99 protein-coding genes, 7 pseudogenes and 1 riboswitch (1 of these 107 running past the window's edge) are annotated in these 113861 nt (G+C 64.8%); of the genes and pseudogenes, 45 read left to right on the top strand and 61 right to left on the bottom strand.

The annotated features are described in order from the left end of the window. Positions 1-1021, top strand: the 3' portion of a protein-coding gene (locus HV744_RS12765) for an MDR family MFS transporter (RefSeq protein ID WP_246279018.1). Its footprint begins 473 nt before the window's first position; only the last 1021 of its 1494 coding nucleotides appear in the window; its start codon lies off the left edge, out of view; the stop codon is at positions 1019-1021. Positions 1022-1052: 31 nt separating this feature from the next. Here the strand turns inward: HV744_RS12765 and HV744_RS38435 are convergent. From HV744_RS38435 to cbiE, 5 genes and pseudogenes are all read right to left on the bottom strand, one after another. After that, positions 1053-1177: pseudogene (locus HV744_RS38435) on the bottom strand (IS6 family transposase); the annotation flags it as partial. A 68-nt stretch (positions 1178-1245) separates the two neighbouring features. Beyond that, on the bottom strand, positions 1246-1974 hold the full coding sequence (gene cobM, locus HV744_RS12760) for a precorrin-4 C(11)-methyltransferase (RefSeq protein ID WP_175149870.1): 729 nt from the start codon (positions 1972-1974) through the stop codon (positions 1246-1248). A 16-nt stretch (positions 1975-1990) separates the two neighbouring features. Continuing rightward, positions 1991-2755, bottom strand: coding sequence for a cobalt-precorrin-6A reductase (locus tag HV744_RS12755; protein ID WP_175149869.1), 765 nt, complete (start codon positions 2753-2755; stop codon positions 1991-1993). After that, the gene (locus HV744_RS12750; RefSeq protein ID WP_175149868.1) at positions 2752-3840 is read right to left on the bottom strand and encodes a cobalt-precorrin-5B (C(1))-methyltransferase; all 1089 of its coding nucleotides are present in this window, start codon (positions 3838-3840) and stop codon (positions 2752-2754) included. The genes HV744_RS12755 and HV744_RS12750 overlap by 4 nt, the downstream gene beginning before the upstream one ends. Continuing rightward, the gene (cbiE, locus tag HV744_RS12745; protein WP_175149867.1) at positions 3840-5114 is read right to left on the bottom strand and encodes a precorrin-6y C5,15-methyltransferase (decarboxylating) subunit CbiE; all 1275 of its coding nucleotides are present in this window, start codon (positions 5112-5114) and stop codon (positions 3840-3842) included. Before cbiE ends, HV744_RS12750 begins: the two co-directional genes overlap by 1 nt. Positions 5115-5198: 84 nt before the next feature. Then, positions 5199-5377: riboswitch (cobalamin riboswitch) on the top strand. An 82-nt stretch (positions 5378-5459) separates the two neighbouring features. On the opposite strand from cbiE, the gene HV744_RS12740 reads away from it, so the two are divergent. From HV744_RS12740 to cobJ, 4 genes are read left to right on the top strand one after another with little or no spacing between them, the layout of a single operon-like run. Next, entirely contained in the window at positions 5460-7001 is a 1542-nt protein-coding gene (locus HV744_RS12740) for an oxidoreductase (RefSeq protein ID WP_175149866.1), read from the top strand. Further along, complete coding sequence (locus HV744_RS12735) at positions 6994-7620, top strand: precorrin-8X methylmutase (protein ID WP_175149865.1); 627 nt, start codon at positions 6994-6996, stop codon at positions 7618-7620. Before HV744_RS12740 ends, HV744_RS12735 begins: the two co-directional genes overlap by 8 nt. Beyond that, on the top strand, positions 7621-8352 hold the full coding sequence (locus tag HV744_RS12730) for a precorrin-2 C(20)-methyltransferase (RefSeq protein WP_175149864.1): 732 nt from the start codon (positions 7621-7623) through the stop codon (positions 8350-8352). It abuts the gene before it with no gap. Continuing rightward, entirely contained in the window at positions 8349-10118 is a 1770-nt protein-coding gene (gene cobJ, locus HV744_RS12725) for a precorrin-3B C(17)-methyltransferase (protein WP_425497706.1), read from the top strand. The genes HV744_RS12730 and cobJ overlap by 4 nt, the downstream gene beginning before the upstream one ends. Before the next feature lie 74 nt (positions 10119-10192). Here cobJ and HV744_RS12720 read toward each other — a convergent pair whose 3' ends face one another. Both HV744_RS12720 and HV744_RS12715 read right to left on the bottom strand, forming a co-directional pair. Beyond that, the gene (locus tag HV744_RS12720; RefSeq protein WP_175149862.1) at positions 10193-12817 is read right to left on the bottom strand and encodes an AAA family ATPase; all 2625 of its coding nucleotides are present in this window, start codon (positions 12815-12817) and stop codon (positions 10193-10195) included. Beyond that, complete coding sequence (locus HV744_RS12715) at positions 12814-13956, bottom strand: metallophosphoesterase family protein (protein WP_175149861.1); 1143 nt, start codon at positions 13954-13956, stop codon at positions 12814-12816. Before HV744_RS12715 ends, HV744_RS12720 begins: the two co-directional genes overlap by 4 nt. A gap of 218 nt (positions 13957-14174) precedes the next feature. On the opposite strand from HV744_RS12715, the gene HV744_RS12710 reads away from it, so the two are divergent. The 4 genes from HV744_RS12710 (at position 14175) to HV744_RS12695 (ending at position 19887) form a co-directional block, all read left to right on the top strand. Then, a complete protein-coding gene (locus HV744_RS12710) occupies positions 14175-15455 on the top strand; it encodes a DUF445 domain-containing protein (protein ID WP_175149860.1) in 1281 nt (426 codons plus the stop codon). Between the two features lie 137 nt (positions 15456-15592). After that, a complete protein-coding gene (locus HV744_RS12705; RefSeq protein ID WP_175149859.1) occupies positions 15593-17539 on the top strand; it encodes an AI-2E family transporter in 1947 nt (648 codons plus the stop codon). A gap of 404 nt (positions 17540-17943) precedes the next feature. Beyond that, a complete protein-coding gene (locus tag HV744_RS12700; protein WP_175149858.1) occupies positions 17944-19674 on the top strand; it encodes an FAD-dependent oxidoreductase in 1731 nt (576 codons plus the stop codon). Between the two features lie 21 nt (positions 19675-19695). After that, the gene (locus tag HV744_RS12695; RefSeq protein WP_175149857.1) at positions 19696-19887 is read left to right on the top strand and encodes a hypothetical protein; all 192 of its coding nucleotides are present in this window, start codon (positions 19696-19698) and stop codon (positions 19885-19887) included. Between the two features lie 64 nt (positions 19888-19951). Here the strand turns inward: HV744_RS12695 and HV744_RS12690 are convergent, their stop codons facing one another. The 3 genes from HV744_RS12690 to HV744_RS12680 form a co-directional block, all read right to left on the bottom strand. Beyond that, positions 19952-20935 carry a 2-dehydropantoate 2-reductase gene (locus HV744_RS12690; protein WP_175149856.1) on the bottom strand — a complete coding sequence of 328 codons (984 nt, stop codon included), beginning with the start codon at positions 20933-20935 and terminating at the stop codon, positions 19952-19954. Between the two features lie 63 nt (positions 20936-20998). After that, entirely contained in the window at positions 20999-21790 is a 792-nt protein-coding gene (locus HV744_RS12685; protein ID WP_175149855.1) for a class II aldolase/adducin family protein, read from the bottom strand. Between the two features lie 43 nt (positions 21791-21833). Next, positions 21834-23033 carry an amino acid aminotransferase gene (locus tag HV744_RS12680; protein ID WP_175149854.1) on the bottom strand — a complete coding sequence of 400 codons (1200 nt, stop codon included), beginning with the start codon at positions 23031-23033 and terminating at the stop codon, positions 21834-21836. A 217-nt stretch (positions 23034-23250) separates the two neighbouring features. On the opposite strand from HV744_RS12680, the gene HV744_RS12675 reads away from it, so the two are divergent. Continuing rightward, a complete protein-coding gene (locus HV744_RS12675; protein WP_175149853.1) occupies positions 23251-24192 on the top strand; it encodes a LysR family transcriptional regulator in 942 nt (313 codons plus the stop codon). Positions 24193-24262: 70 nt separating this feature from the next. Here HV744_RS12675 and HV744_RS12670 read toward each other — a convergent pair whose 3' ends face one another. From HV744_RS12670 to HV744_RS12650, 5 genes and pseudogenes are all read right to left on the bottom strand, one after another. Beyond that, positions 24263-25081, bottom strand: coding sequence for a helix-turn-helix transcriptional regulator (locus tag HV744_RS12670; protein ID WP_175149852.1), 819 nt, complete (start codon positions 25079-25081; stop codon positions 24263-24265). 255 nt (positions 25082-25336) lie between these two features. Beyond that, positions 25337-26233, bottom strand: a complete 897-nt coding sequence (locus tag HV744_RS12665; RefSeq protein WP_175149851.1) for a MipA/OmpV family protein — start codon at positions 26231-26233, stop codon at positions 25337-25339. A gap of 379 nt (positions 26234-26612) precedes the next feature. Then, entirely contained in the window at positions 26613-27356 is a 744-nt protein-coding gene (gene msrA, locus HV744_RS12660; RefSeq protein WP_175149850.1) for a peptide-methionine (S)-S-oxide reductase MsrA, read from the bottom strand. An 18-nt stretch (positions 27357-27374) separates the two neighbouring features. Beyond that, a pseudogene (gene msrB, locus HV744_RS12655) lies at positions 27375-27888 on the bottom strand (peptide-methionine (R)-S-oxide reductase MsrB). A gap of 134 nt (positions 27889-28022) precedes the next feature. Continuing rightward, positions 28023-28550: an Lrp/AsnC family transcriptional regulator gene (locus tag HV744_RS12650; RefSeq protein WP_175149849.1), complete on the bottom strand. Its 528-nt coding sequence runs from the start codon at positions 28548-28550 to the stop codon at positions 28023-28025. Positions 28551-28713: 163 nt separating this feature from the next. On the opposite strand from HV744_RS12650, the gene HV744_RS12645 reads away from it, so the two are divergent. Then, positions 28714-29730: a 1-aminocyclopropane-1-carboxylate deaminase gene (locus tag HV744_RS12645; RefSeq protein WP_175149848.1), complete on the top strand. Its 1017-nt coding sequence runs from the start codon at positions 28714-28716 to the stop codon at positions 29728-29730. Positions 29731-29887: 157 nt separating this feature from the next. On the opposite strand, the gene HV744_RS12640 is transcribed toward HV744_RS12645, so the two are convergent. Next, a complete protein-coding gene (locus HV744_RS12640; protein ID WP_175149847.1) occupies positions 29888-30778 on the bottom strand; it encodes a LysR family transcriptional regulator in 891 nt (296 codons plus the stop codon). Positions 30779-30910: 132 nt separating this feature from the next. Between HV744_RS12640 and HV744_RS12635 the strand changes: the two genes are divergently transcribed. Both HV744_RS12635 and HV744_RS12630 read left to right on the top strand, forming a co-directional pair. Then, positions 30911-31636, top strand: a complete 726-nt coding sequence (locus HV744_RS12635) for a pirin family protein (protein ID WP_175149846.1) — start codon at positions 30911-30913, stop codon at positions 31634-31636. Between the two features lie 86 nt (positions 31637-31722). Beyond that, positions 31723-32135: pseudogene (locus HV744_RS12630) on the top strand (DoxX family protein). A gap of 89 nt (positions 32136-32224) precedes the next feature. Here HV744_RS12630 and HV744_RS12625 read toward each other — a convergent pair. Beyond that, positions 32225-32542 carry a porin gene (locus HV744_RS12625; protein ID WP_246279016.1) on the bottom strand — a complete coding sequence of 106 codons (318 nt, stop codon included), beginning with the start codon at positions 32540-32542 and terminating at the stop codon, positions 32225-32227. Between the two features lie 97 nt (positions 32543-32639). Then, entirely contained in the window at positions 32640-32942 is a 303-nt protein-coding gene (locus HV744_RS12620; protein ID WP_175149845.1) for a zinc ribbon domain-containing protein, read from the bottom strand. A gap of 63 nt (positions 32943-33005) precedes the next feature. Between HV744_RS12620 and HV744_RS12615 the strand changes: the two genes are divergently transcribed. Together HV744_RS12615 and HV744_RS12610 are read left to right on the top strand one after the other, a co-directional pair. Continuing rightward, positions 33006-33182, top strand: a complete 177-nt coding sequence (locus HV744_RS12615; RefSeq protein WP_175149844.1) for a hypothetical protein — start codon at positions 33006-33008, stop codon at positions 33180-33182. A gap of 156 nt (positions 33183-33338) precedes the next feature. Continuing rightward, positions 33339-34247, top strand: a complete 909-nt coding sequence (locus HV744_RS12610) for a LysR family transcriptional regulator (protein WP_175149954.1) — start codon at positions 33339-33341, stop codon at positions 34245-34247. Between the two features lie 162 nt (positions 34248-34409). Here the strand turns inward: HV744_RS12610 and ahpF are convergent, their stop codons facing one another. The 3 genes from ahpF to prpR all read right to left on the bottom strand — a co-directional run bounded on the left by ahpF (position 34410) and on the right by prpR (position 38859). Beyond that, the gene (ahpF, locus tag HV744_RS12605; RefSeq protein WP_175149843.1) at positions 34410-36008 is read right to left on the bottom strand and encodes an alkyl hydroperoxide reductase subunit F; all 1599 of its coding nucleotides are present in this window, start codon (positions 36006-36008) and stop codon (positions 34410-34412) included. Between the two features lie 159 nt (positions 36009-36167). Continuing rightward, complete coding sequence (ahpC, locus tag HV744_RS12600; RefSeq protein ID WP_175149842.1) at positions 36168-36731, bottom strand: alkyl hydroperoxide reductase subunit C; 564 nt, start codon at positions 36729-36731, stop codon at positions 36168-36170. Between the two features lie 136 nt (positions 36732-36867). Continuing rightward, positions 36868-38859 (bottom strand): propionate catabolism operon regulatory protein PrpR, encoded by a 1992-nt coding sequence (gene prpR / locus HV744_RS12595; protein WP_246279015.1) that lies wholly within the window; start codon positions 38857-38859, stop codon positions 36868-36870. A 232-nt stretch (positions 38860-39091) separates the two neighbouring features. Here prpR and HV744_RS12590 point away from each other — a divergent pair, with 232 nt between their 5' ends. The 3 genes from HV744_RS12590 (at position 39092) to HV744_RS12580 (ending at position 42300) form a co-directional block, all read left to right on the top strand. Next, the gene (locus tag HV744_RS12590) at positions 39092-39973 is read left to right on the top strand and encodes an isocitrate lyase/PEP mutase family protein (RefSeq protein WP_175149840.1); all 882 of its coding nucleotides are present in this window, start codon (positions 39092-39094) and stop codon (positions 39971-39973) included. Between the two features lie 401 nt (positions 39974-40374). Next, complete coding sequence (locus HV744_RS12585; protein ID WP_175149839.1) at positions 40375-41835, top strand: MFS transporter; 1461 nt, start codon at positions 40375-40377, stop codon at positions 41833-41835. 30 nt (positions 41836-41865) lie between these two features. Continuing rightward, positions 41866-42300, top strand: a complete 435-nt coding sequence (locus HV744_RS12580) for a GNAT family N-acetyltransferase (protein ID WP_175149838.1) — start codon at positions 41866-41868, stop codon at positions 42298-42300. Between the two features lie 39 nt (positions 42301-42339). Here the strand turns inward: HV744_RS12580 and HV744_RS12575 are convergent, their stop codons facing one another. Continuing rightward, on the bottom strand, positions 42340-43218 hold the full coding sequence (locus HV744_RS12575; RefSeq protein ID WP_175149837.1) for a 2OG-Fe(II) oxygenase: 879 nt from the start codon (positions 43216-43218) through the stop codon (positions 42340-42342). Positions 43219-43357: 139 nt separating this feature from the next. Beyond that, positions 43358-44935 (bottom strand): MFS transporter, encoded by a 1578-nt coding sequence (locus HV744_RS12570; protein ID WP_175149836.1) that lies wholly within the window; start codon positions 44933-44935, stop codon positions 43358-43360. A gap of 109 nt (positions 44936-45044) precedes the next feature. On the opposite strand from HV744_RS12570, the gene HV744_RS12565 reads away from it, so the two are divergent. The 3 genes from HV744_RS12565 (at position 45045) to HV744_RS12555 (ending at position 48160) form a co-directional block, all read left to right on the top strand. Next, a complete protein-coding gene (locus tag HV744_RS12565) occupies positions 45045-45932 on the top strand; it encodes a LysR family transcriptional regulator (RefSeq protein ID WP_175149835.1) in 888 nt (295 codons plus the stop codon). Positions 45933-46085: 153 nt separating this feature from the next. Further along, a complete protein-coding gene (locus tag HV744_RS12560) occupies positions 46086-46685 on the top strand; it encodes a hypothetical protein (protein WP_175149834.1) in 600 nt (199 codons plus the stop codon). 122 nt (positions 46686-46807) lie between these two features. Beyond that, on the top strand, positions 46808-48160 hold the full coding sequence (locus HV744_RS12555) for a DUF2325 domain-containing protein (RefSeq protein WP_175149833.1): 1353 nt from the start codon (positions 46808-46810) through the stop codon (positions 48158-48160). Between the two features lie 39 nt (positions 48161-48199). Here HV744_RS12555 and HV744_RS12550 read toward each other — a convergent pair whose 3' ends face one another. The 3 genes from HV744_RS12550 to HV744_RS12540 are packed head-to-tail and all read right to left on the bottom strand — an operon-like array spanning position 48200 to position 49845. Beyond that, positions 48200-48598, bottom strand: coding sequence for a winged helix-turn-helix domain-containing protein (locus tag HV744_RS12550; protein ID WP_246279014.1), 399 nt, complete (start codon positions 48596-48598; stop codon positions 48200-48202). 51 nt (positions 48599-48649) lie between these two features. Beyond that, a complete protein-coding gene (locus tag HV744_RS12545) occupies positions 48650-49297 on the bottom strand; it encodes a nitrogen fixation protein NifQ (protein WP_175149832.1) in 648 nt (215 codons plus the stop codon). 59 nt (positions 49298-49356) lie between these two features. Beyond that, positions 49357-49845 carry a molybdopterin-dependent oxidoreductase gene (locus HV744_RS12540; protein ID WP_175149831.1) on the bottom strand — a complete coding sequence of 163 codons (489 nt, stop codon included), beginning with the start codon at positions 49843-49845 and terminating at the stop codon, positions 49357-49359. A gap of 310 nt (positions 49846-50155) precedes the next feature. On the opposite strand from HV744_RS12540, the gene HV744_RS12535 reads away from it, so the two are divergent. After that, complete coding sequence (locus tag HV744_RS12535) at positions 50156-51046, top strand: extracellular solute-binding protein (RefSeq protein WP_175149830.1); 891 nt, start codon at positions 50156-50158, stop codon at positions 51044-51046. A 4-nt stretch (positions 51047-51050) separates the two neighbouring features. Further along, positions 51051-52916, top strand: a complete 1866-nt coding sequence (locus HV744_RS12530) for an ABC transporter ATP-binding protein/permease (protein ID WP_175149829.1) — start codon at positions 51051-51053, stop codon at positions 52914-52916. A gap of 7 nt (positions 52917-52923) precedes the next feature. Here HV744_RS12530 and HV744_RS12525 read toward each other — a convergent pair whose 3' ends face one another. The 3 genes from HV744_RS12525 to HV744_RS12515 form a co-directional block, all read right to left on the bottom strand. After that, positions 52924-54366 carry a nicotinate phosphoribosyltransferase gene (locus tag HV744_RS12525; RefSeq protein WP_175149828.1) on the bottom strand — a complete coding sequence of 481 codons (1443 nt, stop codon included), beginning with the start codon at positions 54364-54366 and terminating at the stop codon, positions 52924-52926. Between the two features lie 216 nt (positions 54367-54582). After that, the gene (locus tag HV744_RS12520; RefSeq protein WP_175149827.1) at positions 54583-55785 is read right to left on the bottom strand and encodes a CpaE/TadZ family protein; all 1203 of its coding nucleotides are present in this window, start codon (positions 55783-55785) and stop codon (positions 54583-54585) included. 67 nt (positions 55786-55852) lie between these two features. After that, a complete protein-coding gene (locus tag HV744_RS12515; protein ID WP_175149826.1) occupies positions 55853-56140 on the bottom strand; it encodes a hypothetical protein in 288 nt (95 codons plus the stop codon). Between the two features lie 1182 nt (positions 56141-57322). On the opposite strand from HV744_RS12515, the gene HV744_RS12510 reads away from it, so the two are divergent. The 4 genes from HV744_RS12510 (at position 57323) to HV744_RS12495 (ending at position 64054) form a co-directional block, all read left to right on the top strand. Beyond that, entirely contained in the window at positions 57323-58759 is a 1437-nt protein-coding gene (locus HV744_RS12510) for a sigma-54-dependent transcriptional regulator (RefSeq protein ID WP_175149825.1), read from the top strand. A gap of 182 nt (positions 58760-58941) precedes the next feature. Further along, on the top strand, positions 58942-60633 hold the full coding sequence (locus tag HV744_RS12505; protein ID WP_175149824.1) for an MFS transporter: 1692 nt from the start codon (positions 58942-58944) through the stop codon (positions 60631-60633). Positions 60634-60774: 141 nt separating this feature from the next. Continuing rightward, positions 60775-61122 carry an NIPSNAP family protein gene (locus HV744_RS12500; protein WP_175149823.1) on the top strand — a complete coding sequence of 116 codons (348 nt, stop codon included), beginning with the start codon at positions 60775-60777 and terminating at the stop codon, positions 61120-61122. 274 nt (positions 61123-61396) lie between these two features. Further along, positions 61397-64054 carry a mechanosensitive ion channel family protein gene (locus HV744_RS12495; protein ID WP_175149822.1) on the top strand — a complete coding sequence of 886 codons (2658 nt, stop codon included), beginning with the start codon at positions 61397-61399 and terminating at the stop codon, positions 64052-64054. A gap of 221 nt (positions 64055-64275) precedes the next feature. On the opposite strand, the gene HV744_RS12490 is transcribed toward HV744_RS12495, so the two are convergent. From HV744_RS12490 to HV744_RS12450, 9 genes are all read right to left on the bottom strand, one after another. Next, positions 64276-66552 carry an ATP-dependent DNA helicase gene (locus tag HV744_RS12490; protein ID WP_175149821.1) on the bottom strand — a complete coding sequence of 759 codons (2277 nt, stop codon included), beginning with the start codon at positions 66550-66552 and terminating at the stop codon, positions 64276-64278. Then, positions 66549-68321, bottom strand: a complete 1773-nt coding sequence (locus tag HV744_RS12485) for a VRR-NUC domain-containing protein (protein ID WP_175149820.1) — start codon at positions 68319-68321, stop codon at positions 66549-66551. Before HV744_RS12485 ends, HV744_RS12490 begins: the two co-directional genes overlap by 4 nt. 82 nt (positions 68322-68403) lie before the next feature. Continuing rightward, positions 68404-68988 carry a LutC/YkgG family protein gene (locus HV744_RS12480; RefSeq protein WP_175149819.1) on the bottom strand — a complete coding sequence of 195 codons (585 nt, stop codon included), beginning with the start codon at positions 68986-68988 and terminating at the stop codon, positions 68404-68406. Next, a complete protein-coding gene (locus tag HV744_RS12475; protein WP_175149818.1) occupies positions 68975-70366 on the bottom strand; it encodes a lactate utilization protein B in 1392 nt (463 codons plus the stop codon). The genes HV744_RS12480 and HV744_RS12475 overlap by 14 nt, the downstream gene beginning before the upstream one ends. Beyond that, a complete protein-coding gene (locus HV744_RS12470; protein ID WP_175149817.1) occupies positions 70363-71106 on the bottom strand; it encodes a (Fe-S)-binding protein in 744 nt (247 codons plus the stop codon). Before HV744_RS12470 ends, HV744_RS12475 begins: the two co-directional genes overlap by 4 nt. A gap of 44 nt (positions 71107-71150) precedes the next feature. Then, entirely contained in the window at positions 71151-71345 is a 195-nt protein-coding gene (locus HV744_RS12465; RefSeq protein ID WP_175149816.1) for a hypothetical protein, read from the bottom strand. A 199-nt stretch (positions 71346-71544) separates the two neighbouring features. Continuing rightward, positions 71545-73347, bottom strand: a complete 1803-nt coding sequence (locus HV744_RS12460) for a S10 family peptidase (protein WP_175149815.1) — start codon at positions 73345-73347, stop codon at positions 71545-71547. Positions 73348-73534: 187 nt separating this feature from the next. Further along, positions 73535-74713, bottom strand: a complete 1179-nt coding sequence (locus tag HV744_RS12455) for a pyridoxal phosphate-dependent aminotransferase (RefSeq protein WP_175149814.1) — start codon at positions 74711-74713, stop codon at positions 73535-73537. Positions 74714-74848: 135 nt separating this feature from the next. Beyond that, positions 74849-76330: an RNA polymerase factor sigma-54 gene (locus tag HV744_RS12450; RefSeq protein ID WP_175149813.1), complete on the bottom strand. Its 1482-nt coding sequence runs from the start codon at positions 76328-76330 to the stop codon at positions 74849-74851. A 510-nt stretch (positions 76331-76840) separates the two neighbouring features. Between HV744_RS12450 and HV744_RS12445 the strand changes: the two genes are divergently transcribed. Then, positions 76841-77179, top strand: a complete 339-nt coding sequence (locus tag HV744_RS12445; protein ID WP_175149812.1) for a BON domain-containing protein — start codon at positions 76841-76843, stop codon at positions 77177-77179. Positions 77180-77281: 102 nt separating this feature from the next. On the opposite strand, the gene HV744_RS12440 is transcribed toward HV744_RS12445, so the two are convergent. The 3 genes from HV744_RS12440 to HV744_RS12430 all read right to left on the bottom strand — a co-directional run bounded on the left by HV744_RS12440 (position 77282) and on the right by HV744_RS12430 (position 78900). Then, positions 77282-77734 carry a ferritin-like domain-containing protein gene (locus tag HV744_RS12440; protein ID WP_175149811.1) on the bottom strand — a complete coding sequence of 151 codons (453 nt, stop codon included), beginning with the start codon at positions 77732-77734 and terminating at the stop codon, positions 77282-77284. Positions 77735-77995: 261 nt separating this feature from the next. Beyond that, positions 77996-78340 (bottom strand): DUF1488 family protein, encoded by a 345-nt coding sequence (locus HV744_RS12435; RefSeq protein WP_175149810.1) that lies wholly within the window; start codon positions 78338-78340, stop codon positions 77996-77998. After that, entirely contained in the window at positions 78337-78900 is a 564-nt protein-coding gene (locus tag HV744_RS12430) for a DUF4142 domain-containing protein (RefSeq protein ID WP_175149808.1), read from the bottom strand. Before HV744_RS12430 ends, HV744_RS12435 begins: the two co-directional genes overlap by 4 nt. A gap of 479 nt (positions 78901-79379) precedes the next feature. On the opposite strand from HV744_RS12430, the gene HV744_RS12425 reads away from it, so the two are divergent. Together HV744_RS12425 and HV744_RS37240 are read left to right on the top strand one after the other, a co-directional pair. After that, complete coding sequence (locus HV744_RS12425; RefSeq protein ID WP_175149952.1) at positions 79380-79943, top strand: FUSC family protein; 564 nt, start codon at positions 79380-79382, stop codon at positions 79941-79943. 97 nt (positions 79944-80040) lie between these two features. Beyond that, positions 80041-80169: pseudogene (locus HV744_RS37240) on the top strand (carboxymuconolactone decarboxylase family protein); the annotation flags it as partial. Positions 80170-80417: 248 nt separating this feature from the next. Here HV744_RS37240 and HV744_RS12420 read toward each other — a convergent pair. Further along, positions 80418-81485: an aldo/keto reductase gene (locus HV744_RS12420; protein ID WP_175149806.1), complete on the bottom strand. Its 1068-nt coding sequence runs from the start codon at positions 81483-81485 to the stop codon at positions 80418-80420. A 433-nt stretch (positions 81486-81918) separates the two neighbouring features. On the opposite strand from HV744_RS12420, the gene HV744_RS12415 reads away from it, so the two are divergent. Together HV744_RS12415 and pdeR are read left to right on the top strand one after the other, a co-directional pair. Continuing rightward, positions 81919-86589 carry a DEAD/DEAH box helicase gene (locus tag HV744_RS12415; RefSeq protein ID WP_175149804.1) on the top strand — a complete coding sequence of 1557 codons (4671 nt, stop codon included), beginning with the start codon at positions 81919-81921 and terminating at the stop codon, positions 86587-86589. Between the two features lie 218 nt (positions 86590-86807). Then, positions 86808-88811: a cyclic di-GMP phosphodiesterase gene (gene pdeR / locus HV744_RS12410; RefSeq protein ID WP_175149802.1), complete on the top strand. Its 2004-nt coding sequence runs from the start codon at positions 86808-86810 to the stop codon at positions 88809-88811. Positions 88812-89066: 255 nt separating this feature from the next. Here pdeR and HV744_RS12405 read toward each other — a convergent pair whose 3' ends face one another. Then, the gene (locus HV744_RS12405; protein WP_175149801.1) at positions 89067-90530 is read right to left on the bottom strand and encodes a M20 family metallopeptidase; all 1464 of its coding nucleotides are present in this window, start codon (positions 90528-90530) and stop codon (positions 89067-89069) included. A gap of 241 nt (positions 90531-90771) precedes the next feature. Between HV744_RS12405 and HV744_RS12400 the strand changes: the two genes are divergently transcribed. Beyond that, a complete protein-coding gene (locus HV744_RS12400; protein WP_175149800.1) occupies positions 90772-91083 on the top strand; it encodes a superinfection immunity protein in 312 nt (103 codons plus the stop codon). A gap of 106 nt (positions 91084-91189) precedes the next feature. Here the strand turns inward: HV744_RS12400 and HV744_RS12395 are convergent, their stop codons facing one another. The 4 genes from HV744_RS12395 to HV744_RS12380 form a co-directional block, all read right to left on the bottom strand. Further along, positions 91190-91462, bottom strand: a complete 273-nt coding sequence (locus HV744_RS12395; RefSeq protein WP_175149799.1) for a YodC family protein — start codon at positions 91460-91462, stop codon at positions 91190-91192. 486 nt (positions 91463-91948) lie between these two features. Then, positions 91949-93505: an MFS transporter gene (locus tag HV744_RS12390; RefSeq protein ID WP_175149798.1), complete on the bottom strand. Its 1557-nt coding sequence runs from the start codon at positions 93503-93505 to the stop codon at positions 91949-91951. Between the two features lie 31 nt (positions 93506-93536). Next, entirely contained in the window at positions 93537-94175 is a 639-nt protein-coding gene (locus HV744_RS12385; RefSeq protein WP_175149796.1) for a TetR/AcrR family transcriptional regulator, read from the bottom strand. Positions 94176-94341: 166 nt separating this feature from the next. Further along, positions 94342-94767 (bottom strand): OsmC family protein, encoded by a 426-nt coding sequence (locus HV744_RS12380; protein ID WP_028194665.1) that lies wholly within the window; start codon positions 94765-94767, stop codon positions 94342-94344. A gap of 376 nt (positions 94768-95143) precedes the next feature. On the opposite strand from HV744_RS12380, the gene HV744_RS12375 reads away from it, so the two are divergent. Next, positions 95144-95452 (top strand): DUF4148 domain-containing protein, encoded by a 309-nt coding sequence (locus tag HV744_RS12375; RefSeq protein WP_175149794.1) that lies wholly within the window; start codon positions 95144-95146, stop codon positions 95450-95452. A gap of 203 nt (positions 95453-95655) precedes the next feature. Here the strand turns inward: HV744_RS12375 and HV744_RS12370 are convergent, their stop codons facing one another. From HV744_RS12370 to HV744_RS12355, 4 genes are all read right to left on the bottom strand, one after another. After that, the gene (locus tag HV744_RS12370) at positions 95656-96210 is read right to left on the bottom strand and encodes a carboxymuconolactone decarboxylase family protein (RefSeq protein WP_175149951.1); all 555 of its coding nucleotides are present in this window, start codon (positions 96208-96210) and stop codon (positions 95656-95658) included. A 35-nt stretch (positions 96211-96245) separates the two neighbouring features. After that, positions 96246-97574, bottom strand: a complete 1329-nt coding sequence (locus tag HV744_RS12365) for an aspartate aminotransferase family protein (protein WP_175149792.1) — start codon at positions 97572-97574, stop codon at positions 96246-96248. Between the two features lie 33 nt (positions 97575-97607). Beyond that, positions 97608-98666, bottom strand: a complete 1059-nt coding sequence (locus HV744_RS12360) for a C45 family autoproteolytic acyltransferase/hydrolase (protein WP_175149791.1) — start codon at positions 98664-98666, stop codon at positions 97608-97610. A gap of 132 nt (positions 98667-98798) precedes the next feature. After that, positions 98799-99653, bottom strand: a complete 855-nt coding sequence (locus HV744_RS12355) for a MurR/RpiR family transcriptional regulator (protein ID WP_175149789.1) — start codon at positions 99651-99653, stop codon at positions 98799-98801. Positions 99654-100012: 359 nt separating this feature from the next. Here HV744_RS12355 and HV744_RS12350 point away from each other — a divergent pair, with 359 nt between their 5' ends. Beyond that, a complete protein-coding gene (locus HV744_RS12350) occupies positions 100013-100240 on the top strand; it encodes a hypothetical protein (protein ID WP_175149787.1) in 228 nt (75 codons plus the stop codon). Positions 100241-100684: 444 nt separating this feature from the next. Here the strand turns inward: HV744_RS12350 and HV744_RS12345 are convergent, their stop codons facing one another. Then, entirely contained in the window at positions 100685-100945 is a 261-nt protein-coding gene (locus HV744_RS12345; protein ID WP_175149786.1) for an XRE family transcriptional regulator, read from the bottom strand. 196 nt (positions 100946-101141) lie between these two features. On the opposite strand from HV744_RS12345, the pseudogene HV744_RS38245 reads away from it, so the two are divergent. Continuing rightward, positions 101142-101645, top strand: a pseudogene (locus tag HV744_RS38245) (NUDIX domain-containing protein); the annotation flags it as partial. Between the two features lie 111 nt (positions 101646-101756). Here the strand turns inward: HV744_RS38245 and HV744_RS12335 are convergent. Further along, a pseudogene (locus HV744_RS12335) lies at positions 101757-101894 on the bottom strand (superinfection immunity protein); the annotation flags it as partial. A gap of 43 nt (positions 101895-101937) precedes the next feature. Continuing rightward, the gene (locus tag HV744_RS37235) at positions 101938-102213 is read right to left on the bottom strand and encodes a hypothetical protein (RefSeq protein ID WP_246279013.1); all 276 of its coding nucleotides are present in this window, start codon (positions 102211-102213) and stop codon (positions 101938-101940) included. 392 nt (positions 102214-102605) lie between these two features. On the opposite strand from HV744_RS37235, the gene phaP reads away from it, so the two are divergent. The 3 genes from phaP (at position 102606) to HV744_RS12320 (ending at position 104371) form a co-directional block, all read left to right on the top strand. Then, positions 102606-103178, top strand: a complete 573-nt coding sequence (gene phaP / locus HV744_RS12330; protein WP_175149784.1) for a TIGR01841 family phasin — start codon at positions 102606-102608, stop codon at positions 103176-103178. Positions 103179-103474: 296 nt separating this feature from the next. Then, the gene (locus HV744_RS12325; protein ID WP_175149950.1) at positions 103475-103678 is read left to right on the top strand and encodes a cold-shock protein; all 204 of its coding nucleotides are present in this window, start codon (positions 103475-103477) and stop codon (positions 103676-103678) included. A 171-nt stretch (positions 103679-103849) separates the two neighbouring features. Next, positions 103850-104371 (top strand): hypothetical protein, encoded by a 522-nt coding sequence (locus HV744_RS12320; RefSeq protein WP_175149782.1) that lies wholly within the window; start codon positions 103850-103852, stop codon positions 104369-104371. Between the two features lie 219 nt (positions 104372-104590). Here the strand turns inward: HV744_RS12320 and HV744_RS12315 are convergent, their stop codons facing one another. Together HV744_RS12315 and HV744_RS12310 are read right to left on the bottom strand one after the other, a co-directional pair. Further along, a complete protein-coding gene (locus HV744_RS12315; RefSeq protein WP_175149780.1) occupies positions 104591-104770 on the bottom strand; it encodes a DUF2934 domain-containing protein in 180 nt (59 codons plus the stop codon). Positions 104771-105013: 243 nt separating this feature from the next. Continuing rightward, positions 105014-105310, bottom strand: coding sequence for a hypothetical protein (locus HV744_RS12310; RefSeq protein WP_175149779.1), 297 nt, complete (start codon positions 105308-105310; stop codon positions 105014-105016). Between the two features lie 517 nt (positions 105311-105827). On the opposite strand from HV744_RS12310, the gene HV744_RS12305 reads away from it, so the two are divergent. Further along, on the top strand, positions 105828-106298 hold the full coding sequence (locus HV744_RS12305; RefSeq protein ID WP_175149777.1) for a PRC-barrel domain-containing protein: 471 nt from the start codon (positions 105828-105830) through the stop codon (positions 106296-106298). Positions 106299-106421: 123 nt separating this feature from the next. Continuing rightward, on the top strand, positions 106422-106586 hold the full coding sequence (locus tag HV744_RS12300) for a hypothetical protein (protein ID WP_175149775.1): 165 nt from the start codon (positions 106422-106424) through the stop codon (positions 106584-106586). Between the two features lie 85 nt (positions 106587-106671). On the opposite strand, the pseudogene HV744_RS12295 reads toward HV744_RS12300, so the two are convergent. Next, positions 106672-106829 (bottom strand): annotated as a pseudogene (locus tag HV744_RS12295) (IS630 family transposase); the annotation flags it as partial. A 10-nt stretch (positions 106830-106839) separates the two neighbouring features. Between HV744_RS12295 and HV744_RS12290 the strand changes: the two are divergent. Further along, complete coding sequence (locus tag HV744_RS12290) at positions 106840-107259, top strand: diguanylate cyclase (protein ID WP_175149773.1); 420 nt, start codon at positions 106840-106842, stop codon at positions 107257-107259. A 127-nt stretch (positions 107260-107386) separates the two neighbouring features. Here the strand turns inward: HV744_RS12290 and HV744_RS12285 are convergent, their stop codons facing one another. Beyond that, complete coding sequence (locus tag HV744_RS12285; RefSeq protein WP_175149771.1) at positions 107387-107662, bottom strand: hypothetical protein; 276 nt, start codon at positions 107660-107662, stop codon at positions 107387-107389. A 278-nt stretch (positions 107663-107940) separates the two neighbouring features. Between HV744_RS12285 and HV744_RS37230 the strand changes: the two genes are divergently transcribed. Both HV744_RS37230 and HV744_RS37225 read left to right on the top strand, forming a co-directional pair. Beyond that, complete coding sequence (locus tag HV744_RS37230) at positions 107941-108195, top strand: SDR family NAD(P)-dependent oxidoreductase (RefSeq protein ID WP_246279012.1); 255 nt, start codon at positions 107941-107943, stop codon at positions 108193-108195. Between the two features lie 65 nt (positions 108196-108260). Continuing rightward, positions 108261-108476, top strand: coding sequence for a Rossmann-fold NAD(P)-binding domain-containing protein (locus tag HV744_RS37225; RefSeq protein ID WP_246279011.1), 216 nt, complete (start codon positions 108261-108263; stop codon positions 108474-108476). Positions 108477-108522: 46 nt separating this feature from the next. Here the strand turns inward: HV744_RS37225 and HV744_RS12275 are convergent, their stop codons facing one another. Next, entirely contained in the window at positions 108523-109233 is a 711-nt protein-coding gene (locus HV744_RS12275) for a lysophospholipid acyltransferase family protein (RefSeq protein WP_175149949.1), read from the bottom strand. Between the two features lie 395 nt (positions 109234-109628). On the opposite strand from HV744_RS12275, the gene HV744_RS12270 reads away from it, so the two are divergent. Beyond that, positions 109629-110504 (top strand): SDR family oxidoreductase, encoded by an 876-nt coding sequence (locus HV744_RS12270; protein WP_175149769.1) that lies wholly within the window; start codon positions 109629-109631, stop codon positions 110502-110504. Between the two features lie 127 nt (positions 110505-110631). Here HV744_RS12270 and HV744_RS12265 read toward each other — a convergent pair whose 3' ends face one another. Both HV744_RS12265 and HV744_RS12260 read right to left on the bottom strand, forming a co-directional pair. Further along, the gene (locus HV744_RS12265) at positions 110632-112911 is read right to left on the bottom strand and encodes an amylo-alpha-1,6-glucosidase (RefSeq protein WP_175149767.1); all 2280 of its coding nucleotides are present in this window, start codon (positions 112909-112911) and stop codon (positions 110632-110634) included. Between the two features lie 334 nt (positions 112912-113245). Further along, a partial coding sequence (locus HV744_RS12260) for a citrate/2-methylcitrate synthase (RefSeq protein WP_281363638.1) occupies positions 113246-113861 on the bottom strand: 616 nt, incomplete at its 5' end.

Here is a 113861-nt window from a genome sequence, read left to right as displayed (position 1 = left end):
TCACAACCTGTCGTGGGCGTGGATCTTCTGGATGAACGTGCCGATCGGCCTCGCGTCCGCGGCGGGCTTCATTGCGTTCCTGCGCGAATCGGAGCGGCACGCGCGCCCGTCGATCGATTTCGGCGGCGCGGCGCTGTTCATGGCGGCGATCGCCGCATTGATGATGGCGCTGACCTATGCAGGCGACGACGAGATCGCCAGGGCGTCGTTCGCGGGCGGCGCATTCCTGCTGTGCGTGCTGTTCTTCGTGCTGCAGGAGCGCCGCGCGGCCGAGCCGATGATCTCGTTCGCGCTGTGGAGCCGCCGGCCGATCGCCGCGTGCAACGGCTCGACGTTGTTGTCCGGCATGATCCTGATGGGCGCCACGACGTTCCTGCCGATGTACGTGCAGGGCGTGCTGCATCGTTCGCCGGTGGTCGCCGGTCTCGCGCTCACGATGATGATGGTCGGCTGGCCGGCCGGCGCCACGCTCGCGGCGAAGTCGTTCCACCGCCTCGGCTTGCGGCGCATTCTGCTCGGCGGCAGCATGTTCGTGCCGCTCGGCGCGGCACTGCTGCTGTTCCTGTCGCCCGGCGCCTCGCCGCTGATCGCCGCGTTCGGCTCGCTGATCATCGGCTTCGGCATGGGCACGTCGAGCGTCAGTTCGCTGGTGCTGATCCAGGAGATCGTCAAGACGGACGAACGCGGCAGCGCCACCGCGTCGAATCTCTTCTCACGCAATCTTGGCAGCACGCTGGGCGCGACGCTGTTCGGCGCGGTGCTCAACTTCGGGCTCAGTCACTCGCAGGGCGTCGCGGTGGTCACGTCGGACCAGTTGAAAGCGCTGCTGCAGAATCAGGCGGCCAGTCTCGGCGACAGCGACATGATCCGCTTGGTGCTGCACCAGTCGCTGCACCTGACGTTCATCTCGATCTTCGTGATCGCGATCTTTGTGGTCGCGCTGCTGGCGTTCGTGCCGGCGCTCCATATCGGAGCGGAGAAGAAAATGCCGCTTGAGGCATTGTCGCCGCTCGAGGATTGATTGGCGCGGGGGGAGCGGCGGCGTTGTGCTTTCTGACTTGCGGCCACATACCAACGCACGCACATCAGGATCACATCAAGCCGATAGCGCAGCCCGCTTCAGAACCTTGGCAATGCCCGGATCAAGGGTCGTTCCTGGCGTCAATGTCTTCTTCATCGTGGGGGCAATGTGTTTCTCTTAGCCCGACACTTCTGCGTTTCCGCGCTAATGCGACACAGCCCCTTTTAGCCGCCCTTCGCGTACAGCGTCGATTCCGCGAAACCTTCGGCGGCCAGCACCTGCCCGACCAGGATCAGCGCGGTCCGCTCGATCGCGGTCGATTGCACTTTGCCGACGATGTCGTCGAGCGTACCGGTGATCTTTTCCTCGTCCGGCCAGCTCGCGCGATAGATCACCGCGATCGGACACGCGCCGCCGTAGTGCGGCCGCAACTCGTCGACGATGCGCGCGAGGTGCCGCACGCCCAGGTGGATCGCCATCGTCGCGCGGTGCCGTGCGAGGTCGGCGAGCTGTTCGCCCTCGGGCATCGTCGTTTTGCTCGCGTAGCGCGTGAGGATCAGCGTCTGCGCAACATCGGGCAGCGTCAGTTCGCAGCCGAGCGTCGCCGCGCACGCAGCTGTGGCGGTCACGCCGGGCACGATCTCGTACGGAATGCACAGCTCGCGCAAGCGGCGGATCTGCTCGCCGATCGCGCCGTACAGCGACGGATCGCCGGAATGCACGCGCGCCACATGCTGGCCCTTGACGTGCGCGGCCTTGAGCAACGCGACGATCTGATCGAGGTCGAGCTCGGCGGTATTGATCACCTGCTCAGCGCTATGGCCTTCGAGAACCGCGGCCGGCACGAGCGAACCCGCGTACAGGATCACCGGAGAACTGCGCACGAGGCGCTGCCCTTTCACCGTGATCAGTTCCGGGTCGCCTGGACCCGCGCCGATAAAATACACCGTCATTCAGTACTCCAATGATTCATTTTTCCGTGATGCCGCGCGTGCCCGCTTCGACCCGAAGTTCAACCTGAGCCCGCAATGCTTCCAGCAGATCGGCTACGCTTTCGAATTCACGATAGACCGCCGCCAACAGCGGGCGGCGCAACATGATCACCGGCAAGCCACGTTCCCGTGCGACTTCGAGCTTCGCTTCGGTCGCGCCGCCGCCGCTGTTTTTGCTGACCACGACGTCGAAGGCTTGCAACGCGAAAAGCGCGCGCTCTCCTTCGAGCGTGAATGGCCCGCGTGCCGCGAGTATGCGGGCCCGCGCATGGTCCGGCTGCGGATCGAGACAGCGCACCGTCCAGAACTGCCGCGGCGGAATTTCGTCGAGATGCGCGAGCGGTTCGCGGCCGAGCGTGAAGAGCGGCCGCCTGAACGGCGCGAGCGCCGCCATCAGCTCGTCCCAGTCGCCGACCATCCGCCAGTCGTCGCCGGCCTGCGGCTGCCAGGCTGGACGGCGCAGCGCCCAGCACGGCACGCGCGCCGTACGGCACGCCTCGGCCGCATTCGCGCTGATCTGTGCGGCGTACGGATGCGTCGCGTCGAGCACGAGGCCGATCCCTTCGCTTTCGAGGTAGCGCGCCATGCCCTCGCTGCCGCCGAAGCCGCCCACGCGTACCGCGCACGACAGATCGGCCGGCACCTTGCCGAGGCCCGCGAGACTGTACACGTGAGCGGCGCCGAGTTGTCGCGCGATCTTCAACGCGTCGCCGGTGCCGCCGAGCAGCAGGACCCGCATCATCGCGCCGCTCCGATCAGATTGCCCTGGCGGTCGATCGCGAACATTTCCACGTTGACCTGCGGCGGCACGATTTCGCGCGCCACCGCCAACGCATGCCGGCAGACGATATCGCCGAGCGGCACCTGCTGCGCCCGCGCGAGCGCCACCGCCTGCTGACTCGTATTGGCCGCGCGAATCGCCGCCTGCAACGCAGGGTCGGCGCCTTGCGCGGCGGCCCATGTCGCGAGCCGGTCGAGATCGATGCTCGAATTGCGGCTATGCAGATCGAGATGGCCCGCCGCCAGCTTGCTGAGTTTGCCGAAGCCGCCGCACACGCTCAGCCGTTCGACGGGCGCGCGCTTCATATGCTTGAGCACCGCACCGACGAAATCGCCCATCTCGATCAGCGCGATATCCGGCAGCCCGTAGTGCGCGCGCATCGCGTCTTCGCTCGCATTGCCGGTGCAGGCGGCCAGATGCGTGTAACCGTTCGCGCGAGCGACGTCGATGCCCTGATGGATCGACGCGATATACGCCGAGCACGAGAACGGCCGCACGATGCCGGTGGTGCCGAGGATCGACAGGCCGCCGAGAATACCCAGGCGCGGGTTCATCGTTTTCAGCGCGAGCTGCTCGCCGCCTTCGACGCCGATCGTCACTTCGAAGCCGCCGCAATACGCGTGCTCCGCCGCGAGCTCGGTCAGATGCTCGGTCATCATCTTGCGCGGGACCGGATTGATCGCCGGCTCGCCGACCGGCAACGTGAGCCCCGCGCGCGTCACCGTGCCGACGCCCGGTCCCGCGCGGAACATCACGCCCGGTTCGGCGACGAGGCGCACGCGCGCAAACACGAGCGCGCCGTGGGTCACGTCGGGGTCGTCACCGGCATCCTTGATGGTGCCCGCCTCGGCGCCATCGGCGGTCAGGCGGCAGAATACCAGCGGCATCGGCACGTGCTGGCCCTTCGGCAGCACGATCTCCGCGACCTCGCTGACCACCCCCGCGAGCAGCAGACGCGCCGCCGCGAGCGACGTCGCGGTGGCGCAGCTGCCGGTCGTGTAGCCGCTACGCAGCGGCGCGGGTTGTTCGGGCGATTCTTCGCGCATTACGGTTGGTCAGGTGAAGCGGCGGCGATGGCGTCGATGCTGTTCGCAGTGTTCGTGCCGTTCGTAGTGTTCGCCCCCTTCGTCACCTCCAGAATCGTGATCGGCAACGCCTGGCGCCAGGTGTCGAAACTGCCGAGCGCTTGCGCGTCCGCGAGCGCGATACGCGTCAGCGTGCCGCCATACCGCTCGCGCCACGCGGCGAGCGCCGCCTCGCCCTGCAACGTGACCGCGTTGGCGACCAATCGGCCGCCGTCGCGCAGACTCGCCCAGCACGCGTCCAGCACGCCCGGCACCGTCACGCCGCCGCCGATGAACACAGCATCCGGCACCGGCAGCCCATGCAGCGCATCGGGCGCGCGGCCGGCGACGAGTTGCAGTCCCGGCACACCCAACGCATCGCGATTGTGTTCAATGAAGCGCTGCCGCTCCGCATGTGCTTCGATCGCGATCGCGCGGCAAGCCGGGTGCGCGCGCATCCATTCGATACCGATCGAGCCGCTGCCCGCGCCCACGTCCCACAGCAATTCGCCGGGCGTCGGCGCAAGGCGCGCGAGGGTGATCGCGCGCACGTCGCGCTTGGTCAACTGGCCGTCGTGACGGAACGCATCCTCGGGCAAGCCGCAGGTCAGCGGCAAGCGCGGCGCGCCCGCCGTCGCGTGGCATTCGAGCGCGATCAGATTCAGCGCGGCCACCTCGCCCCCGCTCCACTGATCCGCGCGGCCGTCGATGCGGCGCTCCAGTTCGCCGCCCAGATGTTCGAGCACGGTCATCCGGGTCGCGCCGAAACCGCGCGCGTTCAGCAACCCGGCGAGCGCGGCAGGCGTGCGCCCGTCCGCGCTCAGCACGAACACGCGCGCGCCGTCGTGGAGATGCGCGGTCAGGGTCGGCAACGGACGGCCGACCAGCGACACCGTGGCGACCTCCTGCAACGGCCAGCCGAGACGCGCGGCCGCCAGCGACAACGACGACGGCGCGGGCAACACCCGCAATTCGTCCGCCGGCAACTGCCGCGCCAAAGTCGCGCCGACGCCGAACAGCATCGGGTCGCCGCTCGCCAGCACGCACACGGCGCCGCTGCGCTCGGCCAGCAACGGCGCGAGGTCGAACGGGCGCGGCCACGCGGCACGGCGCGCGGCGAGGCGCGCGGGCAGCATCGCCAGATGACGCTCGCCGCCGTACACCACTGACGCCGTCAGCAAAGCGCGCCGCGCGGGCCGTCCCAAACCGGCGAAGCCGTCATCGCCAATGCCCACCACGGTCAGCCACGCCGGCATGCTTCGATCCTCATTCTGTGTCTTCAACTATTGCGCTGTGCCACGCCGGTCAAAGCGTCCAGCCTCGTTGCGCGGTTCGAAAAAAGGCATAATACAGCCGCCGGTGCCCTTCGGGGCCGAAGAGGGAACACAGTGCCACTGTGGCTGCCCCCGCAACTGTATGCGGCGAGTCCGCCTGCGCTGCGCGCCACTGGTTCGACCGGGAAGGCCGCGGCGGACGATGACCTGCCAGCCAGGAGACCTGCCGGCGAGACTGTTCGTGCCAGCCAACATCGGGCGGGGTGTACCGATGCCGTAGCAATCCGCCTCGCGGCTTGCTCGGGCCGCCGCGCGACGCTAAACCCGGTGTCCGTCTTGACTCAAGCTTCGCCCTCCACTGTGTTGCCTCACGCGGCCCCGACGCCGCGGCCCTCGGCATGTCCTGGCCTGCTGCGTATCGTCGCGGCGCGCGACGGCGGGATTTGCCGGATCAAGCTGCCGGGCGGCGAGTTGCGCGCGGACCAGGCGCGGGTTGTCGCCGCTGCGAGCGCGCGGCACGCGGCCGGGGTGATCGAGTTGACCAATCGCGCGAACCTGCAAGTGCGCGGCGTGCGCAGCGGGCATGAAGCGGAGTTGATTGCCGCGCTGGTCGAGGCGGGTCTCGGGCCGATGCCAGGGTCGATGCAGATGACGGATGCGGTGGACCCTTCGAACGCCGCGACGATCAGTTCCGCGGAGGATGTGCGCAACGTGATGATCAGCCCCGCTGCCGGACACGATCCGTTCGCACTGATCGATACGACGCCGCTGTGCGCCGAACTGCTGACACTGCTGCAAAGCGAAACGCGCTTCACGGCGCTGTCGCCGAAATTCGCACTGCTGCTGGATGGCGGTGAGCGTCTTGCGAGGATCGATCATCCGCATGATGTTTGGCTGGCGGCAACGCAAGGCCATGATGGTGTGAGATTCGTGTTTGGGTTGGCGGGGTGTCCGCCTGCGGATGCGCAAGCAAATGCGATCAAGGTCGCGGGTATCAACACGTCTTCAACTACAGGTGCGCCCACATCCGCGCAAAACCTGCCCACCGACTCCCCTGCCCCGACCCATCAACCCCACGCCAACGACAAACACGCATTAGCCGCCGTTCTGCCCTCACAAGTCCCTGCGCTCGTGCGCGCGCTCCTGCATACGTTCATCGATCTCGCGGCCGCCGATGCCACGCGCATGCGTCACCTGCTCGCCACCCATTGCGCCGACGCACTGTTGCAGCACGCCCAACGGTACGTCGATTTCCCGCTGTCGCGCGACGCGTCGCTCACCGGCTGGCACCGCAGCACCCCAGCCGATGCCGCGCTTCGTCTCGGCGCGCACGCCCAACGCGAGCCAGGCCTGTGGCACGCCGGCGGCCAGCCGCCGCTCGGCCGCCTCGACGCCGTGACGCTGCACGGCCTCGCCGCGCTCGCGCAACAACACGGCAACGGCACGCTACGCGCCACGCCCTGGCAAAGCGTGCTGCTGACCGACATCGCCACGCAGGCGCTACCCGCCGTGCTGACAGAACTGAACGCGCTCGGCCTCGCCTGCGATCCCGCGCAACCCATCGCACGCCTGATCGCTTGCGCCGGTTCGAGTGGCTGCGCGAAGAGTCTCGCCGACACCAAAGCCGACGCGCTGCAACTCGCCGAGCGCCTGCCATCTGGAGTCGATGTGCATCTAAGCGGCTGCGCGCGCTCGTGCGCCGCCGCGCATTGCGCGCCGTACACGCTGCTGGCCGCGGCGCCCGGCACCTATGACCTTTATCGACGCGACGGCCAGCCTGGCTTCGGCCGGTGCGTCGCGCACCAACTGACGATCGCACAGGCCGCCGACCTGCTCGACCACCTGGCCCGGAGTTACACAGATGCTTGATTACATTCGCGACGGTCAGGAGATCTATCGCCAATCTTTCGCGACGATCCGCGCGGAAGCCGACTTGTCGCGCATCCCCGCCGACCTCGAAAAACTCGCGGTGCGCGTGATCCACGCGTGCGGGATGGTCGACGTGATCGACGCGCTGCAGTTTTCCGCGGGCGCGGGCACCGCGGGCCGCACGGCGCTCGCGCAAGGCGCGCCGATTCTGTGCGATGCCGGCATGGTCGCGCAAGGCATCACGCGCGCGCGGCTGCCCGCCGACAACGACGTGATCTGCACGCTCACGCATCAGGACGTGCCGACGCTCGCGCGCGAGCTCGGCAACACGCGCTCGGCCGCCGCGCTCGAATTGTGGCGTCCGTATCTGGCGGGCAGTGTCGTCGTGATCGGTAATGCGCCGACTGCGCTGTTTCATCTGCTCGACATGCTCGATGCCGGCGCGCCGAAGCCCGCGTTGATTCTCGGCTTTCCGGTGGGCTTCGTCGGGGCGGCCGAATCGAAAGCGCTGCTCGCCGACGACAGCCGCGGCGTGCCCTACGTGGTGCTGCACGGCCGGCGCGGCGGCAGCGCGATGGCTGCCGCCGCCGTCAACGCGCTCGCGACGGAGGTCGAATAAATGACCGCACAAGGACGTCTGTTCGGACTCGGCGTCGGCCCCGGCGACCCGGAACTCATCACGGTGAAGGCGCTGCGGCTGCTGAAGGCGGCGCCGGTGGTCGCATACTTCGTCGCGAAGGGCAAGAAAGGCAACGCGTTCGGCATCATCGAAGCGCATTTGCATGATGCCCAGCAGCATCTGCCGCTGGTCTATCCGGTCACGACCGAAGCGCTCGAACCGCCGCTGTCGTATGAGGCGATCATCACCGACTTCTACGACACCGCGGCCGAGATCGTCGCCGGTCATCTCGATGCGGGCCGCGACGTCGCGGTGATCTGCGAAGGCGATCCGTTCTTCTACGGCTCGTACATGTATCTGCACGACCGGCTCGCGGCGCGCTACGAAAGCGAAGTCGTGCCCGGCGTGTGCTCGATGCTCGGCGGCGCGGCGGTGCTCGGTGCGCCGCTGGTGTATCGCAACCAGAGCCTGGCGGTGCTGTCGGGCGTGCTGCCGGAAGACGAATTGCGCCGGCGTCTCGCCGATGCCGACGCCGCCGTCGTGATGAAGCTCGGCCGCAATTTCGACAAGGTGCGGCGCGTGCTCGGCGAACTCGGCCTCGCGCAACGCGCGCTGTACGTCGAGCGCGCGACGATGGGCAATCAGCGCATCGTGCCGCTCGCCGAAGTCGATCCGATGGCGTCGCCATATTTCTCTCTGCTCGTCGTGCCGGGGGAAAAATGGCAAGGCTGACGGTACCCGCAATTGTGATTCTCGGCGCGGGCGCGTTGGCGACCGCGCGGCGTATTCAGGCGCTGTACAACGATCGTGACGCTGACGCGAATTGCCAGGTGCATGCGTTGCAGGGACGCGTCGACGCCGACGTGCCGTACACCGAACTCGGCGCGCATCTGTGCGAGCTGTACGCGCGCGGCACACCGATCGTCGCGTTGTGCGCGGCCGGCATCGTGATTCGCTGCATCGCGCCGTTGCTGTCGAACAAGGGCGTCGAGCCGCCGGTGCTGGCCGTCGCCGAAGACGGCAGCGCGGTCGTGCCGTTGCTCGGCGGGCTCGCCGGCGTCAACGTGATGGCGCGCGAGATTGCCGCCGCGTTGGCGGTGCCGCCCGCGATCACGACGAGCGGCGAACTGCGCTTCGGCACCTGTGTGCTCAATCCGCCCGATGGCTACGCGCTTGCCGATATCGGGCAAGGCAAACGCTTCGTGTCGGATCTGCTGGCGGGGGAAAGCACGCGCATCGAAGGGGAAGCGCCCTGGCTCGACGACGCGCAATTGCCTCGCTCCGCATCGGCGCGTCTTGCGATTCGCGTGACGCCGCGCGCGTGGGATGGGCGTGCGGATGAGTTGGTGATTCATCCGCGTAGCGTGGTGGCGGCGGTGATGGGTGCGGGTGCGGGTGCGGGTGCGGGTGCGGGTGCGGGTGCGGGTGCGGGTGCGGGTGCGGAGATCGTCGCACGGGTGCGTGAGGCGCTCGATGCACACAGTCTCGCGCCGCTTTCGTTAGCGGCATTGCTCGCATCGTCCGAACACATGGCGCACCCGGCGCTTGCCGAAGCCGCCGCGAGCTTGAACGTGCCGTTGCGCTTCGCGCAAACACGTCCCGAGCACGGCGAGCCGCCCGCCAACCTGCTGCATGCCGCTCTGCGCATCCCCTACGAAACGCTGCACAACGACATCGCGACAGGCGTCGCGCTGGCATTGGCGCCGCTGGCAATCGACCCTGACACGATCGGCCGCGCGCGCGGCCGCCTGACCGTGATCGGCCTCGGTCCAGGCAGCACCGACCTGATGGTGCCCGCCGCTCGCAAGGCGCTCAACGAGGCCACCGATATCCTCGGCTACGAAACCTACGTGAAAATGGCCGGCCCGTTGCGCGCCGGGCAACGCGTGCACGGCACCGACAATCGCGAAGAAATGCAGCGCGCGCGGCACGCGTTCGAACTGGCGAGCGCGGGACGCTCGGTGGTAATGGTGTCGTCGGGCGATCCGGGTGTGTTCGCGATGGCGGCCGCGGTGCTCGAAGCGCTCGAAGCCTCGCAGGACAAGGCATGGGCCGCCGTCGAACTGTCGATCGTGCCTGGCGTGTCGGCCGCGCTCGCGACCGCCGCGCAAGCCGGCGCGCCGCTTGGCCACGACTTCTGCATGCTGTCGCTGTCCGATAACCTGAAGCCGTGGACGATCATCGAAAAGCGTCTACGGCATGCGGCCGAAGCCGATCTGGTGATGGCGTTCTACAACCCGATTTCCCGCGCGCGTCCGTGGCAACTGGATCAAGCGCTGGACATCGTGCGGGCCTATCGTGCGGCCACGACCCAGGTGGTGCTGGGGCGTGACATCGGCCGGCCAGGCGGCACGCTGCGCACGCTCACGCTAGGCGAACTGCGTTCGTCCGATGTGGATATGCGCACGATGGTGATCGTGGGATCGTCGAGGACGCGCAAGTTTGCTAGCGGCACTGAAGGCGCCGAATGGGTCTACACGCCGCGCTGGTACGAGTGAGCGGGCAACGCGCCGCCGCCATCTCACCTGAACGCGCGGCGCGTCCCCAAGCCACCCAAGCCACCTAAGCCACCCTAAGCCGCCACCTTCAAATCCTCGATCGCCCGCTGCCTCACCCCGAGGTCGTCCCACAACTCCGGATGGCAGGTGAACACCAGAATCTGGTGCCGTGTCGCCGCGTCGATCAGCGCGCGCTTGATCGCATCGCGCCGTGCCGCATCGGTATGCACCGCCGCGTCGTCGAGCATCAGCAAGGTCGGCCGGCCCGACGCCTTCAGCAGATCCGCATACGCGAGCCGCGTCAGAATGCCGAGCTGTTCGCGCGTGCCGAAGCTCAGCGCATCGAGCGTATCCGCGCGGCCATGGCGATCCAGCGTCGCGGGACTCAGATCGTCGCTGAGCGCAATCGTCGACTGCGGGAAAATCCGCTTCAGATAATGCCCAAGCCGCTCGGTCAACGGCGCGCGCAATTGCGCCACCGCCGCATCGCGTTCGTCGACCAGCACCTCGTCGAGCAGGCTCAACGCGCTCGCCCGCAAGCTGAGCTCGTCCTTGCGGCGCGTGGCCTGCTCGACCTGCGCGTCGAGCGCCGCCAGACGTTCGCCGAGCCCGGACGCGCCGATCGTCTCCAACTGGCTGCGCAAGTGCGCGATCCGCACCTGCCGCTCGTGCTGCTCGTTGCGCGCGAGTTCCGCCGACGCGCGATAGCGCTTCGCCTCCGCCGCCGGATCGTCGAGACGCACCGCTTCCAGTTCGCGCTCGCGGCCTTCGCGCTGCCTTCTCAATGCGTCGACCTGCACGCGCTGTTCGACGATTTTCGTCTGCCACTGCGCGCGGTTGCGGCAATACGCTTCGTCACTCAACTGCGCTTCCTTGCGCTGCAACTGCGCGGCAAGCGATTCAGCGGTGGCGATGCCGGTCGATCTTTTCTCGGCGGCCTGCGCCAGCACTTTTCTGGCGGCCTCCAACGCGTCGCGCGCGATCTCGGCGTTGCGGCGCGCTGCGTCGAGCGGCGCCGCCGCGGACACATCGGGCAAGCCCGCCAGCCGGTCGTTCGACGCCTGCAAGCGCGCGGCGGCCGAAGCCAGCGCGGCACGCAGCGCGTCGATGCCTTGCGGCGCGTGCACGTCGAGAATCTTCGCCTGGCTTTTTTGCTGCGCGGTCAACGTCTTCCATTGCTCGTAGCGGGCCTCGGCCTCGCCCAGCGACGCGACACCGAGCGCCTGCAACAACTGCGCGTGCCGTGCTTCGAGCGACGCGAGTTCTGACAACTGCGCAGACAGATCGGAGACGCCCGGAATCACCCGCAGTTCGCCGAGGTCGCCGAGGCCGATCAGTTTCTCGTCGTCGACGCGCAGCACGCCCTCGCCCGTGACCGGCGCGCCGTCGACCGTCAACGCGCCGTTCAGCCGGTATTCGATGCGCGTCATCGCCGCTTCGGTACGGGCGCGCAGCACCGTCAGCTCGCCGTTGAGCGCGGCGAGGCGCTTCAACTTCGCCTCGTCGACTTCGACGGCCGCCGCTTCGCGCGCAGCTTCGAGCAGCGCGTCGTTCGCCTTGCCCGCGGCGGCGATCGCCGCTTCGAGCCGCTCGCTCTCGGTGCGATAGAAACCGATCTGGCTGCGCAAATCGGCGGCGGTCACGGCCGCGTTCGCCAGTTCGAGCGCACGGCTGGCATCGACGGATGCCTGCTCGAATTGCGCGACGCCGGACGCCGCTTGCGCATGTTCGGTCTGCGCCGCCGCCACGTTGGCGCGCGCCGCATCGAGCTGCTGGCGCTCGCGCGCGACGGCCGCTTCCAGTTCGGCCGCGCCCTGCTCCTGTTGCAGCGACAACGCCAGTTCGGCCTCGCTCACCTGCAGCGACTGTGCGAGCCCCTGCACACTGCGTTCGAGTTCCGCGGCGGCATCGGCGCGCTGCTGCGCGAGCACGGCCTTCTGTTCGTGAAGCTCCCAGGGGCGTTTGCGCTGGGTGTCGTCGTACGCTTGCTGCTGCGATGCAAGCCGCGTGATGTTCTCATCGAACTGTTGACGCTGCTGCTCCAGTTCGTCGCGCTCGGCAATCAAGGCGGCCAGGGTCGTTTCGGCTTCAGCCAGCGGCCCGGTCGACTTCTGCGTGCGCGCCGTCAGCAGTTGCCGCAGCTCGCGCTGCACGGCGGCGATCAGCGCATCCTCGCCGGCCGACTCGCTGCCGCCCGACAGTTGCGACAGCGCATCGCGCAGATACTGCGCAGCGTGTCCCGTCGAATCTCGCACCTCGTGCGTGCCGCCCTGCTGCACCCACAACAACCCGGGCACGCCCGCGTTCTCGGCTTTCAACGGCCCACGGGCGGCCCGCGAAAAACCGAGCAACGCCGCGAGCTTGTCTTCGGCTTCATCCTCGCCGAATACGGCCTGGCCGATCTTCAGCTCGCAGCGCTGGCGTGTGACGAACTGCTTCGACAGCCTGCACTGTGCGCCGTCCAGTTCGAAGCTCACCTCGACCGACGGCTGTCCGCTCGCCTTGCCCCAAGGCAGCAGGTCTTTCAGATGCGAGGCTTTGTAGCGTTCGAGAAACACCGCGCGCACGGCTTCGGCGACCGTGCTCTTGCCCGCTTCGTTCGGCCCGGTGAACAGATTGAGACCGGGCTGCAGATCGTCGATGACGAGCCGTCCGGTGAACTGCTTGAATTCCTGGATCGCAATACTTTGCAGCTTCATGCGGACCTCGCGTCGCGCGGCAATTCACGTTGAAAACGCGCCAGAAGCAACAAGGCCTCGGCCGCGCGCTTGAGCTGCTGCGGGTCGGCTTCCGGGTCTTCCTGCAAGCCGCGCAGCCGCGCCACCACCTTTGCGAGGTAGCCGCTTTGCGCGCCGAGTTCGGCAAGGTCGTCGGCGGTGGGCAGCACTTGCAGGCCGCTCAGATCGACACGCAGCGCCCGCACCCGCGCGCGGGCTTCTTCGAGCGCGACGTGAAGCGCTTCGGCGTCGGCCAATGCGGCCGTGCCGTTCACACTCACGCGCAGCACGTCGGGGCTGCCCAACGCGGCGAGCCGCGCCTTGAGCGCATCCACATCGGTCGGCACCGAGATCGTCTCGTCCCAGCGATGCCATTGATATTGACCGACCCGCACCGCTTCGACTTGCGGCGACGCCCCTGGCTCGCTCAGCGTCACATCGAGCATGAAGCCCGGATCGTTCGCGCGGAAACGGTCCTGCTCATGCGTGCCGGCGTACCACGTGCGTTCGTCGACACGCAAATGACCGTGCCAGTCGCCGAGCGCGAGATAGTCGAGACGCGCGCTGGCGGCACGCGTCGGCGCGATCGGATTCGACGAGTCGATGCCTTCCTGCAGAATCCCGCTGACGCTGCCGTGCGCGAGTCCGATGCGGTGATAGCCTGGCGGCGTTTCAGCGGTATCGAAGAAGCCAGTGGTGTCATCGTAGGTGATGCGTTGCGTGAGCGGCGCGCACAGCAGCGCACAGCGACACGCATCCAGCAACAGCACGCCGGGTTCGAGGACCACCCGCACGTTCGGTGCGATGCAGTTCAGCCGCTGCGCGCGGGTCCACACGCTCTCGACCAGCGCGGCGTCGTGATTGCCCGGCAGCATGATCCACGGCCCCGAGAATGCCTGCAACGCGCCGAACAGACGCCGGATCACCGTGTCCGAGACGGTCTGCAAATCGAACACGTCACCCGCGACCAGCACCGCGTCGACGTTGCGAGCGGCCGCTTCGTCGGCGATGCGGCGCACGGTGTCCAAGCGCGCTTGCGCGAGATGCGCGGCCTCATCTGGCTCGAACTGGCCGAATTGCGTGCCTATCTGCCAATCCGCGGTGTGCAGAAACCTGATCACTCGCCCCTCCATTCAGTCCATTCCGTTTCATTGCAATCTGCCGCGCCTCGAGCCCGGCCTCGCAGTCTAACCGCAGATGTTACCGCGCCGAAGCGGCAAAGAGTGCCCGCGCCTGGGGTACATCGGGTGGCGAGCGGCGCTACACTCGCGGTTGCTGGACGCGCGCGTCGACCGTACCGCATGATTCCCATCGAACTGGACCCGCTGCCCCGCCGCCAATGAACAAGACACTCGAACTGAAGAACGCCAAGCGTACCCCGTTGTTGTTGCTGCTTGCGGCCGCCTGCGTTTTCGTCGTCACCGCTTTTATGCCGCGCGGCATCTGGGTAGACGGCATCAAGGCGATCGCCGAGGCCGCGATGGTCGGCGCGCTCGCCGATTGGTTCGCGGTGGCCGCCCTGTTTCGCCGCGTGCCGATCCCGATCGTCTCCGCGCACACCGCGATCATCCCGAAGAACAAGCACAAGATCGCCGACAACCTCGCTGTCTTCGTGCAGGACAAGTTTCTCGACGTCCCGTCGCTGGTCGGCCTGATCCACCAACACGACCCGGCGCGCAGCATCACCAACTGGCTGACCCAGCCGGCCAACACCGCGCGGCTGGGCGACTACGTCGTCAAACTGACTGGCGGCATTCTCGAATTGACCGACGACGTGCGCATCCAGGTCTTCATCAAGGACGCGCTGCGCAACGTGTTAGCGAAGGTCGATCTGTCGCAATCGCTGGGCGCCATTCTCGACACGCTCACGCGCGACGGCCGCCATCAGGAGCTGCTCGACGCCGGCATCGGCCAGCTGATGGCGCTGCTGCGCGAAGCGCCGGCGCGCGAGTTTATCGCCGAGCGCATCGTCGATTGGGTGAAGAGCGAGTATCCGACGCTGGAGAAGATCCTGCCGTCCGCATGGCTCGGCGAGAAAGGCGCCGAAGCGATTGCCAAAGCCGTGAACCGGATGCTCGAACAGATCAGCGAGAACCCCACGCATCAGTTGCGCCAGAAGTTCGATGACGCGGCGCAGAAGCTGATCGTCAAACTCAAGACCGATCCGGTGTTTCTGCAACAGGGCGAGGAGCTCAAGCGCTATCTGATGGAAGGCGACGCGTTCAGTGCGTACGTGAAAGACCTGTGGGGTGAATTGCGCGCGTGGCTCAAGCGCGATCTGCACAGCAGCGACTCGGCGCTGCACGCGCGCGTCGTTGCGATGGGCCAATGGGTGGGCCGCGAGCTCGCGCACGATCCGGCGCTGCGTCAATCGCTGAACGATCACCTCGAAGAGGCGGCCCGCGCGATGGCGCCGGACTTCGCGCGATTCCTCACACGTCATATCAGCGATACCGTCAAGAACTGGGACTCGCATGACATGTCACGGCAGATCGAACTGAACATTGGTAAGGACCTGCAATACATCCGCATCAACGGGACGATTGTCGGCGGCTTTATCGGGCTGCTGCTGTATGCGAGCTCGCAACTGTTCGAGTTGTTGCGGCTGCACATCGGCTAGGCAATCGGACCGCCGCCCGCCAAAGCGCCTACAATTCGGGCATATGTCTTGCTGAAGCGCTTTGCCTGGACGACGCGTTTCGCGTGCGCGCATGGCCTGCAAAAAACGACGGCGCTTCTCAATCGGAAAGTGTGTTCATGAAAATATCGTTACCGCCGCATGGGCGGCCGAACCGCGTTTACCCGCCGGGCACGCCCAGTCTGCATGGTCTCGCGTCGGTGATCACCGGCGTGGTGGTGGTGTGCGGGCTTTACTTCGGCCGCGCGGTGTTGATCCCGATCACGCTCTCGGTGCTGCTGAGCTTCCTGCTTGCCCCGCTCGTGCAGATGTTGCGGCGGCTGCATATGGGCCAGCTGCCGTCGATCTTCATTGCCGTGCTGTTCGCGCTCGCTTCGTTGCTCGCGCTCGGCGCGCTGATCGGCGCGCAACTGGTGCAACTGGCCGGCGATCTGCCGCAGTATCAGGAGGCGATCGAGCAGAAGATCGAAACGGTGCAGGAAAAGACCGTCGGCCGCGCCGACTCGCTGATGAGCCGCGCCGCCGCGACGCTGCAGCGGGTCGCGCCGTCCAGGCCGAACCCGCCGCGCCCGACCGGCCGGGCCGCGCGCAACGCGCCCGCCGTGCCGCAACCGGTCGAAGTGCATGAGCCGTCGCCGACGCCGATGCAGCTCGCGCAGCGCGCGCTGTCGCCGGCCATCGCGCCGATCGAGACCACCTTCATCGTGCTGGTGGTGACGATCTTCATTCTTCTGCAACGCGAGGATTTGCGCGATCGCCTGATCAGTCTGTTCGGCTCGCGCGATCTGCACCGCACCACCACCGCGATCAACGACGCCGCCGGGCGGCTGAGCCGTTATTTCGTCGCGCAACTGGGCGTGAACCTCAGCGCGGGCGGGGTCATCGCGATCGGCCTCGCGATCATCGGCGTGCCGGGCGCGCTGCTGTTCGGCGTGATCGCCGCGTTGCTGCGCTTCGTGCCGTATATCGGCATCTGGATCGCCGCGATCCTCGCGTTCTTGCTCGCCGCCGCGATCCAGCCGCAATGGACGATGGCGGTCTATACGCTGATCCTGTTCATCGTCGTCGACGTGGTGGCCGGGCAGATCGCCGAGCCGCTGCTGTATGGTCATCGCTCGGGTCTGTCGCCGCTCGCGGTGGTGGTCGCCGCGATCTTCTGGAGCTGGCTGTGGGGGCCGGTCGGCCTCGTGCTGTCGACGCCGCTCACGTTGTGCGTCGTCACGCTCGGGCGTTACGCCGACCGGCTGAATTTTCTCACCGTGCTGCTCGGCGACCAGCCCGCGCTCACGCCCGCGCAGAACTTCTATCAGCGGCTGCTCGCGGACGATCCGCATGAGGCCATCGTGCAGGCCGAGCGCCTGCTGCGCGAGATGTCGCTGATCGACTATTACGACAACGTCGCGCTGGAAGGCCTCAAGCTCGCGCGCAATGATGCGATGCGCGGCGTGCTGATGCCTGAGCAGTTGCAACGGATCAACGAGTCGCTGGTCGATATCGTCGAAAACCTCGAGATCGCCGACGGCCTGCCGGACCGCCTGTTGCGCCCCGAGAAGGCCGACACCGCGAGTGCGCTGCTGGCGTCGGCGGATCTTTCGGAGCGTCATGACAACCCGGTATCAACGCGCCCGCAAGACGGCCACGAGACCGACAGGACGTCTGTGCTGTGCGTGCCGGGACGCGGCGCGTTCGACGAAGTGACGGCCGCGATCGCCGTGCAGTTGCTTGGCCGCCAGGGCCTCGCGCCGCTGATGGCCACGCACTCGGGCTACCGCAGCGCACGCGCCGACGAGCCGAGCTTCAAGGACGCGCCGATCATCTGCATCGTCACGCTCGATGCGCCGGAATCGCCGCCGTATCTGCGCAACATGCTGCGGCGCACGCGGGAATGGCGGCCAAGGGCGACGCTGGTGGTGGCTGTCGGTGGTACGCCGGAGGGCGGTGCGGAACTGGGCGCGACCGGCGCATCGCAAGCGTCGCCGACCTTCCGCGCGATGATCGAAGAATGCCTCGCGGCGGTGAACACGCAGCACATGCGTCAGCCTTCGCATGTGGCTGGGGCGGATTGAGGCGGGCCTTTGCACATTTGTGGTTGAACGGGCGAATGAACGAATCAACGAAGCCGCGGGGCGCGCGTGTGCCTCGCGGCTTTTTTTCGTCGTGCCGGTTTTGCGGCGGCTGCGTGCTGGCCCTGCGGCCCTTGTACCCAAAATGAGGACAGCCCGACATGCGCGCTGCAGCATACTTCGCTATCGATTTGCACCGCCTTTTGCAGAGCTAACCAGCCCCGGCGGGCAATCCCTCGATATCGAAGAACTAGCAACTATCTTGCATGGGATCGGAGTAAGCGCTATGGGACCAGAGTAAGCGCTAAAGCGCTAACTCTGGTCGACACGCTAACTCCGATCGACCGCTTTGCATGGGATCGGAGTAAGCGCTAAAGCGCTAACTCCGATCGACACAGGAGACACGCATGAGCCGCCCCTTCAAACCCTATCCGTTTTCGGCGCGCCACTACGCGGGCGAGGTGCCGTCGCTCGTCGACGGACACGACCCTGTAACGCGAGCCGTGGCGATTGTCGGCGGCGGGCCGGTCGGCATGACGCTCGCACTCGCGCTGGCGCGCCAGGGCGTGCGCTCGGTGCTGATCGAAGCCGACGACGGCGTCTGCACCGGCAGCCGCGCGATCTGCATTTCGCGGCGCAGTCTGGAGATCTTCAAGCGCCTCGGCGTCGTGGGCGCCTTCCTGCAAAAGGGCCTGCCGTGGACCGGCGGCCGCAGCTTCTATCGCGACGCCGAAGTGTTCCGCTTCACGATGCACCATGACGACGAACAGTCGCTGCCGCCGATGATCAACCTCGCGCAATATCAGATCGAGCAGTTGCTGCTCGACGAGGTCGAACGGCATGCCGATCTGATCGAGGTCCGCTGGCAAACCCGCGTGACCGGCATCGAACAGTTGCCCGAAGGCGGCGCCACGCTCGCGCTGCGCACCGGCGCCACCAACGACATCGCGTGGCGGATGCGCGCCGACTGGGTCGTCGCGTGCGATGGCGGGCGCAGCACGATTCGCGACGCGCTCGGCCTCCAGCTCACCGGCACCACGTACGAGGGCCGCTACGTGATCGTCGACATCGAGCTGGACAGCGCGCGCGCCACCGAACGGCTCGCCTATTTCGACCCGCCGTCCAATCCGGGCTCGACGGTGCTCGTGCACAAGCAGCCCGACAACGTGTGGCGCATCGACTATCAGCTGCGCGACGACGAAGACCCTGAAGCCGCCGTACAGCCCGAAAACGTGATGCCGCGTGTGCAGAGCGTGCTCGACTCGATGGGCGAAACAGGCGCGTGGTCACCGATCTGGATCACCGTCTACAAGGCCAACGCGCTGACACTCGAACGCTATCGGCACGGCTCGGTGCTGTTCGCGGGCGACGCCGCGCATCTCGTGCCGATCTTCGGCGTGCGCGGCGCCAATTCCGGTATCGACGACGCCGACAATCTCGGCTGGAAGCTCGGCTGCGTGGTCAACGGCATTGCGTCGCCGCGTCTGCTCGACAGCTATAGCGACGAGCGCGTGTTCGCGGCGCGCGAGAATCTGAGCTACGGCATGAAGAGTACCGAATTCATGGCGCCGCCGTCGTTCGCGTTCGATCTGATGCGCACGGCCGTGCTTGGTCTCGCGCAGCGGCATGCGGCCGTGCGGCCGCTGATCAATCCGCGGCAGACGCATGCGATCGCGTATGTTCAGTCGCCGCTCAACGAAGCCGCCGGCGACGCAGCGGGCCACGCCGACGCGTTTCGCCAGGGCCCGGCGCCCGGCACGGTGCTGCCCGAATGCCGGTTGCTCAAACGTCCGGACGATGGCGCGAGCGTCGCTATCCATCTCACCGATCTGCTTGGGCCCTGCTTCACCGCGCTGCGCTTCGGCGCCGACGCGGCGCAGGACGGCGCGTGGCAGGAACTGCAACGCACGCTAGCCGAACAAGGGATTCCGTTCAACGCGGTGACGCTGGTCATGGGCGACATGCCGGACGCCGGCAGCTCGTATGTGGCCGATCAAACCGGCCGTCTGCACGAGATGCTCGACGCGCGACCCCGCACCGTCTATCTGATCCGCCCCGACGGCCATGTGCTCGCGCGCTGGCGCGACGGCAGCGCGGCGGCCACGCAGCGCGCGTTGAGCGCGACGCTGACGATCTAACGAAGAAGGACTCACATCATCATGACCGATAGCGATCTCGATCTCGTCTACACGACGCTCTGCAAGACCCTCACGGTCGAAGGCGAAGCGCAGGCGCCGCTCTATCTGGCGCGCCTCGCGCTGCTTTGCATGGCCGAAATCGACGACCCGCAGCGCGCGTTGACGTTGATCGAAGCGGCGAAGCTGCCGTCATCGCCTGCGGCGGCGGCATAAGCCAAGGCGAAAAAAAGCCGCCGCCCGATCAACGCGCGGCGGCCTGTTGTTCAGGCGTGCTGCGTCAGTGCCGCGGATACAGGCCCAACGTGCTCGCATGCAGACGCGCGAGACCGAGCAGCGCATCCGTATAAGGCGTCGGCACGTGAGTCAGTTGCCCCAGTTCCCGCACCGCGCCCACCAGCGCGTCGAGTTCGACCGCTTTACCCGCCTGCACATCCTGCAGCATCGACGTCTTCATCGCGCCCAGCTTGAGCGTGACCGCGTGGCGGTCCGCCGGCGCCTGGTCGATCGGAATCCCGAAGCGCGCGCCGATCTCCTTCGCCTCCAGCATGATGCTCGTGACGAAGCCGCGCACCAGTTCGTCGCTGAGAATCCGGTCGGTGGTCGCGCCGGTGATCGCGCTAACCGGATTCATCGTCATGTTGCCCCACAGCTTGTACCAGACGTCGCGCTGAATCTGCGCCGACATCGTCGCGTTGAAGCCGGCCGCGGCGAGCGTTGCGGTCAGCGTTGCGACGCGTTCGCTCGCCCGCCCCGCTGCCTCGCCGACGATCAGCCCATCGCCCTGGTGATGCCGGATGACACCCGGCGCCTCGACGAGGCAGCTCGCATGCACCACGCAACCCACCGTTTGCGCGGTCGGAATCGCGGCGGCGATCGCACCGTCCGGATCGATCGACTTCAGCCGCTGGCCGGCGAAATCGCGCCCGAGTCCGTCGCAGAACCACCACGGCACGCCGTTCATCGCCGTCAGCACGATCGTTTGCGGGCTCAGCAGCGGCGCGATCCGCGCGGCCACCGACGCCATCGCCGGCCCCTTGACGGCGACCACGACGAGATCCTGCGCGCCGAGGTCCGCCGGCTGGTCGCTTGCATTGACCTTCACGGCATGCGTGACGCCGCCTTCGATCAGACGCAAGCCTTCCTGCTGCAACGCGCTGAGCGTTGCGCCGCGCGCCACCACGCCGACTTCGTGGCCGGCCTGCGCAAGCTTCACCCCCATCCAGCCGCCGATCGCGCCTGCGCCGTAGATAACAACTTTCATCGCTTCGATCCTTGAGCCAATTCGTGCATTGATTCGTACGCTGATGCTCGCGTCATTCCTGCGTCAATCCTTATAGCTCGCGTCGATGCGGTCCACTCGCCGCACCAGTGCGTCGAACACATCCTGCCCGGCGCCGTGCTTCGGATCGAACTGCAACGCGTCGCGCGAGCAGCGGATCGCCACCTGTTCCGGCACCGGCCGCGCGCGCCCCATCGCAAACGTCGCCATCTGGATTTCGCACGCGCGATTGAGCGTCCACAGCACCGCGAAAGTTTGCGGCAACGTGTGGCCCCATGCCAGCAAGCCGTGGTTGCGCAAGATCACCGCCTGCTTGTCGCCGATATGTTCGAGCAGGCGCGGACCTTCGTCCGCGTGCACCGTGACGCCCTCGAAGTCGTGATACGCGATACGGTCGTGCAACTGTGCGCTATAGAAGTTGGTTTGCTGCAAGCCGTCTTCCAGACAGGCCACCGCGACGCCCGCCGTGGTGTGCGTGTGCATCACGCAGTGCGCGTCGGGCAAGCCTTCGTGAATCGCCGCGTGCACCACAAACCCAGCCGGGTTCACCGGATACGGCGAGCGGTCGAGCACGCGTCCTTGCGCATCGATCTTCACGAGATTGCTCGCCGTCACTTCGCTATAGTGCAGCCCGAACGGATTGATCAGGAACTGCCGCTCCCCGCCGCTCACGCTCGCGGGCACCCGCAACGTGATGTGGTTGTAGATCATCTCGGTCCAGCCGAGCATGTCGAAGATGCGATAGCACGCGGCCAGTTGCACGCGCGCATGCCATTCGTCCGGATGCATGGCGAGGGTCTTTGGCGCGCTCGCCGGTTGCTTTTCAGCGGTTGTCATCAGGGTCTCCAGGTTATCGTTCTACCGGTGCGGGAAGTCGCCGTTACGCGCCCGGCACCACCGCCGCTATCGACGACGCCACATAGCCGGCATTGCGTTCGTTCAGGCCCGCCACGCACATGCGCCCCGAACGCAGCACGTATACCGCGTATTCGCTGCGCAGGCGTTCGACCTGGCTTTCGCTCAGACCGGTATAGGTGAACATGCCGCGCTGCGCGACGTAACGCGCGCGCATCACTTCGTCGACGCGGCCCGCGAGTCCCGCGTGAATCGTGCCGCGCATCGCGAGAATCCGCTCGCGCATGGTGGCGAGTTCAGCTCCCCAGGACGCGCGCAACGACGCATCGGCGAGTACATTGGCCACCAGCCGCGCGCCGTGCGTGGGCGGATTGCTGTAGTTCGCGCGCACCGTCGACATCAGTTGGCCCAGCACGCGGCCCGCTTCCTCCGCGCTTTTGCACACCACGCTCAACGCGCCGCAGCGTTCGCCATACAGCGAGAAATTCTTCGAGAACGAATTCGCGGCGATCAGCGGCACGCCCGCGTCGGCCAGCAAACGCACGCAGGCGGCGTCTTCTTCGAGGCCTGCGCCGAAACCCTGGTAGGCCATGTCGACAAAAGCGATCAGCTTGCGGCGCTGCAAGACCGGCACCAGCTCCGCCCATTGCGCCGCGCTCAGATCGACGCCGGTCGGATTGTGGCAGCAGGCGTGCAGCAGCACGACGCTGCGCTCGGGCAAGCGGCCGATCGTGTCGATCATGTCGGCGAAACGCAAGCCGCCCGTTTGCTCGTCGTAGTACGGATAGGTGTTGACGGTCAGCCCCGCGCCTTCGAACACCACGCGATGGTTTTCCCAGCTCGGGTCGCTGATCCAGATCTGCGAGCCCGGGAAGTAGCGCTTCAGAAAATCGGCGCCGACCTTCAGCGCGCCCGAGCCGCCGATGGTCTGCAACGTCGCGATCCGGCCCGCGGCGCGCGCCTCGCTGTGCGCGCCGAACACCAGCGCCTGCGCCAGGTCGCGATATAGCGGCAGCCCCGCCATCGGCAGATACGGGCGCGGGCCGATCGCGCCGAGCAGCGCGGTCTCGGCGCGGCGCACGGCGTCCATCACCGGCAGCTTGCCGGCGTCGTCGAAATAGATGCCGATGCTCAGGTTGACCTTGTTCGGCCGGGGGTCCAGTTGGAAATCCTCGTTCAGGCTGAGAATCGGGTCGCCCGGATAGGCGGGAATGTGGTCGAACATGGCAAGTCCTTGAATGCGGCCTCGAGGGGGCCTCGATGTGGCCTCGATGTGGCCTGGTCCCAAGCTGATGATGAGCTGAGTTGCGGACGACAGGGCTAATCGGAAGTCTAAGCGGGTTTCGGTTGATGCGTCGACCGGGGCGAGTGTCGGCCACGGCCTCGCGACACACAATCAATTGATTTTTCACGATTCGTAAGTTTTTCTTTAGAATCGCCTGATGCCACTCACCCGCGTCACCATCCGTCAGTTCGAAGCGTTTCTTGCGATCGTCGATCTGCATAGCATCGGCGCGGCCGCGGAACGGCTCGGCCTGACCTCGTCGGCGGTCAGCCAGTTGCTGGCCGAACTGGAAACGGAACTCGGCTTCCGGCTGTTCGACCGCACGACGCGGCGCGTCAATCTGTCGAGTGCGGGGCAGGATTTTCTGTCGTCGGCCGAATCGGTGCTGCGCCACGTGCGCGCCGCCGCGCAATCCGCCGACGACATCCGCAACCGCGCCGCCGGCATCGTGCGGGTCGGCGCGCCGCTGGTGCTGGCGGCCACCGCGTTGCCCGCGGCGATCGCCGACTATGCGCGCGACAAGCCGAAGGTGGTCGTGCGTATTTGCGACACTGTGGTCGAGCAACTGGTGGAGCGGGTCGAGAGCGGCGACGTGGATCTCGCGATCGGGCCGGACCGGCAAAGCGGCGCGCGCGTGCGTTGCGATCCGGCGTTCGCGAGCCCGTGGGTGATGTGGTGCGCGTCGACCCATCCGTTGAGCACGCGGCGCCGCGTGCAGTGGCAGCATTTGCGCGACGTGCCGATCGTCGCCACCGGCCGCGATCACGAGCGCGCCGTCGGGCAGATGCTGGCCAATCTGCCGGTCGAAGCCCGCATCATTCCGGTGGACGTGGTAGACAACGTCACCACCGCCTTCGGCCTCGCGTCGCAGGGCCTGGCCGTGACGCTCGCTCCGGCTTACGTCGCGCCGCTGGCACGCACGTTCGGGCTGGTGATGAAGCGCATCGTCGATCCGGAAAGCATTCGCGAGGTCTGCGTGTATCGCTCGACTGAACGCGCGCTGTCGCCGCCCACGGACGGGTTCGCGGATTTCGTCATGCCGTGGCTGAAGCGCTGGGATCGCGAGACTCAGGCCGATGCGCGGGCAAAGCGCGCATAGCGGCTGAAAACGACGGCCGACTTGCACAACGCAATGCGATGCAATGCGAGCGACAGTTCGGCTTGCAGGCTCAGCCCCGCTCCGGCTGCACACACAACGCGAACAACTGCCGCTGGCTGGAGATACCGAGCCGGGCGTAGGCGCGCTTCTGATACGTGATAACGCTCGCGGGCTTGACGCCCATTTGCGCGGCGATCTCGGCGGCGCTCGCGCCGTCGAGCGTGCCGCGCAGCACATCTAGCTCGCGCGGCGTGAGTGCCGGACACGCGCGTCGAACCCGCGCCAGCATCGCCGCCGCCGACCCTTGCTGATGCTGTCCGTTAAGCGCGTAATGGCTTTTCGCGGCATGCGCGAACAGATGCGCGACGCTTTCGACGTGCTCCAGCTCGCCCGGCGCGAAACTGCCATATGCGCTGTCACGATACAGATTGATCGACAGCCAGACGCTGTCCATCGGTTGCACCAGCAGCGACAACCGGTCGGACACGTTGGGCTGCGCATAACAGGCCGCGCGATACGCTTCGTTCTCGATCTCTTCGCTGCGCTGCTGATGCAGCACCAACGCGTCGCGAGCAGGCGCGATAGGCGCACCGCCGATGATCGCGCGGTTGCCGTCGAGCGCATAGAAGTGCGTCGCGTAGCGGTCGGCGACATCGCGCAGAAACCGGCCGCCGCGATGATCCGCAGCCGAGACGGTGCGCGGCCGCGCGTCGAACTCGTACGCGAAGATGGTGCACTGCGAAACGGGCAGCGTGTCGCCGACGGTTTTCAGAATGCTCGCGGCGAGCGCGTCGGCGTCGGGGTGCGAGATCGACATGACAAGCTCGGTCGCACGCGCGGTGCTGATCTGCGCGCTGCGGTGCGGTGGAGCGATGCGCCAGGAACGCATGATGGGATTCGGGTCGCCCTGCGTGGATTCGGTTCCGGCTAGCGTAGCACAGCGGAACCGGCGGGCGGCAACGTCACCATCCTTCAGCGGCGTGCGCAATTCGGGTTCGGGCGCGCCAGTGGAAAGCCCGGTCTAACGCGCAATCAGGAGGCAGCAAGCGATCTACCCACAAGTATCTGGACGCCCTTCGCGGCTAATGACAGAGCGGGGACGGCAAGCGCCGTCGTCCCTCGATTCAAGCGTCAAAGCCTCGCGTCAGAAACGGTAGTTGATCGAAATGTCGGCCACGCCAGTGGCCCTGGCGCGCGTGATCGGACTATTGCCCGCGCTGCCGACCAGTTGCTGGAATGCGCCGTCCGCCGTCGCGAACCAGTGTTTGCCGAACAGCCACACCGCGCTGATGCCGAAACCCACCGACTTGACGCCCGCGCTCGCGTGGTACTGCGAATACTGCGAGTGCGCCGCCTGCTCCTGATTCACGCCGAACCAGCTGTTCATGTAGGTGGAGTCCGCGAACGACACGTTCGGACCGGCGAACCAGAAGAACGTCTTCGAGCTGCCCGGCATCGGCAGGTAGGCGCCGAGGTCGCCGATCCAGCCATTCGAGCCGCCGAAATAACGCCTGATGTCGGCGCGCAGCACGAGCGGGAAGTCCTTCGAAACGACATATTCACCCGAGAGCTTGAGGCCCGCCGCCGCGTCGATGTTGCCGAGTCCGTTCAGCTCCTGAGGATCGTCGTGGGCGCGCCGGCCGAGGTCGTAGACGGCGGCGAGACTCATGCGCCAGTTCTCGCCCTGCGCGAAGTTGACCCCGAACCCTTCGCCGCTCGACAGGAAGAACAGGTCCTTGTAGCGCACGTCGATGCTCGGTCCGGCCACGACGTGATACCGGTCTGAACCCTCGAAGCGCGGCTGGAACGATGTCGCCACCCCGACGCGCACCTGCCAGTCCGGAATAGCCGGCTGCCACATCTTCTGCAGCGGAACGCCGACCGAGTATTGCCATTCGCCCAATGGCGAAGGCGTCTGAGCCGACGCCGAGCCCGGCACGAAGGGCATGCCGCCGAGAGTCACGGCAACCAGAGACGTTGCCGCGATGCCTGTTTGTTTATTGCGGAGCATGCCGCTGCGCTTTCTACGGCTGTTCACCACCAGAGGCCTCCGAACTCGCGTATCGCGAAAGAGGTTACGTTCTCGCCCAGGGTCCGCAACGGAAAAGAAAACGCCCGGGCGACTGCCGCGCTGTGACTTACGGCTTGTACTTTTTGCAGAGAACGACAGGCACTGCACGACGAGGCCCACTGCCCATACCGGCTACAAGGCCGCCCACGCCGCTTTCTGTATGAACAGATTCATGCGAACGATTGGCCGGCCAACGCAGCGCCGCAAAATCTGCGCCACGCCGGTGGACAGTGAGTGCGTGGCGGCCGAACGCGCCGTGGCGCGCCTGGCCGGCGGGATGAGCTGGGGAAAACCCGACCGGCGTCGCGCGCTGCGACGCCGGGAAACCATCCGGCGAATGCCGGTGCCGCTATTGCGCGGCTTCGACCAGCACCGGTTTGTCGCGATACAGATTGGGGAACAGACGCTTCAGATTGGCGATCTTCGGCATGTCGTTGAAAGCGATATAAGCGGAGTTCGGATGCAGCGTCAGGTAGTTCTGGTGATAGGTCTCGGCCGGATAAAAGCCCTTGAACGGCTCGGTGCGGGTGACGATCGGCGCCGGGAACACGTGCGCTTTTTCAAGCTGCGCGATATAGCTCTGCGCGACGCGGCGCTGTGTGTCGTTCAACGGAAACACCGCCGAGCGGTATTGCGTACCGCTGTCCGGTCCCTGGCGGTTCAACTGGGTCGGGTCCTGGATCACCGAGAAGTACACCTGCAACAGTTGGCCGTAGGTCACCTTGGTGGGATCGAACGTGACCTGCACGGATTCCGCGTGGCCGGTCCCGCCGCCGCTGACGATCTCATACTCCGCAGTTTCGCGCTGGCCGCCGGAGTAGCCCGACACCGCCTTCGTGACGCCGCGCACGTGCTGGAACACGCCCTGCACGCCCCAGAAGCAGCCGCCCGCGAACACGGCCGTTTCCTCGTGAGCGGCGTTTGTGGAGATCGGCTCGTCGAGCGCGGGCGGCGCAATCACCACCGCGGCCTCCGCCGGGAACGCCATGCGCTGCGCGAGCAGCAGCGCCAGCGCGCCGATTCCGAGCGACACCGCAAGAGCCATCGCGCGCGAGCGGGCCGCCCTGCCGTCAATGCGTTTCCCGATATTCATGATGTCCCCCTGATTCGCTCAGCTCACGCCGGCCGCCGCGGGCGTGAATATCAATGCGAGACCGTTCATGCAGTAGCGCAGGCCGGTCGGTTTGGGTCCGTCGTCGAACACGTGACCGAGGTGGCCCGCCGCAGCGGCGGCAGAGCACTTCGTCGCGCGTCATGCCGAACGACTTGTCGGTATGTGTGATGACCGCATGGTCCAGCGGCTGCCAGAAACTCGGCCAGCCAGTGCCGCTGTCGAACTTGGTCTTCGACGAGAACAGCGGCAGTTTGCAACCGGCGCACGCGAACGTGCCGGCGCGCTGTTCGTCGTTCAGCGGGCTGCTGAACGGACGCTCCGTGCCCGCTTCGCGCAGCACGTTGTACTGCGCGTCGCTCAGCAGCTTGTGCCACTCGGCGTCGCTGTGCGATACCTCGTAAGCCGCCGCCGCGCCCGTGTCCGCCGCGTGGGCCGTGCGCCATGTGGGCGCGCCGCCGGCGAGCGACGCCGCGCCGATTAACCTGAGAAATATCCGTCTGCTGCAGGCCATGATGATCGCTCCGGGAAGTCCATACCATTCACCCGTTCCGACGCCGGTTGCGCCGCTCGCGAGTGGTCCTGAGGTTGGTCGTTCGGAAGCGCGCTTTATGACAGCATGCGCGTGTTTTTGTGTGACGGCGCTGGTTACAGCGGAAATTTCGTGGTCGACAGGATTTCCTTGAGCACCATGAACGAGCGGATTTGCCGGACCCCCGGCAGATAAAGCAATTGCTCGGCGTGCAAGCGATTGAAGCTGTCGCTGTCGCGCGTGCGGATCGTCATGAAATAGTCGAACTCGCCGGTCACGACGTGGCACTCCATGCAGCCGGGCACCTTCTGCGCGGCTTTCTCGAACTCGGCGAACGACTCCGGCGTGGAGCGGTCCAGCACCACGCCGATGATCACCAGCATCCCCGCACCGGCCGCCTTCGGATCGATCAACGCGACCACCCCGCGAATCAGCCCCGACTCCTTGAGCCGTTCGACGCGCCGCAAGCACGCCGGCGCGCTCAGCTTGACTCTCGCCGCGAGCGCGACGTTTGAAATCGACGCGTCGGTTTGCAACTGCCGCAGGATCGCGCGGTCGATGCGGTCGAGCGCCTGAAGCGGATCGGCCGGCGCGGCGGAAATGTCGGCCCCCTTTGAAGCGTTGCGAATTTTTGTTGCGTTCATGATTTTCTATGCGACTTTTTATTAATCAATTTCAGATTTCATTTTTCTAAAAGTATGCCGAACGGAATTTTTTCGCAAGCTCATTTCAGACGGTTTTCCCTACCATTGATTCAACGCGACGCCCTGCTGTTCGCGTCGAAAACCCACCGACCACGGAGCCGCCATGAACCTGCAACGATTCCCTCGCTACCCGCTCACCTTTGGACCGACGCCGATCCAGCCGCTCAGACGTCTGAGCAAACACCTCGGCGGCAAGGTGCATCTGTATGCGAAGCGCGAGGACTGCAATAGCGGGTTTGCGTTCGGCGGCAACAAGACGCGCAAGCTCGAATATCTGATCCCCGAAGCGCTCGCGCAGGGTTGCGACACGCTGGTGTCGATCGGCGGGATCCAGTCGAACCAGACCCGCCAGGTGGCGGCGGTCGCCGCGCATCTGGGCATGAAGTGCGTGCTGGTGCAGGAGAACTGGGTCAACTATTCCGATGCCGTGTACGACCGCGTCGGCAACATCCAGATGTCGCGTATTCTCGGCGCCGACGTCCGGCTGGTGGCTGACGGCTTCGACATCGGCTTTCGCAAGAGCTGGGAAGACGCGCTGGAGAGCGTGCGCGCCGCCGGCGGCAAGCCGTACGCGATTCCGGCGGGCTGCTCCGATCATCCGCTGGGCGGGCTCGGGTTCGTCGGCTTTGCGGAAGAAGTGCGTCAGCAGGAAGCCGAACTGGGCTTCAAGTTCGACTACATCGTCGTGTGCTCGGTGACGGGCAGCACGCAGGCCGGCATGGTGGTGGGCTTCGCCGCCGACGGCCGCGCCGAACGCGTGATCGGCATCGATGCGTCGGCGAAACCCGCGCAGACGCGCGAGCAGATCACGCGGATCGCGAAGCAGACCGCGGAACGGGTCGAGCTTGGCCGCGATATCACCGCGAAGGACGTGGTGCTCGACGAGCGCTTCGGCGGCCCGGAATATGGGCTGCCGAACGAAGGCACACTGGAGGCGATCCGCTTGTGCGCACGGCTTGAAGGCGTGTTGACCGATCCGGTCTATGAAGGCAAATCGATGCACGGCATGATCGACATGGTGCGCAAAGGCGAATTTCCGGAGGGCTCGCGCGTGCTGTATGCGCATCTTGGGGGGGTGCCGGCGCTGAATGGGTACAGCTTCATTTTCCGCAACGGGTAAGCCCCGTTAGAGCGCCCGACGTGATGCGATGGACACGTCGTGGCAAGTGGCGGCCGGCGCGCGCAGCGCCGGCCTCGCTGTCGTATAAGCGTCACCGGCGGTCATCACGTTGCTGGTTGCTCGCTGGTTGCTACTACACCGCGCAAGCTCAAGCCCCTCACGCCGCCAGCTTCTTCTTCAAATGCTTCCGCAAGAATTCCACGAAAGCCCGAATCGTGACGGAGCTTTGCCGATGCTGCGGATACACCGCGTAGACGCCAGTTGCGGTGGGCAGGAATGCTTCGAGGACCGGCACTAGCTGACCACTCCTGAGCGCATCGGCGACGATAAAATCAGGAAGCCGAACGATTCCCAGACCGGCGACGGCCGCGTCGCGAACCAGCTCGCCATTGTTGGCCCGCAGCGGCCCGCGCACTTCAACGCCCTTCACCACCCCATCGACCACAAAGTCCCAACTGACCGTGCCGCCATGCCCGTACAACAGGCAGGCATGACGCTCCAGATCGGCTGGCACGGCTGGCGTCCCACGGCGCCTCACATACCCCGGACTGCAACACGCCACCATCCTGACGTCGATGAGCTTCTGCGCGACCAGCGTCGAATCCGCCAACGTGCCGATCCGGATCGCCATGTCGAAGCCTTCGCCCACCACGTCGACGGTGCGGTCGCTCAACTCCATGTCGAAGCGCACCTCGCCGTGCTCGCGCAGGAACATCGCCACCAGCGGCGACAGATGCGTCATGCCGAACGACATCGGCGCGCTCACGCGTAACAGTCCGCGCGGGCCGGCGCGGCGCAGCGACATGGCCTGCTCGGCGTCCTCGACTTCGCCGAGAATGCGCCGCGCGCGCTCGTAAAACGCCTGGCCGAGTTCGGTCACGGCCAGCTTGCGCGTGTTGCGGATCAGCAATTGCACGCCGAGCGCCTCTTCCAGCGCCATCACCCGGCGGCTGACGAACTGCTTCGACAGCGAGAGCCGGTTGGCCGCGGCGGTGAAGTTGTGCGCGTCGACCGTGGCGACGAAAATCCGCATGTCATCGAGCTGCATCGTATTGTCCACTCCATCGTGACAGTGTTTCCCGTTTGATGGCGATTATAACCATCCAGATTGACCTACACTGTCGTTCATGGATCGCGGACACACATCTGGCCCGGATCGCACAACCCAAGGAGAAACAAGATGCTCGAAATCAGACACGCCAATCAACGCGGCCGCGCGGAGCACGGCTGGCTCAGCTCGCGTCATACGTTTTCCTTCGCGAACTATCACGATCCGAAGCAGAACGGCTTCTCCGACCTGCTCGTGATCAACGACGACCGGGTTGCACCGGCGCAAGGCTTCGGCAAGCATCCGCACCGCGACATGGAGATCTTTTCGTACGTGCTGGAAGGCGCGCTGGAACACAAGGACACGATGGGCACCGGCTCGGTGATCGTGCCCGGCGACATCCAGTTGATGAGTGCGGGAACCGGCGTCGCGCATAGCGAATACAACCATTCGAAGAGCGAGCCGGTGCACTTCATGCAAATCTGGATCGCCCCGTCCAAAATGGGCACGGCGCCGCGGTATCAGCAGCGGCATTTCAGTGCGGATGAGAAGCGCGGCGTGTTGCGCCTCGTGATGTCGCCGGACGGTGCGAATGATTCGTTGGTACTGCAACAGGATGCGCGGGTGTATGCCGGGCTGTTCGACGGCGCGGAAACGGCGCGGCTCGAGCTGGCCAGCGATCGTTATGCGTACATCCATGTGGCGCGCGGCAGTGTTACGGTGAATGGCGTCGAACTCGGTGAAGGCGACGGCGCACGGGTGCGTGGCGAAGAAGCGCTGACCTTCACGCAAGCGCATGACGCGGAAGTGCTGGTGTTCGATCTGCGTGACATCGAGACCTCGGCACTGTGGGCTTAAATTGCCCGATCGCTGCCCCGCTTTGAGCGTGGCTCGCCGGACGATGTGCGGCGAGCCACCCCTTCCTACTCTGTTGAGAGAAAATCATGCGCTACACGTTGATTGAAAACCAGAAAGACGCGGTCATTCTCGCCGCCCGTGTTCTGTTGATGGTGCTGTTCGTGATGTTCGGCTGGTCGAAGCTGACGGGCTTTTCCGGCACCGTCGCTTACATGACGTCGAGCGGCGCGCCCGCGCCCGAGTTGTCGACGATCATCGCCGTGGTGATGGAGTTTGTGGTGGGCATCGCGCTGCTGGTGGTTTTTATACGCGGCCGCTGGCTCTGCTGCTCGCGGTGTATACCTTAGGCGCCGCGTTCATCGGCCACCACTACTGGAACATGACCGGCGCGATGCAGTACGACAACATGATTCACTTCTATAAGAACATCAGCATTATCGGCGGGCTGCTACTGTTGTGCGTGACCGGCGCCGGCAAATATTCGCTCGACCGGCGGTAAAGACGCAATTCCGTACGCCGATACGGAGCGCCCCCATCGATGTCTTTTCGTGTTGACGCAGCGGCACGCTCCACGCGCGTGCCGCCAGACTAGAACCGCTTGCGCACCCCCACACGCAGGGCCACCTGATCGGCTGAACTCGACGCCGACAATACCGGAGCAAGGTCGGCGTTAGCACCGCTGCCGGCGCGCATGTACGTGGCGCACGCGTACACGTCGGTGCTCCTGGACAGGAAATAATCAGCGCTCGCATCGAACTCGTTGTAGCGCGGCTTCTGTCCGGTCGCCGACACACTGCCTGCGGTATAGCTGTACGCAGTGCCGGGTTGCAGCGCTGGCGTAATCATGTAACTCGCGACGATTTCAGCGATATTGAAGGTCACATGTCCGTCGATCTTCGCGCCCACGGTGGGGTCGAGTCCGCCGGCAAGGACGGCGCGAACGCGACACAGCCATCCACCTGCATACCTGCCTCGGAACGTTCAGCGTGACCAGACCCGCGTCTCAAACGCCATGCGCGTGAATGCCGCCCGCGTCATCGATGTCGAGACGCACCGCCGCGCCGGATGGCATTGCCTGATCGAGCCGCGCGATGACAACCGGTCCCGCGCTCGTCACCACGCTAGCCAGGTGCACATCGTGGCCACCCTCTGCGCCGACGCGCCGACGCACGACCGTCGACTCGGCGACGAAGCCACGCTCGACCACACACTCGTCCCATTGAGCGCCGCCGCATGCCGGGCAAAAGTACCGCGCCGGGAACAGCGTCGTTGCGCATTGCCGGCATCGGAATACGTGGAATGTCATCGCGCACCTCGCTGATCGCGTTCGAGGACGACGGCGATCAGATGCGTCGAGTGCGTCAACCGCATGGACCAGTTGCGCTTGCGCGACGTGATCGCCGCGTTTGACGCCCTGCGCGGCCAGCGCGCCGGCGCGTCGTGCAGCGATGTCGAGGGCCTCGGCGCCGGTCCACGTCGTGGTGCGATCGGAGAAGAGCGGCGCATTGCCGTTGCGGGCCGCACGCGCAGCCAGCAAGGCCGGTAAGGTCCGATCTGCGACGAGCCTTGGCGCCTCGCTATTGCAGTGCTCGACGAGCGTCTCTACAGGTTCCATTGACTCGCGCCTCTGATAGGTATGAGGCCGAGTCTAGGATCGGGTAGTATATCCGTCAAATTAATCAATGTCGTTACGTTGATAAATATGACTGATTTCGACAAGGTCGATTTGAACCTGTTGCGGGTCTTCCTGGTGATCATCGAAGAACGCAGTCTGACGCGCGCCGGGCAGCAGCTCGGACTGTCGCAACCGGCGGTCAGCTATGCGCTGGGACGTCTGCGCGCGCTATTCGACGACCCGCTATTCATCAGGACGCCTGAGGGCATGTTGCCGACGCCGAAGGCGGAGCAACTGGCTGCGCCACTGGGCAGCGCGATCGCTTCGATCCGCGACACACTGGGTCACAGCGAACGCTTCGACCCTGCCACGAGTTCGCGCGAATTCCGGCTATCCATGTCCGATATCGGCGCGCAGGTGTTTCTGCCGCTCATCTGTGAGAAGTTGCAGCGCGTCGCGCCGCTGGTTCGGATCGCGGCCGAACAGGTGCCGCTGCCGGTGATCGAGGAGCGGCTGCGGCTGGGGCAGCTCGATTTCGCGATTGGCAATATGTCCGCCCTCAAACTGGTGACGAACTCCGCGCTGCTATTTCATGAAGAGTACGCGTGCATGACGCGTAAGCGGCCCGGGCTGCCGGCGCGGCGATTGTCGAAACAGAAGTTTCTCGAGTTATCACATGTGACCGTGGTGTCGAGCGACAGCAGCCACGTGCAGATCGACGATTCACTGAGAGCGCGCGGCATTCATCGGCGCATTGCTTTGCGGGTGCCGCATTTCACGGTTATTCCACCGATTCTTCTACGCACCGACTGGATGGTGACCCTGCCACGAGGGGTCGCTCGTGTGCTCAACGAAAACGGGCAGTTTTTGATTTATCCGGTTCCTGTGGAGTTGCCTCATATCGCGTCCACCGTGTATTGGCATGCGACATTCGACTCCGATGAGGGAAACCGCTGGTTTCGCGAAATGCTTGTCGAGACGCTGCACCTGGACTAGGGAATCATCGCGCTGGGCGGAACAGCGACGCGATGGTCGGAACAGACGCAGGCCAGCGTTCGACGCATCGGCGCGGCCGGCTTGCCCTCAGCGAAATTGTCTACGCGCAAACTGCCCGTATTTCATCAGCAAGGGCAAGCCCTAACAACTCACGCTACCGCATCAAACCGCTGCTTCTGCTTCTGCTTCTGCCTCACTGACCGCTTCTACTTCTTCGCTATTGCGGATCAGGTGATCGAACGCGCTCAGCGATGCCTTCGCGCCCTCGCCCACGGCGATCACGATCTGCTTGAACGGCACCGTGGTCACGTCGCCCGCGGCGAACACGCCCGGCACCGACGTCGCGCCGCGTGCATCGACGACGATCTCGCCGTGCTTCGACAACTCCACCGTGCCCTTGAGCCATTCGGTGTTCGGCACGAGGCCGATCTGCACGAACACGCCTTCCAGTTCGACCGTCTTCACTTCGCCCGAACGCAGATCCTTGTAGACCAGACCGTTGACCTTCTTGCCGTCGCCGGTGATTTCAGTGGTCTGTGCCTGCGTGACGATGGTCACGTTGGCGAGGCTGCGCAGCTTGCGTTGCAGCACTTCGTCGGCACGCAACGTCGCGCCGAATTCGAACAGCGTCACTTCGCGCACGATACCCGCGAGGTCGATTGCCGCTTCGACGCCCGAATTGCCGCCGCCGATCACCGCGACGCGCTTGCCCTTGAACAGCGGGCCATCGCAGTGCGGGCAGTACGCGACGCCGTGATTGCGATACTCGCGCTCGCCCGGCACGTTGATTTCGCGCCAGCGCGCGCCGGTCGCCAGAATGATGGTCTTCGCCTTGAGCACCGCGCCATTGGCGAGGCGCACTTCGTTGATGCGGCCCAGGATCAGCGCTTCGGCACGCTGCACGTCCATGATGTCGACTTCATAAGCCTTCACGTGCTGTTCGAGCGCCATCGCGAACTTCGGCCCTTCGGTTTCCGTCACGGAGACGAAGTTCTCAATCGCCAGCGTATCGAGCACCTGGCCGCCGAAGCGTTCCGCCACGACACCCGTCGCAATCCCCTTGCGCGCCGAGTAGATCGCCGCCGCCGCGCCCGCCGGGCCGCCGCCAACGATCAGCGTGTCGAACACCGGCTTCTTTTCCAGTTCCTTCGCGGCACGGGCGCCGGCGTTGGTGTCGAGCTTCGCGAGGATTTCCTTCACGCCGCTGCGGCCCTGGCCGAACACTTCACCGTTCATGAACATGGTCGGTACCGCCATGATCTGGCGCGCTTCGACTTCGTTCTGGAACAGCGCGCCGTCGATCGCGACGTGGCGGATCCGCGGGTTGATCAGCGCCATCACGTTCAGTGCCTGCACGACTTCCGGGCAGTTCTGGCATGACAGCGAAAAATACGTTTCGAATTGATAGTCGCCGTCGAGATTGCGGATCTGTTCGATCACCGAATCGTCGAGTTTGACCGGATGGCCGCCGACCTGCAGCAGCGCAAGGACGAGCGACGTGAATTCATGCCCCATCGGAATGCCGGCGAAGCGGATGCCCGTAGCCTTGCCCGGCTCGCCGATCGAAAACGACGGCTTGCGTTCGCTGTCGGCGCGGCGTTCGACCACGGTCACGCGTTCCGACAACGTCGCGATATCATTCAGCAATGCCAGCAGCTCTTGCGATTTTGCGCTGTCGTCGAGCGATGCGACGATCTCGATAGGCCTGCTAACTTTTTCGAGGTACGTTTTCAACTGAGTCTTGAGATTGGCGTCAAGCATGTCGATTCGATTCCGTGACGAGGGGTATTGGTTTCCCGGCACCGCACGCAATCCGGATAGGACAGGTGCGGCCCAGGGACGCGCGAACCACTGTATCAAGCGATCCGCACGGTGTTGCTGATGCGCCGCGAGGCGCCTGCTGCGAAAGCTCGGGAGACCTTAGATCTTGCCGATCAGGTCCAGCGACGGGGTCAGCGTTTCTGCGCCCGGCGTCCACTTGGCGGGGCACACTTCACCCGGGTGAGCCGCGATGTATTGCGCAGCCTGCACCTTGCGCAGCAGCTCGCCTGCGTCACGGCCGATGCCGTTGTCGTGCACTTCGCAAAGCTTGATCTCGCCTTCCGGGTTGATCACGAACGTGCCACGCAGCGCCAGGCCTTCTTCTTCGATCAGCACGTCGAAGTTGCGCGAGATGGCCAGCGTCGGGTCGGCGAGCATCGGGTACTTGATCTTCTGGATCGTGTCCGACGTGTCGTGCCATGCCTTGTGCGTGAAGTGCGTATCGGTCGACACGCTGTAGATTTCGACGCCGAGCTTCTGGAAATCGGCGTAACGATCGGCCAGGTCACCGAGTTCGGTCGGGCAAACAAACGTGAAGTCGGCCGGATAGAAAACGAAAACCGACCACTTGCCCTTCAGGCTTTCTTCAGTGACGGTCACGAAATCGCCGTTGTGATAAGCCTGTGCCTTGAACGGTTTGACTTGACTGTTGATGATCGGCATTTGCAGAGTCCTCTTTCTGGGTGGTTGGAAAGTGGAGTCAGTATGTCAGACGACGCTTAATAGGTAAAGCGGATTGTTTTAATGATGGCAATAGTTTGACACTATTCATTCCGCTGCTGGTGACTATCGCGCCGGCTTAGTCCTTCAGAAGCCGCCAGAGGGTGGTACGGCCGATCCCCAGTGCCCGGCTTGCCGCGGCGCGATTGCCGCCGCACTGTTCGAGGGCGTGCATGACGTCCTCACGGGTCGGGGTGGCGCGGGCCGAATTGTTTCCGATTGTGGCATCTGAAGCGCCCGACGCCGCCTTGACGGCCGCCGTCCGCTTCATCCGCCCGAACTCGGGGAACACCGCCTGCCAATCTTGCGACGCGTCCGCGGCGGCGTCGCCGAAATAAATCGCCGCACGCGCAAGCAGGTTTTCCAGCTCCCGAACGTTGCCGGGCCACGCGTAGTGCTCGAAAAGCGGTGCGAGAAACGCCAGCACCCGCTCCAGCGCCGCTTCCGGCAAACCATATTGGAGCGCGCTGCGGCTCAACAAGTGCCGCGCCAGTGGCGCAACATCGCCGCGCCGCTCGCGCAGCGGCGGCAATTCTATCTGAAGCAGGTTCAGACGAAAATACAAATCCGCGCGGAACATGCCCTGCTCGACCAGCGCGTGCAGGTCGCGATGGGTTGCGGCAATGACCCGCACGTCGACCGGCGTGGCGCGCCCGGAGCCGAGTTTCATCACCTCGCGCTCCTGCAGCACGCGCAGCAGCCGGCTTTGCAGCGCGGCCGGCATCTCGCCGATCTCGTCGAGGAAGATCGTGCCGGTGTGCGCGATCTCGAACAGGCCCGGCTTGCCGCCGCGACGCGCGCCGGTGAACGCGCCCTCCTCGTGGCCAAACAGTTCGCTCTCGATCAGCCCCTCGGGCAGCGCCGCGCAATTGAACGCGACAAACGGATTGCCGCGCCGCCGGCTGGCGTTGTGGATGCCTTGCGCGACCAGTTCCTTGCCGGTGCCGCTTTCGCCGGTGAGCAACACGGTCGCGTCGTGCGCGGCGCCGGCCCGCGCGAGCCGGCGCACCCGTTCCAGCGCCGGCGAGCCGCCGATCAGATCGTTCAGTTGATGCCGCGCGACTAGATGCCTGGGCCGCTGGCTGGTGCGCAGCGAGCGGTCGATCCGCTGCGCGACCAGCGCGTCCTGCACCGTCACCACGGAGCCGGAGCGCACGCCCTGCTCGACGATCGGCACGCAGTTGACGATCAGCGCGCGGCCGCCGATCTGTTCGATGCGCTCGACGATCGGCAGGTCATTGGCGAGCGTTTCGCGCAGCAATGGTCCGACTGCGCGCACTACCTGCATGGGGATGTCCTGTTCGCGGCCCCCCAAGGGAGCTTCCTTCAGTACGTCGAGGCCGAGCAGTTCGAGCATCGCCGGATTGACGGCTTCGAGCTGGCCGGCCTCGTCGAAAGCGGCGACGCCGTCGCGCAAATGCGCGACGATCGTGTTCAGGCGCACGCGCTTCGACTCCTTCTGACGGCTCACGCGCGCCAGTTCCACGGAGCGCTCGAACGCTTCCTCGACCGCGCCGAGCGAGTAGAGGAAAACGCTCTCCATGCCGGCCTGCTGGGCGAAATCGCAGGCCATGCCGGGGCCGATAATGACGCGGCAGCCTTCGGCGGCGAGCTTGTCGACGGCGAGCCGCACCTCGTCGATCGAGCGGTACGCGCGCTGTTTCAGGCTGACGTTCAGCCACGGGCTCAGATCGACGAGTTCGTCCGGGATCGTTTCATGCAGCACCAGCCCGATCCGCGCGCCGGGCCATGTGGTGGTGGCGCGGGTGATCGCGTTCAGCACGTCGAAGCCGTTCACCTTGACCATGACGACCGGCACGCTCAGATGGTCGCGCAGATACGCGCCGTTCGATCCGGCGGCCAGCACGACGTCGACCGAGCCCGCGTCCACGTAGGCCTGCAACGCGGCGACGGCCTCGCCATAGCCTTCCCGGACCGGGAAGAACTTCGCGCGCTCGGCATAGCGCGGCGCGACCGTCTCGCAAAGCGACTGCAGCCGGCTGATACTGACAAGTGCGACGCCGGGACGGCTGGGATTGGCATTCGCAACGGACGACGTGAAGGTGGACACCGTGGCACTCCTGCTCGACGTTCGGGGCTCAGGGCTCAGGGCTTGAACCTGAAACATTCCATGAAACGTTTCATGGAACATCCATCCCATTCTGCCACGAATGACCGGAACCAACCATGCCGCCCCAACCCATTGATTACACTGAACAAGTCGCAAACGCCGCCAAATGGCATGCTTCCTGCGGATAACCCCGCATCCTGCCAACCACTTTCCCTTCCGGAGACACACCATCATGACCACTTCCGCCACACGCCGTGCCGCATTCCGCGCCAGAGTCAATGAGCGCCAAGGCCTGCTCGTGCCCGGCGCTTTCAACGCGATGAGCGCGCGCGTGATCGAGGACGCCGGTTTCGAAGCGCTCTACATCACCGGCGCGGGCGTCACCAATATGTCGCTCGGATTGCCCGACCTCGGCTTCATCGGTCTCGCCGAAGTCGCCGAACATACGGCGCGGATTCGCGATGCGGTCGCGCTGCCGCTGATCGTCGACGCCGACACCGGCTTCGGCAACGCGCTGAACGTGCGCCAGACCGTGCGCGTGCTCGAGCGCAGCGGCGCCGACGTGATCCAGTTCGAAGACCAGGTGATGCCGAAGAAATGCGGCCACTTTTCCGGCAAGGAAGTGGTCAGCGCGAGCGAGATGGTCGGCAAGATCCGCGCGGCCGTCGACGCCCGCGAAGACGGCAATCTGCAGATCATGGCCCGCACCGACTCGGCGGCGGTCCACGGCATCGAGGATGCGATCGAGCGCGGCCATCGCTTCATCGAAGCCGGCGCCGACATTCTGTTTATCGAAGCGACCGAGTCGCTCGCCGACATCGAACGTCTGCCGTCGCTGTTCGATAAGCCGCAGTTGATCAACATCGTGATTGGCGGCAAGACACCGGTGCAGTCGCGTGAAGCGCTCGCGAAGCTCGGCTACGGCGTCGTGCTGTACGCGAACGCGGCATTGCAGGGCGCGGTGCTCGGCATGCAGCGCGCGCTCGGCACGCTGAAGAGCAACGGCCGCCTCGACGAAGACGCGACGCTCGTCGCGCCGTTCAGTGAACGCCAGCGGCTCGTGAACAAGCCGCTGTACGACAAGCTGGATCGCGAGTACGCCGCGAAAAATTAAGCGGCGCGCGAACGATCGTGTTTCCGGCAGCGCCCCGCGCTGGCGGATTGGCAGACCGGCGCGCCCTGCGCCGGTCTTGCGTTGCGCGACGCCTACGGCGTTCCTCAACGGTATGGCGCCATTTATTGCGTTAGGATTCAGGGCTGGCGACGTATGGGTGGTCAATCGCGGCTTCATGCGTGCATTGCCAGCACTCGCCGTCCTGTCGCCCATCCGGCTCGTACGGCAGCCCGGATGCCGGACGCCCGGACGCCGGCAGCCCGGATGCCGGCAGCCCGGATGCCGGAAACACGCAATCGAAAGGTAGTCGCAAGAGACATGAAGTCCACACCATCGCGCGCAATGCGCTGGCAAGCTCGCTGCATCGACGCACCCACACGCATTGCCGCGGGGACCGCGCAATGACCGCCAGCAGCACACGCAATGCGCATGTCGGCTGGCTGCCGTACCTCGTCGCGGCCACCTTCTTCATGGAGTATCTCGATACCACGGTGATCGCCACCGCGCTGCCGCAGATGGCGCACTCGTTCGGCGTCGGTCCGAACAGCCTCAGTCTCGGCATGACGGCGTACATGCTGGCGCTGGCGATCTTCATCCCGGCGAGCGGCTGGGTCGCCGACCGCTGCGGCGCGCGCACGGTGTTCTTCAGCGCGATCGGCGTGTTCACGGCGGCCTCGGTGTTGTGCGGGCTGTCGCAGAACGTCGTCGAGTTCACCGCCGCGCGCGTGTTGCAAGGCATGGGCGGCGCGATGATGGTGCCGGTGGGCCGCCTGATCGTGGTCCGCAGCACCGGGAAGAGCCGCATGATGCAGGCCATCTCGACCATCACGTGGCCGGCGATCGCCGCGCCGGTGGTCGGCCCGCCGGTGGGCGGCTTCATCACGACCTATGCGTCGTGGCGCTGGATCTTTCTGCTGAACGTGCCGTTCGGCCTGGCGGCGATGGCCGTCGCGCTCGCGCTGGTGCCGAACCTGCGCGGCACCGAACGCAAGCCGCTCGATCTCGTCGGCCTGCTGCTGAGCGGCTTGACGCTGACGGCAATTCTGTACGGCGCGGAACTGGCGAGCCAGCCCGGCACGAATCCATGGCTCGCCGGGGCGGTCGTGCTCGCCGGCTTGCTGATGGGCGTGGTGGCGTTCCAGCATGCGAAGCATCACCCGCATCCGCTGACCGACGTCTCGACGCTGAAAATTCCGACCTTCTCCGTGACGGTGGTGACGGGCTCGTTCACGCGCATCGGCATCGGCGCGGTGCCTTATCTGATGCCGCTGCTGTTCCAGGTGGGCTTCGGTTTGTCCGCGTTCCGGTCGGGGCTGCTGCTGCTCGCGAGCGCGCTCGGCAACCTCGGCATGAAGGCGCTGACCACGCGCATCCTGCGGCGTTACGGTTTTCGCATGGTATCGATCGTCGACGTCACGGTGGCCGGCGTATTCATCATTGCGTGCGGACTGCTGACGCCGAACGTGCCGCTCGCGCTGGTGCTGTTGGTCGTGTTCGTGTACGGCGTGGCGCGCTCGATGCAGTTCTCGACGCTGGCCACGCTGGCCTACGCCGACGTCGCGCAGCCGCAGATGAGCGCGGCGAGCACGTTATGGAGCGCCGCGGCGCAGATGACGATCGGCCTGGGCATCGCGTTCGGCGCGGTCTCGCTGCGGGTGGCGGCGTTCATAGGCGGCGAGACGACGGGCCACGCTTTCACGCTTGACGATTTCCGTCTCGCGTTTCTGTTTGCCGGGATGCTGACGCTGGTGTCCGTGATCGGTTATATGGGCCTCGCGCGCGACGCCGGACAGAGCATCGGCGGCGGCTCGCGCGCCAGTGAAAATCCGGCGAAGGGTTGCTCACACCACCGCAACCTTTGACCGCTTCGACCAACCAGCCGGAGGCACGTAGTGCAAGCGAACGAACTGACGATCTCAAGCGACAAGACTGACCTCGACATCGAGATGGTCTACGGCTTCCTGTCGCAGGAAACAGCATGGGCCAAGGGGATGCCGCGTGTGACGTTCGAGCGGGCCGTCGCGGGCTCGCTATGTTTCGGCGGCTATATCGACGGCAAGCAGATCGCGTTCGCGCGCCTGATCACCGACGAAGCGACCTTCGCGTACCTGTGCGACGTATTCGTGCTGCCGGCGTATCGCGGCAGCGGCTATGCGTCCACGTTGATGAAACACGTATTCGCGAGCCCGTCGCTCAGCGGTCTGCGCAGAATCGTGCTGGTGACGACCGACGCGCATCACGTCTACGCACCGCACGGCTTCACGCGACTGTCGAATCCGGAACGCTATATGGAGTTGCATAACCCGGACGTCTACAAGACCGCTTGAGCACGGCGCAGGCGATAGCGGTGGCGAGCTAACGCGGCCTCAGCCGTACGCGCGCTCGCGCATCCACTTCGTCATGATCCACTTGTCGCCGTCGAGCACCGGCGCGCCGCCGTGCAAGGTCAGCGGATCGAGTTGCCGTTGGCCGTTCATATAGCGGAAATACACCGCGCCGCCCTGCCGTGCCGCGACCGACATGCCCGCTTCGGGGAACGTCGTCTCGCCGCCGTCGGGGACGTCGTTCAGATAGACCACCAGCGTCGCGACGCGCTGGCCGCCCCGAGCGGTATGCACCGCGCTGCCCGGTTGATCGGGCGGGAAGTAGTCGAAATGCGGCCGGTATTCACCGGTCGTGCCGTAGTGCAGGATCTGCAGCCCTTCGCCGTTTTCGACCGGCCAGTTCATCAGACTCGCGATGCGCCGGTCGAGCTTCTCGATAAACGGATCCTCGCCGCGCTGATACCAGATGCCTTCGCTGGTCCGGTTGCGGATCACGTCTTCCTTGCCGGTGTCCGGATTGACCGTGGTGGAGCGCTTGAGCCGGTGACGCGAGCGTTCGATCATCCCGGCGCACTCGTCGGGCGACAGCACGTCGGCGAATACGATCACCTGCGGCCGCTCACAGCGCATCAGCACGCGAACGTCGCGATCGTACGCGCGAATCAGATTGCCGCGCGCAACCGGCGGCTCGTCGTACTGGTAAGTTTGCGGCGCGGCTTTGGCGAGCGCCGCCTCGGTCGCGGCCGCCGCGGCAAACGCGGAATCCGCCGGATTCAGGCCAAATGTTTTGTGCACAGCGACGTGCGCCGCGTCGGCGGCGAACCCGGCCTGCACCATCGCGTCGATCATCGAGTCCGGACTGCAGCCGCGCGCCACGTTGCTGCTGAGCCACTCTTCCCATGCGGCATCCACTACTGGCATAGCACTCCCTGTTCGTCAGCCTGAAGCAATACTGGATCAACTGGCCGAATCATAGCAAGCGCGACACACGGGCGAGGATTCGACCGCGGGCAAGCAGCACAATATCGGAAAACAATGCGAAATGGGCGGCGGTCATTCCCTATCCGTTCGACGCCACCCCGCGCATCCGCAGCGCCTCCGCTCTGCCGGCCAGCAGCCACACGCCGACAGCGACGGACGCGGCGACCAGACCCGCCACGCAAAGTGCGGCCGCAAAACCATCGGCGAAGCTCGCGTGCGCGGCTGACGTCAGCGCGGCGCGCAGCATCGGCGGCAGATGCGCGGTAGCCTGCGCCGTGTCGCCGGCCAGCACGCGCGACATGAAGCCCGCATCGAGGGCGGCTTTCACGTCGGGAGTCAGTGGCGTAGCCGCGACGAACGCCGCGTGCGTGCGCGCCGCTAGCACCGCGCCGAGCACACCGACCGACGTGACGATCGCCGTGAAGCGCGTCGTCGTGCTGATGCCGGACGCCATGCCGGTCCGGTCCGGCGGCACGCACGCCATGATGGCCTTCTGCGTGTCGCCGTTCAGAATCCCCGCGCCCAGCCCGGTCACGATCATGCCGAGCGCGACCCATGCGTAGCGCTCGCCGCTGGCCATCAACGCCGTCAGAAGGTTGCCGAGCGCGATCAGCAGCAAGCCCGCCGACAGCAACGCCAGCGCCGGAATCCGCTTGCCGAGGGCCGCGCCGATGTACGGCCCCACCACCATCGCCAGCGCGAACGGCAGCATGCCGACGCCCGCGGCCACCGCCGACAGACCGAACGCGTTCTGCAAATACAACGGCAGGAACGTCATCATCACTTGCGCGCACGCGGCGTAACCGAACATCGCGAGCACGGCGGCGACAAAGCGCGGCTGCCGGAACAACCCGAGGTCGACCACTGCGTGCGTGCGGACCCGCTGCGACTGGATGAACGCGCCGAACAGCAGCGCACACGCGACGAGCCGCGCGCCGGTGGCCCAGCTCGCGAGGCCGCCCGCCGGCACCTCGATCAACGCCCAGATGCCGAGCGCGAGCGCGACACCGAACAGCAGGCTGCCGGCGGCATCGAGCGGACCGGGCGCGGGGTTGCGCGACTCGCGAAGCGCGCGTGACGCACACCACGCGAGCACCGCGCACACGGGCAGATTGAGCAGAAAGATCCAGCGCCAGCCGAGCCATTGCGTGACGACGCCGCCGACCAGCGGCGCCACCGTGGTCGCGACGCCCATGCAGGTGCCCCACACGGCCCACGCGCGCATGCGTGCCGGGCCGTCGTGAAAGGTGTTCGCGATCACGGCGAGCGCCGCGGTGAGCAACATCGCGGCGCCGACGCCCTTGACCGCGCGCGCGACGTTCAGCACGGCCGCCGACGGCGCGACGCCGCAACCGAGCGACGCCACGAAGAACACGGCGAGCCCGAGCAGCAGCATCTTCTTGCGGCCGACGCGATCGGCGAGCGCGCCCGCCGGCAACAGACACGCGGCGAAGGCGACCATATACGCGCTGACCACCCATTCGACGTCGGCGAAACTCGCGTGGAACGAACGCGCGATCGACGGCAACGAGACGGCCACGACGTTGGTATCCAGCACGATCAACGCGCAAGTAGCCGACGCGGTGGCCAGTACGAACGCGGGGTTGGCGGCCGGCTTTTGCGCGGGCGGTGTGCGGTGGGCTACAGCGGACGACATACGGGCAGACGGTGACGGATCGAAGTCACGTCATGGTAGCGACGCTTCTATTGCCTGTCATTGGCATAAAATCACAAAATAATTAGCTCTGGTGGCAATACGGAAAATCATGCGGCAACTCGAACTACGTCATATCCATGCCTTCGTTTGCGTCGCGAAACAGCTGCACTTCTCGCGTGCCGCCGACGAATTGGGCATCACCGCGCCATCGCTGACCAAGCTGATCCAGCAAGCCGAACGGCTGCTCGGCGTGCGGCTCTTTCATCGCACCAAGCGCTCGGTGGCGCTGAGCGCGGCGGGCAGCGCCTATCTCGCCGAGGCGCTCGTCGCACTCGACCATCTCGCGCGCGGCGAAGAGCGCGCGGTGCTGGCCGAGCGCGGCGAACTGGGGCGGATCGAAGTCGGCTACGTGGCGTCGGCAGCGTATGCGGGCGTGTTGCAATGGGCGGTCGGCGGATTTCGCGGCACCCATCCGGGGGTCGACGTTTCGATGCGCGAAGTGCCGATGGACGGCGTCTCCGCGATGCTGCGCGACGGCCTGCTCGACGCCGCCTATGTCCGCCCGCCGATGCCGCTCGCCGACGGCATTCAGGCCAAGACCGTGCATCGCGACCGGTTCGTCCTCGCGCTACCGGCCGATTGCCCGCTGGCGGCCGCCGCGACCATCCGGCCCGCGCAACTGCGCGACTACTGCTTCGTGCTGCCGGAGCAGGAAGCGGGCACCTTCGAAGTGGCGCGGCGCGGACGCTTCCCGCCCCGGCTCGGGCCGCGGCCCGGCACGCTCGCGGCGGTGCTGGCCTGCGTGTCGCTGGGCGGCAACGTGGCTGTCGTGCCGCATACGCTGGCCGATTGCATCGCGTTGCCGGGGGTCGTGTACCGGAACATCGCCGGTCAGCCAATCGCGTCGGAGATCGCGATCGCGTTCCGCAAGTACGAGCGGGCGCCGGCCGTCAATGCGTTTCTCCACTTCGCGCGGGACGCCAAAGGCCGGGCCTGAAGCCACAGTGCGGGCTCCGGTGCTACCCGTTGGCCGTCTTTCGTTATATCCTGTCGAATATCACGGTAGGCTTCGTGACGCGCACAAGGGCTCCGCTTCAGGCGTTCCAGTCCCGCGTGACGAAGCACAACGAGCCAGCAGGAGCCAATAGCGGTGCGCAGCCGATCCCCTTTGTCCGATCTCGCGGAACGCGGTCAACGCTTTGCGAACGAGATTTCGTCGACCATCGTCGCGGTTAGATCAGCGTCCGAGCGTGGCCGCGCCGAATCGATCCGCGATGTCGTCGATGCCTATCGGCGCCTGTACGGCAGCGTGCAGCGCTTCGTCCTGATGCTGACCGACGACCAGTTGAATTTCGCGTCGGTCGGCACGTCGGGCTCACACTCGCTGAACCAGTTGCTGTCGATCCTCGCCGAGCAGGCGCGAGCGGCGGGCTTCTCCCGTCTGCGCGAACTCAAGGCGGCGATCGAGGAAGCGCGTCCGGCGGAACAACTGCGCGACGCAATTTTCTCCGACGCGTTCAGCAACGATCTGGCCGCGTTGCGCAAGGTGGTGACGGAACTCGAACGGCTTGACGCGGCCTTCATCGGCCTGTGCGTCGGCCATGTGCTGGAACAGCACGCACGTGCGGCCGGTGACACGAATTCAACCGCTGGCGGCGGGCGCAGTATCGCGCGAAGCACAACGACTGCCAGCGCCAATCCGCGCAAAGCGCACGCCGAGCCCGCCCTCGCCCGCTCAACGACTGATTAGCCAGTGCCGCACATGAACGCTTTTTTTTGCCCATCGTTATATCTGTTGGAATACACCGCTAGGCGCACGCACGCATTCAGCCCGCCTGACACCGAACCGGATTCGAGACATTCGAGACTCCCATGTACACGCCCCCGTTTCGTCTTGCCCAGCCATCACGTCTGAAACTGTCCGGCGACGAGCTTGCCGGCGCCGCGATCCACGCCGCCGCACCTTGCTGCGCGCCCGCCAAAGTAGCGTCCTCGAACACCAAACGGCGCGCGCGCCTCGCTGAAATCGACAGTCATCTGCATTGTTCGATCATCGGCACCTGTCTGAGCACGCACGAACTGCGCAAGCTGTTGCCCAAATTCACGGGCCTCGACCGGCGCAACGCGAGCGATCTCGAGATTCATCACTGCGCGGTCGAACTCGCGATCGAAGGCGGCGCAGGCGCCAAAGCGCTGCACAAGCTGCTCGACGAGCACTATGCGGCGGCGATCCGCCGCTTCGACAAAGCCGCCGACGACGTCGATCTGCTCAGGCTCTGGGACGAAGCGCTGAACAGCGGCGACATCCCGCCCGCCTACTGGGCGTTGATGACACATCCGTTTGCGACCATGCCGGTGCGCCAGAAAGCGTTCGGCGAATTGCACATGCTGTCGCATCTGGTCGGCGCGGCCAATCGCGCGGATATTCGCCGGCTGGTGGCACTGGAGGAAGAAAACGCCGCGTTGAAGGAGAAAGTGGAGCGGCAGCAGAGTCGTCTGCAGGAACTCAGCATGCAGCGCGATGCGTCGATCGCTGCGCTGAACGAGCAGATCGCACAACTCAGCGCACAGGCATCCCGTCAATTGCCCGCCGATGCCGCCAGGCTCGAAGCCGAGCTGCAACACCTGCGCCACAAGCTGGCCGACGCGGATCAGCGCGTCGTGCTGCATACCAGCCGCCGCGAGGCCGCCGAACAACGCACGCTTCAGGAACAAGACGCGGCGCTCGCGTTACGCAAGAGCCGCGACCAGGCGCTGGCGCTGCTCAAGCTGGTGCAAAGCGAATGCGATGCGCTGGAACGCGCGACCGTGGACGCAGCGGACACCGCGAGCGGCGCCGGTATACGCCGGGCAAGCCTCGACAGCGTGCATGGCAAGCGGATCGTGTATGTGGGCGGCAGGCCCGGCTCGAACGCCGCGCTCAAGCGGCTCGTGGAAGCTGCCGGCGGCGCTCTGCTGGTGCACGACGGCGGCGTGGAAGATCGCAAGGGACTGCTCGCCGCTGCGTTGCCGGGCGCGGATATCGTCGTGTTTCCGGTGGACTGCATCGACCACGATTCGATGAATACGCTCAAACGGGTCTGCGAGCGTCATCAGATCGACTATCACCCGTTGCGCACGGCGAGCGTGGCGAGCTTCGTCGAATTGATGGCCCGGCTGCACCCCGAGCATCTCGCTCAACTCGGCAATCCGCCGCCTTCGGCGTTTTGCCTGCGGCATGGTTGAGCGCCAGGCTCGCCTGGCAGGGGCGCCAGGGGTAGCCGACTAGCGACGGATCAGCCGGGTCAGCTCGGCGATCTGTTTCGCGCAACTTCGCTGAGCCTGTTCTTCGACGTCGCGATACAGGCGAATGATGGTCTCGCCAACCGGCGTGAGCGTGCAGCCTCCGCCGCTTTGACCGCCCTGCTCCGAATGCGTGGCTGGCGACTTGAGCGAGCGGTTCAGCTCGTCGATCAGCAGCCAGGCGCGCCGGTACGACATGTCGAGGCTGCGCGCCGCCGCCGAGATCGAGCCGTACTCGCGCACCGCTTCGAGCAGATCGACCTTGCCCGGCCCGAGCGCGACCGCGCCTGCGTTGCGAATACGCATTCTGAAGCGCACTTCGGGGCGTGCCTTCGCGGACTTCTTCGCCGGTGCGGGTTTGGTTTTTGCGGTGTCAGCCATGCGCGAAAGCATACACGAACCGCCTCACGCTGCCACCTGGCCGAACGGCCTTCAGCTATGGCGCGCAAAGCAGTGTCCGTAGTCCTCGCAGCCCGGGCAACCTGGCGCGGGACCGGGCTGCAAGCCCAACGAAAGCGCGCGTTGTGCGGCGAGGAATTTCTTCCAGCGCAGGTTGGCGACATTCAGCGCGACGAGCGTCGGGAAATAGCGCGTCAGCATCCACGTGACTTCGTCGCGGCCGGCAAGGCCGAGGTCGCGCCATAAGTGGTCCGGGCGCAAGCAGGCGTGGGCGATGATCGTGGCCATACAGCGAGCGTCGTCGGCGTGGACGGTGGTGCTTGTGTGCGTGAGTAACAGCGTGTGAAGTGTACGGATGAAGTTGGCGTGCTCGTTGGCGTTGGCGTTAATGCTAACCGCAAGCGGCAATGCGGGCACGGCCGCTTGCCTGAAATGCCGCGCTAGCAGCGCGTGCCACTCGCGCGGCTGGAGTCCGAGCAACGCGAGTTCGTTGTGCGCGTCGCGTGCGGCAATCAGCTTGGCAAATAGCCGCGTGTCCGTGCAGGCCGCGTCCGTCGCCACGCTCAGCCATTTGCTCAGGCACGCGGCAACCTGCGGGTCGAGCGGCAACGAACGCAGTTCGTCGCCGGCCTCCGCAGCCGGTGCAACATAGGCAGCATGCGCAAGCGGATCGTCAGACATGGCGGCAACGCGATGATGAATGGCGGACCATCTTACGCCAGACAGCGCGACCCGGACGCCTAAGCCAACGGCGCTAGAACACGCGCCTCGATCCGCGCGAGCCGTTTGACATGACGTGGCGCGGGCAGGATGTCCGAGCCGGAGAACAGGATCGGCGCGCCGTCTTGCGCATCGAGCATGCGCCCGCCGCATTCATAAGCGACCAGTACGTTCTCGCCGACCGGCGTGTTGAAGAGCTCGTGCCACGAGAACGTCACGATGTAGCCGTCCCCTCCCACCGCGACGAACACCGTGCGCTTGAACTCGCCGGGCACATCGTTCGGCAGGCCCGCCTCCGTGATCAAGGTAGTCAGGCGCACGCCGCGGTACGCGTCGACGGTACGAATGAAACGGTTCGTCGTATAGCAGCGCAGATCGAACGGCGTCGCCATGACGCTTTCGAACCGCCTGAGTTGCTCGAGCCTAAACGACAACGGACGCTGGAACCGTCCGCTCAGCACGAACGCGCCGTCGACGGCGGGCGCGGCAATCACATTCACATTATCCATACGCGGTTATCTCCAGCATCGACGCCCAGGTGGCCTGTTCATTCGCTATGTCCGTGTGTATATTACGCTGCGATGGCCGTATCGGTGCGGAACTGCGTCGATACACACTATATCGTCAGCCATATCGACCGCTCTGCCGCGTCATTTTCAGCGCAGTCATCCATCGCAATGAATGATGCGCGCCGGCATGCGGCCACCAGCTACGTGCGGATCTTCCCGCTCAATTGACACAACATCGACAACGTCGCCGCACAACATGACGCGATGACGTCGTAATATAGCAACCTTAATAACGCACCGGGGTTATCGTATGATTCGCAAGCTGCTTGCATCTCTCGTCGCACCTCTCGTGGTCGTCACCGGCATCGTGACGGCCCCGCCCGCCTTCGCCGAGAACGACACAGTCAACGTGCTGTATGCCGGTTCGCTCGTCAATCTGATGGAGCGCAGCATCGGCCCCGCATTCGAGAAAGCCACCGGCCAGCAGTTCCGCGGCTACGCGGCCGGTTCGAACAAGATCGCCAATGAGATCAAGGGCAAGCTGCGGCGCGGCGACGTGTTCATCAGCGCGAGCCCGAAGGTGAACAGCAGCCTGATGGGCGAGGCGAACGGCGACCACGTCACGTGGTACGTGAATTTCGCCGAATCGCCCTTGATGATCGGCTATAACCCGCACAGCAAATTCGCGTCGCAGTTCAAGAGCAAGCGCTGGGATCAGGTGCTGCAGGAGCCGGGCATCCGCATCGGCCGGACCGATCCGAAGCTCGATCCGAAGGGCGCGTTCACCGTCGAAATGATGACGAAGGCGGCCGAGCTCTACCATCAGCCGGACCTGGTCGAGAAGACGCTCGGCGCCCCGGAAAATCCCGCGCAGGTCTTGCCCGAGGAAACGCTGGTCGGCCGCCTGCAATCGGGCCAGCTCGACGCCGGCTTTTTCTATTCGACCGAGACGTCCGACCTGAAGATTCCGGCGCTGCGTCCGGCGCCTGAATTGCAGGCCAAGGCCAGCTACACGCTGACGATCCTCAACGACGCGCCGAACCACACCGGCGCGGTCAGCTTCGTCGACTTCCTGCTGAGCGAGCAAGGCCGAGCGCTGCTCAAGCAGCATGGTGTCGACGTCGTCAAACCCACCGTGAGCGGCAACGTACAGGCGATCCCGCCTTCGGTGCAAGCCGTGCTCGACGCCGCCGCGCAATAACGCGGTGAAGCGCACCGCTGCGCGACCGCTGCTGTGGCTGGCGGCGCTGCTGGCTATCTATCTGTGCGCTCCGTTTGTCGCGAGCGTGCCGCAACTCGGCGCGGCGGACTGGGCGAATGTCGACTGGCGCGCGACGTGGTCGGCGGTCGGCGTGTCGGCGGCGAGCGCCACCGTGGCCTCGCTCGCGATCCTGCTCGGCGGCGTGCCGCTCGGCTATTTCCTGGCGCGTTCGAGCACGCGCAAGATGGCGCTGCTCGGCTTTGTCGTGCAGTTGCCGCTGGCGCTGCCGCCGCTGACCAGCGGCGTGCTGCTGCTGTTTCTGCTCGGCCCGTATAGCTGGATCGGCCGCTTCACCGGCGGCGTGTTGACGGATTCGTTCGCCGGCATCGTGCTGGCGGAAATCTTCGTCGCCGCGCCCTTTCTGATCATTGCCGCGAAGTCCGCGTTCGCCGCCGTCGATCCGGTTCTCGACGACGTCGCCGCGACGCTCGGCCATCATGCCGGCAGCCGCTTCTTCCGCGTGATGCTGCCGGTTGCGTGGCCGGCGATTCGCGCGGGACTCGCGCTCGCATGGCTGCGCGCGTTCGGCGAATTCGGCGCGACCGTGATGGTCGCCTATCACCCGTATTCGTTGCCGGTCTACACGTACGTGGTGTTCGGCGGCCAGGGGCTCCCGGCGATGATGCCCCTGCTGTTGCCCACGCTCGCGATTGCGATAGTCTGCGCGGCGCTGTCGATTTACAGCCTTCGGCCAAAGCCTGCGCTCGAACAGACCGAAATCGGCGACGACGCGCTGGCACCCGGCACGGACCTCACCGCAAGCCGCGGCGACGCCAACGATCTGCGCCTCGCGTTCCATTTGCGGCGCCAGCTAGGCGCATTCGATCTCGACCTCGCGTGGACGCCCGCGACGCGACGCCTCGCGATCATCGGGCCGTCGGGCTCGGGCAAATCGTTGGCGCTGCGCCTGATCGCGGGGCTCGAATCGAACGCATCCAGCACCGTGCAGCTCGGCTCGACCGAACTGCATACACTGCCGCCCGAACGCCGCCAGATCGGCTATATGCCGCAAGACTACGGCCTGTTTCCGCACATGAGCGTAGCGCGTCAGTTGGCGTTTCCCGTCGATGCCGACGCCGTCAGCGCGCGTTACTGGCTCGATCATCTGGGCCTCGCGCAACTGGTCGGGCGGCTGCCGCATCAATTGTCGTTCGGTCAGCGGCAGCGGGTTGCGCTGGTGCGCGCGCTGACGCGGCATAGCGAACTGCTGCTGTTCGACGAACCGTTCGCCGCGCTCGATACGCCACGGCGGCGGCGCTTGCAGCAATCGTTGCGGGCCTTGCAGCGCGAGATCGCCGCGGTGACGATCCTCGTCACGCACGATCCCGATGAAGCCGCGTTGCTGGCCGACGAGGTGCTGGTCGTCGAACAGGGGCGCGTGTTGCAGGCAGGCTTTATCGATGCCGTGTTCGAACGGCCGGCTTCGATGCGGGTGGCCGCCCTGCTCGGCTTGCACAACGTCGGCGAAGGCTCGATGAGCGCGGCAGGCCAGCTGGAGATCGGTCACGGGTTGACGCTCGTCACGCTCGTAACAGGCGCAAGCGGACAAGCACTCGCCGCCGGGCAGCGGGTGATGTGGCGCGTCTCTTCGCATGCGCTTTTCATTGCGCCGGACGGCGCGCATGCCGGGGTGGTCGAGTCGGTCGAATTGCGGCGCGGCGAGCGCTATGTTCGCGTGAATATCGCCGGGGTGCGTTTCGACATTGCCAGCGAGGATGCCCGTTTGCGCGAGGGCGCCCCGTGCCGGATCGATATCCATGCGGCAGGCGTGACAGTCTGGGCCGCCGCGTCGTCGTGCGGGCAGCGCTAGACTAGCGCTAGACTTCGCCCGCGTGAGCCCGGCTTCTGATCTCGGCGAGTGATACATCGGCCAATAACTTGCCGGACTCGAACACCGTCACCAGCGCCTCGTCCCACTCGCCCGCGATGGTGCGCTCATCCCACACGACGGGCAGCGTGACCGTCCGATATTCGCCCGTACGACGGTTCAGCAGCAGCGTCAGCCGCCCTTTCATCGAGCGCTTGGCGGCATCCGTGACCGGGTTCTTGCTCACGTCGTGCCACGCGTCGCCGAGGCGGATCGCGGAACACTTCATCGCGAAGCACTGCGTATCGCGGTTGATCTGCTGCAACAGCGCGCCGCCCATGCCGAACACGATGTTGTCGGCCGCGAAACCGGCCTCGTCCATCGCGGCAAGGATCGCCTCGATCGAATCCGGGTTCACGCCGTCACCCTGAATCACGCGCACGTTGTTGAGCACGCGCCGCCCCTTGCTGTTGACCACCGAGCCGAACGACGCGTCGAGCGCGCGCAGCGTCTGCAACACGATGGTGCGCGGGTCGCCGGAGTCGGGCCGGATCACCAGCGTGCCGCCGCAATCGAGCACGGCCTGCTTCAACTCGGTGCCCCACGCTTCGAGCGCGGCGAACAGGTCGTAGGAGTCGGACACCACCGAGACGATCGCCCCCGGCTTGCCGAAGCGCGCGATCATGTTGCGGAACGCATCGGTCTCACGCTCGCGGCCCCATGACGTGATCGTGCTGTGCTCGGCCGCCGGCACGGAAAACGCGGCCATCGTTTCGTTGTAATAGTGGTTTGCCGCCACCACGCCGAACACCGTGTCCGAGCCCATGAAACTGATGAGGTGCGCCGCGCCGCCGATCGCCGCAGACTCCGCGCTCGACACCCCGCGCGCGCCGAAGTCGTGCAGCTTGAATGGCAATTGCGTGAGGTCATCGCTGCTCTTTTGCAGGTAAGCGCGGATGGTCTTGCGCAGATGCCAGCTTTGCGTCGCCACCGTGATCGGATACCACACCCGCAGCAGCATCGTCTCCAGATACGAAGCGAGCCAGAACACTTGCGGGTCATCGCATTCGACCGTGACCAGCACGTTGTGCGTCGGCACGACCGAGCCTTCCGGCACCGCGCGAATCCGCACCGGCAGATAGCCGCCGCAATGCTCGACGACATGGCGCCAGCCCGCTTCGTTGAACGGCTCGCCGTGCGCGGTGAAAAAGGCTTTGGCCTGCTCGATCATGGCCGGCGTGATCGGCCGGCACAGATACTCCTTGATCAGCATTTGCAGGCCGAAGAACAGCGTGCGGTCGTAACGCCCGCCACGCGACTCGATGTACGAGAACATCGCCGACGCTTCGGGCGGATATTGCAGATAGTGCGACGCCTTGTACGAATCCGTGTTGAGAATCGGATTGGACAGGATCGACGCGATGTCGTTGCGACCGCTAATCGCGTTTTGCATGGACGGTGCTGCGCTCACGTGACTTTCTCGAGGTGATCGAACGGATTCCGTTCTTTTACCATACACCGTCAAAATACCCTTGGTATCGCCCGCAACCGACTCTTCGACATGCGAATTATTTTTTGAACCGGCAACGCGAAGGCTGCCGGATTCTCAGAGCCGCAGCGTAGCCCTGTTCACCGCAAGCCGTGGCTGGCCGGGTTCAAAGCCCAAGCTTCAAAGCCCAGGCTTCAACTGCGGCGGCAAATTCGGCCACGTTGCCAACAGCCGGCCAAGCATGCTTTTGCGGCGTTCGGCCATGGCTGGCCACAGCATGCCGGCGAGCAGGCCGATGCCGTGCGCGAACGCGCTGTCGCGAGCCAACGTCACCAGCGGCACGCCGCGGCTCAACGCATCGTTGACCTGCCGGTCGTCGCGCGGAAGCTGATGCGCGACTTTCGCGCCAAGGGTCTTTTCGAGCATCGGCAGATTGATCTGCGCGTTCTTGTCGTATTGATTCACCACGACCCGCACTTTGCTGTCCGGATAGCCGAGTTCCCGGAAGATATCGAGCATGCGGCGGCCGCCGTGCAGGTACAGCGGAGTCTGCCGCACCACCATGCAGATCGCGTCGCTGTGATCGAGCGCATGGATCGTCAACGGGTTGAGGCTCGGTCCGATGTCGATCAGCACGGCGTCGTAGCGCTCGCGCACCAGCGCGAGAACGCGCTCCAGCTGCGCGGGCAGCATCTCGGCGGCCTTGAGCGGATCGCCCGCGCCCGCCAGCACGTCGAGATTCGCGTGCACCGGCATCACGCACGAGTCGAACAACGCGGCGTCGAGGCGCTCGATATGCGAGCACAGATCGGCGAGCGTCGTCGGCGGGGGCTTGTCGGCGATCAACAGACTCGCATCGGCGAATTGCTGGCTCAGGTCGATCAGCAGCACGCGCCGGTCGCGCTGCGCGGCGAGCGCGCAGGCGAGATTGACCGCGATCAGCGTCGTGCCGCTGCCGCCCTTGCTCGATGCAAACGACACGACCCGTCCGGTGCGCCAGCCGGCCGCGTTTTTCCTCGCGTCGATCTGGCTGAGCGCGGTGGCGAGCGCCTGCGAGTCGAGCGGCCATGACAGCACGTGCCGCACGCCGACGCGCATCGCCGCGCCCAGCAACGCAGTGGACGGCGCCGGCGTCACCAGCATGCAGTGCAGCGCCGGCCAGCAGGCCAGCGCTTCTTCGATGCCGTCCAGTTCGCGCGCGTTCAGATTGGCGTCGTCGATGATCAGCAGATCGGCGCTCCTGATCACCCGCGCTTGCGCCCGCAGTTGCCGGACCGTGCCGTATGCGGTGCGCAGCCGGTAACGCACGCCGCTCTCCTCGAGGCGCGCGACGATCTGCTGCGCGTTCTCGATGCTGGCGGCAATCAGGAAGATGTCGATCATGTCGGGTCTCCGCCGGTCTGAGGCCGCCGTTTGACGAGGCCACGCCGACGACGGTCGACGTCCGGATTCATGCGTCGAAATCGGACCGGTGAACCGGCGCGCCGCGATCGTCGTTCCGTTCTGGCGCCACCGGCATCTCGTAGAGCGCGTCGCGCAACAGGTCGCGCTGGATCTCGGCCTGAGCCTCACGCCTGAGCGCCTCGGCGACCACCAGCGTCAGCAGATCGACCGGCGGCGCGGCGAACAGCGCACGTCGCGCGGCGACATGCCGGCGATAGGAGAACCCGGTTGCACCCGCGGCTCCCCGATGGTTCAACCGCGCTGCGGCGGCCGGCTCGCAAATCAGTTTGTTCATGACAACCCCCGAAGGATGAGTCTTCTTTCCAGGTCCAGGTGGCCGTGTCCGCGCAACTGCACGGACACGGCACCCAGTGCACCTCGTAACGCGTGTCTCTCTCTGGAGACTGTGGCCCCTCCCCGCTTCGTCGCGCCGGTTGGTCCTGACCGTGCGCTACCCTTCCCTTGTTCGGTAATGCATCGCTCGCAAACGGCGCGAGCGCGGCACCTGTCGTTATTGCGACCCTCTTCGTGTCCGTCGGTAAAAAATGGACCCAGCGGCGAAGTCTACGTTTCACGCCGGTCTCTTCTCACCGTAGCTTGCCTCGTGCTGTGGACCGGGCGGCAACGCAGTCGCTATGTAACACTTATTGCAATGGCCATGCCATGTCTGCCCGAACCCATATGCCGCCGTGATGTTCGCTGCGTCGCCCCCTTTGATGGGGCGGCTCGCGGCACGCGTTGATTCGTTTATGACACGCGCTCGAGTAGCCATGCGGCGCGCCGCGGAAAGATGTACCTGCGGCCAGGCTTGCCGATCACACACGCGCTGCGCTGCTGGCCTTGGGTTGCACCGCGCGCCCGGTCAAATCTGCCGATAGGCCGGTGCGTGACAGCGCGCTCGCCACGGCCTGTCCCATATGTAGCAGACGTGAGACACCATGAAGTGCGAACCTCGAATCCATATCGCGCTTTGCCGCAGCCGGATTGCATTGTTATGTGGGGTGCCTCGCATAGCGGAGGTTGACCGATTTTGCTTTAATCGTCCGCGACGATGCAGTTACGAGAAAATCATTTCTGAATCCATATTTGTTTGTATGGCGCTATCAGGCGCTTTCGCTTATCGTTAGACCAAGCGCCATTTAGAGCGCCTGTTTCAGGCCACCGAGGCAAGAAACGGTTTTCGTGATTCGGGGATGAAGTCGTCTGGCGGTTTCAGCAATGAACGCTGTTCCGCCACCGGTTCAACGTGTAGCACCTCGCGGTTCGCGCCGCCCGCTCCATGCCCCCGCCATCGCTACTACCGTGAATGCGTCGTCGCCGGGCTGCCGCAACCGGGCCCGAACGTCGTGACGCAAGCCAGGCCCGAATCCGCGCGAGCGAACCGGGCGGGTTCAGTTGACTGAAGGCCGGCACCGCCTGCCGGTCTGTCCAGTGAGTCGAACAGCAGTCCTGAAAGCAGCAACGAACCGGGGGTAACATGACTACGACTTGCACGCCTGTCGACACGGAACGCACCGTCCTGTGCGTGTCGAACTCGCCCGATCAGGAACTCGTCGATTTTCTGGCGGCGTCTGGCTGGCAAACCGTGCACGCAAAAAGCACGGCGATCGCCGAACGCATGATCGAGCGCGGCAACATCAAGGTCGGCCTCGTGCAACTGCCCGACGATTGCACATCGCAGCATCTGTCCGCGCTCGCGTCCTGCATGCGCCGCGTCGAAACCAACTGGGTCGCGCAGATCGTGCCCGGCCAGGCGGACAACGAACTGGTCAGCCGCTTCATCCTCGATTACTGCTTCGATTTCGTCACGCGGCCGTGGCTGAACGACCGGCTCGTGTTCGCACTCGGCCATGCGCACGGGCTGTCGAGCCTGCGCCAGACCTGCGTCGCGCCGGAGGCGTCGCTCGGCCGGCACGGCATGGTCGGACAATGCGAGGCGATGCAGCAGTTGTACCGGCGCATCGACAAATGCGGCGTGACCGAGGCGCCGGTGTTCGTCGCCGGCGAGTCGGGCACCGGCAAGGAACTGACCGCTCGTGCGATTCACGAGCGCTCGCCGCGCGCCGGCCGCGCGTTCGTCGCGATCAATTGCGCGGCGATTCCGCCGAGCCTGCTGCAAGCCGAACTGTTCGGCCACGAGCGCGGCGCGTTCACGGGCGCGCTGCAGCGCAAGATCGGCCGGATCGAAAGCGCCCACGAGGGCACCCTGTTTCTCGATGAAATCGGCGACATGCCGCATGAATGCCAGGCGGTCCTGCTGCGCTTTCTGCAGGAAGGCACGATCGAGCGGCTCGGCGGCAATGGGCCGATCAACGTCGATGCGCGGGTCATTTCGGCGACCCACGTCGATCTGGACAAAGCGGTCGAAGACGGGCGCTTCCGCTCGGACCTGTATCACCGTTTGTGCGTGTTGCGTCTTGTCGAACCGCCGTTGCGCGAGCGCGCCGGCGACATCAAGCTGCTCGCCAACTACGCGCTGAGCATGTACCGGCAGGACGGCGCGCGCAAACTGCGCGGGCTGTCGAGCGACGCGATCGTCGCGATGTCGAACTATCCGTGGCCGGGCAACGTGCGCGAGCTGATCAATTGCGTGCGGCGCGCCGTGGTGATGAGCGAAGGCCGCTTCATTACCGCAAGCGACCTCGGCTTGCCGGAAGCGGACAACGGGCCGGCCGTGACGCTCGCGGAAATCCGCAGCAAGGCCGAAAGGGATGCGATCGAACACGCGTTGCAGCGGCACGGCTACAAGCTGACCGAGACGGCCGCCGAGCTGGGCATCTCGCGGGCGACGCTTTACCGCCTGATGCATACGAACCGGCTGCATCAGGAGCCGGCGGCCGCGCGCGCGTCGGGCGCGAACGGCGGCACGGGCGCCGACGACGAGGCCGAGCGGCACGCGTCTTCGCTGGTTTGAGCCGGCGCGCCTGTGTCGCGGGTCTGGTCCGGTCGAGTTTGAGTTTGAACATCCGGTATCGCGCGGGCGAATCTGCGATATCGGCTCGGCAGCGCCTGGTGCCGCCGGGAGTGTTCTGCCCGCCTGTCGACGACCCGTTGGCGTCGCTGCGCTGAACGCCGTTCAGCCGCACCGGAGTGGATTTGGCCGATCAGCACGTTCCGGCGTCCGAGCGCCGCCCCTCCCCCGTCCTGCCCGCTCAGGCCGCGCCGTGCGACGCGCTCGTCATCCGCGCGCAGCCGCTCAGTTGCGACTCACCCTGCCGACGTAAAAAGCTCGCGCTGGCCGCGACCATCCTCGGTTCGAGCATGGCGTTCATCGACGGCTCGGTCGTCAACGTCGCGTTGCCGTCGATCCAGACCGAACTCGGCGCTAGCGTCGCAGCGATCCAGTGGGTCGTCGACGCTTATCTGCTGTTTCTCGGCTCACTCGTGCTGGTGGGCGGCTCGCTCGGCGACAAGCTCGGGCGGCGCACCGTATTCATCGCGGGGATCGGTCTGTTCACGCTGGCCTCGATTGCTTGCGGCCTCGCGCCGGGCGCGGCTGCGCTGATTGCGGCGCGCGCGGTGCAAGGCGTCGGCGCGGCGCTGCTGGTGCCGAGCAGCCTCGCGATCATCGGCGCGGTGTTCGACGACAAGGAACGCGGCCAGGCAATCGGCACCTGGGCCGGCGTCGGCGCGATCACGTCGGCGCTCGGGCCGGTGGCGGGCGGCTGGCTCGTGGATGCGTTTTCATGGCGGGCGATCTTCTTTCTGAACGTGCCGATTGCCTGCGCGACGGTCGCGCTGGCGTTCGTGGCGGTGCCGGATAGCCGGCAGGAGACGGCGCAGGGTCAGGGCGCGCGCGAGGCTCGAGCCCCGGCCGCCCGCCCCCGGCGGCTCGACGCCCGCTCGGCAGCCAGGCTCGACTGGCCCGGCGCGGCCACCGCGGCAGCCGGCCTCGCCGCGTTGACCTACGGCCTGACCCTCGCGTCGGCGCGCGGCTTCGGCGACCGCTGGGTGGTGGCATTGGTGCTCGGCGGCATCGTCGTGCTGATCGCCTTCGTGATGCTCGAAGCAAGAACCCACGACCCGATGATGCCGCTCGACGTGTTCCATTCACGCGACTTCGTCGGCGCCAATCTCGTCACGCTGCTGGTCTACTTCGGGCTGGGCGGCGCGCTGTTCTTCCTGCCGTTCACGTTGATCCGCGCGTATGGCTACAGCGCGACCCAGGCGGGCGCAGCATTGCTGCCGGTGCCGGTGACGATCGGCCTGTTGTCGCGTTTCACCGGCGGCCTCGCGAGCCGCTACGGCGCACGGGCGCTGCTCAGCGCGGGCCCGATCATCGCCGCAACCGGTTTCGCGATGCTCGCGCTTCCATGGGTGCGCGGCGAGTATTGGCGGGGCTTTTTCCCGGCGTTAGCCGTGCTCGGACTCGGCATGACCGTCACGGTCGCGCCGTTGACGACGACCGTGATGACGTCGGTGTCCGCCGCGCGCACGGGCGTCGCGTCGGGCATCAATAACGCGGTGGCGCGAGTGGCGGGCCTGCTGGCGATTGCGGTGCTGGGGATCGTGTTCATGTGGTCGCACGCTGCGGCGCTCGACGCCCGGCTCGATGCGCTGCATGTGCCGCCAGCCGCCCGCGCGGCGGCGAGCCTTGCGCAAGCTGGCATGGATTCGGGCGGCGCGCCGCTCGCGGCTGCGCCAGGCGCGCCCCAAGCCGAAGTCGCGCACGCGCAAGCCGACGCGCTAGGCGTGGCCCTTCGCGCAGTCGCGCTGGTATCGGCGCTTTGCGCACTGGCCGGCGCAGCGCTGGCGAGGTTGACGATCAGCGCGCAACGCAAGCCTTAGCAAGCATCGTGCGTGGCACGTTGCACGTTGCCCAAACTCAAGCCTTCCACAGTTCATCACACCCTGAAACATCGCGGTCGAACGGCCGCCATACTGATCTCCACACGTTCGATACCACCGTACGCAACCGGGAGCTTCAACATGGCGATCACCTGCTTTATCCGCTATCAGATCGACCCATTCCAGCGCGATGCCTTCGACGACTATGCGCGCAACTGGGGCCGCATTATTCCGCGCTGCGGCGGTCATCTGGTCGGCTATTTCCTGCCGCACGAAGGCACCAACGACATCGCGTGGGGCTTGCTCGCGTTCGACAGCCTCGCGGCGTACGAAGCCTATCGGGCGAGACTGCGAGCCGACGCCGAAGCGCTCGACAACTTCAGGCTCGCACAGACGAAACGCTTCATCCTGCGCGAGGAGCGCACCTTTACCGAAGTGGTCGAAGGAACCTTTAGCGTCGCGCCGGTTCGCACGATGACCACCGCCTGATCGTCTGGCCAGCGCATTGGCCCCGGCGGCCCGCAGTCAGCCGCAGTCAGCCGCAGTCAGCCGCGTTCGGCCGCGTTCGGCTATTGTTACGCATGGCGCCCGCGGCCCCGGCCGGCCGCGTGGCGTGGCGCGGCACAGCACGGCACAGCACGCCCGGCAGCCTTCGCCCGAGGAACTTGTACGGCCCGGCCCGTGTCGGTTCATGGTCACGCCGCCGAACCCAGCCCCGCGTTTCGGCACGGTCGTCCGCACCTGGTACCCCGCCTTACACCCTATGCGCAAACTATTTCAAGCCTGCCTTCTTGTTCTTCTCGTCATCGGCGCCGTGCCGGCGGTTGCCGCCGTCGCGCAAGCCGCCCCCGCGTCGCCGGTGTCGGGCAGCGCGGTCAGCCTGACGCCCGAGCAGGCTCGCGACGCCCTCGCCGTTCTCAACGACCCCAAGCGCCGCGCGCAAGTCGCCGATACGCTGCAAGCGATCGCCGCCGCCGGGGCGCTGAGCGCGCCGCCCGCCGCATCGGCGGTGGCGGCCGCGTCAGCCCCGGCAGCGGCCAGCGGCCCCGCTGCCCTCGTTCCCGACGCCTTCAAGTCCAACGGGCTCGCGTCGCAAATGGCCCGTCAGGGCGCGCATTGGGCCATGCAGCTCGGCGAATCTTTGCGCGTCTCGGTCGCCGCGCTGCTCGACGTCGCGTCGGTACGCGCGTGGTGGAACTGGCAGTTGACCAACTCGCATGCGCGCGCCGTGCTGATCAACGTCGTGTGGACGCTGCTGGCCGCGCTGGTGCCCGCGCTCGTGCTCGAATGGCTCGCGCGGCGCCTGTTGCGCCGCGCGTACAAGGCGCTCGCCGCGCGCCGCGAACGCAGCGAGCAGAACGAAACCGACGACGCGCAAGGCGATCTGCCCTTCGACGACGCGCCGCAACCGGCCGATGCGCGCCACGCCGCGCCGCCGCTGCCGATTGGGCCCGTGCCGCCCGTGCTGGAAGCCGAGGCACAGGCAATCAGCCCCGCGTCTGTTGCCGCGGACGCCTTCGCCAAAGACGAAATCATCGCAGCCCAGGGCAAGCGCAACGCCACCCATCACTGGACGCTGCTGCAGCGTCTGCCGCGCGCGCTGTTGATCACGCTGCTGCGGCTGTTGCCGCTCGCGGTGTTCGTCGGCGCGGCGAGCGCGCTGATGTCGATTTTCACCACCGACGGCACGCCGCAAGACCGCGCGCTCGACTCGCTGATCGACGTCTACGTGCTGAGCCGCGTGATCGTGCTCATCGGCAGCTTCTTTCTGCAACCCACCGCGCCGCGCCTGCGGCTGTTGCGCATGAGCGATGCGTGGGCCGTCTTCGTGCAACGCTGGGTCGTGCGCATCGTCAGCGTGGTGGGCGCCGGGGTTGCGCTCGCCGAGGTCGCGCAGTCGCTCGGTCTGAACGACGCGGCGCATCTCGCGCTGTTGAAGGCGGTCGCGCTCGCCGGCCACGTGATGATCTCGATCCTGATCCTGCAATGCGCGAAGCCGGTGGGCGATTTGATCCGCAAGAGCTTCGTCGAGCGCGAGTCGCTGGAGAACCTCAGCAATGCGTTCGCGGATGCGTGGGCGTGGTTCACGGTGGCCATCGTGATGGCGCTGTGGTGCGTCTGGGCATTCGACGTGCGCAACGGCTATCGCGCGCTGATTCATATCGGCGGCTGGACGGTGGCGATTCTGGTGGGCGCGCGGGTCGTGTCGATCGTGATCTTCGGCGCGCTGGCCCGGCTCTTCAACGTGCAGGACGATTCGGCGAGGTCGCTGCTGCATCAGCACGCGTACCGCTATTACCCGCTGATGCGGCGCGTGATCGGCTGGGTCATCGGCATCGTCACCGCGCTCACGCTATTGCAGGTATGGGGCGTCGACGTCGTCGATCTGTTCCGCCCGGGCACGATCGGCCATCGGCTCGCGTCGGCGCTCGCCACGATCGGCGTGGCCGCGATCGCCGCACTGATCGTGTGGGAAATCGTCAACGTGTCGGTCGAACGGCGGCTGGACCTCTGGACCACCAGCGGCGATCTCGTGCGCGCCGCGCGCTTGCGCACGCTGATGCCGATGCTGCGCAGCGCGCTCTTCTGCGTGATCGCGCTGGTGGTGGTGCTGACCGGTCTGAGCGAACTCGGCGTGAACATCGGGCCGCTGCTGGCGGGCGCGAGCATCTTCGGCGTCGCGCTCGGCTTCGGCTCGCAAAAGCTGGTGCAGGATTTCATCACCGGCATTTTCCTGCTGATGGAAAACGCGATGCAGGTCGGCGACTGGGTCACGCTCGCGGGCGTGTCCGGCACCGTCGAATATCTGTCGATCCGCACCGTGCGGCTGCGCGGCAGCGACGGCTCGCTGTTCACCGTGCCCTTCAGTTCGGTGTCGACGGTGAACAACACGAATCGCGGGCTCGGCAATGCAGCGGTGCGGGTCAACATCGCGTTCGGTCAGGACGTCGATCGGGCGATCGACACGCTCAAGGAAATCGGCGCCGCGCTGCGCGAGGAAGAGAAGTTCAAGGACGGCATCCTGTCGGACTTCGCATTCTGGGGCGTCGATGCGGTAGACGGCTCGGCCGTCACGCTGGCCGGCCAGATGCAGTGCCGCGACACCGCGCGCTGGGGCGTCCAGCGCGAATTCAACCGGCGCATTGTCGACCGGTTCCGCGAGCTTGGCATCGCGATCGCGAATCCGCAGCGCCATCTGCTGACGTGGGACCCGGAGAGTGGCGCGGCGAAGGTCGAAGCGGGTGAGACGTCCGCGGGGGCATTGAACGACACGCCGACGCCGCCGGCTGACGATGCATCGCTCACCGCCGCGGCCCGTCAAGAGGACGCGCCGGTGGCAGACCAGGTGCCCGTCGATCCGAAGCCGGCGGGTGGTCCGGGCACGCCCGCGAATCCCGGTTCAACCTCGCCGCATCAGTGAAGTGAAGCGCGTAGCCGGCGCGTTCGCAGACGCGCGGCACAGCGTCTGCGATCAGCGCCGCGACTGGCCATCCGGTCAGTTCTCGCGGCGCCGTCGGACGCGTGTCTCGTGTCGTCTCGTCGCGTTTCATGTCGTCTCGCGATCACGGCGCCGCGCACGATCAGCAACGGTGCGCGAACCGGCACACGCTGCGCGTAGCGATCCGTTAGGGCCTGGCGAACCTACTGCACCTGCCACCATCGCGGCAACAATCGCCGCACCTCGGGCCGCCGATACCGGTCATCGATCAGATGCAGCACGCCCTGGTCCTGCTCCGTGCGAATCACGCGCCCGGCCGCCTGCACCACCTTCTGCAAACCCGGGTACAGATACATGTAGTCGTAGCCGTTGCCGAACCTCGCGTCCATCGTGCGGCGCATCTGTTCGTTGACATCATTCATTTGCGGCAACCCGAGCGTCGCGATGAACGCACCGATCAACTGCTGGCCGACCAGATCGACGCCTTCCGAAAACGCACCGCCGAGCACCGCAAAGCCGACGCCCTGATTCATCGTCCGAAAGCGCGCGAGAAACGCGTCGCGTGCGGCTTCGTCCATGCCGGGCTCCTGCGCCCAGACCGGCAAGCCGGGATGCCGCTCACGCATCAACTCGACCACGCGCTGCAGGTACTCGAAACTGCTCAGGAAGCCCAGGTAATTGCCCGGCTGCGCCGCGTACTGCTTCGCGATCAGATCGACGATCGGCGCGAGCGAGCGCTCGCGGTCGCGCCAGCGCGTCGAGACATTGCCGGCCACGCGCACCTGCAATTGCTCGGCGCGAAACGGCCCATCGACGTCGAGCCATCGGGTCTGCGCCGGCAGCCCCAGCGTGTCGCGATAGAAATGGTGCGGATTGAGCGTGCCGGAGAACATCACGGTGGTGTGCGCGGCGGCATAGCGCGGCGCGAGAAACGGCGCGGGGATCACGTTGCGCACGCACAGCGTGGCGCTGGTTTTGTCGCGCGGCGCGTAACGATCGGTGCTGAGCGTCACGTCGAAAATCGAGTGCTCGCCGAACTGCTCGGCCAGCGCGACGAACTGCATCGCATCGAAGAAAAAGCGCAGCGCGGGTTCGTCGATGGAAAACGGCGCTTCGGCGAGCTGATCCGTGACCGCGCCGATCAGATTCTGCGCGGCCGACAGCAGTTTGCCGGGGACCTCGGCATAGACCTGATACGTGCCGGTCTGCACGCGCTTGACGGCGTTCCACTCGCGCTGCAACCGTTCAAGCGGCTTGCGCAAACTTGCCGGCGCTGTTTTGCGTGCGAGCCGGAACGCCGCCTGATCGAGCGACGCGGTGTACATCCGCCGGGCGCGGTCGAGCAGATTGTGCGCCTCGTCGACCAGCACGCCGACGCGCCACTGATTGATCTGCGTGAGCGCGTACAGCATCGCGTTGCTGTCGTAGTAGTAGTTGTAATCGCCGACCACGACGTCGGCCCAGCGCGCCAGTTCCTGCGCCAGATAGTACGGACAGACCTCGTGCGCGAGCGCCGCTGCGCGCACCGCCGCACGGTCGAGGCGCGCCCCCGCCAGCGCCATGCCGCGAGCCGCGTCGAGCCGGTCGTAGAAACCGCGCGCGAGCGGACAGGACTCGCCGTTGCACGCTTTGTCGGGATGCTCGCAGGCTTTGTCGCGCGCGACCAGCTCCAGCGTTCTCAACGGCAGTGGCGCGCCGGACGATGCGGCGCTCCGGCGCAACGTTTCGACTGCGTCGAGCGCGAGCGCGCGGCCCGGCGTCTTCGCGGTCAGGAAGAACACGCGGTCGATCTGCTGCGAAGCGCACGCCTTGAGCAACGGGAAAATCGTCGCGAGCGTCTTGCCGATGCCGGTGGGCGCCTGCGCCATCAACGGCATGCCGTCTCGCGCCGCGCGATACACCGACACCGCCAGCTCGCGCTGCCCGCTGCGAAACTGCCCATGCGGAAACTGCAACGCGCCGAGCGCAGCGTTGCGCGCGGCGCAATGCGCCTCTTCCTGCACGGCCCACTCGAGAAAGCGTTCGCACTGCTCGACGAAGAAAATCTCCAGTTCACGCGCGGTATGCGATTGCGTCAGCAGCGCTTCCTTCTGACTGCCGATATCGAAGTACACCAGCGCCACCGTCAATTCGGCGAGGCCGCGCGTACGGCACAGCAGATGGCCGTACACGAGCGCCTGCGCCCAATGCAGCGTGCGGTGATTGGCGGGCATCCGCTCCAGATCGCCGCGATGGGTCTTGACCTCTTCAAGACGGTTCGCCACCGGATCGTAACCGTCAGCGCGGCCGCGCACGGTCAGGCCGCGATGCGTGCCCGTCAGCGTGATCTCGGTTTCGTAGCCGCTCGCGCGCCGCCCCGCTACCGTCACGTGACCGGCCATGCCTTCCAGCGACGTAGGCGCGGGCGTGAATCGCAGATCCAGATCGCCGCGCCTTGCCGTGAACTCGCACATCGCCCGCACGGCCACCACGTAGGTCATGCGCTGGCCTCAGTGTCGCGCTTTGTGGCCCACTGCGCCGCGGCTCCCGTTTCCGTGACCGCTTCGCCGGCCCAACGCACGTCGAGCACGCGCACCGGCATGCCGTGCTGAGCGCAGTACGCGAGCCAGCGAATCTGGTTGTCCTGCAAGCGATCGCCGGGCCCCTTCACTTCGATCAACTCATAGCGACGCTCGGCCGGCCAGAAGCGGATCAGGTCGGGCAAGCCCGAACGGTTGCCGCGAATATCGCGCAACAAGCGCTCGAACCACAGTTTCAGATGCGCGGCGGGCAGACAGTCGAGCGCCAGCGCGACAAGTTCCGGCGTAAGCAGCCCCCAGAATACGAAAGGCGATTGCAGCCCCGCCTTGCCGTGCAGATGCCGCAGAATCGTCTCGCGATAGTCGCCGCTGTCGAGTTGCGCGAGACACGCGGCAAACTGTTCCGCACGGCGCGCGTGAAAATCCGGCGCATGCAGATCAGCCGGGCCGCGCTGGAACGGATGAAAAAACGCGCCGGGCAACGCCGCGAACACCGGCTCCCAGCACAGCAAGCCGAACAGCGAGTTGATCAGCGCATTCTCGACGTAATGCACTGGCGCGGCGTCGCAAGTCAGATGATCGCGCGCGACGTATTCGACCGCTTGCGGCGTCTCGGGCTGCGGCAGCACCAGCGTGCTGCGCGCGACCGGGCGAGCCGCCGGCGTGCGCAGCGCTGGCTCGCCGCGCTTGCGCCGCAAACGCGGCAACATGCGCGCGATGCGCTGCGCCTCTGCTTCGCTTTCAGGCGCGACGGCGGCTTGCGAGGCCAACGCGAAGGCTTCGTCGAAGCGCTCGCTGCGCTCGAGCACGCGCATGCGCCGGTGGCGCGCGCCGGGCCACGTGCACTGCTCATAAACAGCGAGCGCGGCAGCCCAATTCTGTCGACGTTCGCAATCCTGGCCGATACGGAACAGCAGTTTCGCGCGACGCGTTTCAAGCCACGGGTTGGCGATTTTGATCGCACCGACGGTGGCAACGAGTTCGTCGATCGCCGCCGTGTCGTCGACGGGCAGCCACTCGAGCGCTTCGCGGCACGCATGCAGCGCGAGATAGACGTCGACGTCCGCGCGTTGCTGGAATGCGCGCGACGAAGGTGCGAACGCCACCGTTTCGTACTGGAACACGCCGAGATCGGCGAGCACGAACTCCGACCAGTCCTGCTGCAAATTGCCGAAGAACATCAGACGCAGGCGTTCGCAGAGCGGCGCAATAGCGACGTGCAGGACGTAGTCCGTGGAGGGCGCGTACCAGGCGGAGAGTGGACGCAGCGCGCGACTTTCCGCGTCGCCGGCGCTTTCATAAAACGGGCGCAGCGTTTCCAGCAAATCCGGTTTGCGCAAGCTCTTTGCACCGGGAATCAACGCGATGGTCGGTGCGAAGATCTCGAGCAACTCAGGCCGCGTGCTGAGCGCAAACAGATCATCGAGCGTCAGGGCCGGCTCGGTGTCGACCCAGCCGAGCGCCGCCAATGGCGCGGCCGCCTGCAAAGGGCAGCCGATCTCGTCATACGACAGACGGCTCGCGCGAAACAGCATGCCTTTGCGCATCAGCATGCGCACCAGCAGCGCCCGGGACTTTTGCGGCAAACCTTCGAAAGCGTTGAGGAACGCGTGCTCCTGCGCGTCCAGCAGGTCGTCGTAACGCGTAGCGAGCCACGCCAGCGCGCGCTCGAAGTTCAGCAGGTAGTAAGGGACGTCAGAGCCGATATCTGACCGAGCATCGGTTGCCACGGGCTTTCCGCATGACCTGTATGTTTATACAGTGATGATGATAGCAAAGTCCGTCGCTGCTTCCGCTGCTGCGAATGACGCGTCACGCCGCGACCCACACCACCGTCAACGAGCGCACGCCCTGCGCGCCGCGAATCAATACGCCTTCGATGTCGGCCGTCGCGGAAGGTCCAGTGACGAGCGCCGCATAGCGAGCGTCGCGGAAATCGTCACGACGATAGACGTCCTGCAAACCGTCGAGCAATTGCGCCGGATCGAGCAGCACGACCAGATGCTGAACGATGTAGCCCAACGCGTTGACCACATACTCGCGTTCGCTGAGCCACACCGAGCCGGTTTCGGCGACACCGAAGCGCGCCCGCACCACGCCGACGTCGATGTCCTGCAACGAAGCGGGTTGCGTGTCCGCCGCGAGCGCGCGTGTACCCTGCACTTCCGGAGTTGCCGATGCAATCGACGCCGCCGCGCCGAACCGCTCGCGAATCAGGCCGCTCACGTCGCTTGCCGCCGCCACCTCGACGCAGGTGCCGCCCATCAACTGCAACGCCGCCGTGAAACGCGCGCGCAGATCGCCGCCCGCCGCGTCGAACACGGGCACCTCGGGACGCGGCCGGGCCGCCGGTTGCGCTTGCCGCACCTTGGCGAGAAAAGCCTCACGCGTTGTCATCACCACCTCCACGATTCTTCCTGTACCAGGCATGGAAGGTCAGCTTCGGCGCCTCCGGCAACTCGCGCTGCTTGCCCCAGATGTTGAGCGGGTTATACAGCACGAAATTCGGCAGCCGCCGCAACGCGCTGCCCATCGACGATACCGTCGCGCGATACAGGGTCGGGCTCGCCAGCAATCGCCCGGCCATCTTCAACACTTCCTGCTTCACGAACGGCACTTCATGACGCTCGGCGATCACCGCGCGCCATTTGTAGATCTGCTCGTGAATGTTGATCTTCACCGGACACACGTTCGTGCAACTGCCGTTGAGCGTCGACGCGAACGGCAGCGCGCTGTAGCGCTTCAGATCGAACGTGGGGTTGATGATCGCGCCGATCGGCCCCGAGTAAGTTCCGCCATACGACAGCCCGCCGCTGCGCCGATACACCGGACAGGTGTTCATACACGCGCCGCAGCGGATGCACTTGAGCGAGTACCAGAAGTCCTCCATCGCGAGCCGCTCCGAGCGGCCATGATCGACGAGGATGTAATGCATCTCGGTGCCGGGACGCGGTGCGCGGAAATGCGACGTGTACTGCGTGATCGGCGAGCCGAGCGCGCTGCGCGAGAGCATGCGGATGAACACGCCGAGATCCGCTACCTTCGGAATCAGCTTCTCGATACCGATCGACGCGATATGCAGCGGCGGCACATTCGCCGACAGGTCCGCATTGCCTTCGTTGGTACACACGACGACCGCGCCGGTCTCCGCCACCGCGAAATTGCAGCCGGTCATGCCGGCCGTCTTCTCGCGCACGAAGTACGGCCGCGTGTTCATCCGCTGGCTTTCCGCGAGGTAGTGGATATCGCTATTCTTCGGATCGGTGCCGATGGTGCGGCCGAACAGTTCGGCGACATCGGCGCGCAATTTATGGACCGCGGGCACCACCATGTGACTCGGATCCTGATGATCGAGTTGCTGGATGCGTTCGCCCAGATCCGTCTCCATCACCGTAATGCCGCGCGGTTCGAGATACTCGCGCATCCTGCATTCGTCGGTGAGCATCGACTTGCTTTTGACGAGCGTGGTCATGCCGCGCCCGGACATGATCTCGTGCACCAGCGCGTTGTGCTCTTCGGCGGTGGCGGCCCAATGCACCACCACGCCATTGGCCTCGGCCGCGGCGGCAAACTGTTCGAGATAGTCGGACAGATGCGACAGCGTGTGTTCCTTGATGCCCGATGCCAGTTCGCGCAGCGTCTCCCATTCGGCGATGCCATGCGCCTGCGCATCGCGCTTCTCACGCAAATCCCACAGACGCCTGTCGTGAAACGCGACGTGCTCCGTCTTTTTGATGAAAGCACCCGCGGCTTTCGCGTGATCGATCCGGTTCATGCGCGTGCTCCGTTGAGAACCTGCGCGATATGGATGAAGCGCGCGTCGGCTTTCATCCGTTCCGCGCAGCCTTGCTGGTGCATCAGGCACGACATGTCGCCCGACACGATGTATTCGGCGCCCGCGTTCAGATGGTCGCGCACCTTGTCTTGCCCCATGCGCACCGACACTGGCTCTTCAGTGACCGAGAACGTGCCGCCGAAACCGCAGCACTCATCGGGCCTTGCCGGCTTGACGAACTCGATGCCCTTCACGCGTTCGAGCAATGCGCGGGGTTTCGAAAACGGCGTGGCCGCGATTTCCGACACCGACGCTTCCTTCAGATGGCGCAGCGCGCTGCAACTGTTGTGCAAACCGACGCGATGCGGAAATTCGGCCCACGGAAATTCACGCGCGCCGACCACGTCGTGCAGAAACTCGACCAGCTCGTAAGCGTTCGCGCGGACCTTCTTCACTTCACTGGTCTGTTCGATGGCGGTCAAATGCTCGCGCACGTGATGGATGCAGCTCGCGGACGGCCCGACGATGTAGTCGTAGCCCGCGAAGTTGCGCGCGAACACGCGCTCGGCGCCGGCTGCCTCGGCATGCGCGCCGCTGTTGGCTATCGGCTGGCCGCAGCAGGTTTGCTCTTGCGGATAGTCGACCTCGATACCGAAGCGTTCGAGCAATTCGAGCGTGGCGATCCCGACTTCGGGATAAAACGCGTCGATGAAGCACGGGATAAACAGGGCGACTTTCATAAGCTCTTTGAAAAGAAAAGGCGGCAGCGGGCGATTCGCCTACTCTACTGCGGAATCAGGCTGGAGAGCCATGGCGGCTGGGGCTTTACGTCCCGGTCGGACACCATGTCGGAGAGCCGTTTGCGCGTGAACGACTGGATCGGGCGGAATTCCATGGGCAGCGATTGGCGAAGCCGGTTGAGCAAGCGGATTGGCAGGCAGTGATCGACGACCCGCGCGACTTTGAACGACTGTGGCACGGTGCCTGGATTATACCGTTCGAAGGCGCGTACCGAATTTGCGCACCGGCGGCGACGCACGACGGCAAAGGCCGGATGCTCCGCTATTCAAACGGCGCAAACCACGCTGAAGATCGACCGAATGCTATCGCGCCATATCGGACGAGTCGGGCGCATAACCAACGCGCGAATCAATACGGATGGCCTGCGAATCTGATTCTCAATGCGCCCCCGCATCATAGAAGCTCACCAGATCGCGCTTGAGTGCGTGCAATGCCTCGTCGTCGAGGTAGATCATGTGGCCGGTCGGATAGTAGGCGATCCGCACGTTGGCACGCAGCGGACCGTCGACGCCCAGATGCGCCAGCGCGTACTCGGTCGCGAAGAACGGCGTGGCGAGGTCGAAATAGCCGTTCAGCGACATCACGCGCAACCGCGGATTCTGCCGCATCGCTTCGGCCAGATCGCCAGCCGCATACGGCGCCGTCAAATGTTCGCCCCACCATGCGCGATGTTTCCAATCCCAGTGCGTCAACGCTTCGTCGCTGAAGACGACGTAACGGTCGGCGGGCGTAAAGTGCAGATCCTCGGCGAAGTGCCGATGAAGCGCCGCATCGAAAGCGCTCGACACGCTGCTCACGGATGCATCGAAGTCGGGATGCTCGGACGCATCGTCGAAGTCGAGGCCTTCGAAGCGCGCATCGTAACGGCCGACGCTGCGCGACTGATCGCGCAGCAACTGACTGCGAAAGCGCGCAGGATAAAGACGCAGACGGTTGCGCTTCACGTAGCCGGCATCGAGGCCGGTGAACTGCGCGACGCGCGCGGCGATCGCATCGCGTTGCTCGTCGGGCAGCGCGTCGCCCTGCGCGAGCGCTTGCGCGTAGGGCCCGCGGGCGAACGCGCGGGCGTCGTCGAGAAAGGCCGGCAAGCTGGCGGGCTTCGGCACGATCTTGTCGTGATACCACGCGATCGCCGCGAAGCTCGGCAGATAGCTTTCGCTTCTGAAATCGGAGCCCGGCGCAAAGGCCTCGGAATCGAGCACCGACGACATCAGGATCACACCGTTGAGCGCGATATTGTTCTGCCCCAATCGATACGCGAGCATTGCGGCGCGCGCGGTCCCATACGATTCGCCGAGCAGATACTTGGGTGAATTCCAGCGCTGGTTCACCGTCAGATAGCGGTCGATGAATTGCGAAAATGCGCCGAGGTCCTGATCGACGCCCCAGAAGTCTTTGCCCGCGCCCTGCCCGACGACCTTCGACAAGCCCGCGCCGACCGCATCGATAAAGACGAGGTCGGTCGTGCCGAGCAGGCTGTCGGGGTTGTCGTCGAGTGCGTACGGCGCGGGCGGCGTGCTGGCCGGACTCGCGGTACGCACCCGCTTCGGCCCGAACGAGCCGATCATCAGAAACACGCTGCCGGCGCCCGGGCCGCCGTTGAACAGAAACGTGACGGGGCGTGTCGACGGCGCTTTGGCGGAGACCGTGTAGGCGACATAGAAGACGCTGGCATTGGCCTCGCCGGTCCTGTTGCGCAACAACAGGTTGCCGGCGGTCGCCGTGTAGTCGATCTTGCGGCCGTCGAGCCGGATCGAATGCTGGGTGACGGTTGAAGTTTCCGGGGGCACCGGAATCGCAGCGGCCGATCTGGCATTGTGCTGCGGCGTGTCCGGCGTGTCCGGCGTGTCCGGCGCGTCGTAGCGAGCGGCGGAGGGCGTGCGTGGCTGGCTGCCGGTGCGTGACGGCACGAGCTGCGGATCGTGCGCCGCCTCGCTTGTCTCGTTCGCTGCGGCGCGTCGACGCTGCGGGCCGGTCTGGGCGCGCTCAGGCGCGCTGGCTTCCGACGCCGCGCTTTCCTCGCTGACAGTGGGGTCGGGTGAATCGTCCAGTTCGGCGGCCGCGCACATCTGAGTCAGTGCGGCCAGCGCAGCGAGAACGAGTGTCACGGCCACCAGAGCGGCCGCCAACGATCCCGCCATCAGTGATTGGCGCAACCAAGGATAGAAACGAAGGCCCATGGGGTTCCCGCGTGCGAGTCGAGATGCGCCGATGTCCAGGGTGTTGGTATTGAAGACGAACCCGGCGCTCGATTTTTGACGCAAGCTTTAGCGACGTCAACTGAAAAACTCGCCTCGCGGCCCGTTCCTCCCATGACGCATCGCTTCTCGACACGAAACGAAAACAAACCGAAATGTTGAAGAAAGCTCAACGAGTCCGCAACCCACCCACAAACGCCGCGATCCGCTCGCACGCATCGATCAGCCGCGCTTCGTCCACGACGAATCCCAGCCGCACGAACCCATTCGCGGTCTCGCCGAACGCGCTCGCATCGAGCACCGACACACCCTGCGCGCGAAACAGCTGCCAGGTGAAATCGACCGTCGCGAGACCCGTGCCGCTGACGTCGACCATCATGAACATGCCCGCCTCGGGCAACAGGCATCGCAAGCCTGGCACCCGATGCAGCCGCTCGAACACCACGTCGCGCCGGCGCCGATAGATCTCGCGCATTTCGGCGGCGATCGCCGCCTTGTTCCGCACGGCCGTCAATGCGGCTTGCTGGATGAAGCCTGGCAAACCGTAAAGCATCGCGAGCGCCAGCCGCCCCATGTGCTCGATCAGCTCGGCAGGTCCGATCGCCCAGCCGACGCGCCAACCCGCCATCGCATGCGACTTCGACAGGCTGCCGAGCGTCACGGTACGCTCCGCCATGCCGGGCAACGCTACGATGCTCACGTGTTCTCGCTCGAAGGTGAGTTCCGCATAGACCTCGTCGGACAGCACCCACAGATCATGCTCGCAGGCGAGCCGCGCGATGCGCTCGAGATCGGCGCGCGGCATCACCACGCCGGTCGGATTGCACGGCGTCGCGAAGAAAATAGCCTTGGTGCGCGGCGTGAGCGCGGCTTCGAGCGCATCGCAATCGACGTGAAACGCGCGCGCCGGATCGACCGGCACCGGCACCAGCGTGGCGCCCGCCGCACGCACGCAAGCCTCGTAGGTCAGGTACATCGGCTCGGGGACGATCACTTCGTCGCCTGCTTCGAGCAGACATAGCGACACGGCGAACACGCCGTTCTGCGCGCCCGCGGTCAGGATCACGTTGGCGGCGCTCACGGTGCAGCCGGTCATGCGCGCATGTTCATCGGCAATCGCCGCGCGCAACGGCTCGCGGCCGGACACCGCGCTGTAATGCGTATCGCCGCCACGCAATGCGTCGATGGCGCGCTCGACGATCGGCGCGGGCGTCGCGAAGTCCGGATCGCCCACGCTCAGTACGATGACGTCTTCGCCGGCGGCGGCCGCCAGTTGCGCGACACGGTGGATTTCCCACGCCGACGTGCGTTTGCCTTGCAGGCGCTCGACCAGATTCGAGTACTTCATTGCGCTCACCCGTTTCGATTTGACCCGCCAATGTAATGGCGCGCGCACGAAACGTCCAGTTACGAAAAAGAGCCACGCGAGCGGACAGCCTCGCGTGGCCCTCAAGCGCGGCCCCTTCGACGGGGCACGACGCGCTTAGATCTGACGGCGCAATTCCGCCGGCGGCACCTTCATCAGATGCCGGTACTTGGCCACCGTACGCCGCGCCACCAGCACGCCCTGATCGGCGAGCATCTTCGCCAGCGTCACGTCGGACAGCGGATCGCGCGTGTTTTCAGCGGCGATCATTTCCTTGAGCAGCGCGCGCACCGCGGCGGCCGAACACGTGCCGCCGCTTTCGGTACCCAACTCGCGCGGGAAGAAATGCTTGAACTCGAAAATGCCGCGCGGCGTGGCCATATATTTGTTGCCGGTGGCGCGCGAGATGGTGGACTCGTGCAGACCGAGCTCTTCGGCCACATCGCGCAGCACCATCGGCTTGAGCGCGATTTCGCCGTACTGGAAGAAGGCCTTCTGATGCGCGACGATGCACTCCGCGACGCGTTGAATCGTGTCGAAACGTTGCTGTGCGTTACGGATCAGCCAACGCGCTTCCTGCAACTGTTGCGCGAGCGGCGAGCGGCTCCCGCCGGCCGATTGCGCGAACAGTTCCGCGTACATCCGATGGATCCGCGCGCGCGGCTGCACCGCCGGGTTGATCGATACGACCCACTTGTTGCGCACCTGGCGCACGATCACGTCCGGCACCACGTAGTTGTCTTCAGTACGGCCGTAGCAATTGCCCGGCTTCGGATCGAGCTTGCGCACCAATGCGCAGGCGACGCGCAATTCTTCTGCGCTGCAGCCAATCTGCTTTTGCAACTCGGCCTGTTCGCGGCGCGCGAGCCGTTCCAGATGATGCTCGACGATTTCGCGCGCAACGTCGTGCCCCGGCGTATCGGCGGGCAACGCATTCACCTGCAGCGACAGACACTCCGACAACGAACGCGCCCCCAGCCCCGGACGGTCGAGCGATTGCACGAGGCGCAGCGCCACCAGCAACTCTTCCTCGGTCAATTCCGGTTCGAGATCGACGCTATCGGCGAGATCGGAGAGCTCCTGACGCAGATAGCCGTCATCGTCGAGCGCCTCGATGATGAAGCGGGCCACCGCGCGGTCACGGTCGTCGAGCCGGTACAGACGCAGAGAGTCGTGCAACTGCTCGCGCAACGTCGGTTGTGAACGGGCCCATTCGGCGGGATCGCTGCTCTCCGGATCGCCGTTCTGGCGCGTCGAACTGCGGGTGCTGTAGTCGCCCGAAAAGTCGCCGGGCACGTCGTCCTGACCCGCGCTTTCCAGCGTGTCGCCGCTGCCGTTGTCAGCCGGGAGCGAATCGGGTTCGGCGGCGTCGACCGTATCGGCCGCGGGCAGCGCGCCGGTCTCTTCGCCAGGCGATGCGGTGGCGAGCGCGACGTCTTCCGTTTCCGACGAGTCGTATTCGAGGAACGGATTGGTATCGAGCGCGGTGCGCAACTCCTGCTGGAACTCCAGAGACGACAACTGCAACAGACGCACCGATTGCTGCAAACGCGGCGTGAGTGCGAGAGACTGCCTCGTGCGTAGTTCAATTGAAGGCATTGTAGTGAGGTCCCGTTAATAGGCTGGAAGAGGGTCAGTGACCCCCTCAGAGCAACTGTCGTACCAGTTCGCCCAACACCCTGTTTTTTCTACGCTTTGCTTTTTCAGGCCCGCCAATTGCGCAGGCGTCGGGCGCCTTTTTTACAAGTACCCGGCAATTTCCGATTCCCCGCCCGGCACGACGCGGGAGCGCGCGCCGCGCCTCTGCTTTGCCCTATTCGTCAGCCTAAATACTGATGCGGTAACGGCTTTTCCACGCTGGGCGGGTTCGCTTCGCACGCCGGGCACACCACTTGCGCAGCAGCACTACGTGGACGGACGCCGGTCTTTGCAAGCGAGACACGCCAGACGCACAGGCGCAACGCATGCAGCGGCCGTCGCCCGGTGTCGATAACGGGGCCCTGACGGAACCGTAGCGGCAACGACCCCACGCACGTCATCGGCGGTTCCGGCCGCGATCGACCGCAGGCAACAAGACCGCAATTTTCATCAACACCCGAAGGAGAAACCATGAAGACCATCCAACTTCTGAAGACCGCAGGTAGCATCGCTTGTGTCGCTTTCGCACTGAACGCTACGGCGCAGACCAGCGGGTCGGCCCCGTCGGCCGCCTCCGAAACCATCGGCCAGCACGTCGACGACGGCGCCATCACCACCAAGGCCAAGGCGGATCTGCTGGCTGCGAAGAACGTCAAGTCGACCCATATTCACGTGAAGACCCACAAGGGCGTGGTGTGGCTCACGGGTTCAGTGCCGTCGGCCGACGACAAGGCCGCCGCCGAAGAAGTCGTGAAAGGGGTGGACGGCGTGTCGAGCGTGAAGAACCATCTGAAGGTCGCCGCCGAATAAGACCGGGCGATAGCACCGGAAGATGTCGATTGTGGCCGGCTCTATCGAAACTCGAAAACCAGCGACCAGCGCCCCTTCCAGGCGCCAGCCGCCTGGCCGTATTCAACGCTGGCTCGCCGCGTACTGATCGCGCAGATCGCGCACGCGATCATGGTTTTGCAGCACGCCCTGATACTGCCGCTCGACGATCGTGCGCACGTCCACCGGCAAATCCTTTTCGAGCGCGTCGTGATAACGCTTCTTCGCGACGTCTTCGCCCTTTTCGCATTCAGCCAGGATCTCATGATCGCTGCGCCCGGTCACCGCCGACTTCACGTCGACCCAGCCACGATGCAGCGCTCCGCTCATGCTGCCGCCCGTCTCGGGCTTGCCGCCCAGACTTTGAACCGCGTCCTGAAGCTCGCGCGCGCCGCGCGTGCAGTCCTCGGCACGCGCCAGAAACATCGTTTTCAATTGCGCGTCGTGTGCGTCTTCGGCTGCCTTGCGAAAGCCCTTCTCGCCGTCCTTCGACGTTTCGACCAGATCGTTCAGCACGGAAACAACGTTCGTAGCCATTCAATACCTCCAGGGTTTCGTTGGTCGAGGAATCCGCTGCCGGCCATCCGCATTCGCCTGCGGCGCATTGGTCATCTGGCAACGGGGTTCGCCGATCCATACGCATGAGCCGTACCCGGCGCGGCGAGCGTCAGATGGAACGCGCAACGCGGCAACACGGATTGCAGCGCAATGCAAAACAGCCCGACAAATGCCGGGCCGTTTTGTGATTCACCGGTTCGACAAGCGCATCAAAAACTCAAGCGTAGGCACGCGCCGGCACTACGCCGTTGCGCCGCGATCGGGTTCCATGCCTTCCACTCTGAACAGTCCGCTATGCAACACCACGCCTTCTCCGTTGTTCTGGTCGAGTGCTTCCGCGCAAACCGAACGGATGCGCTGACGGCCCTTGTCGAAGGCCGCCATCAACGCGCTTTCCAGTGCGGAATCGGCGCCGAAATGATCCTCCAGCGCCTCGGCGGTGATTGCGCACACCACCGGCTCGCCTTCTACCCGCGCCATGAAGCGCACCGTCAGATTCGCGCCGTCGAAGATCGGCTTGTCGTCCGTAAAAATGATTTGCATAAGGGAGTCCTCATAGGCCGGTCGCGCCAGGATCGCGTTCATGACGAACCCTTCATTTCGCCGGCGAGTTGCTGCGCCATCGCGAGGTGGTGTTTGATGGTCGGCAGCGCGTGCGTGGCCGCGGCCTTCAACTGCGCGTCGGTGCCGCTCTGGCTTTCCTGCTGGAACAAGTCCACCGCCCGCTGATGCGCTTCCACTCCGATCTGCTCGACGTAGGCCTGATCGAACTGCTGGCCCTTGAGCGTTTGCAGTTTGCCGACCAGCGCGGAATCCGCCGACGGCGTCGCGGTGAACCCCTTCTTCGACACGAGCGCCGCCATGCCGTGCGAAAGCTTCGTATGGTCGGCGATCATCTGCTGCGCGAACTTGCGCACGTGCGGGTCGTTTGAATTCTTCAGCGCGATCTTGCTGGCTGCGATTTCGGTGGCGTCGGACGTCGACGCGTCCTGCACGAACTGCTGGTCCGCCGGCGAAAGCCTGGTGCGGCTGACCGGCGCATCGCTCGCGGGCGCGTCGCTGGCTTGCGCATGGACCGCGCCGATCGACACCGCGCTCAGACCCAGCGCGATTGTCGCGACTTGTAGGGAATACCGGAGTTTCATGCACTTTCTCCCTGTTCGACGAGTCACCGTCGCGGAGCTGACCGACGAGGCACAGCAAGTGCGCTCGCGCGCTGCGCGCCTCGCTCATCAACTTTGCTCAAGCCGCGTCGCGCCTCGACCATGCCAAGGCCTGACCACATAGCGCGGAGTGGCCCTTCTTCATTACTTATTAACGTGCTAATCAGCAAAAGATGTGCCCATCTGATGTCGCGTGTCGAATCGACCTTCAAACCGACCTTCAATTGCAGTCTGGTCCATACGTTTGACGGGTTGAATGAACGCCTGTCGGGATCGTTCCGCGATGGCATGACACAGTGCGCCAGGGCCCGTGCTGGGCATCGCCTTGGCTTGCACCGAGTCACCGACGCCATGCGCGCGTCATGCTTGAAACTTCTGTCTGCAACCTTGATCCGCTCGATCGTCAATTGAACTCGCTAGAATACGGAACCTTCATGCTGCAATCAGGCGCGTCCCATCCGATGATCTCCCGCGACGATTCAAGACGTACCGCAAGGGCAAGCGCAGCCAACTCGCTGTTTGCTTTTCTCAAGGCGCTACCGCTCGGCGAGCGGCTGATCGAAGGCGGCTTCATGGCGGTGCAGGCGGTCGCCGGCGCCAGTCTCGCCTTCGCGATCGGCCGTGCGCTGCATACCGAACAGGCGTTCTGGGCCGCGATCACGGCGATCGCGGTCAGCCAGCATAGCTATATCGACACCCGCAACCTGTCGCGCGATCAATTCATCGGCGCGATGGTCGGCGGCATCTGCGGTCTGGCCGGCGCCTTGCTCGGCCGCGGCCACTTCGCCGCCTATGCGGCCACGGTGGCGGTGGCGATCGTGATCTGCTGGATCGTGAATGTGGGCAGCGCGGCGCGTCTGGGCGGCATCACCGCGACCATCATGCTGCTGGTGCCGGGCATCGGGCCCGCGTGGGACAAAGCGTTGCTGCGGCTCGGCGAAGTGACGATCGGCACGGTCTGCGCGCTGCTGGTCGCCTGGCTGATGTCGCGTATCGAGCAACGCTGGTTCGGCAAACCCGGCTAGTCCCGCCGGCTTTGCGCAGCGTCATCCTCTTGCGGTCGACGCCGGTAACGCCCCGGCGTTACGCCGACGCTCTGCGCAAACGCCTTGCCGAACGCGCGCCGAAGCGCTCGGCGTGGCGGTCGCGATGAACGCGGGCGCGACGATGGTGTACTCGGCTCGCACGATGGATGCCGTCGCCGCTTATACGGCTGAAGCGAGCCCGGCAGGCGAAGCAACGTTTAAATAAACGGCTGTGCGGTAAGCCGCGCCGGTGGGTGCGGTTGGTCGGTGCGGTTGGTCGGTGCGGTTGGTCGGTGCGGTTGGTCGGTGCAAATGTTGGGTGCGATCGCGAGCGGCGGCGGCGGTCGCCGCCTGCCACCGCCGCCGGTATTTGCCGCCGACTGCTCCGTCCAGCCGCGCGCCGCGTCGACACACCCTGCCACGTCGCGTGGCGCGGAACCCGACACCTGGCACCCAGCCACCCAGCCCCAACACCTAGCCCTGGCGGTGCGCCTGCGCCGCCTGGCGCGTTTCGGCCAGCTGCGTGCGGCGCCCTTCGCCCTGGCGCTCCAGCATCCAGCCCGGGTATTCGGCGGGCAGCGTGCTGACCTGATCGAGCTTCGCAAGCTCTTGCGCGTCAAGCGTCACGCCCGTGGCCGCGATGTTGTCGTCGAGCTGCTCGACCTTCTTCGCGCCGACGATCACCGAACTCACCACGCGCTGATGCAGCAGCCACGCGAGCGCGATCTGCGCCACCGACACCTGCTTCGCGTTGGCGATATCGCGCATCACGTCGATACAGTCGTACGCGCGCTCGCGGTCGACCGGCGGAAAATCGAAACTCGTCCGGCGGCTGCCTGCTTCACCCTGCTGCTCGCGCCCGTACTTGCCACTCAGCAACCCGCCCGCCAGCGGACTCCACACCATCAGCCCGAGGCCTTCGCTGTGCAGCATCGGCACGAGTTCGCGTTCAAGGTCGCGGCCCGCGAGCGTGTAATACGCCTGCAGAGATTCGAAACGCGCGAGCCCGAGGCGCTCCGAGATGCCGAGCGCCTTCACGATCTGCCACGCGGCCCAGTTCGACACGCCGACGTAACGCACATGACCGTGCTGCACCAGTGTATCGAGCGCGCGCACCGTTTCTTCGATCGGCGTGGCCGGATCGAAACCGTGAATCTGGTACAGGTCGACGTGATCGAGTTGCAGTCGCTTCAGACTCGCCTTCACCCCGTCGATGACGTGATACCGCGAAGCGCCCCGCGCGTTCGCAAACTCGCCGGTCTGGCCGAACACTTTGGTCGCCACCACCACTTTGTCGCGCGGCACCTTGAGGTTCTTCAACGCCTGGCCGGTGATCTGCTCGGACAGGCCGTCCGCATAGATGTCGGCCGTGTCGATGAAATTGATGCCCGCGTCGAGCGCCCGGCCGATCAGCCGCTCCGCGTCGCCCTGCTGCAGATCGCCGATCTGCTTCCAGATGCCCTCGCCACCGCCGAAGGTCATCGTGCCCAGACAAAGTTCTGAAACAAACACACCGGTACGGCCTAGCTGGTTGTATCGCATCGTCGAAGCTCCATCTTTGCAGTCGTGTATGGGTGAGCCGTAGAGAGTACTGCAATTGGCGAGATCCGGCAGGACACGCGTTGACCGCTGGCAGCCGGCGCCCGCGCTGATTTTGCAACCGGCTTACGCTCAGCGCCGTGGCGAAGCGTGGGAAGTTGCCGCCTCCGAAAAAAATCGCCTTGCTGCCGAAAGCTTCGCACATCGGCAATACGATCCTGGCAACGCGGCTGCGCGCCGGGTCGCGTGATGCAGCGCGATACTGACGGCCAAGCTTGCTAGACCCGCGCCGCGAATCCCAGACCGAATGTCACGAAGGTCAGTGCGAGTCCCTCGGCAAAGCCCGCAAAAACCTGCCAGACTGACTGCTGCCCTTCGCAACCGGCCCATTTGCCGCCCACTGGATATGGCACGCCACGTCCCCATCTACGCAAGCATGACTTCGGCCACGACATCCGCCGCGCGGGACGTTGCTGCCAGTTCAGCGCCGGGTTCCGCCGCGGGCCACGCTGCGCCTGCATCGACGCACCGCGCGCTGGACGACTTCCATCCGGCGGTCGCCGGCTGGTTCCTGAAGACCTTCCCCGCCCCGACCGAAGCGCAGACCGCAGCTTGGCCGCAGATTCGCAGTGGCCGCTCCACCCTGGTGGCCGCGCCGACGGGTTCGGGCAAGACGCTCACTGCATTCCTCTCCGCGCTCGACGATCTGGTCCAGCAAGGCCTCGCCAACGGCGGCGCATTGCCCGACGCAACGCTGGTGGTCTACGTGTCGCCGCTGAAGGCGCTCTCCAACGACATCCGTCTGAACCTGCAGATGCCGCTGCAAGGCATCGCCGCGGAACTCGACGCGCGTGGGCTGCCGCCGCTCGATATCCGCACGGCCGTGCGCACCGGCGACACGACGCAGCACGAACGCAACGCGCTGAAAAAGCGCGCGCCGCATATTCTCGTGACCACGCCGGAGTCGCTCTACGTGCTGCTCGGATCGGACTCGGGCCGCCGCATGCTGTCGACCACGCGCACGGTGATCGTCGACGAGATTCATGCGCTGGCCGGCAGCAAGCGCGGCAGCCATCTCGCGCTCAGCCTCGAACGTCTCGACGCGCTATGTCAGCGGCCTTTGCCGCGCATCGGCCTGTCGGCCACGCAAAAGCCGGTGAGCGCGGTGGCGCGCTTTCTGGTGGGCGGCGCGAGCATCGATAGCGACATGCCCGCCGACTGCGCGATCGTCGACGTGGGCCATATTCGCGCGCGCGATCTCGCGCTGGAAATCCCGCCCGTGCCGCTCGAAGCGGTGATGCCCAACGAGGTATGGGAACGCGTCTACGATCGCCTCGCCGAACTGGTCGCGATGCACCGCACCACGCTGGTCTTCGTCAACACGCGGCGCATGGCCGAGCGCGTCGCGCGTCATCTGACCGAGCGGCTCGGCAAGGAGGTGGTCGCCGCGCATCACGGCAGCCTCGCGAAAGAACATCGCTTCGACGCCGAGCAGCGCCTGAAGCACGGCGAACTGCGCGTGCTGATCGCCACCGCTTCGCTGGAACTCGGTATCGATATCGGCGACGTCGATCTGGTCTGCCAGATGGGTTCGCCGCGCGCGATCGCACCATTCCTGCAACGCGTCGGACGCTCGGGCCACCATGTCGGCGGCATGCCTAAAGGGCGGCTGTTTCCGACTTCGCGCGACGACCTGATCGAATGCGCGGCGCTGCTCGATTGCGTGCGGCGCGGCGAACTCGACGCGCTGTGCATTCCGCGCGCGCCGCTCGATGTGCTCGCGCAACAGATCGTCGCGGAAGTGTCGAGCGCCGAATGGAGCGAGGATGCGCTGTTCGCGATGATGCGGCGCGCCGCGCCGTATGCGGAACTGAAACGCGAGCAGTACGACGCCGTGCTGCGCATGCTCGCCGAAGGCTATACGAGCCGCAACGGTCCACGCGCCGCCTATGTGCATCGCGATGTGGTGAGCGGCACCTTGCGCGGCCGACGCGGCGGCAAGCTGGTCGCCGTCACGTCGGGCGGCACGATTCCCGAGAACGCGGATTATGCGGTGGTGCTCGAACCGCAGGCGATCAACATCGGCACCGTCAACGAAGACTTCGCGGTCGAAAGTCTGGCCGGCGACGTGTTTCAGCTCGGCAATGCGTCGTACCGGATTTTGCGCATCGAGAGCGGCCGCGTGCGGGTCGAGGACGCGCAGGGGCAGCCGCCGAATATTCCGTTCTGGCTCGGCGATGCGCCGGGGCGCAGCGATGAACTGTCGTTCGCGGTGGCGCGCTTGCGCGAAGAGATTGGGCGCCTGCTTGAAGGGCGGGATGTCAGGGCGCTGGCGATCGCGAAGACGCATGTCGGTGAAGCGGGAACCGGCGCGGTAATGGAAGCAAAAGCCAAGGCCAGAAGCAAAGCCATGAGCAAAGCGGAAGCCGGAGCGGGAACTGAAACTGGAGCCAATGCCAATGCCAATGCCAATGCCGAAGCCGTGACCGTGACCGAACGCGGAACGGAAAGCTCCGCCTCGCACGTAACGGAAGCCCAAAACGAAACCACGCCCGCACGCATCGATCACGCGATCGACTGGCTAATCGACAACCTCGGCCTCGACGAAGCCGCCGCGCGCCAGATCGTCGACTATCTGGCCCGCGCCCGCGCGGCGCTCAGCGTGCTGCCCACGCAGAACACGCTGGTGATGGAGCGCTTCTTCGACGAATCCGGCGGCACGCAACTGGTGATTCACGCGCCCTTCGGCAGCCGCGTGAATCGCGCGTGGGGTCTCGCGCTGCGCAAGCGGTTCTGCCGGACCTTCAACTTCGAGCTGCAAGCCGCCGCCACCGAGGACGCGATCGTCCTGTCGTTGACCGGCAGCCACTCGTTCGTGCTCGACGAAGTGTGGCGCTATCTGCATTCGAACAGCGCCGAGCATCTGCTGATCCAGGCGCTGCTCGACGCGCCGCTATTCGGCGTGCGCTGGCGCTGGAACGCGACCACCTCGCTGGGCTTGCCGCGCTACACGGGCGGGCGCAAGACCGCGCCACAACTGCAGCGCATGCGCAGCGAAGACCTGCTCGCAAGCGTGTTTCCCGAACAGGCCGCGTGTCTGGAGAACCTGGTCGGCGAACGCGAACTGCCACGCCATCCATTAGTTGACCAAACCGTCGACGACTGTCTGCACGACGCGATGGACAGCGAACGCTGGCTCGCGCTGCTGCGCCGGATCGAACAGGGCGAGGTCCGGCTGGTGGCACGCGATCTGCCGGCGCCGTCGCCGCTGGCCGCCGAGATCCTCAACGCGAAGCCCTACGCGTTCCTCGACGACGCGCCGCTCGAGGAACGCCGCACGCAAGCCGTGCTGAACCGCCGCTGGACCGATCCGGCCAGCACCGACGATCTCGGCGCGCTCGACGCGGACGCGATCGACAGCGTGCGCGACGAGGCGTGGCCGCAAGCGCGCAACGCCGACGAGATGCACGAAGCGCTGACGAGCCTCGGCTGCGTCACCGACGCCGAAGCGCGCGCTCACGAAGGCTGGCCGGCGTGGCTCGCGTCGCTGGCCGAAGCGGGCCGCGCAACCCGCCTGCACCTCGCCGACGCCGCCGCGGTGTGGCTGCCCGCCGAGCGTCTCACCTGTTTCCACGCGCTCTACCCCGACGCGCCTCGCACCCGCTACGCGCCGCAACTCGTCGCGCCGAAAGGCTACACCGACAGCTGGAGCGCCGCCGACGCGCTGCTCGACGTGCTGCGCGCGCGCCTGACCGGCTTCGGCCCGCAGCCGGTCAGCGCGATCGCGCAGCCGCTGAGCTTGCCGCCGGCGTCGGTCGAGCAGACGCTTGCCCGTCTCGAAGCGCAAGGCTACCTGATGCGCGGCCGCTTCACGCCGCAAGCCACTGAAGAAGAATGGTGCGAACGGCACCTCCTCGCGCGGATCCATCGTTACACGGTGAAACGCTTGCGACGCGAGATCGAGCCGGTGGAGCGGCACGACTTCATGCGCTTTCTGTTCGAGTGGCAGCATCTGACGCCGGACACGCGCGGCGAGGGCCGCGACGCACTGGCCGCGGTGCTCGACCAGCTCGAAGGCTTTCAGGCCGCGGCGGGCGCCTGGGAAGAGGACATCCTGCCCACGCGCGTGAAGGCCTACGTGAATACCTCGCTTGACGAACTATGTCGCGCCGGCAAGATTGTCTGGACCCGGCTCACCGGGCGGGCGCGCGGCGCAGCGGGCCCGATCCGCAGCACCCCGATCGTGCTGTTGCCGCGCGCCGAGGTGCGCACATGGAGCGCGTTGCTCGACCCGGCCAGGCCACTGGAATTGTCGGCGCTCGCGCAGAGCGTGTACGACACGCTCTCGCAACACGGCGCGATGTTCTTCGACGAGCTGCTCGCTGAAGTCCGCGTGCTGCGCATGGAACTGGAGAATGCGCTCGGCGAACTGGTCGCCGCCGGTCTCGCCAACTCCGACAGCTTCGCGGGCTTGCGCGCATTGCTGAAGCCGGTCGCCAAACGCAACGCGTTTTCCAGCAACCGGCGCGCGCGATCGAGCGCGCTGATCGGCGGGATGGACGACGCGGGACGCTGGGCGCTCGTGAGCCGGCAACCCGTTGCCGCCGCAACGGAGAATGTGCCGCAGCGCCGTCGACCGTTGCCGCCTGAAGTGCTCGAGCATGTTGCGCTGACCTTGCTGCGCCGCTATGGCATGGTGTTCTGGCGTTTGCTCGAACGCGAGGCCGAATGGCTGCCGCCCTGGCGTGATCTGCTGCGCGTCTATCAACGGCTCGAAGCGCGCGGCGTGATTCGCGGCGGGCGATTCGTGAACGGTCTCGCCGGCGAACAGTTTGCGTTGCCCGAAGCGATTCCCGTGCTGCGAGAAGTCCGGCGGCAGGCGAACGAGGGTGCTTTGGTGTGCGTCGCCGGAACCGATCCGTTGAATCTCGCGGGGACCTTGCTCGTCGGAGAGCGGGTGCCCGCCGTGGCGGGCAATCGGCTCCTGTACCGTGACGGCGTGGTGGCGGCTACGCTCGTCGCCGGGAATTTCTGGTTCGATGCCGCGTTGGCAACCCATCCCGCCGAGCGTGAGCGTGCTCGCGGATTGCTGGCGCGAAGGTTTTAGGATTGTCATGCGTGCATGCACGCATACGGTGATTTACCCAACACGAATATTGCTATCACCTGCCCCTAATAACCCTAAAGCTCGCGGCCGTCCGACCGTTAATGTTTATAAGCCCGAATTCCACCGCTTCGCTACAATGGGGTCGGTCTTAAGTATGAAGACTGTTTGCCGCCTCGCGCCTTGTCGGGGACTACCGGCATACACGCCCCGGGGATTTCATGAACGACGACCAACACGAGCAGGTGCTTTATGCCCGGTTCGGCACAAGCAGTCCATGCTGGCGTTTGTCGACCGACAGCAACGCACTCGAACTCACGCCAGTGACCGGCGATGTGCCCGCTAAAGTCGCCATTTCTCTGAGCCCTCAACAAGCCTCGCAAATCCGTCGCCTCACCGGCGTGACCTCGCATGCCGTCGTCGACGTGCAAATGTTCGGCGCCCCATTGCGCCTGCATCTCGTCGGCAAAAAGCTCAACAGCGACACGTGGGCCGGCACCGCATCGGCCTATGACGACACCGAGTCCGTCGCGCGCGATCTGGTCCAGGGTCTCTCGTTCGCTGAACAGGTCGTCTCCGAAGTCAATCTGGTCGTGGTCATCATCGATAGGCATGGCCGGATACAGCGCTTCAACCGGCTCGCGGAAGAACTTTCTGGCCTCAAGGAAGAAGACATCATCGGTCACACTGTGTGGGCGCTGTTCATGTCGCCCGAAGAAGCGGCGGATTCCTGCCAGAACATCGCCGGCTTCTTCAATCGCGGTGTGGCGTACGACGCCGAGCGGCGCATTAAAACGGTGCACGGCGAGCGGCTCTTTCTGTTTCGCAACAAGTTCGTCCAGGGCGGCAGCGGCGTTGACCAACAGTTCCTGATCTGCTCGGGCACGGACATCACCGAACAAAAACTCGCGCAGGAACGGCTGTTTAGACTGGCCAACACCGATGCGCTCACCGGCCTCGCCAATCGCAACGCGATCCAGGAGAAAGTCCGCGTGGCGATCGAAGATGCCGGTCCGGACGAAGCGGTCGGCGTGCTGTTCCTCGACCTCGACAACTTCAAGAAGGTCAACGATCACTACGGCCACGAGTTCGGCGACCGGCTGATCCGCGATGTGTCGGCGGCCATCGGCGCGTGCCTGAACGACGGCGACGCGCTCGCGCGCCTGGGCGGCGACGAATTCATCGTGCTCGCGGCCAAGGGCACCGCGCACGCACTCGAGGCCACCGCGCAGCGCATTCTCGAACGCATGCGCACGCCGTTCGCCATCGGGCTGGTGGAGGTCTACACCGGCTGCTCGATCGGCATCGCCCGGTATCCGGAGCACGGCAACAGTCTCGAATCGCTGATCCGCTCGGCCGACACGGCGATGTATGCCGCCAAGGACGAAGGCAAGCGCACGCACCGTGTGTTCTCGCCGGACATGAACCACCGGGTCGCCGAGTACATGTGGCTCGACACGAACCTGCGGCGCGGGCTCGAAGAGGGTCAACTGACGCTGCATTACCAGCCCAAACTGTGGCTCGCCACCGGCATGGTGCAAGGCGCCGAGGCGCTGGTGCGCTGGAACTCGCCGGAACGCGGGCAGATCATGCCAGCGGAGTTCATCCGTTATGCCGAAGAATCCGGGCTGATCGGCGTGCTGGGCCGCTGGGTCATGGAGACCGCCGCGAAGCAGGCCGCCAGATGGAAAGCGGACGGCCACAACCTGCGCGTCGCGATCAACGTGTCAGCGCGGCAACTGGTCGACACCGCCGTGGTCCGGCATTTCACCGAAGCGCTGCACCAGGCGAAACTCGATCCTTGCCTGATCGACCTCGAACTCACCGAGAGTTGCCTGATCGAGGACGAAGCGGCCGTGATCGAACTGATCAAGCAGTTTCGTCAACTCGGCGCCCAGGTTCATCTGGACGACTTCGGCACCGGCTACTCGTCGCTGTCGCAACTGGGCCGCATTCCGCTCGACGTCATCAAGCTCGACCGCAGCTTCGTGCGCTCGATCAACGCCGACACCAAGGCGCAAGCATTGGTGCGCTCGATGGTCGCGGTCGCGCAGGAGCTGGATTTCAAGGTGGTCGCCGAAGGTATCGAAACCGAATCGGAAGAAATCTTCATGAAGGGCCTGGGCGTCGATTACGTACAGGGCTTCCTGTATGGCCAGGCGATGCCCGTGGCCGAATTCGAACGCTGGTTGAAGGACAGGCAGAAGCTCAGACTGATTGCCTGAGCTGGGCGTTGCCTTTGCGGCCTTTATCGCAACAGGCCGCCCCAGCGCCCTGCTTCTTCGTCGCTCATCCCGACGGCCAGCGCCGCCCTCGCGAATCTGCGTCGACGTGGCCGGGTCGACCGGAATGCCGTCGGTTTCGCGTTGCGAGTTGAGCAGTCTGGTTTTCGGTCATTCAAAGTCTCGGCGTGAGTGACGGGTTCAAAACAAACGAACGAGAACAAGCAGGACAAGTCAGCACAACTCAGCCCACAACGCTCAAGGCGCGGCGGCGATCACTTCGGCCACCGCAGCCGTGAGCTTCTTGCCGTACGGCACGTGCAGGAACTCGTTCGGTCCGTGCGCGTTCGACTTCGGCCCGAGCACCCCGCACACCATGAACTGCGATTTGGGGAAGCCCGCCTTCAGCACGTTCATCAGCGGGATGGTGCCGCCCTGGCCGATGTACGCGACGTCGGCGCCGTAGTGCTGGCGCGACGCGTCGTTGAGCGCGGTGGCGAGCCAGGGCGCGAGATCGGGCGCGCTCCAGCCGCTCGCCGCACCGGCGTCCGGCTTGAACGTCACCTTCGCGTTGTACGGCGGATCGAATTCGAGCAGCGCCTTCAATTCGGCGACGGCCTTTTCCGCCTCGATCAGCGGCGGCAGACGCAGCGACAGCTTGAACGCGGTGCGCGGACGCAGCACGTTGCCGGCGTCCGCGAGCGCGGGCAAGCCGGCCGCGCCGGTCACCGACAGCGACGGACGCCACGTCGAATTGAGCAAGGCCTGTTGCGGATCGGTCGTGGTGGGCAGCACCTGACGGCCGTCCTGGCCGCAGGCCCAAGGCAGCTTCTTCCACACGTCGTCGCCGAGAATCTGTGCGGTCGCTTCCGCTTCACGCAGACGGTCCGCGGGAATCGGGCAGTGGAAACCCTTCGGCAACAGCGTGCCATTGGCGGCGTCTTCGAGCCGGTCGAACAGTTGCCGCATGATGCGGAAGCTCGACGGCGCGATGCCGCCGTAACCGCCCGAGTGAATCCCTTCGTCGAGCACCTGCACTTCGAGGTCGCCGGCGACCATTCCACGCAGCGACGTGGTGAGCCACAGTTGATCGTAGTTGCCCGCGCCCGAATCGAGACACACGACGAGACCGACCTTGCCGAGCCGTTCGCGCAGCGCGTCGACGTACGGCAGCAGATCGTAGCTGCCCGATTCCTCGCAGGTTTCGATCAGACCGACGCAACGCGGACGCTCGACGCCTTGCGCATCCAGCGCGGCGAGCGCCGTGAGGCTCGCGTAGATCGCGTAGCCGTCGTCGGCGCCGCCGCGGCCGTAGAGCTTGTCGTTCTCGAGCTTCGGCGTCCACGGTCCGAGATCGCTGCGCCAGCCGTCGAACTCGGGCTGCTTGTCGAGGTGGCCGTACAGCACGATGGTTTCCTCGCTGCCCGAGCGGGTCGCAGCCGTTTCGAAGAAGATCACCGGCGTGCGGCCAGGCAGGCGGATCACTTCGAGTTTCAGGCCGCGCACGGGCTGCCGTTCGGCCCATTGCGCCGCGTCGGTGATCACGCGATCCAGATAGCCGTGCTTGACCCAGTCGGGATCGAACGCCGGACTCTTGGCCGGCACCGCGATGTAGTCCGTCAACGCGGGCACGATCTCGTCGTTCCACTTGCGGTCCACGAATTCACGTAGCGTGTCGGGGTTGATGCGTTGAGCCTGGTGGGTCGTAGCGTCGGAGGTCATGATGGCGGTCCTGGCGGTTCTGTTCAGTCGAAACGGCCATGATAGTCCTGATGCAGGATCGGCTGAACCCCTTCGCGCCCATCCGGGATGTGTCGCGACGGCTCACGGGCATTGAGCGAACCACGCGCGAGCGAGCGCGAACGATGAAGCGGCCTGCGTGTCGAGCGGTACGCAGCGCCGCTGCGTAAATTAAACAATCGCGCGACAATCGCTGCATACATCGCGCATCGGGAGCTGTGTCATGGGTGGCAACGTGATCGTCCAGGTCATCGCCGCGGTGTTCGCACTGGCGCTGTATTTCCTGCCGGCCATTCTCGCGGACCGGCGCAAGCGCCACGACGTGCTGACGCTGGCGCTCTTCAACGCATGCCTCGGCTGGACCGTGTTCGGCTGGCTGCTCGCGCTCTACTGGTCGTTGCAGCCGAACCCGCCGAAGAACATCGCGGGCGAAGTGGTGCAGACGCGGAAGATGGTTGGGATGCGCGCGTTCTCGTCCGCGCTGATGGCGCGCGTGCAGAAACGCGCGTCGGCGCGGGATCGCCCGGAGAATTGATTCTATTGGTGCGGGTCAGCCGGGAACATGGCCGGCGCAATGGCGCGGCCGAACACGCGGCCGATTCACCGGCCGCCGCTCAGCTCGTTCAGTTGATTCAGTAAACTCAAGCCGCCCGGCCCACCCGGTGCCACTGCACAGAGCCGGCCGGAATCGAGCGAGGCTCGGCACGCACGCCGGTGGGCGTGAACATCTCGCGGCGCAGTTCGCCGTATTCGTCGAACCACTCGCAAATCAGCCAGTCGCCGGGATTGAGCGCTACCGGACCTGCGTATGTCACGGTCATGCGCGGGCCTCCTTCCTTCAACGTGACCACGTCGCCGACGTTGAAGCTCGCGGCTAGCGGTGTCTGGAATGCGTCAATGGTAGCGGTCAGCATATTTATTTCCCCTACGGAACCGTTGAGCGTGATTAAGTCATTGCGCCGGGTTTCTCGACTTTGGATCTACTGAGGGATGACTCTAAAGTTTGCAAAGATTAACAATTGAATTTAACCGCGGCAAGTGCTTTTTATTGATACCGTTTTCATCGGCACTGGAATGTCTTTCCCGTCCGGGTCCGCGTTCCTTGAAACCAGGAAAATCCCTGAATACGGCGGCAAGCCGCCACCCATGCGGCACTGCACGATGGCACCAATTACTGCGGGCAAATCGCCGGCAAGTAGAAAATGCGCTCACGCATTCTTCATATCCAAACCATGACGCAATGCCGCACAGGGTTTATTCCAGTCAGCCTGGAAAATCGCAGTTACCTGTGAACGAATAACTCACCGGTAAATATGCCAGGGGTCTAATTCTGCCTTTGTTTAATCTGCACAATAATGCCGGTAAACCATCCACTGAAAACGATTACCGGCACCGCATTTTCAAACCGGTTGCACTGCGCGGCGTAACGCCAGTTGCTGATGCCGCACCAGCAGTACGCTCAAACCAATACACACGAACATCAGCAGCGCGTTGATCGCAAGGCTGAGCTGAAACGCATGCGCGTACGCACTGGGCGCCGCGCTGCCGCCGATCGCGCCGAAGAACGCGCCGCTAATCGCCGCCGTGCCGAACGCCGAGCCGATCTGCAGCGTCGACGACACCACGCCCGACGCTAGCCCCGCCTTCTCGGGCACCACTTCGAGCAGCACGATGCGCATGATCGATGGCAACAGCAAGCCGTGACCGACGCCCGCGCACACCAGCCCGCAATAGAACAGCAGATCCGGCGTGGCTGACTGTGTGGCAGACCACCCAGTGACCACGAATCCGACCGTCATCATCGAAAAACCCAGCGTCAGCACATGGCCGCCGATGCGCTTGACCACCACGGGCGAGGTCAGCGGCCCGACCACGAAGCCGATCGCGAACGGCATGATCGCCATGCCCGACGCGAGCGGTGTCCAGTGCAGGCCGGTTTGCAGGAAGATTCCGTAGGTCAGGAAGAACGCGCTATTGCAGTAGAACAGGAACGCGAGCACGAGACCCAGCGCGAAGGCCCGATTGCGGAACAGTTGCAGATCCACCAGAGGATGGCCGCCGCCGCGCTCGACTCGCCGCTCGGTCGCCACGAACAGCGCGAACGCGGGAATCGCGAGCGCGAACATCACGAAGGTCCATGCGGGCCAGCCGGCTTCGCGGCCATGCGTCATCGGGTAGATGACCAGCAGCAGCACCGCGGAGAGCAGCGCGACGCCCTTCACGTCGACGCCGGTGCGCGTGGCCGGCTGATTCTCCGGCACGAACTTCCACGTGCCGATAAACGCCGCAATGCCGATCGGAATATTGATCAGGAAGATGATGCGCCAGTCGAGTCCGAACGGGTGATAGGTGATCAGCGCGCCGCCGCCCAGCTGGCCGACGATCGACGACAGCCCGAACACGAAACCGTACAGGCTCATCACCTTGGTCTGCTGATGCAGCGGCACGACCGCGCGAATCGTCGCGAGCACTTGCGGCGCCATCACCGCGGCCGCGATGCCCTGCACGATTCGCGCGGTCACCAGCATATGGCCGCTGGTCGCGAAACCGCACAGCGCCGACGCGACCACGAATGCCGCCATCCCCGTCATGAACATGCGGCGGCGGCCGAACAGATCACCGAGGCGGCCGCCCGTGATCAGCAGCACCGCGTAGGCGGACGCGTAAGCGGACACCACGAGTTGCAATTGCGCGTCGCTGGCGTTCAGGCCGGTGCGGATCGACGGCAGCGCCAGGTTGACGATGAAATAGTCGAGCGGCGCGAGGAACGCGCCGACGAACAGCACGGCGAGCGCGAGCCCTTGGCGTTTGAAGCGCGGCGCGGCTTTTTCCGCCGCCACTGCGGCCGCGACGCCGGCGGCCACCGCGCCGGGACAAGTCGCGCTCACCGCGCACGCGGTGGCGCCGACGGGTCCAACGAATGCCGCAGGAGCGGACTTGATCGCTTCGCTATTCATGACCATTCGTTCAAAAATTCGGCAAAAAAATTTAGACGAGCGCGCGCATCGCGACGTCCACTATTCCGCTCAGCGCGTCTTCCTTGTGGGCGACCCGCCCCAAGACGCGCAGACCCTGCATCACGCACAGCAGAAAATCACCGACCGCTTTTTCGTCGAGCGTCGAATTGAACGCGCCGCTCGCCTGGCCACGAATCACCGACGCTGCCAACAACGTCGCCATGCGGCGCTGAATCGCCGCGACACGGATGCGCAGTTCTTCGTCATCCGGCTGCATTTCCAGCGTGGTGTTGGTGATGAAGCAACTGCGCTCGCCAGTCAGCGCGCATGCGACCCGCGCATAGTGCAGCAAAGCATTGCGCAGCGCCTCTTCCGGCGGCACCGGCGCGTTCAGCCGCTCGGCGAGCCGCGCGACCGAACCTTCCGCGTAGTGCTCCAGCGCGGCGAGCATGATGCCGTGCTTGTCGCCGAACACGCCGTACAGACTGCCGCGCAGCAGGCCGGTGGCCTTGCACAGGTCGTCGATCGACGTCGCGTGATAGCCGTGGTTCCAGAAAACCTGGCTCGCGCTCGTCAACACGGTGTCCGTGTTGAACTCGCGCGGCCGCCCTCGCGAACACACGTCGCCGGCTTTTTTCGCGGATTGCTTGGAATGGCCAGATTGCTTCATGGGTGGATATTATGACTAACTGTTCAACAATTCAAGGCCGGATTTTCGTAGGGAACGGTCATGAGCGGTTGTGAAGCATGTCGATCGGCACGTAAAAAAGCCGGCGGCGGGCTCTACCCCGTCGCCGGCTTCATCGCGCAGTGACTGCCGGGAAAGGCGCGCGAACTCAGGTTTCGAGTTTCGCGTCCATCGTGATCGTCGCGTTCAGGACCTTGGACACCGGACAACCTGCCTTGGCATCCGCGGTGGCCTTCTCGAACGCGGCCTTGTCGCCACCGGGAATCTTCACCGCCACGTCGAGATGCACCGCGGTGATCGTAAAGCCGCCGCCGTCCTTGTCGAGCGTGACGGTTGCGGTGGTGCCGATACGTTCGGGCGTGATGCCGGCCTTGCCCAGTTCCGCCGACAACGCCATCGAGAAACAACCCGCGTGCGCAGCCGCAATCAGCTCTTCCGGATTCGTGCCGATGCCATCCGCGAAGCGTGTCGAAAACGAGTATTGGGTCTCCTTGAGGACGCCGCTGTCGGTGGAAATCGAGCCCTTGCCGTCTTGCAGGCCGCCTTGCCAGACTGCTGATGCCTTGCGCTTCATCGCTCTCTCCTGGTGTGCCCTGCATCGCGCGTCCCACGACCGAAGATGATGCTCCGCCGCGACGGTCTCGCCCGGATGTTTCGCGGTTCAGGCATCGGTCGCGAGTCCCCCAAGGGGACTTCCTTCGGGGGCGTCGCGCGGCGCTGCGGGCGCGGGCTTGGACCGAACTTCATCATAGGCGCTTCCGTGTGCCAGCGTCGTGACGATCCGGCAAATGGGCACCACCGAAGCCATTTCAAGAATTACATCAAAAACGGTAACAATCTTTCCTCGTAAAGCCGCTTTTTTGCCGACCTCGTAAGAAATACACTTGATTCAACGGATCGGGACATGTGATTCAAACCGATCTCTCAACAATCGAATACCGGAGGTCATCATGAAATCGCTTCTTTCCGCAGTTGTCGTCGCATCCGCTCTCATCATCCCGGCTGTTTCGTTCGCCCAGCAGGCAAACGGCCCGGTCACCCGCACACAGGTGCGCAGCGAACTGGTCGCCGCGCAAAAGGCGGGCCTCCTGTATCAGAACGACACCGAATATCCGAAGACCGTGCCGCAAAGCGACGCGGCGATGCTTGCCTCGACGCAAGGCTCGAAAGACGTAGGCGGGTCGAATGTCGGCTCGTCGGCAGCCGGCGCGCCGTCCTCGGTGCAGCAACGTCTGTTCTCGACCTATCGCGGCCAGTAAGCCGTAAAGCCGCGCGGTCGGCGGCGTAGTCAGCAAGACGCAGATGAAGTCCAAGTGGCAGACAGAAACGCCCCGGTTGCGAAGTTCGCAGCCGGGGCGTTTTTTTTATTGCGCAGTGCGTAAGGCGCGTTGCGCGGCGGAAAAGTTGAACCGCGCCGTTGCAAACAGCTCCAGTCGAGACCGAGCCACAGCGGCGCGATCCGCTACTCGGCGAACGGCAAACTCTCCTGCCCCACCGCCCGCATGCCGAACACGTTCAGTGTCATTGCCACCAGCGCGTAGTAGCCGAGCAGGCCGACCAGGTTGATCACCACCTGATGCCCGAATCGGTCGACGGCTTTCGTATAAGTCGCATCCGACACGCGCTTTGTGTCATATAGCTCGCTCGCGAAGTCGTGGATCAGCGCGTCGTCGGCGTCCGCGAACGCTGGGCGCCGCCCTTGCCGGATCGCCTCGGCATCCGCTTCGGCCACGCCCGCTTCGAGCGCGATCGGATAGTGGATGTGCCACTCGGCCTGCGCCTGCCAGCGCGCCGCGGTCACCAGGATCGCCAGCTCCGACAGACGCAGCGGCAAGCCGGTCCGATAGCGGCAAAACGCGCCCAGACGCTGCGCCTGCTGCGCCAGCTCCGGGCTATGAATCCAGCCGAGAAACGGCCCGTTCAGATTGCCGCGCGGGCCGGACAGAATTTCGTCCAGCACGCCTTTCTGTTCGGGCGTGGCGGCGGACAGGTCGAAGTGGGGCAAACGCTCAGTCATCATCGTTCTCGCGGATGGCGGTGTGGTCGAATCGCTCAGACGGCGGCCAGCGCGCCGTCGATCGCGTCAGTCAGCCGGCCGACAATCTCGTCGATGTCGCGCGCGCTGCAGATGAACGGCGGCGCCAGCAGCACATGATCGCCGATCCTGCCGTCGACCGTGCCGCCCATCGGATACACCATCAGACCACGCGCGAACGCTTCGCGCCGGATCGCCGCGTGCAGTTTCAGCCCCGCGTCGAACGGCGTTTTGCTGGCGCGATCCCTGACCAGTTCGACACCGACGAACAGCCCGCGCCCGCGCACGTCGCCGATATGCGGATGCTGCGCATAGTGCTCGCGCAGCCGACCACGCAACTGTTCGCCGCGCGCCAGCACGTTCGGCAGCAGCTTGTCTTCCGCGATCACGCGTTGCACTTCGAGCGCGGCCGCACAGGCGGTCGCGTGGCCGATATACGTATGACCGTGCTGAAAGAAGCCCGAGCCGCCGACGATCGTCTGATAAATGCGGTCACTCACCAGCGTCGCGCCGATCGGCTGATAGCCGGCACCGAGCCCCTTCGCGATGGTCAGCAGGTCCGGCGCCACGCCATCCTCTTCGCACGCGTACAGGAAGCCGGTGCGGCCCATGCCCGACATGATCTCGTCGAGAATCAGCAGCACGCCGTAACGATCGCACACCGCGCGAATCTTGCGGAAGTACTCGCGCACCGGCGGCACCGCGCCCGCCGTCGCGCCCACCACCGTTTCCGCGACGAACGCGGCCACCGTATCGGCGCCGAGTTCGAGGATCTTCTGCTCGAGCTCATCGGCCAGACGCTGCGCGAAGGCCTCCTCGGTTTCGTCGGCGCGCTGCTCGCGGTATGCATAACACGGGCTCACGTGATGCGCTTCGATCAGGATCGGCAGGAACGGCTCGCGGCGCCACGCATTGCCACCGATCGCGAGCGCCCCCAACGTGTTGCCGTGATAGCTCTGGCGACGCGCGATGAAGTGGCGGCGCTGCGTTTCGCCCTTCTCGACGAAATACTGGCGCGCCAGTTTCAACGCCGCCTCGATCGCCTCCGACCCGCCCGACACGAAGTACACGTGCTCGAGCCCCGCCGGCGCGCTTGCCACGAGACGGTTAGCAAGCTCCTCGGCGGGCTCGGTGGTGAAAAACGAGGTGTGCGCGTACGGCAACTGTTGCGACTGGCGCTTGATCGCGTCGATCACCCGCTGGTTGCTGTGGCCGAGACATGAGACGGCCGCGCCGCCGGACGCGTCGATATAGCGCTTGCCGGTGGAGTCGATGATTTCGATGCCGTCGCCCGCGACGGCAACCGGCAGAGATTGCTTCGGTGAACGATGAAAAACGTTGGACATGGTTTTCAATTCCTCGTGGTTGCGCCAGCGTGCTCAGGCGCCGGTCGGCCCGGACGCTGAGCGGGCAATGAAGGTGTCGAACTCGCAGTGCCCCTGCCGATAGACTCTCATCGACACCCCCGCGCTGCCGATGTCGAATAGCGCCGTGGCGAGCGTGTTTTCATCGCCGGGATCGAGCGGGTCGTCGCGGTAGATCGGCAAGCCCGACGGCGCGCGATCGTGCAACACGTCGAGCAACGCGGCGGGCTGCAATGGGCTGGCGAGCGCAGGCAGCAACGCATCGACGCGCAGTTGCCGGTCACGCGATGAATCCGTGACGATTTGCGCTTCGGCTTCGCAGCCCGGATGGGTCATGTGGTTCGCATGGCCGGAAAGCGTCGACACGCTTTGCACGGAACAGCGCCGCGCACTGGCTTCGACGCTGAACAGACGCGTATCGCCCGCGCAGCCGAGCGTGTGATGAAAGCCGCTCGCCGCGGGCACGCTGCGCAGTGTTTGCAGCGCTTCGTCGAGCGAGCCGGCATCGAGCACGGCGCGGGCGAGGATCATCCGGGGCACGCCGGCGCTGGGCTTGCGGATGCGCAAGTTATTGATCGCCTGCGCGATACCGGCGCGGTTCGCGGCGAAGGTGTGTCCCGGCAGCGATCCGGGGTAGTAGAAGCTCACGAAGCCGGGCTTGCCCGCGGGTCGAACCTCGACCAGCGCGCAGCGCTCGCGCAGAAAAGGATCGCCGTCTTCATTGTGCGCGATGAAGCGCGCGTCGCCTTCGACGGCCGCCAACGTGGTGCACCCGTCCGGCGCGTGATGGATCAGTTCGCCGCGGCAGTTCCACAGAAACACATCTTCCGCGGACCAGCCCAACCCTGCCGCCATCCCGTCGAGCTCGGCCAGCAGCGCCGGAAAATCCGCGCGAGCCGCGTCGCGCAGCATCTGCACGAACGGAGCGCCACGCCACAACCGAACCGCGCGCCACGCACTGCTTTGCTCCATGTACCCGGCGAACACCGGTCTGGCGATTTCACCCAGCCGGTAGCCGATGTCATACGGCTCACCGCTCAGCTGGAAAAGACTCAACTCCCGATTCGACGCCATGGCTCGCATTCAGTCAACAATCGATACGCGTTTATACTTCAAAACAACATTTGTTGTCAAACTGAATGCCACAGATCCAGATGGAACGGTCTTGCTCCGCACAAGTCGCGCGTTCGATTCAGCAGGGAACGATCAAGTCACGTATGCGCCCTTCGCATGCAGGGACTGCTCGGCAATCGCGAGCTGTTCGACTGCGCCCGCGCCTTCGAGCGCGAGCAGATGCGCAACCAGCGATTCGGCAATCGCGGTGGCCGCCACCAGCGACGGAAAGAACGACGGGCTCTCGTGTGAAAAGATCAGCACCTTGTCGGCGTTCAGGGCGATCGGCGAGACCGCGCTGTCGGTGATCGCGATCAGCTTGCTGCCTTTTTCCAGCGCGGCCTCGGCCACGCGCGCCGCTTCGACCGAATACGGCGCGAAACTGATGACGATGGTCGCGCTGTCGCGCTCGACCGTGCGCAGCTGCATTTCGAGCGTGCCGGCCTCGCCGTTGAGCAGCGACACCGATGGCCGGAACAGCCGGTAGCCGTACACGAGGCCGAATGCCACCGAGTAGCAGGAACGGAAGCCGGCCACGTGCACATGCGGCGCGCGCCGCAACAGCCGCGCCGCCTCGACGATCACGCGGCCGTTATGCGCGGCGGTGACGTCGAGATTGTGCTGTTGCGCGACCAGCAGATCGTTGGCCAGCGCGTCTTTCGATTTGACCAGCGAACGCGCGCGGCTCGTGAGCGGCTCGGGCCGTGTGCGCACGCGCGCGACGAACAGGTTGCGCAATTCGTTCCAGCCGGGGAAACCGAGTTGCTGCGACAGGCGCACCAGCGAAGCCGGTTGCACCTGGGCCCGCTCGGCTACTTTGCGCATTGACGAGACCGCGACCTCGTCGGGATGATCGAGCAGGAAAGCTGCTCCCATCTGGAACTGCGGACTCAGTTCGGAGAAGCGCGCCCGGATCAGGGCGGCAAGCTGGTCGAAACTGTCTGGCATGCGATGGTCCGGGCGAGCCGTCGATAAGGATGACAACAAATGTTACCACCCGGCGCATCGCATTCAACAGCGGATCAAACGTGTGGCAATTCGCAAACGACTTCTGTCCTGTCGCAAATATGTTGTCCTAGACATTTTTTCGCAAACAAAACTGTCCTGAAAAACGATGGCCACGTCCGACGCCTAATAACCGCAAGGGATAGCGGGTAACGTTTCACTCCGCCGTCACCGTGTTTCGCGCCTTTGAAAAAATTACCGAAGTCGTTTCCGAGTAGTCCCGGCACAAACATCAGCGACATGGCTATCTCCATCGGCACGGTCGTTGCAATTGATAGCTGCGCCAACAGGAGATTGCCATCATGAGCATCTTGAGCGTCGTACTCCGTGCGACCAATTCCAACCCAACACGTGCTTCTTCGCTCGTCGCCGTCACTGCTATCTGCCTTGCAGTAGTCTGCGGGACTGGCATTGCAGCATTTGCCGGCTTACTGCCCGCGTCAGGTGGCGTGGCCGTCGCACTAACTACATCTCCGTTAATCGACATGCAAGTTGACGCTTACGAGAAGCGTGTCGCAACCATGGATTGAACGCCAGCTGCGTGTCCCGCCACGTACGCCAGGCTCTCTCGTGCACGACCTACTGCAGAGGAACCCCGCGGACCTTTGTGAAGAAGTGTTCTCGCAGATGCCACTTCGACCAGCATGCCGAATTTTAGTTGACCGGCCAGACTGGGCAGCGAGCCGTTGCTGCCACAACCTCCTTTTGATTCGCAGGCTGTTCAGCTGGATGTCGACATCTGGTTCAATATTGTGCCGGTGTCAACACTCGACGATACACAGTCACCCTGTATCGTGCAGAATCTCCGCGCGGATAGTTTTGCCGTCGACCAAACGAGTTGCAATCACGGGCGCTGAGTTAACCATTGCACTCCCCCAAGGTTGGTCAATCCGTTGCTCGTTCTCCATACAGGGCCAATACGGCGCGGCTCTTTTGTGTTGTGCGGCGCATCATGGGCAGCGCGCGACGTCGATTCACACCGCACATAGCCAGTCCAAATCGACACGGAGCGCGGCCGAAAGCCGCTCACATTCACCGAGGCTTTCCGGCGCACTCGCCCCGGCACGCCACAAAACAACGTCGCGCTCAGTCACCCCGACGGAGGAAGCGACTGCAAAGGCAGAAAGTTTCGCCCGCTTCATTGTCATGTCGAGCTTTGCTGCGAACGCTCGGCGCCAGTTGCTACTTGCGCGGTTGCGGTCCAGATGCACTTCGAGGTTTGCCCGGCGAACCATCCTGAACATCCTGCGTACGGCGACCGGATGAGTATGGGTTCGCCACAAAAAGAATGTGTGACACCGTACATCGCTGAGAGATGCAAGACCTTTACGAGGGCTAGGTCGCCCCGAACCCAGTCGCCCCGCCAGCAATTGCCACAGCAATTTGGCGGCAGTAACGGGGCGCTTACGCTCCTTACCCAACGCCGCCAGCATGATTCGGCGAGTACTGTTCCACTGCCGGGGTCCTCAGCACCTGTCGAGGCACCGGTGCCGCAGACACTTCGCCACAAAAACGTCACACTTCGGAATCACTATCGTGCCGCCGCCGGGAGCGGGACGCCTGCCTTCACGAACCATTGCATGCCGCAGGCAGGTAAATCATCGGGTTGCAAGGACTGGCACGAGCTGCCCCGAGAAGGGTATATCGGGCGCAATGTCAGCAGACGACCCACACATTGGAAGAGACACCGTGAAGCAGCGAGCGACCGTCGTATGTGAGCTTGGGACGCGAATTCTGCTTGTTGGAAGGGACGGCTCGCGATGGTCTTTACCAGGCGGAAAACCCATGGCCGGTGAAGACCTGCAGGAAGCCGCCTTGCGCGAGTTGATGGAGGAAACCGGCCTTCGTGCCGCCAGGATGGGATACCTGTTCAACTTCACCGGCGTCCGAACATGTCACCACGTCTTTGCCGCTCAAATTGACGATGGACAATCGCCAGTGCCGAGCAACGAAATTACGCGCTGCAGCTGGGTCAAAGTCACGGACGTGAATAACTTCACGACGAGCATTTCCACCAAAGCCATTGTCGACATACTGGGCAAGAGTAACCGTCCATCCGAGCAAGATGTTCACCATGGTCACCGCGAAGGCGTCTTCGCGTTCTCTGGCGTCCGCGATGATTGCGGGTGCCAGATAGAGCATCAGCGCACCCAGGAACACCGCACCTTCGACAATCGTCAACATTTCGACACCTCGCGACAACCTTGGTCAGCGAATGACTTTCAGATTAGTGACCTGAGTACAGACGACCGACAGAACCCGCAGGCTGCTGGCTGCCAGACTCCGAGGAGGACGCAAGCACTCCACCGTACGAATCGCTAACGGAGCCGACTGCGTCGTTGCGTTCGGCTGCAACGGTTTGCGCGCTTTGGCCTCGTTGCGACGCAGGCGCGCCCACCGACGGGCGGTAGGAAGGCGCGGGGCCGTAACCGCTGGCAAAAGCAGGCGCAGCGATAGCGGTGGTAGCTGCGATGAGCAACGCTGCAAGAAGTTTACTTTTCATGATGAATCCCCAATCCGATTTTCAAGAGCGCCGCAAGTCGTGTGAGACGCGCGCCGCTGACGAAAGTCAGTTTAGGCGTCGCCTATCTTTTTTCTATGCCGATAGCGTGAAATCACAATTGCTGCAGACCGAACAATGCGGCTCTGCTCCGCCCATGGCGGGTTTCCCGTGCGCTCTGCCCGCTGAGGAGTTCCGATATGAAACTTGACGCCGCCACGTTCCGGCAACTGCGTTGGGCGTAGTACGGGCAATCGCGGCTGGAACCAATACGCCAGCGGAGCCGGTATCGAAAATGCAGCCGATACGCGAGCTTCCATACGACGCGCGTCATCAGTTGGTCACTGTTGCCGAACATGCTGGGCGTTGGGCACACATCTCTTCAGGAGGCGAACATGGCCGATTTTCAGGCACAGGTTGCTATAGCTCAGCAAGCAAATCTTGACTTCTTCTTCGGCCTGGCCGGCAGCATGCTGGAGGGCGACGAAAAGCTCGTGAGACTGAATCTGGATACGGCGAAAGCGACGCTTGCCGATTGGTATCAACGCGTGCAAGACGGGCTGTCGAAACAGAACGGTCAGGAAGTTACTGGTCTGCAAGACGCGCTGGCGCTGCCCTCGGCGGAGAAGGTCCTGACGTACGAACGTCGGGTTGCCGAGATTGCGTCGTCCACCCAAACGCAGTTGGCAGAGGTCGTCAATGCCCGGTACCAGGAGGTCAATCGCCAGGTTCAATGGTTGGTCGAGAATGTCGCGCAAAACGCCCCACTCGGTTCCGAGGCCGCAATTGCATTTCTGAAACAAGCTATCACGCTGGCGAACACTGCTCAGGAAAGCGTGCAAAAGGCAACGAAGCAGGTAGTCGAAGTCGCGCAAAGTAACCTGGAAGCCACAACGAAAGCAGCAACGGAGATGACCGAAGCGGCTGAGCAGGCAGTCGAGATGGCGGCGAAGCCGGCAAAGCAATAATTTGAAGAACCGCTGAACGCTGCACCGCATAGTCGACCCGCGCGGCGCGCGTCCGGGCGCAGCCGCGCTCGATGTGCAAGGTCACGCGGTCGTTGGTGGCGCAATATCGCTGGTCCAGACGACGCGTTATTGCGAATTCACCAGTGTTCTGCAGCGGGCTGTAAGTCAAAGTCACAGGCAAACAGTCGTCGAGCATGACGCAGCAACTACCGCTGTCGCCGCCTATCCAGGACTCCGTCGATACGAATCGCCGGACGCGAGTAGGCACCCTCTTCAAACTTTTGTGGAAACGAATGATGGCAACAGGAACTGTGAAGTGGTTCAACGATGCAAAGGGCTTCGGCTTTATCACGCCGGATGACGGTGGTGAAGACCTGTTTGCCCACTTCTCGGAAGTCAAGGCGGAAGGCTTCAAGTCGCTGCAAGAGAATCAGAAGGTTAGCTTCGACGTGAAGATGGGCCCGAAAGGCAAGCAGGCCGCAAACATCAAGCCGCTGTAGGCGTCGGTAGTCGGATGGTTTAAACCAGATGGCCCGCTCATGCGGGCCACTTGCTTTTTCGTCGTCTGTCGACCGTTCCCGTCCGCGGACGATGCGCAACGCGCTCGCTGAACTTCACTGCGAGCCCGGCTAGTATCATCCAACACGGACACAATGAACGGAGATACTGAAATGGACGACCGATTTGATAGACGGGAACTGCTGCTTCACCTCGGGGATATGCTCGAAGCTTTGAACTGTTTAGCCAGGACAGGTCGGCCGGATGGGCTGGTTGGGCAGCTTGCAACCCAACAGGAATCGTTGCAGGACTTCGAGTTCCTGCGGGCGCTTGCGCCGAAGGTGACGGTGGCCGAGTTCAGCGCACGCGTCGCCAGCGCGTTCTTCCTGTGGCCAAAGGAGCTGCTTGAGACTGAACTCAATCGGAATGCGCTAGCGTCAACCGTTCAGCACGACCTTTTTGACGGCGACCCTGACGGCTGGAATGCGTATGTCGCCCACGTCCAGAAGAAGGTGAGGTGGTTTGGGACCGGGCTTCCCGAGATGAAAAAGGACGCCTTGGCCGGGCCGGCGCACGATGCCGCAGAGGAAGCGAGTCCGGTCGAGGCGTCGGTCGAGGCCGCGCCGCCCGCAGAGTGGGATGCGCCCGACGAGAAGAAGGGTTGGCCTTGGCCCCAGCCAGGGTCGACGTCCTGACGCACTGCTGCTCGTAGTATCTGACTCGGATTCAAGGTTCACGAGCGCCCGAACTCAGCCCCGGCGACAGCACCGTCAACGACAAAAGCCTGAGCTCCTTCATGCACGACACAGTGAAGCTGTCGCGCTGTTGCCGTCGAGCTCACCGGTCGGTTAGAGACTGCCGGCACCTCCAGGCCCTCAACGGCGTGGCTACTCCTCAGCGCTTGCCGCTTTTCGTCACCCTGGCAGCCGGCTTTTCGGGTCGTCCCCGTTCCGGTCGGCTTCGGATTCTTCCTCATCTATCTGAATCCGCGCCTGTTCCCAATACTCGTCGGCGTGTCCCTCCGGGCTGCCGTCTTTTTCCCAGAGTTCGTAGGCCCGTACACGAATCTTCTCTTCCTGCGAAACGTTATCCATTGCATGACTCCAGGTAGGTTTCTCACGACCAGCTACTCATCAAGTTGCACAGCGACCTTTTCGATGGAAGGCGCAAGAGCTAACGCAAGAACAGACAAACTCAACGTCGGCGACCGTATGAAAGCTATCGGAGTCTGAGGTTCCGGAGGCTTTCCAGCGTTCCCCATCAACCTGCCGCATAACGCTGCCTAACCCGGAGCTTGACTTCGCAGATTGCAGGGTACGCCTCAAACGGCACCGCTGTTAGTAAGCCTTCTTCATTCCGCCGCTGTCGGAGGCAGGCGCATCCATTGCCCCCTTCTTCTGCATCTTCGGCTTCATCTGCTTTTGCGACATTTCGCCCGACTCTCCCATCGTGTTTGCGCCCGACGCGCCAGATGTTGACTCTGTAGTTCCGCCTGCATTCGGGGTTCCCATGCCAGTCCCACCCTGGCCTGCACCGGCACCCCCACCGCCTGCTCCCATGCCCTGCGCGTAGGCAGCGCCAGATAAACCCAAAATCAACGCTGAAAACAGGATTCCTTTCGTAGCAACTCGCATGACGGTCTCCTTCGTATGCAAAGCGACCAGCTGCAGCCTGGGCCGGTGCAACCCCGCCACCTTGATTCCCGCAATTCCCATGCCGCTGGTGACCCTGGCGTCGGCTCCTCAATTTCACCATCGGCCGTTACGAACCGAACTGCCGCGCGCACAGCGGCGGTCCGCTCGCTAACACGAAGACGCCGCCGCAGCGCGCTGAAGGGAGTTCCCCCACTTCTTCCCGTTTGCAAGACGCTCAACATAGCATCTGCAGAATGCACGGGCGCTGACGAGCATCCATGGCGCTACAAGCCGCACGCCAATTCATGGCGGTTATTGTTCATTGCCAGGGAGCGCGGATGGCGTGTAAATCTGCCGACCGGGTTAACCCATAGTGAGCCCTGACTCCGACTGCCTCGCACGAGCCTGCAGCCGTCGCAAATAGGCGGAGCCGGCGCCGCATACCATGAGCGAAAACCGGCTTTCGTTGTGGCATGCGCGTTGCGCGCCTGAGGGCATCAACCTTTAGGAGAAGACCATGACAATCCTTGACCCCAAAATGCAGCCACAGACGGGCAGTACAGGCGCGAACATCGTCGGCGGCGGTGTTGGCGACGGGCCGGGGCCTGATGTAATGGCGGCGTCGACTCTCGACGGCACCAAGGTAATGTCGTCTGATGGAGAACACGTTGGCAAAATATCCGACATCATGCTCGACGTGCGCAGTGGCCGCATCGCATACGCCGTTCTCGCCGAGGGCGGTTTTCTTGGCATGGGCAGCAAACTGCACGCGATTCCCTGGAGCGCACTGACGCTGGACACTGACGAGAAGTGCTTCTTCGTCGACGTAACCGCCGAGCGAATCAAGAATGAGCCCGGGTTCGACAAGGACCGCTGGCCCTCCATGGCGGACGCGCAGTGGGGCACAACCGTACATCAGTACTACAACCGCGACCCGTACTGGTCTGCTACCCGCGATGTCATCGGAAGAGACATGACGGATATCTGAGGGTTTTGTGGGCAGGCGGCTCGGGCGATATCTGCCGCCTGTCAGATAGTCGCGCACGCATAGCAGCGCCCGGTGTGCCATCCGTGCCGCCTGGCTGCTGCCGCCTCTTTTGAGGAGAATCCCATGACAAACGGTAGAAAGGAACAGACGCGCGGGGTGGACCGTGACGATGGCAAAGATAGGCAGCCGGCCGACGCCCCGGACGGCTCGTCAACACCTGACAGCGTGGCCCCTATCCTGCAATCAGAGGACAAGGACGAGCTGTTCGACGAAGACGCGCCGGAATAAGAGGAAGGACGAGGCGTTGCGCGGAAACAAACCGTTTCCGCCGGAGAGCCCGACCGGCTTGTTGAGGACGCTTTTCGGAGCTTACTCATACGTCAGAAATGTAGCGGACAGATTGATGCCTAAAAAAGAGCGTACAAGGTACGGATCGCGGCTAATTTGTAAAAGCTGCTCGTGAATTTTCGAGTCCAACTTTTCGCCTTTTTGAAGTGGGCGTCGTGCGACGCCGGTCCTCTTGACGTGACTGTTTATCGATGTGGACCATTTCAAAAATTACAACGACAAGTACGGGCATCATCAGGGCGACGCATGTCTTCAAGCGCTCGCGCAGGACATAGAGAGCGCAATTCGGCGGATTGACGTTCTGGCTCGCTATGGTGGGGAGGAGTTTGTCGTCCTTCTGCAAGACTGTGAGATTTCGCCCGCCATTGCGACCGCCGAACGTATTCTCGAGAATGTCGCGGCGTCTTCGATGAGGCATGAGGCAAGTCCCTTTGGCAAGGTCACGCCCAGCATCGGCGTCGCGCATACTGCCAACCAGGAAGGATTCGAACCGGACCTCCTGCTTCGAGAGGCAGATGATGCCTTATATGAAGCGAAGCGGCTCGGCCGAAACAGCATTGTCGCTAGTCGGCTCTCATTTCGACACCTCGCGACAACCCTGGTCAGCGAATGACTTTCAGATTAGTGATCGACAGTGCGGTTCATCTCGATGGCATGGCTTACGGCAATCAAACCCGGATTGTCCGCCTCGCCTTGATTCGCACTTGGGTCGACCAACACCATACCATGCGCTCTCTTATTCATAAGCGTCGGACGCTTTTTAGTCGTTCGAACTCCGCAGGCCGCGTGTACGAGCGGTAGAGCTCACTGACGGAGCCAAACGCCAGCGCTGGTTTTAGCGTTGCGCCGGGGAGCGCCTGCGACAACCACTCAAACGCGTTCATGTCACATCGTTCTTCTCGCATTGCCGCGGTCAGTACCGCGAGCGCCTTGTCGGGCGAGTGACTGCCAAGGTCAACAAACAGGTTTTCAAAGGGGTGCCTCGTACGACTTGGGGAACGCGCGATCGTCAACATCCTTCTCCTGCACGGTTGGCTCCCCTCGCTTATACCAGCGCTATGTGACGAAATGCGGACCACAGCGACGATTCAGCCACGTCGGCATCGCGGGCGGGTAGTCCCAACGTGGGCCGCGCAGCAAGCGCTCCCCATGCGGGCCCCCGCTCGTCAAAGCCAGCCCGGTACCTGAATGCAATTTGCTGCAAACGTCTACAATCGGAAAGGCAGGAAACGTTACGCGAGAGCGCGAGACGACGTACTCCACATCACTGTGCCCAATTGAATCCGGAGGAGCCGTGAGTCGAACCGAGACAGCACTGATTGTTGGTGCGGGAAAGGGGTTGAGCGCCTCCCTTGCTCGCCTGTTTGCAGCCGAGGGCATGCAGGTTGCGGTTGCCGCCCGCGACACAAGCAAGCTCGCGGACCTGGTCGATGAGACAGGCGCGTTGCCCTTGAGTTGCGATGCCAGCCGACCAGACGAGGTCACCGCGCTCTTTGAGCGCGTAGAGAGCGCATTCGGCGCCCCCGACGGGGAGCTACGGCAAGCGTGAAGGGGTTACCTGGGTCGACGCCATTTGCCATGGGGAAATTCGCGCTGCGGGGAATGGCGCAATGTATGGCGCGAGAGCTTGCCCCAAAGAATATCCACGTCGCGCATTTTGTTATTGATGGCGGCATCGCCAGTAGCCGGACGCAACCGGACGGCGGCAACGCAGACGACAAATGGCTGGACCCGGACGCGATAGCCACAGAGTATCTCCATATTCATCAGCAGCACCGGAGCGCCTGGACGTGGGAAGTTGAACTGCGACCTTGGGTGGAAAAGTTTTGACGCGTATATCGGCAGAAATGCGAGGCGCGTCTTCGCGCTGAAGTCATCACAGCGCCAGCAACGCTGCTTTCATCCAGTCGTGGACGGCCCGGTTCAATTCCTGTTGCGACATGTCGTCCGATGAAAATGCTGGACCGATGACCACACGAATATTCCCGCGCCCGTCAGGCCATCCCTTCGCTGGCCAGACTTTCCCCGCGTTGTGGACGACAGGGACGACCGGCGCACCGGTCGCGCATGCCAGGCGAACACCGCCGGACGTCAATCTCAATGGCGCGCCATGCGGCACCCGGGTCCCTTCCGGGAATATGACTACAAAGTCGCCTTTTTCCAGACGCCTGGCGCACTCCTGCGTCACTGCCTGATGGGCTTGTCGCGCCGAGCCACGATTCAGGCTGACCATGTCGAGGCCGCGTAGTACCCATCCGAAAAACGGGATGCGCAGCAGGTCTTCCTTGAACACAAAACTGATGCGTCGTGGAAACACAGCCATGAACGCCAGCGTCTCCCAGGTCGATTCGTGACGGCACAGGATGATTGATGGCTCTTCGGGAAGATGCTCGAGCCCGTCCACCGAACATGTGATACCGGGTAGCCAGCGCATCACAGCGAGCAATGCGCGACACCACTGTGACGCAAGCCAGTAGCGGCCGGTCCTCCCGATGAAGGGAAATAGCAACAGTATCCCCGCGGAGTACAGCGTTCCGCTGCCGAGCAGGTAGACAATGAACAGCCATTTGGCGAACGCGGAGCGCATGATGAGCCGTATGAAATGAGCCTGACAGCGGGAGGTTTTTGTCACCACCAATAGAGACAGCCTGGTCGGCGATACGTTCGCCCGCAACCATAGTTCCAAGTGTATCGATTTCGTGTCTGCATCACCCGCCGCTCCCGCATTGGCCGCCCAATCTCTTCGCTTCACGCCACTTCCCCGCAGACATCACCAGTCATTGGCCGGGTCGCCGGACGCCATGACAGGTCCGTCCCGGCATGCAAATCAACCGTATCGGGCGAACCAGGCTTATCGTCGAAAAGATCCTAAGCACGCAGGCATATGTGGCGGGGGCTTCACGAGCAACGTCTACATCGGCAACGGCGTGATGACGGCAGCAGCGTATGCTACAGGGAGTGTTCAGTGTTCAGGAGACGACCATGAGCCTTGCTGGCAAGACCATATTCATGTCTGGTGGCAGTCGCGGCATCGGACTCGCCATTGCACTCAGAGCCGCACGTGACGGAGCCAATATCGTGATTGCGGCGAAGACCGGCGAGCGGGACCCGCGTCTCGAGGGCACGATTTATACGGCAGCGGCCGCTGTTGAAGCTGCGGGCGGCAAGGCGCTCCCGCTTGTCGTGGACATCCGCGACGAGGACCGCGTGAAAGCCGCAGTCGCGAAGACAGTTGAGTCGTTCGGTGGTATCGACATGCTCGTCAACAATGCCAGCGCCATTCGACTGACTGGCACGCTTGATACGCCGGTCAAACGGTATGACCTGATGCACGGAGTCAACGGCAGAGGCACATTCGTCTGTGCACAAGCGTGCTTGCCGCACCTCTTCAATTCGCCTAACCCACACATCCTCACGTTGTCACCTCCGCTGGTCAGCGACGCGAAGTGGTTTAAAGACTTTCCGGCATACGCCATCGCGAAATACACGATGAGTTTGTTCACGTTGGCGTGGGCCGGCGAGTTCAGAGACCGTGGGATCGCTGTCAATTCCCTATGGCCGAGAACTGCCATCGCGACAGCTGCTGTGCGAAACGAGATTGGTGGAACGGACATGCTTGCGGCGTGTCGCAAGCCGGAGATAGTCGCTGACGCGGCCCACTATATCCTGACCCGCCCGGCAAGAGAATGCTCGGGCAACTTTTTTCTCGACGACGAAGTCCTGCTGGCTGCGGGCGTGCGGGACTTCGCTCAGTACGACGTGCAGGCTGGCGCTGCGTTACAGACGGATTTATTTGTGGAGGCTCTACCGGGCATGCTACCCGCGGACAACATGATGAAACCCAGGCAGAGCGCGTGAGACCCGCAGCCATGCGATGAAGTGTGGGCGATGCCGCGCAACGGCATCGTCCACTTCTTGCCGATGTGCGGGCCAACTTTCGTTTGCGAGCCAACAACGTGTTTTTCCGCGGGTTTTCAGCACAGGTCTAAAGCAGCGCCACCACCCGCACGTCGCCCTGCTCGGCCGACGCCACCACCTTCTCGCCGATGCGGCGGAACGTGATCGACACCGCCGAGTCGCCCACCAGCAGATCGCCGATTTCGAGCCAGTCGATGCCTTCGGGCAGCATCGGCTGCTCGATCACCACTTCGCGCCGCTCGGCGTCGATCGTGATGCCCAGACACGCTTCGAGCATCATGAACGGCGAGCCCGCCGCCCACGCCTGCGGCAAACAGGCGACCGGATACGCGGTGGGCGGCTCGCCGCGCCGCCGCGGAAAACCGCAGAACAGCTCAGGCAAACGCATGTCGAAATTGACCGCCGCCTGGAACAGCGCCTGCAACAGCCGCACCGCCGCCGCCTTGCCGCCGTAGTGCGACAGGCCGCGCGCGCACAGCGCGTTGTCGTGCGGCCAGACCGAGCCGTTGTGATAGGCCATCGGGTTGAAGCGCGCCTGGCTCGCGGCCAGCGTGCGCACGCCCCAGCCGGTGTGGAACAGCGTCGAGTCGAGCGCGCGCACCACCGCTTCGCCGCGCTCGCGCGTGGGCAGCCCGAAGGCCAGCAGGTGGCCCGCATTCGACGCCATCACGCGGCACAGTTCGCCGTGGCCGTCGAGCGCGATGCCGTAGAAGCCGGACTCTTCCATCCAGTACTTCTGCTCGACGCATTGGCGGATTGTCTTCGCGCGCTCGCTGTATTGCGCCGCCGAATCGTGCAAGCCGCGCAGCTTCGCGAAGCGGGCCATCGTGTCGAACGCGGCGCTCGCGTATGCCTGCACTTCGACCAGCGCGATCGGGCCGTCGGGGAAGCGGCCGTCGGCATGAAACACCGAATCGTGGCTGTCTTTCCAGCCCTGGTTCGCGAGCCCGCCGTCCGACTCGCGCTGATAGTCGAGCAGGCCGTAACGGTTCTTGTCACAGACGCCCGCGATCCATTGCGCCGCGCGTTCGAGCGCCGGCCACAGTTCGTCGATCAGCGCGAGATCGCCGGTGCGGGCCGCATACGCGCCGGCCAGCACGATGAACAGCGGCGTGGTGTCGACGCCGCCGTAGTAGAGCGCGAACGGCACTTCGCCGGCGGCGGCCATTTCGCCCTTGCGCATCTCGTGCATGATCTTGCCGGGCGCGGCGTCGCGAAACGGCGAATTCTCGCGCGCCTGATGCTTGGCGAGAAAACGCAGCACGCCTGCGGCCAGTTGCGGTTGCAGCCACAGTGTCTGCAACGACGTGATGACGGCGTCGCGGCCGAACGGGGTCGAGAACCACGGGATGCCAGCATACGGATAGGGGCCGGTCGCGAGATCGGTGGTCAGCAGGCCGAGGTCGGCGAACGAGCGGTCGATCCATGCGTTGAAAAGCGGATTGCTCGAACGCACGCGCGCGGTCGCGCGGCGCCGTTCGCGCATCACGAGGTGGGCGTCGACCAGCGCGGCGCGCACCGCCGCGCGGCCGACACGCGGGCGCGCCGCATCGATTTGCGACAGATGGATTTCGCTCAGCGCGTGCACCGGCTGCGAGACCTCGGCGCCGGCCTTGTCCGACTGTGCGACGACCTGCACCGCCACCGACAGATAGATCGACACGCACGCTTGCGCCGGCAGTTTGACGGTGTAGTCGGCGCGGTTGGCGAACAGCTTGTCGGGTTGCGGCGCGAAGGCGATCTGCACATTGCGTGCCACGCCGTCGAGGCCGACATAGCCGAGCAGCACCTCGCGATTCTCGACCCGCGCCGGCTTGACGCGGCCCTGTTTGTCGCGCTTCAGGCCGCGCACTTCGAACATGTCGCGGAAGTCGCTGGCGAACGAAATGGACAGCGGCACCACGGCGTCGCTCGTGCCGTAGTTGGTGAGTTCGATCGCCTCGTTGAGCACGGTGCCCGACAACACGCGCACGCGCTCGACGTGGATCACGCCTTCCGGTGTGCTGTCACCGCCGAGCGGCGGCAGCGGACGATTGGTCAGATGCGCGGTGAACGAGGTGTTGTCGCTGCTGACGCTGCCCGACAGCAGCGACGGCGCGCGGCCGCCGAAGGTCAGGCGCAGTTGCGAGAGAACGCGGGTGTCGTTGACGAACAGGCCGTCGTCGTGGCCGGTGATATCGCCGAGCGGGTCGTTGACGATGAAGGTGTCGCCCGACTTCAGCACGTGCTGGGTGGCGCTCGCGACGTTGAGGTTTTCCGTCGGGATGAATGCGCCATCCGGCTCGGGTTCACGGTGATCGACACCGCCCGAGAGGGACACGCCACCGAGGGCTTCAGGCTGCTGCATCAGGGTCACTCCTATGGGTTCGCTTCTGCTTTCAGTTTCACTTTCGGTTGCCGCGCGGTGCTGGCCGGTCGCTTCCGATTGTAGAGGGTCTGTCCGCGTCAGACGAACTTATCACAGGGGAGTTTCGTTTTTTTTGCGAGGTTTTTTGTGCGGTTTTCCGTGGCACAGGACGTGCAGGAGGGTTTTGTTCTTGCGCGATGCGCTTAAGTGCTGCTTTTTCGCTGTGAAGTTGCCGCAAGCGGCTGACGGGATTGGCAAGACGCGATGCCTTCGCGGGCACAAAAACAAATGTGCCGTCGCGCGGCCATCAGACCCCGCGACGCGCCTCGACACTTTAACGCTTCGCCAACGCCTTGGCTTCGCGCTGCGTCTCACCCACGAACAACTGACGCGGGCGGCCGATCTTCTGTTCAGGGTCGGCAATCATTTCGTTCCACTGCGCAATCCAGCCGACCGTGCGTGCCATCGCGAAGATACACGTGAACATCGAGGTCGGGATGCCGAGTGCGCGCTGCACGATGCCCGAATAGAAGTCGACGTTCGGGTACAGCTTGCGCGACACGAAGTATTCGTCTTCCAGCGCGATCTTTTCCAGCGCCATCGCCAGCTTGAACAGCGGGTCGTCGTGCAGGCCCAGTTCTTCCAGCACTTCGTGGCAGGTTTCGCGCATCAGCTTCGCGCGCGGATCGTAGTTCTTGTAGACGCGGTGACCGAAACCCATCAGCTTCACGCCCGAGTTCTTGTCCTTCACCTGCTTGATGAACTCAGGAATGTTGTCGACCGAGCCGATTTCTTCCAGCATGTTCAGCGCGGCTTCGTTCGCGCCGCCGTGCGCCGGACCCCACAGACAGGCGATACCCGCGGCGATACAGGCGAACGGATTCGCACCCGACGAACCGGCGAGACGCACGGTCGAGGTCGACGCGTTCTGTTCGTGGTCCGCGTGCAGG

This window comes from Paraburkholderia ultramafica (assembly GCF_902859915.1).
In the GTDB taxonomy this organism is placed as follows: domain Bacteria; phylum Pseudomonadota; class Gammaproteobacteria; order Burkholderiales; family Burkholderiaceae; genus Paraburkholderia; species Paraburkholderia ultramafica.
This window is presented reverse-complemented; position numbering and strand designations above follow the sequence as displayed.

Excerpts from the sequence above, each read along its gene's own strand:
- HV744_RS12405 (WP_175149801.1), bottom strand. The coding sequence starts at position 90,530 with ATGACCTCCGACGCTACGACCCACCAGGCTCAACGCATCAACCCCGAC.
- HV744_RS12635 (WP_175149846.1), top strand. The coding sequence starts at position 30,911 with ATGCTCGAAATCAGACACGCCAATCAACGCGGCCGCGCGGAGCACGGC.
- HV744_RS12400 (WP_175149800.1), top strand. The coding sequence starts at position 90,772 with ATGGGTGGCAACGTGATCGTCCAGGTCATCGCCGCGGTGTTCGCACTG.
- HV744_RS12450 (WP_175149813.1), bottom strand. The coding sequence starts at position 76,330 with ATGCCTTCAATTGAACTACGCACGAGGCAGTCTCTCGCACTCACGCCG.
- HV744_RS12500 (WP_175149823.1), top strand. The coding sequence starts at position 60,775 with ATGGCGATCACCTGCTTTATCCGCTATCAGATCGACCCATTCCAGCGC.
- HV744_RS12380 (WP_028194665.1), bottom strand. The coding sequence starts at position 94,767 with ATGAAGCGCAAGGCATCAGCAGTCTGGCAAGGCGGCCTGCAAGACGGC.
- HV744_RS12365 (WP_175149792.1), bottom strand. The coding sequence starts at position 97,574 with ATGTCCAACGTTTTTCATCGTTCACCGAAGCAATCTCTGCCGGTTGCC.
- HV744_RS12315 (WP_175149780.1), bottom strand. The coding sequence starts at position 104,770 with ATGGATAACGTTTCGCAGGAAGAGAAGATTCGTGTACGGGCCTACGAA.
- HV744_RS12620 (WP_175149845.1), bottom strand. The coding sequence starts at position 32,942 with ATGACATTCCACGTATTCCGATGCCGGCAATGCGCAACGACGCTGTTC.
- HV744_RS12460 (WP_175149815.1), bottom strand. The coding sequence starts at position 73,347 with ATGGGCCTTCGTTTCTATCCTTGGTTGCGCCAATCACTGATGGCGGGA.
- HV744_RS12455 (WP_175149814.1), bottom strand. The coding sequence starts at position 74,713 with ATGAAGTACTCGAATCTGGTCGAGCGCCTGCAAGGCAAACGCACGTCG.
- HV744_RS12390 (WP_175149798.1), bottom strand. The coding sequence starts at position 93,505 with ATGAATAGCGAAGCGATCAAGTCCGCTCCTGCGGCATTCGTTGGACCC.
- ahpF (WP_175149843.1), bottom strand. The coding sequence starts at position 36,008 with ATGCTTGACGCCAATCTCAAGACTCAGTTGAAAACGTACCTCGAAAAA.
- HV744_RS12525 (WP_175149828.1), bottom strand. The coding sequence starts at position 54,366 with ATGCAAAACGCGATTAGCGGTCGCAACGACATCGCGTCGATCCTGTCC.
- HV744_RS12565 (WP_175149835.1), top strand. The coding sequence starts at position 45,045 with ATGCGGCAACTCGAACTACGTCATATCCATGCCTTCGTTTGCGTCGCG.
- HV744_RS12435 (WP_175149810.1), bottom strand. The coding sequence starts at position 78,340 with ATGAACGCGATCCTGGCGCGACCGGCCTATGAGGACTCCCTTATGCAA.
- HV744_RS12690 (WP_175149856.1), bottom strand. The coding sequence starts at position 20,935 with ATGAAAGTTGTTATCTACGGCGCAGGCGCGATCGGCGGCTGGATGGGG.
- HV744_RS12650 (WP_175149849.1), bottom strand. The coding sequence starts at position 28,550 with ATGAACGCAACAAAAATTCGCAACGCTTCAAAGGGGGCCGACATTTCC.
- HV744_RS12300 (WP_175149775.1), top strand. The coding sequence starts at position 106,422 with ATGACAAACGGTAGAAAGGAACAGACGCGCGGGGTGGACCGTGACGAT.
- HV744_RS12425 (WP_175149952.1), top strand. The coding sequence starts at position 79,380 with ATGATCTCCCGCGACGATTCAAGACGTACCGCAAGGGCAAGCGCAGCC.
- HV744_RS12670 (WP_175149852.1), bottom strand. The coding sequence starts at position 25,081 with ATGCGTTCCTGGCGCATCGCTCCACCGCACCGCAGCGCGCAGATCAGC.
- HV744_RS12610 (WP_175149954.1), top strand. The coding sequence starts at position 33,339 with ATGACTGATTTCGACAAGGTCGATTTGAACCTGTTGCGGGTCTTCCTG.
- HV744_RS12710 (WP_175149860.1), top strand. The coding sequence starts at position 14,175 with ATGAACAAGACACTCGAACTGAAGAACGCCAAGCGTACCCCGTTGTTG.
- HV744_RS12490 (WP_175149821.1), bottom strand. The coding sequence starts at position 66,552 with ATGACCTACGTGGTGGCCGTGCGGGCGATGTGCGAGTTCACGGCAAGG.
- HV744_RS12540 (WP_175149831.1), bottom strand. The coding sequence starts at position 49,845 with ATGGATAATGTGAATGTGATTGCCGCGCCCGCCGTCGACGGCGCGTTC.
- HV744_RS12305 (WP_175149777.1), top strand. The coding sequence starts at position 105,828 with ATGACAATCCTTGACCCCAAAATGCAGCCACAGACGGGCAGTACAGGC.
- HV744_RS12640 (WP_175149847.1), bottom strand. The coding sequence starts at position 30,778 with ATGCAGCTCGATGACATGCGGATTTTCGTCGCCACGGTCGACGCGCAC.
- phaP (WP_175149784.1), top strand. The coding sequence starts at position 102,606 with ATGGCCGATTTTCAGGCACAGGTTGCTATAGCTCAGCAAGCAAATCTT.
- HV744_RS12585 (WP_175149839.1), top strand. The coding sequence starts at position 40,375 with ATGACCGCCAGCAGCACACGCAATGCGCATGTCGGCTGGCTGCCGTAC.
- HV744_RS12575 (WP_175149837.1), bottom strand. The coding sequence starts at position 43,218 with ATGCCAGTAGTGGATGCCGCATGGGAAGAGTGGCTCAGCAGCAACGTG.
- cobM (WP_175149870.1), bottom strand. The coding sequence starts at position 1,974 with ATGACGGTGTATTTTATCGGCGCGGGTCCAGGCGACCCGGAACTGATC.
- HV744_RS12700 (WP_175149858.1), top strand. The coding sequence starts at position 17,944 with ATGAGCCGCCCCTTCAAACCCTATCCGTTTTCGGCGCGCCACTACGCG.
- HV744_RS12370 (WP_175149951.1), bottom strand. The coding sequence starts at position 96,210 with ATGACTGAGCGTTTGCCCCACTTCGACCTGTCCGCCGCCACGCCCGAA.
- HV744_RS12420 (WP_175149806.1), bottom strand. The coding sequence starts at position 81,485 with ATGCGATACAACCAGCTAGGCCGTACCGGTGTGTTTGTTTCAGAACTT.
- HV744_RS12705 (WP_175149859.1), top strand. The coding sequence starts at position 15,593 with ATGAAAATATCGTTACCGCCGCATGGGCGGCCGAACCGCGTTTACCCG.
- HV744_RS12535 (WP_175149830.1), top strand. The coding sequence starts at position 50,156 with ATGATTCGCAAGCTGCTTGCATCTCTCGTCGCACCTCTCGTGGTCGTC.
- HV744_RS12515 (WP_175149826.1), bottom strand. The coding sequence starts at position 56,140 with ATGAACAAACTGATTTGCGAGCCGGCCGCCGCAGCGCGGTTGAACCAT.
- HV744_RS12645 (WP_175149848.1), top strand. The coding sequence starts at position 28,714 with ATGAACCTGCAACGATTCCCTCGCTACCCGCTCACCTTTGGACCGACG.
- HV744_RS37225 (WP_246279011.1), top strand. The coding sequence starts at position 108,261 with ATGGCGCGAGAGCTTGCCCCAAAGAATATCCACGTCGCGCATTTTGTT.
- HV744_RS12395 (WP_175149799.1), bottom strand. The coding sequence starts at position 91,462 with ATGCTGACCGCTACCATTGACGCATTCCAGACACCGCTAGCCGCGAGC.
- ahpC (WP_175149842.1), bottom strand. The coding sequence starts at position 36,731 with ATGCCGATCATCAACAGTCAAGTCAAACCGTTCAAGGCACAGGCTTAT.
- HV744_RS12275 (WP_175149949.1), bottom strand. The coding sequence starts at position 109,233 with ATGCGCTCCGCGTTCGCCAAATGGCTGTTCATTGTCTACCTGCTCGGC.
- HV744_RS12325 (WP_175149950.1), top strand. The coding sequence starts at position 103,475 with ATGGCAACAGGAACTGTGAAGTGGTTCAACGATGCAAAGGGCTTCGGC.
- HV744_RS12750 (WP_175149868.1), bottom strand. The coding sequence starts at position 3,840 with ATGCGCGAAGAATCGCCCGAACAACCCGCGCCGCTGCGTAGCGGCTAC.
- HV744_RS12550 (WP_246279014.1), bottom strand. The coding sequence starts at position 48,598 with ATGGCTGACACCGCAAAAACCAAACCCGCACCGGCGAAGAAGTCCGCG.
- pdeR (WP_175149802.1), top strand. The coding sequence starts at position 86,808 with ATGAACGACGACCAACACGAGCAGGTGCTTTATGCCCGGTTCGGCACA.
- HV744_RS12510 (WP_175149825.1), top strand. The coding sequence starts at position 57,323 with ATGACTACGACTTGCACGCCTGTCGACACGGAACGCACCGTCCTGTGC.
- HV744_RS12270 (WP_175149769.1), top strand. The coding sequence starts at position 109,629 with ATGAGCCTTGCTGGCAAGACCATATTCATGTCTGGTGGCAGTCGCGGC.
- HV744_RS12360 (WP_175149791.1), bottom strand. The coding sequence starts at position 98,666 with ATGGCGTCGAATCGGGAGTTGAGTCTTTTCCAGCTGAGCGGTGAGCCG.
- HV744_RS12445 (WP_175149812.1), top strand. The coding sequence starts at position 76,841 with ATGAAGACCATCCAACTTCTGAAGACCGCAGGTAGCATCGCTTGTGTC.
- HV744_RS12675 (WP_175149853.1), top strand. The coding sequence starts at position 23,251 with ATGCCACTCACCCGCGTCACCATCCGTCAGTTCGAAGCGTTTCTTGCG.
- HV744_RS12430 (WP_175149808.1), bottom strand. The coding sequence starts at position 78,900 with ATGAAACTCCGGTATTCCCTACAAGTCGCGACAATCGCGCTGGGTCTG.
- msrA (WP_175149850.1), bottom strand. The coding sequence starts at position 27,356 with ATGAATATCGGGAAACGCATTGACGGCAGGGCGGCCCGCTCGCGCGCG.
- HV744_RS12520 (WP_175149827.1), bottom strand. The coding sequence starts at position 55,785 with ATGATCGACATCTTCCTGATTGCCGCCAGCATCGAGAACGCGCAGCAG.
- HV744_RS12615 (WP_175149844.1), top strand. The coding sequence starts at position 33,006 with ATGGACCAGTTGCGCTTGCGCGACGTGATCGCCGCGTTTGACGCCCTG.
- HV744_RS12375 (WP_175149794.1), top strand. The coding sequence starts at position 95,144 with ATGAAATCGCTTCTTTCCGCAGTTGTCGTCGCATCCGCTCTCATCATC.
- HV744_RS12385 (WP_175149796.1), bottom strand. The coding sequence starts at position 94,175 with ATGAAGCAATCTGGCCATTCCAAGCAATCCGCGAAAAAAGCCGGCGAC.
- cbiE (WP_175149867.1), bottom strand. The coding sequence starts at position 5,114 with ATGCCGGCGTGGCTGACCGTGGTGGGCATTGGCGATGACGGCTTCGCC.
- HV744_RS12440 (WP_175149811.1), bottom strand. The coding sequence starts at position 77,734 with ATGGCTACGAACGTTGTTTCCGTGCTGAACGATCTGGTCGAAACGTCG.
- HV744_RS12320 (WP_175149782.1), top strand. The coding sequence starts at position 103,850 with ATGGACGACCGATTTGATAGACGGGAACTGCTGCTTCACCTCGGGGAT.
- HV744_RS12545 (WP_175149832.1), bottom strand. The coding sequence starts at position 49,297 with ATGTCTGACGATCCGCTTGCGCATGCTGCCTATGTTGCACCGGCTGCG.
- HV744_RS12695 (WP_175149857.1), top strand. The coding sequence starts at position 19,696 with ATGACCGATAGCGATCTCGATCTCGTCTACACGACGCTCTGCAAGACC.
- HV744_RS12310 (WP_175149779.1), bottom strand. The coding sequence starts at position 105,310 with ATGCGAGTTGCTACGAAAGGAATCCTGTTTTCAGCGTTGATTTTGGGT.
- HV744_RS12265 (WP_175149767.1), bottom strand. The coding sequence starts at position 112,911 with ATGCAGCAGCCTGAAGCCCTCGGTGGCGTGTCCCTCTCGGGCGGTGTC.
- HV744_RS37235 (WP_246279013.1), bottom strand. The coding sequence starts at position 102,213 with ATGAAAAGTAAACTTCTTGCAGCGTTGCTCATCGCAGCTACCACCGCT.
- HV744_RS12685 (WP_175149855.1), bottom strand. The coding sequence starts at position 21,790 with ATGACAACCGCTGAAAAGCAACCGGCGAGCGCGCCAAAGACCCTCGCC.
- HV744_RS12755 (WP_175149869.1), bottom strand. The coding sequence starts at position 2,755 with ATGATGCGGGTCCTGCTGCTCGGCGGCACCGGCGACGCGTTGAAGATC.
- HV744_RS12480 (WP_175149819.1), bottom strand. The coding sequence starts at position 68,988 with ATGACAACGCGTGAGGCTTTTCTCGCCAAGGTGCGGCAAGCGCAACCG.
- HV744_RS12415 (WP_175149804.1), top strand. The coding sequence starts at position 81,919 with ATGACTTCGGCCACGACATCCGCCGCGCGGGACGTTGCTGCCAGTTCA.
- HV744_RS12570 (WP_175149836.1), bottom strand. The coding sequence starts at position 44,935 with ATGTCGTCCGCTGTAGCCCACCGCACACCGCCCGCGCAAAAGCCGGCC.
- HV744_RS12285 (WP_175149771.1), bottom strand. The coding sequence starts at position 107,662 with ATGTTGACGATCGCGCGTTCCCCAAGTCGTACGAGGCACCCCTTTGAA.
- HV744_RS12495 (WP_175149822.1), top strand. The coding sequence starts at position 61,397 with ATGCGCAAACTATTTCAAGCCTGCCTTCTTGTTCTTCTCGTCATCGGC.
- HV744_RS12475 (WP_175149818.1), bottom strand. The coding sequence starts at position 70,366 with ATGAACCGGATCGATCACGCGAAAGCCGCGGGTGCTTTCATCAAAAAG.
- HV744_RS12355 (WP_175149789.1), bottom strand. The coding sequence starts at position 99,653 with ATGCCAGACAGTTTCGACCAGCTTGCCGCCCTGATCCGGGCGCGCTTC.
- HV744_RS12350 (WP_175149787.1), top strand. The coding sequence starts at position 100,013 with ATGAGCATCTTGAGCGTCGTACTCCGTGCGACCAATTCCAACCCAACA.
- HV744_RS12345 (WP_175149786.1), bottom strand. The coding sequence starts at position 100,945 with ATGGTTCGCCGGGCAAACCTCGAAGTGCATCTGGACCGCAACCGCGCA.
- HV744_RS12555 (WP_175149833.1), top strand. The coding sequence starts at position 46,808 with ATGTACACGCCCCCGTTTCGTCTTGCCCAGCCATCACGTCTGAAACTG.
- HV744_RS12680 (WP_175149854.1), bottom strand. The coding sequence starts at position 23,033 with ATGTTCGACCACATTCCCGCCTATCCGGGCGACCCGATTCTCAGCCTG.
- HV744_RS12720 (WP_175149862.1), bottom strand. The coding sequence starts at position 12,817 with ATGAAGCTGCAAAGTATTGCGATCCAGGAATTCAAGCAGTTCACCGGA.
- HV744_RS12735 (WP_175149865.1), top strand. The coding sequence starts at position 6,994 with ATGCTTGATTACATTCGCGACGGTCAGGAGATCTATCGCCAATCTTTC.
- HV744_RS12730 (WP_175149864.1), top strand. The coding sequence starts at position 7,621 with ATGACCGCACAAGGACGTCTGTTCGGACTCGGCGTCGGCCCCGGCGAC.
- HV744_RS12470 (WP_175149817.1), bottom strand. The coding sequence starts at position 71,106 with ATGAAAGTCGCCCTGTTTATCCCGTGCTTCATCGACGCGTTTTATCCC.
- HV744_RS12590 (WP_175149840.1), top strand. The coding sequence starts at position 39,092 with ATGACCACTTCCGCCACACGCCGTGCCGCATTCCGCGCCAGAGTCAAT.